The 111,648-nt window shown below is 63.6% G+C and carries 109 protein-coding genes, 1 tRNA gene and 1 pseudogene (2 of these 111 running past the window's edge); 45 read left to right on the top strand and 66 right to left on the bottom strand.

Going from position 1 to position 111,648, the window contains the following annotated elements:
- The 8 genes from lptC to ACJA3S_RS04710 form a co-directional block, all read left to right on the top strand.
- On the top strand, positions 1-366 hold the 3' portion of the coding sequence (lptC, locus tag ACJA3S_RS04745) for an LPS export ABC transporter periplasmic protein LptC (protein ID WP_170028408.1). 207 nt of this gene lie to the left of the window's left edge; only the last 366 of its 573 coding nucleotides appear in the window; its start codon lies beyond the left edge, outside the window; the stop codon is at positions 364-366.
- Complete coding sequence (gene lptA / locus ACJA3S_RS04740) at positions 353-877, top strand: lipopolysaccharide transport periplasmic protein LptA (RefSeq protein WP_170028407.1); 525 nt, start codon at positions 353-355, stop codon at positions 875-877. Before lptC ends, lptA begins: the two co-directional genes overlap by 14 nt.
- Entirely contained in the window at positions 878-1,603 is a 726-nt protein-coding gene (gene lptB, locus ACJA3S_RS04735) for an LPS export ABC transporter ATP-binding protein (protein ID WP_012270657.1), read from the top strand.
- 176 nt (positions 1,604-1,779) lie between these two features.
- Positions 1,780-3,273, top strand: a complete 1,494-nt coding sequence (locus ACJA3S_RS04730) for an RNA polymerase factor sigma-54 (RefSeq protein ID WP_170028406.1) — start codon at positions 1,780-1,782, stop codon at positions 3,271-3,273.
- Between the two features lie 79 nt (positions 3,274-3,352).
- Positions 3,353-3,661, top strand: coding sequence for a ribosome hibernation-promoting factor, HPF/YfiA family (gene hpf, locus ACJA3S_RS04725; RefSeq protein ID WP_003255135.1), 309 nt, complete (start codon positions 3,353-3,355; stop codon positions 3,659-3,661).
- A 12-nt stretch (positions 3,662-3,673) separates the two neighbouring features.
- A complete protein-coding gene (ptsN, locus tag ACJA3S_RS04720) occupies positions 3,674-4,138 on the top strand; it encodes a PTS IIA-like nitrogen regulatory protein PtsN (RefSeq protein WP_406820992.1) in 465 nt (154 codons plus the stop codon).
- Between the two features lie 2 nt (positions 4,139-4,140).
- Positions 4,141-4,995 carry an RNase adapter RapZ gene (gene rapZ, locus ACJA3S_RS04715; protein ID WP_170028404.1) on the top strand — a complete coding sequence of 285 codons (855 nt, stop codon included), beginning with the start codon at positions 4,141-4,143 and terminating at the stop codon, positions 4,993-4,995.
- A gap of 19 nt (positions 4,996-5,014) precedes the next feature.
- The gene (locus ACJA3S_RS04710) at positions 5,015-5,287 is read left to right on the top strand and encodes an HPr family phosphocarrier protein (protein WP_406820991.1); all 273 of its coding nucleotides are present in this window, start codon (positions 5,015-5,017) and stop codon (positions 5,285-5,287) included.
- An 84-nt stretch (positions 5,288-5,371) separates the two neighbouring features.
- On the opposite strand, the gene ACJA3S_RS04705 is transcribed toward ACJA3S_RS04710, so the two are convergent.
- From ACJA3S_RS04705 to pmbA, 3 genes are all read right to left on the bottom strand, one after another.
- Entirely contained in the window at positions 5,372-6,748 is a 1,377-nt protein-coding gene (locus ACJA3S_RS04705) for a class II fumarate hydratase (protein WP_406820990.1), read from the bottom strand.
- Between the two features lie 2 nt (positions 6,749-6,750).
- Positions 6,751-7,143 carry a FagA protein gene (locus ACJA3S_RS04700; protein ID WP_406822205.1) on the bottom strand — a complete coding sequence of 131 codons (393 nt, stop codon included), beginning with the start codon at positions 7,141-7,143 and terminating at the stop codon, positions 6,751-6,753.
- Between the two features lie 168 nt (positions 7,144-7,311).
- A complete protein-coding gene (pmbA, locus tag ACJA3S_RS04695; protein WP_406820989.1) occupies positions 7,312-8,658 on the bottom strand; it encodes a metalloprotease PmbA in 1,347 nt (448 codons plus the stop codon).
- 108 nt (positions 8,659-8,766) lie between these two features.
- On the opposite strand from pmbA, the gene yjgA reads away from it, so the two are divergent.
- Positions 8,767-9,288 carry a ribosome biogenesis factor YjgA gene (gene yjgA, locus ACJA3S_RS04690; protein ID WP_003255152.1) on the top strand — a complete coding sequence of 174 codons (522 nt, stop codon included), beginning with the start codon at positions 8,767-8,769 and terminating at the stop codon, positions 9,286-9,288.
- Positions 9,289-9,345: 57 nt separating this feature from the next.
- On the opposite strand, the gene tldD is transcribed toward yjgA, so the two are convergent.
- The 8 genes from tldD to mreB all read right to left on the bottom strand — a co-directional run bounded on the left by tldD (position 9,346) and on the right by mreB (position 20,463).
- Entirely contained in the window at positions 9,346-10,785 is a 1,440-nt protein-coding gene (gene tldD / locus ACJA3S_RS04685) for a metalloprotease TldD (protein ID WP_406820988.1), read from the bottom strand.
- Between the two features lie 2 nt (positions 10,786-10,787).
- On the bottom strand, positions 10,788-11,639 hold the full coding sequence (locus ACJA3S_RS04680) for a carbon-nitrogen hydrolase family protein (RefSeq protein ID WP_406820987.1): 852 nt from the start codon (positions 11,637-11,639) through the stop codon (positions 10,788-10,790).
- Between the two features lie 2 nt (positions 11,640-11,641).
- Positions 11,642-15,469, bottom strand: coding sequence for a YhdP family protein (locus ACJA3S_RS04675; protein WP_406820986.1), 3,828 nt, complete (start codon positions 15,467-15,469; stop codon positions 11,642-11,644).
- A gap of 82 nt (positions 15,470-15,551) precedes the next feature.
- Complete coding sequence (gene rng / locus ACJA3S_RS04670; protein WP_186686217.1) at positions 15,552-17,009, bottom strand: ribonuclease G; 1,458 nt, start codon at positions 17,007-17,009, stop codon at positions 15,552-15,554.
- A 54-nt stretch (positions 17,010-17,063) separates the two neighbouring features.
- On the bottom strand, positions 17,064-17,675 hold the full coding sequence (locus tag ACJA3S_RS04665; RefSeq protein ID WP_406820985.1) for a Maf family protein: 612 nt from the start codon (positions 17,673-17,675) through the stop codon (positions 17,064-17,066).
- A 31-nt stretch (positions 17,676-17,706) separates the two neighbouring features.
- Positions 17,707-18,195 (bottom strand): rod shape-determining protein MreD, encoded by a 489-nt coding sequence (mreD, locus tag ACJA3S_RS04660; RefSeq protein ID WP_170028395.1) that lies wholly within the window; start codon positions 18,193-18,195, stop codon positions 17,707-17,709.
- A complete protein-coding gene (gene mreC / locus ACJA3S_RS04655; protein WP_406822204.1) occupies positions 18,195-19,229 on the bottom strand; it encodes a rod shape-determining protein MreC in 1,035 nt (344 codons plus the stop codon). The genes mreD and mreC overlap by 1 nt, the downstream gene beginning before the upstream one ends.
- 196 nt (positions 19,230-19,425) lie before the next feature.
- Positions 19,426-20,463 carry a rod shape-determining protein MreB gene (gene mreB / locus ACJA3S_RS04650; RefSeq protein ID WP_003255163.1) on the bottom strand — a complete coding sequence of 346 codons (1,038 nt, stop codon included), beginning with the start codon at positions 20,461-20,463 and terminating at the stop codon, positions 19,426-19,428.
- A gap of 205 nt (positions 20,464-20,668) precedes the next feature.
- On the opposite strand from mreB, the gene gatC reads away from it, so the two are divergent.
- From gatC to ACJA3S_RS04620, 6 genes and pseudogenes are all read left to right on the top strand, one after another.
- A complete protein-coding gene (gene gatC, locus ACJA3S_RS04645; RefSeq protein WP_003255165.1) occupies positions 20,669-20,956 on the top strand; it encodes an Asp-tRNA(Asn)/Glu-tRNA(Gln) amidotransferase subunit GatC in 288 nt (95 codons plus the stop codon).
- Positions 20,957-20,971: 15 nt separating this feature from the next.
- Positions 20,972-22,423, top strand: coding sequence for an Asp-tRNA(Asn)/Glu-tRNA(Gln) amidotransferase subunit GatA (gene gatA / locus ACJA3S_RS04640; protein ID WP_406820984.1), 1,452 nt, complete (start codon positions 20,972-20,974; stop codon positions 22,421-22,423).
- A gap of 11 nt (positions 22,424-22,434) precedes the next feature.
- Entirely contained in the window at positions 22,435-23,880 is a 1,446-nt protein-coding gene (gene gatB, locus ACJA3S_RS04635; protein ID WP_170028393.1) for an Asp-tRNA(Asn)/Glu-tRNA(Gln) amidotransferase subunit GatB, read from the top strand.
- Between the two features lie 152 nt (positions 23,881-24,032).
- Entirely contained in the window at positions 24,033-24,407 is a 375-nt protein-coding gene (locus ACJA3S_RS04630; protein WP_406820983.1) for a septal ring lytic transglycosylase RlpA family protein, read from the top strand.
- A gap of 60 nt (positions 24,408-24,467) precedes the next feature.
- Positions 24,468-25,511, top strand: a complete 1,044-nt coding sequence (locus tag ACJA3S_RS04625; RefSeq protein ID WP_406822203.1) for a calcium/sodium antiporter — start codon at positions 24,468-24,470, stop codon at positions 25,509-25,511.
- A 10-nt stretch (positions 25,512-25,521) separates the two neighbouring features.
- Positions 25,522-25,896 (top strand): annotated as a pseudogene (locus ACJA3S_RS04620) (carboxymuconolactone decarboxylase family protein).
- Between the two features lie 126 nt (positions 25,897-26,022).
- On the opposite strand, the gene ACJA3S_RS04615 reads toward ACJA3S_RS04620, so the two are convergent.
- The 4 genes from ACJA3S_RS04615 to ACJA3S_RS04600 all read right to left on the bottom strand — a co-directional run bounded on the left by ACJA3S_RS04615 (position 26,023) and on the right by ACJA3S_RS04600 (position 30,410).
- On the bottom strand, positions 26,023-27,381 hold the full coding sequence (locus ACJA3S_RS04615) for an amino acid permease (RefSeq protein WP_406820982.1): 1,359 nt from the start codon (positions 27,379-27,381) through the stop codon (positions 26,023-26,025).
- 55 nt (positions 27,382-27,436) lie between these two features.
- Complete coding sequence (locus ACJA3S_RS04610) at positions 27,437-28,378, bottom strand: AEC family transporter (protein ID WP_406820981.1); 942 nt, start codon at positions 28,376-28,378, stop codon at positions 27,437-27,439.
- A 215-nt stretch (positions 28,379-28,593) separates the two neighbouring features.
- Positions 28,594-29,154, bottom strand: coding sequence for a response regulator transcription factor (locus ACJA3S_RS04605; RefSeq protein ID WP_186673416.1), 561 nt, complete (start codon positions 29,152-29,154; stop codon positions 28,594-28,596).
- Positions 29,154-30,410 (bottom strand): ATP-binding protein, encoded by a 1,257-nt coding sequence (locus ACJA3S_RS04600; RefSeq protein WP_406820980.1) that lies wholly within the window; start codon positions 30,408-30,410, stop codon positions 29,154-29,156. The genes ACJA3S_RS04605 and ACJA3S_RS04600 overlap by 1 nt, the downstream gene beginning before the upstream one ends.
- A gap of 203 nt (positions 30,411-30,613) precedes the next feature.
- On the opposite strand from ACJA3S_RS04600, the gene ACJA3S_RS04595 reads away from it, so the two are divergent.
- From ACJA3S_RS04595 to ACJA3S_RS04535, 13 genes are all read left to right on the top strand, one after another.
- Positions 30,614-31,330: an SIMPL domain-containing protein gene (locus ACJA3S_RS04595; RefSeq protein ID WP_186686228.1), complete on the top strand. Its 717-nt coding sequence runs from the start codon at positions 30,614-30,616 to the stop codon at positions 31,328-31,330.
- A 320-nt stretch (positions 31,331-31,650) separates the two neighbouring features.
- Positions 31,651-33,276, top strand: coding sequence for an ABC transporter substrate-binding protein (locus ACJA3S_RS04590; RefSeq protein ID WP_406820979.1), 1,626 nt, complete (start codon positions 31,651-31,653; stop codon positions 33,274-33,276).
- 149 nt (positions 33,277-33,425) lie between these two features.
- Entirely contained in the window at positions 33,426-35,018 is a 1,593-nt protein-coding gene (locus ACJA3S_RS04585) for an ABC transporter substrate-binding protein (RefSeq protein ID WP_406820978.1), read from the top strand.
- Between the two features lie 225 nt (positions 35,019-35,243).
- A complete protein-coding gene (locus ACJA3S_RS04580; RefSeq protein ID WP_406820977.1) occupies positions 35,244-36,623 on the top strand; it encodes an OprD family porin in 1,380 nt (459 codons plus the stop codon).
- 77 nt (positions 36,624-36,700) lie between these two features.
- Complete coding sequence (locus ACJA3S_RS04575; protein ID WP_406820976.1) at positions 36,701-38,311, top strand: ABC transporter substrate-binding protein; 1,611 nt, start codon at positions 36,701-36,703, stop codon at positions 38,309-38,311.
- Between the two features lie 91 nt (positions 38,312-38,402).
- Complete coding sequence (locus ACJA3S_RS04570; RefSeq protein ID WP_170028381.1) at positions 38,403-39,413, top strand: ABC transporter permease subunit; 1,011 nt, start codon at positions 38,403-38,405, stop codon at positions 39,411-39,413.
- Positions 39,414-39,423: 10 nt separating this feature from the next.
- Entirely contained in the window at positions 39,424-40,350 is a 927-nt protein-coding gene (locus ACJA3S_RS04565; protein WP_063911340.1) for an ABC transporter permease subunit, read from the top strand.
- 10 nt (positions 40,351-40,360) lie between these two features.
- Positions 40,361-41,329, top strand: coding sequence for an ABC transporter ATP-binding protein (locus tag ACJA3S_RS04560; protein ID WP_406820975.1), 969 nt, complete (start codon positions 40,361-40,363; stop codon positions 41,327-41,329).
- Complete coding sequence (locus ACJA3S_RS04555) at positions 41,329-42,297, top strand: peptide ABC transporter ATP-binding protein (RefSeq protein ID WP_406820974.1); 969 nt, start codon at positions 41,329-41,331, stop codon at positions 42,295-42,297. Before ACJA3S_RS04560 ends, ACJA3S_RS04555 begins: the two co-directional genes overlap by 1 nt.
- A 425-nt stretch (positions 42,298-42,722) precedes the next feature.
- On the top strand, positions 42,723-43,532 hold the full coding sequence (locus ACJA3S_RS04550) for a helix-turn-helix domain-containing protein (RefSeq protein WP_406822202.1): 810 nt from the start codon (positions 42,723-42,725) through the stop codon (positions 43,530-43,532).
- A gap of 63 nt (positions 43,533-43,595) precedes the next feature.
- On the top strand, positions 43,596-45,002 hold the full coding sequence (locus tag ACJA3S_RS04545; protein ID WP_406820973.1) for an NAD(P)/FAD-dependent oxidoreductase: 1,407 nt from the start codon (positions 43,596-43,598) through the stop codon (positions 45,000-45,002).
- A gap of 32 nt (positions 45,003-45,034) precedes the next feature.
- Positions 45,035-45,376, top strand: a complete 342-nt coding sequence (locus ACJA3S_RS04540; protein ID WP_406820972.1) for a cupin domain-containing protein — start codon at positions 45,035-45,037, stop codon at positions 45,374-45,376.
- A 52-nt stretch (positions 45,377-45,428) separates the two neighbouring features.
- Positions 45,429-46,508, top strand: a complete 1,080-nt coding sequence (locus ACJA3S_RS04535; RefSeq protein WP_406820971.1) for a polyamine ABC transporter substrate-binding protein — start codon at positions 45,429-45,431, stop codon at positions 46,506-46,508.
- Between the two features lie 137 nt (positions 46,509-46,645).
- Here ACJA3S_RS04535 and ACJA3S_RS04530 read toward each other — a convergent pair whose 3' ends face one another.
- Positions 46,646-48,229 carry a peptide chain release factor 3 gene (locus ACJA3S_RS04530; protein WP_170028373.1) on the bottom strand — a complete coding sequence of 528 codons (1,584 nt, stop codon included), beginning with the start codon at positions 48,227-48,229 and terminating at the stop codon, positions 46,646-46,648.
- A 558-nt stretch (positions 48,230-48,787) separates the two neighbouring features.
- Here ACJA3S_RS04530 and ACJA3S_RS04525 point away from each other — a divergent pair.
- Genes ACJA3S_RS04525 through ACJA3S_RS04510 form a run of 4 tightly spaced genes read left to right on the top strand, consistent with a single transcriptional unit; the run spans position 48,788 to position 52,233 of the window.
- Positions 48,788-49,501, top strand: a complete 714-nt coding sequence (locus tag ACJA3S_RS04525) for an ABC transporter permease (protein WP_406820970.1) — start codon at positions 48,788-48,790, stop codon at positions 49,499-49,501.
- Between the two features lie 13 nt (positions 49,502-49,514).
- Entirely contained in the window at positions 49,515-50,429 is a 915-nt protein-coding gene (locus ACJA3S_RS04520) for a glycine betaine ABC transporter substrate-binding protein (RefSeq protein ID WP_406820969.1), read from the top strand.
- Positions 50,426-51,079 (top strand): ABC transporter permease, encoded by a 654-nt coding sequence (locus ACJA3S_RS04515; RefSeq protein WP_406820968.1) that lies wholly within the window; start codon positions 50,426-50,428, stop codon positions 51,077-51,079. Before ACJA3S_RS04520 ends, ACJA3S_RS04515 begins: the two co-directional genes overlap by 4 nt.
- The gene (locus tag ACJA3S_RS04510) at positions 51,076-52,233 is read left to right on the top strand and encodes a betaine/proline/choline family ABC transporter ATP-binding protein (protein WP_406820967.1); all 1,158 of its coding nucleotides are present in this window, start codon (positions 51,076-51,078) and stop codon (positions 52,231-52,233) included. The genes ACJA3S_RS04515 and ACJA3S_RS04510 overlap by 4 nt, the downstream gene beginning before the upstream one ends.
- Positions 52,234-52,350: 117 nt before the next feature.
- On the opposite strand, the gene ACJA3S_RS04505 is transcribed toward ACJA3S_RS04510, so the two are convergent.
- The 3 genes from ACJA3S_RS04505 to ACJA3S_RS04495 form a co-directional block, all read right to left on the bottom strand.
- Positions 52,351-54,780 carry a TonB-dependent siderophore receptor gene (locus ACJA3S_RS04505; RefSeq protein WP_406820966.1) on the bottom strand — a complete coding sequence of 810 codons (2,430 nt, stop codon included), beginning with the start codon at positions 54,778-54,780 and terminating at the stop codon, positions 52,351-52,353.
- A 108-nt stretch (positions 54,781-54,888) separates the two neighbouring features.
- Entirely contained in the window at positions 54,889-55,851 is a 963-nt protein-coding gene (locus ACJA3S_RS04500; protein ID WP_406820965.1) for a FecR family protein, read from the bottom strand.
- A 20-nt stretch (positions 55,852-55,871) separates the two neighbouring features.
- Positions 55,872-56,357, bottom strand: coding sequence for a sigma-70 family RNA polymerase sigma factor (locus tag ACJA3S_RS04495; protein ID WP_406820964.1), 486 nt, complete (start codon positions 56,355-56,357; stop codon positions 55,872-55,874).
- A gap of 506 nt (positions 56,358-56,863) precedes the next feature.
- Between ACJA3S_RS04495 and ACJA3S_RS04490 the strand changes: the two genes are divergently transcribed.
- Positions 56,864-58,027, top strand: a complete 1,164-nt coding sequence (locus tag ACJA3S_RS04490; RefSeq protein ID WP_170028364.1) for a type III PLP-dependent enzyme — start codon at positions 56,864-56,866, stop codon at positions 58,025-58,027.
- Between the two features lie 141 nt (positions 58,028-58,168).
- Here the strand turns inward: ACJA3S_RS04490 and ACJA3S_RS04485 are convergent, their stop codons facing one another.
- From ACJA3S_RS04485 to ACJA3S_RS04475, 3 genes are all read right to left on the bottom strand, one after another.
- Positions 58,169-58,705: a hypothetical protein gene (locus tag ACJA3S_RS04485; protein ID WP_406820963.1), complete on the bottom strand. Its 537-nt coding sequence runs from the start codon at positions 58,703-58,705 to the stop codon at positions 58,169-58,171.
- Between the two features lie 93 nt (positions 58,706-58,798).
- Positions 58,799-59,548, bottom strand: a complete 750-nt coding sequence (locus ACJA3S_RS04480; protein WP_406820962.1) for a tetratricopeptide repeat protein — start codon at positions 59,546-59,548, stop codon at positions 58,799-58,801.
- A 3-nt stretch (positions 59,549-59,551) separates the two neighbouring features.
- The gene (locus ACJA3S_RS04475; protein WP_406820961.1) at positions 59,552-60,232 is read right to left on the bottom strand and encodes a Fe2+-dependent dioxygenase; all 681 of its coding nucleotides are present in this window, start codon (positions 60,230-60,232) and stop codon (positions 59,552-59,554) included.
- 223 nt (positions 60,233-60,455) lie between these two features.
- On the opposite strand from ACJA3S_RS04475, the gene ACJA3S_RS04470 reads away from it, so the two are divergent.
- Positions 60,456-62,738 (top strand): TonB-dependent receptor, encoded by a 2,283-nt coding sequence (locus ACJA3S_RS04470; protein ID WP_406820960.1) that lies wholly within the window; start codon positions 60,456-60,458, stop codon positions 62,736-62,738.
- Between the two features lie 44 nt (positions 62,739-62,782).
- On the opposite strand, the gene ACJA3S_RS04465 is transcribed toward ACJA3S_RS04470, so the two are convergent.
- On the bottom strand, positions 62,783-63,247 hold the full coding sequence (locus ACJA3S_RS04465; RefSeq protein WP_406820959.1) for a hypothetical protein: 465 nt from the start codon (positions 63,245-63,247) through the stop codon (positions 62,783-62,785).
- 94 nt (positions 63,248-63,341) lie between these two features.
- On the opposite strand from ACJA3S_RS04465, the gene ACJA3S_RS04460 reads away from it, so the two are divergent.
- A complete protein-coding gene (locus ACJA3S_RS04460) occupies positions 63,342-65,894 on the top strand; it encodes a PepSY domain-containing protein (RefSeq protein WP_406820958.1) in 2,553 nt (850 codons plus the stop codon).
- A 54-nt stretch (positions 65,895-65,948) separates the two neighbouring features.
- On the opposite strand, the gene ACJA3S_RS04455 is transcribed toward ACJA3S_RS04460, so the two are convergent.
- The 22 genes from ACJA3S_RS04455 to trmJ form a co-directional block, all read right to left on the bottom strand.
- On the bottom strand, positions 65,949-66,509 hold the full coding sequence (locus tag ACJA3S_RS04455) for a hypothetical protein (protein WP_406820957.1): 561 nt from the start codon (positions 66,507-66,509) through the stop codon (positions 65,949-65,951).
- Positions 66,510-66,624: 115 nt separating this feature from the next.
- Entirely contained in the window at positions 66,625-67,416 is a 792-nt protein-coding gene (locus ACJA3S_RS04450) for an amidohydrolase (protein ID WP_406820956.1), read from the bottom strand.
- A complete protein-coding gene (locus ACJA3S_RS04445; protein ID WP_406820955.1) occupies positions 67,404-68,552 on the bottom strand; it encodes a pyridoxal phosphate-dependent aminotransferase in 1,149 nt (382 codons plus the stop codon). Before ACJA3S_RS04445 ends, ACJA3S_RS04450 begins: the two co-directional genes overlap by 13 nt.
- A 210-nt stretch (positions 68,553-68,762) precedes the next feature.
- On the bottom strand, positions 68,763-70,229 hold the full coding sequence (gene der / locus ACJA3S_RS04440; protein WP_296231713.1) for a ribosome biogenesis GTPase Der: 1,467 nt from the start codon (positions 70,227-70,229) through the stop codon (positions 68,763-68,765).
- A gap of 117 nt (positions 70,230-70,346) precedes the next feature.
- Positions 70,347-71,489 carry an outer membrane protein assembly factor BamB gene (bamB, locus tag ACJA3S_RS04435; RefSeq protein WP_170028355.1) on the bottom strand — a complete coding sequence of 381 codons (1,143 nt, stop codon included), beginning with the start codon at positions 71,487-71,489 and terminating at the stop codon, positions 70,347-70,349.
- Entirely contained in the window at positions 71,490-72,128 is a 639-nt protein-coding gene (locus tag ACJA3S_RS04430; RefSeq protein WP_186686258.1) for a tetratricopeptide repeat protein, read from the bottom strand. It lies immediately after the preceding gene.
- A 39-nt stretch (positions 72,129-72,167) separates the two neighbouring features.
- Positions 72,168-73,457 carry a histidine--tRNA ligase gene (gene hisS, locus ACJA3S_RS04425; RefSeq protein ID WP_075043833.1) on the bottom strand — a complete coding sequence of 430 codons (1,290 nt, stop codon included), beginning with the start codon at positions 73,455-73,457 and terminating at the stop codon, positions 72,168-72,170.
- Between the two features lie 24 nt (positions 73,458-73,481).
- Positions 73,482-74,591 carry a flavodoxin-dependent (E)-4-hydroxy-3-methylbut-2-enyl-diphosphate synthase gene (ispG, locus tag ACJA3S_RS04420; protein WP_038408727.1) on the bottom strand — a complete coding sequence of 370 codons (1,110 nt, stop codon included), beginning with the start codon at positions 74,589-74,591 and terminating at the stop codon, positions 73,482-73,484.
- A gap of 3 nt (positions 74,592-74,594) precedes the next feature.
- The gene (locus ACJA3S_RS04415) at positions 74,595-75,659 is read right to left on the bottom strand and encodes a RodZ domain-containing protein (protein ID WP_406820954.1); all 1,065 of its coding nucleotides are present in this window, start codon (positions 75,657-75,659) and stop codon (positions 74,595-74,597) included.
- On the bottom strand, positions 75,656-76,417 hold the full coding sequence (pilW, locus tag ACJA3S_RS04410) for a type IV pilus biogenesis/stability protein PilW (protein WP_406820953.1): 762 nt from the start codon (positions 76,415-76,417) through the stop codon (positions 75,656-75,658). The genes ACJA3S_RS04415 and pilW overlap by 4 nt, the downstream gene beginning before the upstream one ends.
- Positions 76,418-76,431: 14 nt before the next feature.
- The gene (gene rlmN / locus ACJA3S_RS04405) at positions 76,432-77,577 is read right to left on the bottom strand and encodes a 23S rRNA (adenine(2503)-C(2))-methyltransferase RlmN (RefSeq protein ID WP_170028351.1); all 1,146 of its coding nucleotides are present in this window, start codon (positions 77,575-77,577) and stop codon (positions 76,432-76,434) included.
- A 24-nt stretch (positions 77,578-77,601) separates the two neighbouring features.
- Positions 77,602-78,033 (bottom strand): nucleoside-diphosphate kinase, encoded by a 432-nt coding sequence (gene ndk, locus ACJA3S_RS04400; protein ID WP_023382208.1) that lies wholly within the window; start codon positions 78,031-78,033, stop codon positions 77,602-77,604.
- Between the two features lie 89 nt (positions 78,034-78,122).
- Positions 78,123-78,323: a Fe-S cluster assembly protein IscX gene (iscX, locus tag ACJA3S_RS04395; protein WP_023382209.1), complete on the bottom strand. Its 201-nt coding sequence runs from the start codon at positions 78,321-78,323 to the stop codon at positions 78,123-78,125.
- Between the two features lie 10 nt (positions 78,324-78,333).
- A complete protein-coding gene (gene fdx, locus ACJA3S_RS04390; protein WP_406820952.1) occupies positions 78,334-78,675 on the bottom strand; it encodes an ISC system 2Fe-2S type ferredoxin in 342 nt (113 codons plus the stop codon).
- A gap of 3 nt (positions 78,676-78,678) precedes the next feature.
- The gene (gene hscA / locus ACJA3S_RS04385) at positions 78,679-80,541 is read right to left on the bottom strand and encodes a Fe-S protein assembly chaperone HscA (protein WP_406820951.1); all 1,863 of its coding nucleotides are present in this window, start codon (positions 80,539-80,541) and stop codon (positions 78,679-78,681) included.
- Positions 80,542-80,583: 42 nt separating this feature from the next.
- The gene (hscB, locus tag ACJA3S_RS04380) at positions 80,584-81,105 is read right to left on the bottom strand and encodes a co-chaperone HscB (RefSeq protein ID WP_170028348.1); all 522 of its coding nucleotides are present in this window, start codon (positions 81,103-81,105) and stop codon (positions 80,584-80,586) included.
- Positions 81,106-81,113: 8 nt separating this feature from the next.
- A complete protein-coding gene (gene iscA, locus ACJA3S_RS04375; RefSeq protein ID WP_170028347.1) occupies positions 81,114-81,437 on the bottom strand; it encodes an iron-sulfur cluster assembly protein IscA in 324 nt (107 codons plus the stop codon).
- 28 nt (positions 81,438-81,465) lie between these two features.
- Positions 81,466-81,852 (bottom strand): Fe-S cluster assembly scaffold IscU, encoded by a 387-nt coding sequence (gene iscU / locus ACJA3S_RS04370; protein ID WP_003248539.1) that lies wholly within the window; start codon positions 81,850-81,852, stop codon positions 81,466-81,468.
- A gap of 46 nt (positions 81,853-81,898) precedes the next feature.
- On the bottom strand, positions 81,899-83,113 hold the full coding sequence (locus tag ACJA3S_RS04365) for an IscS subfamily cysteine desulfurase (protein WP_170028346.1): 1,215 nt from the start codon (positions 83,111-83,113) through the stop codon (positions 81,899-81,901).
- A gap of 46 nt (positions 83,114-83,159) precedes the next feature.
- The gene (gene iscR, locus ACJA3S_RS04360) at positions 83,160-83,651 is read right to left on the bottom strand and encodes a Fe-S cluster assembly transcriptional regulator IscR (protein WP_051099959.1); all 492 of its coding nucleotides are present in this window, start codon (positions 83,649-83,651) and stop codon (positions 83,160-83,162) included.
- Positions 83,652-83,830: 179 nt separating this feature from the next.
- The gene (gene cysE, locus ACJA3S_RS04355; RefSeq protein WP_170028345.1) at positions 83,831-84,616 is read right to left on the bottom strand and encodes a serine O-acetyltransferase; all 786 of its coding nucleotides are present in this window, start codon (positions 84,614-84,616) and stop codon (positions 83,831-83,833) included.
- A gap of 3 nt (positions 84,617-84,619) precedes the next feature.
- Complete coding sequence (gene trmJ, locus ACJA3S_RS04350) at positions 84,620-85,375, bottom strand: tRNA (cytosine(32)/uridine(32)-2'-O)-methyltransferase TrmJ (protein ID WP_406820950.1); 756 nt, start codon at positions 85,373-85,375, stop codon at positions 84,620-84,622.
- Positions 85,376-85,526: 151 nt separating this feature from the next.
- On the opposite strand from trmJ, the gene suhB reads away from it, so the two are divergent.
- A complete protein-coding gene (suhB, locus tag ACJA3S_RS04345) occupies positions 85,527-86,345 on the top strand; it encodes an inositol-phosphate phosphatase (RefSeq protein WP_170028343.1) in 819 nt (272 codons plus the stop codon).
- Between the two features lie 210 nt (positions 86,346-86,555).
- Here the strand turns inward: suhB and ACJA3S_RS04340 are convergent, their stop codons facing one another.
- The 6 genes from ACJA3S_RS04340 to queA form a co-directional block, all read right to left on the bottom strand.
- Positions 86,556-87,098: a glycine zipper 2TM domain-containing protein gene (locus ACJA3S_RS04340; protein WP_170028342.1), complete on the bottom strand. Its 543-nt coding sequence runs from the start codon at positions 87,096-87,098 to the stop codon at positions 86,556-86,558.
- Between the two features lie 118 nt (positions 87,099-87,216).
- Entirely contained in the window at positions 87,217-88,125 is a 909-nt protein-coding gene (secF, locus tag ACJA3S_RS04335; protein WP_406820949.1) for a protein translocase subunit SecF, read from the bottom strand.
- Positions 88,126-88,135: 10 nt separating this feature from the next.
- On the bottom strand, positions 88,136-89,998 hold the full coding sequence (secD, locus tag ACJA3S_RS04330; RefSeq protein ID WP_289133901.1) for a protein translocase subunit SecD: 1,863 nt from the start codon (positions 89,996-89,998) through the stop codon (positions 88,136-88,138).
- 64 nt (positions 89,999-90,062) lie between these two features.
- Positions 90,063-90,398 carry a preprotein translocase subunit YajC gene (gene yajC, locus ACJA3S_RS04325; protein WP_016713216.1) on the bottom strand — a complete coding sequence of 112 codons (336 nt, stop codon included), beginning with the start codon at positions 90,396-90,398 and terminating at the stop codon, positions 90,063-90,065.
- Positions 90,399-90,440: 42 nt separating this feature from the next.
- On the bottom strand, positions 90,441-91,556 hold the full coding sequence (gene tgt, locus ACJA3S_RS04320; protein ID WP_161959640.1) for a tRNA guanosine(34) transglycosylase Tgt: 1,116 nt from the start codon (positions 91,554-91,556) through the stop codon (positions 90,441-90,443).
- A gap of 14 nt (positions 91,557-91,570) precedes the next feature.
- Positions 91,571-92,620, bottom strand: a complete 1,050-nt coding sequence (gene queA, locus ACJA3S_RS04315; protein ID WP_406820948.1) for a tRNA preQ1(34) S-adenosylmethionine ribosyltransferase-isomerase QueA — start codon at positions 92,618-92,620, stop codon at positions 91,571-91,573.
- Positions 92,621-92,727: 107 nt separating this feature from the next.
- Here queA and ACJA3S_RS04310 point away from each other — a divergent pair.
- Positions 92,728-92,812: transfer RNA gene (locus tag ACJA3S_RS04310), tRNA-Leu, on the top strand.
- A 103-nt stretch (positions 92,813-92,915) separates the two neighbouring features.
- On the opposite strand, the gene ACJA3S_RS04305 is transcribed toward ACJA3S_RS04310, so the two are convergent.
- Complete coding sequence (locus ACJA3S_RS04305; RefSeq protein ID WP_406820947.1) at positions 92,916-93,821, bottom strand: LysR family transcriptional regulator; 906 nt, start codon at positions 93,819-93,821, stop codon at positions 92,916-92,918.
- A gap of 107 nt (positions 93,822-93,928) precedes the next feature.
- On the opposite strand from ACJA3S_RS04305, the gene ACJA3S_RS04300 reads away from it, so the two are divergent.
- Genes ACJA3S_RS04300 through ACJA3S_RS04290 form a run of 3 tightly spaced genes read left to right on the top strand, consistent with a single transcriptional unit; the run spans position 93,929 to position 96,480 of the window.
- A complete protein-coding gene (locus ACJA3S_RS04300) occupies positions 93,929-95,170 on the top strand; it encodes a D-amino acid dehydrogenase (protein WP_406820946.1) in 1,242 nt (413 codons plus the stop codon).
- Between the two features lie 27 nt (positions 95,171-95,197).
- On the top strand, positions 95,198-95,548 hold the full coding sequence (locus ACJA3S_RS04295; RefSeq protein ID WP_406820945.1) for a RidA family protein: 351 nt from the start codon (positions 95,198-95,200) through the stop codon (positions 95,546-95,548).
- A 29-nt stretch (positions 95,549-95,577) separates the two neighbouring features.
- Positions 95,578-96,480, top strand: coding sequence for a transporter substrate-binding domain-containing protein (locus ACJA3S_RS04290; RefSeq protein ID WP_406820944.1), 903 nt, complete (start codon positions 95,578-95,580; stop codon positions 96,478-96,480).
- A gap of 86 nt (positions 96,481-96,566) precedes the next feature.
- On the opposite strand, the gene ACJA3S_RS04285 is transcribed toward ACJA3S_RS04290, so the two are convergent.
- The 5 genes from ACJA3S_RS04285 to ACJA3S_RS04265 all read right to left on the bottom strand — a co-directional run bounded on the left by ACJA3S_RS04285 (position 96,567) and on the right by ACJA3S_RS04265 (position 101,067).
- On the bottom strand, positions 96,567-97,994 hold the full coding sequence (locus ACJA3S_RS04285; protein WP_406820943.1) for an amidase: 1,428 nt from the start codon (positions 97,992-97,994) through the stop codon (positions 96,567-96,569).
- 4 nt (positions 97,995-97,998) lie between these two features.
- On the bottom strand, positions 97,999-98,682 hold the full coding sequence (locus ACJA3S_RS04280; protein WP_406820942.1) for an amino acid ABC transporter permease: 684 nt from the start codon (positions 98,680-98,682) through the stop codon (positions 97,999-98,001).
- Positions 98,679-99,335: an amino acid ABC transporter permease gene (locus ACJA3S_RS04275; RefSeq protein ID WP_289133894.1), complete on the bottom strand. Its 657-nt coding sequence runs from the start codon at positions 99,333-99,335 to the stop codon at positions 98,679-98,681. The genes ACJA3S_RS04280 and ACJA3S_RS04275 overlap by 4 nt, the downstream gene beginning before the upstream one ends.
- The gene (locus ACJA3S_RS04270) at positions 99,335-100,123 is read right to left on the bottom strand and encodes an amino acid ABC transporter ATP-binding protein (RefSeq protein ID WP_170028331.1); all 789 of its coding nucleotides are present in this window, start codon (positions 100,121-100,123) and stop codon (positions 99,335-99,337) included. Before ACJA3S_RS04270 ends, ACJA3S_RS04275 begins: the two co-directional genes overlap by 1 nt.
- A gap of 71 nt (positions 100,124-100,194) precedes the next feature.
- Entirely contained in the window at positions 100,195-101,067 is an 873-nt protein-coding gene (locus ACJA3S_RS04265) for a substrate-binding periplasmic protein (protein WP_406820941.1), read from the bottom strand.
- A 98-nt stretch (positions 101,068-101,165) separates the two neighbouring features.
- Here ACJA3S_RS04265 and ACJA3S_RS04260 point away from each other — a divergent pair, with 98 nt between their 5' ends.
- Complete coding sequence (locus ACJA3S_RS04260) at positions 101,166-102,269, top strand: GlxA family transcriptional regulator (protein ID WP_406820940.1); 1,104 nt, start codon at positions 101,166-101,168, stop codon at positions 102,267-102,269.
- Positions 102,270-102,411: 142 nt separating this feature from the next.
- Positions 102,412-102,900: an N-acetyltransferase family protein gene (locus ACJA3S_RS04255; protein WP_406820939.1), complete on the top strand. Its 489-nt coding sequence runs from the start codon at positions 102,412-102,414 to the stop codon at positions 102,898-102,900.
- Between the two features lies 1 nt (position 102,901).
- On the opposite strand, the gene ACJA3S_RS04250 is transcribed toward ACJA3S_RS04255, so the two are convergent.
- Positions 102,902-103,198 carry an addiction module antidote protein gene (locus ACJA3S_RS04250; protein ID WP_406820938.1) on the bottom strand — a complete coding sequence of 99 codons (297 nt, stop codon included), beginning with the start codon at positions 103,196-103,198 and terminating at the stop codon, positions 102,902-102,904.
- Positions 103,195-103,488, bottom strand: coding sequence for a type II toxin-antitoxin system RelE/ParE family toxin (locus tag ACJA3S_RS04245; RefSeq protein ID WP_406822201.1), 294 nt, complete (start codon positions 103,486-103,488; stop codon positions 103,195-103,197). Before ACJA3S_RS04245 ends, ACJA3S_RS04250 begins: the two co-directional genes overlap by 4 nt.
- A gap of 220 nt (positions 103,489-103,708) precedes the next feature.
- On the opposite strand from ACJA3S_RS04245, the gene ACJA3S_RS04240 reads away from it, so the two are divergent.
- Positions 103,709-104,602, top strand: coding sequence for a bestrophin family protein (locus ACJA3S_RS04240; protein WP_406820937.1), 894 nt, complete (start codon positions 103,709-103,711; stop codon positions 104,600-104,602).
- Between the two features lie 176 nt (positions 104,603-104,778).
- Here the strand turns inward: ACJA3S_RS04240 and phnE are convergent, their stop codons facing one another.
- The 4 genes from phnE to ACJA3S_RS04220 are packed head-to-tail and all read right to left on the bottom strand — an operon-like array spanning position 104,779 to position 108,027.
- Positions 104,779-105,546: a phosphonate ABC transporter, permease protein PhnE gene (phnE, locus tag ACJA3S_RS04235; protein WP_406820936.1), complete on the bottom strand. Its 768-nt coding sequence runs from the start codon at positions 105,544-105,546 to the stop codon at positions 104,779-104,781.
- Positions 105,543-106,370, bottom strand: coding sequence for a PhnE/PtxC family ABC transporter permease (locus tag ACJA3S_RS04230; protein WP_406820935.1), 828 nt, complete (start codon positions 106,368-106,370; stop codon positions 105,543-105,545). The genes phnE and ACJA3S_RS04230 overlap by 4 nt, the downstream gene beginning before the upstream one ends.
- Positions 106,364-107,158: a phosphonate ABC transporter ATP-binding protein gene (locus ACJA3S_RS04225; RefSeq protein WP_406820934.1), complete on the bottom strand. Its 795-nt coding sequence runs from the start codon at positions 107,156-107,158 to the stop codon at positions 106,364-106,366. Before ACJA3S_RS04225 ends, ACJA3S_RS04230 begins: the two co-directional genes overlap by 7 nt.
- A 14-nt stretch (positions 107,159-107,172) precedes the next feature.
- The gene (locus tag ACJA3S_RS04220; RefSeq protein WP_406820933.1) at positions 107,173-108,027 is read right to left on the bottom strand and encodes a putative selenate ABC transporter substrate-binding protein; all 855 of its coding nucleotides are present in this window, start codon (positions 108,025-108,027) and stop codon (positions 107,173-107,175) included.
- A gap of 126 nt (positions 108,028-108,153) precedes the next feature.
- Between ACJA3S_RS04220 and selD the strand changes: the two genes are divergently transcribed.
- Positions 108,154-109,188 carry a selenide, water dikinase SelD gene (selD, locus tag ACJA3S_RS04215; RefSeq protein ID WP_406820932.1) on the top strand — a complete coding sequence of 345 codons (1,035 nt, stop codon included), beginning with the start codon at positions 108,154-108,156 and terminating at the stop codon, positions 109,186-109,188.
- Positions 109,188-110,300, top strand: a complete 1,113-nt coding sequence (gene mnmH, locus ACJA3S_RS04210) for a tRNA 2-selenouridine(34) synthase MnmH (RefSeq protein WP_406820931.1) — start codon at positions 109,188-109,190, stop codon at positions 110,298-110,300. The genes selD and mnmH overlap by 1 nt, the downstream gene beginning before the upstream one ends.
- Before the next feature lie 168 nt (positions 110,301-110,468).
- On the opposite strand, the gene ACJA3S_RS04205 is transcribed toward mnmH, so the two are convergent.
- The 3 genes from ACJA3S_RS04205 to ACJA3S_RS04195 form a co-directional block, all read right to left on the bottom strand.
- Entirely contained in the window at positions 110,469-110,855 is a 387-nt protein-coding gene (locus tag ACJA3S_RS04205) for a lysozyme inhibitor LprI family protein (RefSeq protein ID WP_406820930.1), read from the bottom strand.
- Positions 110,856-110,875: 20 nt separating this feature from the next.
- Entirely contained in the window at positions 110,876-111,415 is a 540-nt protein-coding gene (locus ACJA3S_RS04200) for a hypothetical protein (protein ID WP_406820929.1), read from the bottom strand.
- An 84-nt stretch (positions 111,416-111,499) separates the two neighbouring features.
- A protein-coding gene (locus ACJA3S_RS04195; RefSeq protein ID WP_170028318.1) for a GNAT family N-acetyltransferase crosses the window boundary here: on the bottom strand, positions 111,500-111,648 show its 3' portion. 415 nt of this gene lie beyond the right edge of the window; the window shows 149 of its 564 coding nt (coding positions 416-564); its start codon lies off the right edge, out of view; its stop codon occupies positions 111,500-111,502.

Raw genomic sequence — 111,648 nt, 5'->3', positions numbered from 1 at the left:
GACAAGGTCGAGCACCTCAAGGCCAGCGAAATCACCCTGCTGACCACGCCGGACCTGCACCTGTACCGCGGCACCGCGTTCCCCTGGCACGTGCAGAGCACCCGCGCCGAGGTCAACCCGGACGGCAGCGAGGTTGAACTGATCGACAACGTGCGGGTTGCCCGCACCGACGAAAAACAGCGCGAAACCATCATTACCAGCTCACGCATGACCGTGTTCCCGCAGAAGCAATATGCGCAGACCGAGCAAGCCGTTAGAATCGACGGCGCCGGTGGCACGACTACGGGCAAAGGAATGAAAGCGTATTTGAAAGAAGGCAAGATGGACTTGCTCTCTAACGTAAGAGGACAGTATGAGGCTCGTTAAAACCCTCCCCCTTTTGCTCAGCCTGAGCGCAGCACTGGGAAGCGCGAGCGCCCTCGCCCTGCCGAATGACCGTGACCAGCCTATCCGCATCCAGGCCGACAACGCCCACCTGGACGACAAGCAGGGCGTGGCCACCTACACCGGCGACGTGATCATCACCCAGGGTTCGATGATGATCAAAGGCAACACCGTGACCATCACCCGTTCCGCCTCCGGCGACATCGACGTGGTGACCTCGGTGGGCAACCTGGCCTACTTCGAGCAGCAGCAGAGCGCAGCCAAGCCGGACAAGATGAAAGGCTGGGCAGTCACCATCCAGTACCAGGCGCAGAAGGACATGGTGGTCCTCACCGATCGCGCCAAGGTCGAGAACGAAGGCAACACCACCGAAGGCGAGAAGATCGTCTACAACACCAAGACCCAGGTGGCGACCGCCGGTCGTGGTGGCAACGTGACTTCGCCGCGTCAGCGTATCGACATGGTGATCCAGCCCAAGAAGAAGGCCGAGTAAATGGCAACCCTCAAAGCCCAGCACCTGGCCAAGAGCTACAAGGGGCGGCAAGTCGTACGTGATGTCAGCCTGTCGATCGACAGCGGCCAGATCGTCGGCCTGCTCGGCCCCAACGGCGCCGGCAAGACCACCTGCTTCTACATGATCGTCGGCCTGGTCCAGGCCGAGCAGGGCCGCGTGCTGATCGACAACCTCGATGTCAGCCACCAGCCCATGCACGGTCGCGCCCGTGCCGGTATCGGCTACCTGCCGCAGGAAGCCTCGATCTTCCGCAAATTGTCGGTGGCCGACAACATCATGGCCATTCTCGAGACCCGCAAGGACCTCGACCGCGAAGGCCGCCGCAAGGAACTGGAAAGCCTGCTGCAGGAATTCCACATCAGCCACATTCGCGACAACCTCGGCATGAGCCTGTCCGGTGGCGAGCGCCGTCGCGTCGAGATCGCCCGTGCGCTGGCGACCGCCCCCAAGTTCATCCTGCTGGACGAACCGTTTGCCGGTGTCGACCCGATTTCCGTCGGCGACATCAAGCAGATCATCCACCACCTCAAGGCCAAGGGCATCGGTGTACTGATCACCGACCACAACGTCCGCGAGACCCTGGATATCTGCGAAACCGCCTATATCGTCAATGATGGCCGGCTCATCGCCGAAGGCGACGCCGAGACCATCCTGGCCAACGACCTGGTCAAAGAGGTTTACCTGGGCCACGAGTTCCGGCTCTGAACCCAGTGCGCGCCTGGAGTGCCGGCAATTCGCCCTGCAATCGCGGGTAAAGTTGTTACGGTACTCTAGGCAAACGCTACAATTTAAGGCATAAAACTTGCTTGATCTGGCGCCCCGGCGCCCTCGTGTAGTGGATGGCGCATGCGCGCCGGCGAACAAGGTATTAAGCCCCAGCCATGAAACCATCGCTCGTCCTAAAAATGGGCCAGCAACTGACGATGACGCCGCAGTTGCAACAGGCCATCCGCCTGCTCCAGCTCTCCACCCTGGACCTCCAACAGGAAATCCAGGAAGCGCTGGAGTCGAACCCGATGCTCGAACGTCAGGAAGACGGCGACGACTTCGACAACAGCGACCCGATGGCGGACAACGCCGAGAACAAACCGGCCGCCGAAGTCCAGGACAACAGTTTCCAGGAAAGCACCACCAGTGCCGACAACCTTGAAGACGGCGAGTGGAGCGAGCGCATTCCCAACGAGCTGCCCGTGGACACCGCCTGGGAAGACATCTACCAGACCAGCGCCAGCAGCCTGCCCAGCAACGACGATGACGAATGGGACTTCACCACGCGGACATCGGCCGGCGAAAGCCTGCAAAGCCACCTGCTGTGGCAGTTGAACCTGGCACCGATGTCGGATACCGACCGCCTGATCGCCGTCACCCTGATCGACAGCATCAATGGCCAGGGCTACCTGGAAGACACCCTCGAGGAAATCTGCGCCGGTTTCGATCCTGAGCTGGATATCGAGCTGGACGAGGTCGAAGCGGTGCTGCACCGCATCCAGCAGTTCGAACCGGCCGGCGTCGGCGCTCGCAACCTCGGCGAATGCCTGCTGCTGCAACTGCGCCAACTGCCGGCCAACACGCCGTGGATGACCGAAGCCAAGCGCCTGGTCACCGATTTCATCGACCTGCTCGGCAGCCGCGACTACAGCCAGCTGATGCGGCGCATGAAAATCAAGGAAGACGAGCTGCGCCAGGTCATCGAGCTGGTGCAGAGCCTCAACCCGCGCCCCGGTTCGCAGATCGAGTCCAGCGAACCTGAATACGTGGTGCCCGACGTCATCGTGCGCAAGGACAATGACCGCTGGCTGGTGGAGCTGAACCAGGAAGCCATCCCGCGCCTGCGCGTCAACCCGCAGTACGCCGGCTTCGTGCGCCGGGCCGATACCAGTGCCGACAACACCTTCATGCGCAACCAGCTGCAGGAAGCGCGCTGGTTCATCAAGAGCCTGCAAAGCCGCAACGAGACGCTGATGAAGGTGGCCACGCAGATCGTCGAGCACCAGCGCGGCTTCCTCGACCACGGCGACGAAGCGATGAAACCCCTGGTACTGCATGACATCGCCGAGGCGGTCGGCATGCACGAATCGACCATTTCGCGGGTTACCACGCAGAAATACATGCACACGCCACGTGGCATCTACGAACTGAAATACTTTTTCTCCAGCCACGTCAGCACCTCCGAAGGCGGAGAATGCTCGTCCACGGCGATCCGCGCGATCATCAAGAAACTGGTTGCGGCGGAAAATCAGAAAAAGCCATTGAGTGACAGCAAGATCGCTGGTTTACTGGAGGCACAAGGCATCCAGGTAGCCCGTCGCACCGTCGCCAAGTACCGCGAGTCTCTCGGCATCGCACCGTCGAGCGAACGCAAGCGACTGATGTAGCCCCTGAGATGCGCCACAGCGTTTGTGGGGCAGGTGCAAGACCTGCCTCTTTATGCACGGGCAACAAAGGAGAAGCTGTATGCAAGTCAATATCAGTGGACAGCATGTAGAAGTCACCCAGCCACTGCGCGATTACGTGCTTGAAAAACTCGCTCGGGTGGAAAGTCACTTCGACAAGATCACCAACGTGCAGGTCATCATGAAGGTCGAGAAGCTGCAACAGAAGGTCGAGGCGACCCTGCAGATTCCCGGCGGCGAAGTGGTTGCCAACGCCGAACACGAAGACATGTATGCAGCGATCGATGCCTTGGCCGACAAGCTCGACCGCCAACTGAAAAAACACAAGGAAAAACAGCAAAGCCTGCTGCAAGGTGCAGCTGCCCGCTGATCCCCCTCATCCATGATCCGACTTGAAACCATCCTGACCCCCGGCCGTTCCCTGGTGAACGTGCCGGGCGGCAGTAAGAAGCGCGCCCTGGAAAAGGTCGCCACCGTCATCGCCGAACAAGTACCAGAACTGGAGATGCAGGTCGTCTTCGAAAAACTGGTCGCCCGGGAGAAACTCGGCTCGACCGGTTTCGGTAATGGCATTGCCATCCCGCACTGCCGGCTCCCAGGATGCTCCGCTCCGGTCAGCGCCCTGCTGCACCTGGAAGCCCCCATCGACTACGACGCGATCGATGGCGCTCCGGTGGACCTGCTGTTCGTCCTGCTGGTGCCAGAAGCCGCGACCGATGCTCACCTGGAATTACTGCGGCAGATTGCCAGCATGCTTGATCGCAAGGAAGTGCGTGACCGCCTGCGTGCGGCCACCAGCAGCGAGGCCCTGTTCCAGGTTGTCCTGGACGTACAGAACGAGCACTGAACATGCGCCTGATCATCGTCAGCGGCCGGTCCGGCTCCGGCAAGAGCACCGCCCTCGATGTCCTGGAAGACAACGGTTTCTACTGCATTGACAACCTGCCCGCCGGGCTGCTGCCGCAACTGGCGGAAAACGCGCTGATCAACACCGAGCTGCTGCAACCCAAGGTTGCCGTGTCGATCGACGCACGCAACCTGCCCAGCCACCTGAGCCGTTTCCCTCAATTGCTCGAAGAAGCCCGTGCCCGACACATCCAGTGCGACGTACTGTTCCTGGATGCCGACGAGGACACGCTGCTCAAGCGCTTTTCGGAAACCCGCCGGCGCCACCCGCTGACCAATGCCGACCGTTCGCTGGCCGAGGCAATCCGCGTTGAGAGCGAGCTGCTGGGGCCGATTTCCGACCTGGCCGACCTGAAGATCGACACCACCAGCCTGAACCTGTACCAGCTGCGCGACTCCATCAAGTTGCGCCTGCTCAACCAGCCCGAGCCTGGCACTGCGTTTCTGGTCGAGTCGTTCGGTTTCAAGCGCGGCATGCCGGTCGATGCCGACCTGGTGTTCGACGTACGCTGCCTGCCCAACCCCTACTGGAAGCCCGAGTTGCGTGAACACTCCGGCCTCGAGCAACCGGTTATCGACTACCTGGCCGCACAGCCTGACGTCGAAGAAATGTTCAACGACATCTCCAGCTACCTGCTGAAGTGGCTGCCCCGCTTCGCCGCCAGCAACCGTGCCTACGTCACCATCGCCATCGGCTGCACCGGTGGCCATCACCGTTCGGTATACATCACCGAGCGCCTCGGCCAATTGCTGCAGCAATCCCTGAAAAACGTCCAGGTTCGCCACCGCGACCTCTAGCCCAAGGATCCGCCCCACGATGCCCGCCCGTGAAATCACCATCATCAACAAGCTGGGGCTGCACGCCCGGGCGGCAGCCAAGTTCGTTGGCGTGGCCGGCCGCTTCCCCTGCCAGGTCAGGGTGGGCCGCGCGCCAGACAAACTGGTGGATGGCAAAAGCATCATGGCGGTGATGATGCTGGCGGCTGGCAAAGGCACCCAGGTGCACCTGCATACCGAAGGCGACCAGGACAACGAAGCCATGGATGCGCTGGTCGAACTGATCAACAACTACTTCGACGAAGGCGAATAGGCCCGCGCAGCGTGACCTCGATGTACGGTATACCCGCCCAGGGTAGCCGCTCGCCGTCGGCCAACCTTGGGCGGTGACCCAGGATCAGATACCGCCAGCGGTGAGCTTCTCCGGGTCCAGCAGCGCCTCCAGCTGCTCACGTGACAGGTCGGTGTGCTCCAGGGCCACGTCGATGATCGGTCGCCCCTGCTTATAGGCGGTCTTGGCAATTTCAGCGGCCTTCAGGTAACCGATGATCGGGTTCAGCGCCGTGACCAGGATCGGGTTGCGCGCCAAGGCTTCCTTGAGCTTGCTCTGGTTGACCTTGAAGCTGGCGATGGCCTTGTCAGCCAGCAGGCGGCTGGCGTTGGCCATCAGCTCGATGCTTTCCAGCAGGTTGCGGGCGATCACCGGCAGCATCACGTTCAGCTCGAAGTTACCGGACTGGCCAGCAATGGCGATGGTGGCGTCATTGCCGATCACCTGGGCGGCAACCATGGCGGTGGCTTCCGGAATGACCGGGTTGACCTTGCCGGGCATGATCGAAGAGCCCGGTTGCAGGCCTTGCAGCTCGATCTCACCCAGGCCGGCCAATGGCCCGGAATTCATCCAGCGCAGGTCGTTGGCGATTTTCATCAGCGCCACCGCAGTGGTCTTGAGCTGGCCGGACAGGGCCACGGCGGTGTCCTGCGAGCCGATCAAGGCGAACAGATTCTGCCCGGGGGTGAACTCGACCGGGGTCAGGCTGCTGAGTTGACGGGCGAAGCCGACAGCGAATTGCGGGTGGGCGTTGATGCCGGTACCCACCGCAGTGCCGCCCTGGGCCAACGCCTGCAGGCTCGGCAGGGTAGCTTCGATATGCGCCTTGGCGCCGTTGAGCTGCGCGGCCCAGCCATCCAGCACCTGGCTCATGCGCACCGGCATGGCATCCATCAGGTGGGTACGGCCGGTCTTGACGTACTGATGCACTTGCTGCGACTTGGCCTGGATGACCTCGACCAGATGCGCCAGGGCCGGCAGCAGTTGCTCATGCAGGGCCAACGCCGCACTGACATGGATGGTGGTAGGGATGATGTCGTTGCTGCTCTGGCCGCAGTTGACGTGGTCGTTGGCGCTGACAGCATCACCCAGGATACGGCTGGCCAAGGTGGCAATCACCTCGTTGGCGTTCATGTTCGAGCTGGTACCAGAGCCGGTCTGGAACACATCCACCGGGAAATGCTGGATGAACTCCCCCGCCAACAGCTGTTCGACTGCCGTGACGATCGCCTGGCCCTGCGCTGCAGACAGCTGTTGCAGCTCGACATTGGTCTTGGCCGCCGCAGCCTTGGCCAACAACAGCGCCCGAATGAACTGGGCCGGCATGCGCTGGCCGCTGATCGGGAAATTGTCGACCGCGCGCTGGGTCTGGGCACCGTACAGGGCCTGAGCCGGCACCTGCAGTTCGCCCATGCTGTCGCGCTCGATACGGGTATCACTCATGTTCACAATCCTTGCATCAGTTCATCGGGAGAAAGCGACGGCAGCAGGCGGCAATTGGCCAACTGCAGGGCATAGGGTTGCCAGCGCTGGTTGTGCGCCTGGCGATCGAGGTTGCGCAGGTCCAGCAGCGGGCGCCAGGCCTGGTCCAGGCACTGGCAGCGCCAGTGCCAGGGCAACATGCGATCGCAGGCGGTATCCAGCAGCAGGCGGAACGAGGTCAGGGCCACGGTCCATGGCGAGGTTTCGGTGCAGCACACCAGGTAGCGGCCTTCGGCCAGGTAATGCTCGATCAGGCGCGGCTCGTCAGGGTCGAGCGCGCAGCGTATGCGTCGACTGAGCCAGCGCCAGTTGTCCAGGTAGGGCAGTTCGCGGAGAGCGGGTTTCATGAACATCATCGCCGGGTTGCCAGATAATGACATTCATTATTAATTGAGAATCTGTATCACTTCAAGGGAAAGGTGCGGAAACAAAAATCCCGGCGTGAGCGCCGGGATTGGATTGTCTTCCTTCTGGACTGGGCCTCTTTGCAGGTTCACCGCGCAGAAGCCGCGCCAAGCAGCGAATCAGCTACCCGCCACAGTCATCCGCTCGATCAGCACCGAACCGGTGTGGATATTGCTGCGGGTTTCCAGATCGCTGCCAATCGCAACAATCTGCTGGAACATGTCTTTCATGTTGCCGGCGATAGTCACTTCCTGCACCGCATGCTGGATCTCGCCATTCTCGACCCAGAAGCCCGCCGCACCACGCGAATAATCGCCCGTTACCATGTTCAGGCCGTGCCCCATCAGTTCGGTCACCAGCAGCCCGCGGCCCATGCGCCGGATCAGCGCCGCCTGGTCTTCGATGCCATGGCTGACGAACAGGTTGTGCACGCCGCCGGCATTGGCCGTGCTCGGCAGCCCCAACTTGCGCCCGGAATAGGTACCCAGCAGGTAGGAGACCAGCTCGCCCTTGTCGACGAACGGCTTGGCATAGGTTGCCAGGCCGTCGCCATCGAACGCTGCGCTGCCCAGCGCACGCGGAATGTGCGGGCGCTCGTCGAGGGTCAACCAGGTGGGGAACAGGCGCTGGCCGATGGTTCCCTCGAGGAACGACGATTTACGGTACAGGTTGCCGCCGGAAATGGCCGACAGGAAGCTGCCGAACAGGCCACCCGCCAGCTCGGCAGAAAACAGCACTGGCACTTCACAGGTCGGCACTGGCCGCGCGCCCAGGCGGCTGGCGGCACGCTGGGCAGCGCGCGCACCAATGCTACGCGGGTCGGCCAGCAGCTGGCCCTGGCGGTTCACGTCGTACCAGTAGTCGCGCTGCATCTGCCCGTCGCCCTCGGCGATCATCACACAGCTCAGGCTGTGCCGGGTCGAGGCGTAGCCACCGATGAAGCCATGGCTGTTGCCATACACGCGGCACCCCTGGTGGGTATTGAGGGTGGTGCCGTCAGCGTTGAGGATGCGTGGGTCGGCGTCGAATGCCGCCGCCTCGCAGGCCAGCGCCATCTCGATGGCCTTCTCGGGCTCCAGATCCCAGTCATGGTACAGGTCAAGGTCCGGGATCTCACGGGCCATCAGGGCCGCGTCGGCCAGGCCGGCACAGGTATCCTCGGAAGTATGCCTGGCAATCGCCAGGGCAGCGGCAACGGTTTCGCGAATCGCCTCCGGGCCACTGGCCGAGGTGCTGGCCGAGCCTTTGCGCTGGCCGACATACAGGGTGATGCCAAAGCCCTGGTCGCGGTTGAACTCGACCGTTTCGACCTCGCGCTGGCGTACCGTGGTGGACAGGCCCTGCTCCAGCGACACCGCCACCTCGCAGGCACTGGCCCCCTGGCGGCGCGCCTCGGCGATGATCGCCTCGACCTGCTCCTGCAATGCTGGCAGGTCCTTCGGACCTACGCTCTGGACTGCACTCATGGTTCTCTCCACTCAAATTCTGCGTTCGGCAAGGATCATTCTACGACCGGGCCGGACAAGCGGCCCCCGACTGGTTATCATGGCGGCGATTTCTAGCGGACTGCCACCATGGTTGATTCAAACGACGACGCCTTCGACGGCGAAAAAAGCAAAACCCAGATCAAGCGTGAACTGCATGCGCTGGTGGAACTCGGCGAGCGCCTTACCACGCTCAAGGCCGATACCCTGGCCCGCCTGCCGTTGACCGACGAGTTGCGCAAGGCCCTGGCCGAGGCCAGCAAGCACACTGCTCACGGCGCGCGCAAACGGCACATGTCGTTCGTCGGCAAGCTGATGCGTGTGCAGGACCTGGATGCCATCCACGCCTTGCTCGAACAGATGGACAGCTCCACGCGCCAGTACAACGAGCGTTTCCACAGCCTGGAGCGCTGGCGCGACCGGCTGATCGACGGTAACGACGAAGACCTCGAACGCTTCGTCAACGAGTACCCCGATACCGACCGCCAGCAGTTGCGCTCGCTGGTGCGCCATGCCCAGCACGAAAAAGCGCGGAACAAGCCGCCTGCCGCTGCGCGCAAGGTGTTCAAGTACATCCGCGACCTCGACGAACTGCAGCGCGGCTTGCGCTGACAGCCCGGGCTCCTGTGGGAGCGGGCACGCCCGCTCCCACAACGGTCCCCGAAGCCATCACGCCCCGGTACCGCCCACGGTAATCGCATCCAGCTTCAAGGTCGGCTGACCGACCCCGACCGGCACCGACTGCCCGTCCTTGCCGCAGGTCCCTACCCCGCTGTCCAGCGCCAGGTCGTTACCAACCATCGACACCCGGCTCATCGCCTCCGGGCCATTGCCGATCAGGGTCGCCCCTTTTACCGGCGCGGTGATCTTGCCGTCCTCGATCAGGTAGGCCTCGCTGGTCGAGAACACGAACTTGCCGCTGGTGATATCCACCTGGCCACCGCCCAGGTTGGCGCAGTAGATGCCCTTCTTCACCGAGGCGATGATTTCCTCCGGGTCGCTGTCGCCAGCGCGCATGTAGGTATTGGTCATGCGTGGCATCGGCAGGTGCGCGTAGGATTCGCGGCGGCCGTTGCCGGTCACTGCCATGCCCATCAGGCGGGCGTTCAGCTTGTCCTGCATGTAGCCTTTGAGCACACCGTTTTCGATCAGCGTGGTGCATGCGGTCGGTGTACCTTCATCATCCACGCTCAGCGAACCACGGCGGCCTTCCAGGGTGCCGTCGTCGACGATGGTGCACAGGCTCGAGGCCACTTTTTCGCCGATGCGGCCACTGAACGCCGAACTGCCCTTGCGGTTGAAGTCACCTTCCAGGCCATGGCCGACAGCCTCGTGCAGCAGCACGCCCGACCAACCCGACCCGAGCACCACCGGCAGGGTACCGGCCGGCGCCGGAATCGCCTCCAGGTTGACCAGGGCCTGGCGCAGCGCTTCGCGGGCATAGCCCATGACCCGTTCTTCGGTGAAGAAGCGGTAGTCGGTACGCCCGCCACCGCCCTGCCCGCCACGCTCGCGGCGGCCATTCTGCTCGACGATGACGCTGACGTTGAAACGCACCAGCGGGCGCACGTCAGCGGCAAGGCTGCCATCGGCGGCGGCGATCAGGATGCGCTCCCAGACCCCGGCCATGCTCACACTGACCTGCTGAATGCGCGGATCGAGGGCGCGGGTGGCGGCGTCGACACGCTTGAGCAGCTCGACCTTCTCGGCGCGGCTCAGTACATCCAGCGGGTTGTCCGCCGGGTACAGGGCGGCCACATCCTGGCTACGGAACACCTGCACCTTGCCGTTCTGCCCGGCGCGCGAAATCGAACGGGCGGCACGGGCCGCCGAGGTCAGTGCCTCGAGGTTGATCGCGTTGCTATAGGCAAAGCCAGTCTTTTCGCCGGACTGGGCACGCACGCCCACGCCCTGGTCCAGGTTGAAGCTGCCTTCTTTGACGATGCCGTCTTCCAGCGCCCAGGTTTCCGAGATCTGCCCCTGGAAATACAGGTCGGCGGCATCGATGCCGGGGCCGGCCAACTCGCCCAGCACGCTCTGCAGGCTGTCCACGGTCAAGCCGCCTGGGGCCAGGAGATGTTCGCTGACGGTGGATAACATCTGGCTCATAGTCACTCCGAGGTGTGCGCAGGCCGCAATGCGTCCTGCGGGAAGAAGCGCCGGTGCGACAGCACCGGCATGCGCGTCCGGATGGACGCTTGTTCGTCGATGTCGCGCTCGGCCAGCAGTACTGCTTCGCCTCGCGCCTGTTCCGCGACGATGCGCCCCCAGGGGTCGACGATCGCCGCATGGCCATGGGTTTCCCGTGGCCCCGGGTGGGTCCCGCCCTGCGCTGCGGCCAGCAGGTAGCACTGGGTTTCAATGGCACGGGCGCGCACCAGCACTTCCCAGTGCGCCGCCCCGGTTACCGCGGTGAAGGCGGCCGGCGCCGTGATCAGCTCGGCACCTGCGGCACGCAGTGCACTGTAAAGCTCGGGAAAGCGCAGGTCGTAGCACACGCTCAGCCCCAGTCGCCCTACCGGCGTATCGGCCACCACCACCTGGGCGCCATGGGCGTAGTCGTCAGACTCCCGATAACGGCCACGGTTGTCGGCGACGTCCACATCGAACAGGTGCAGCTTGTCATAGCGTGCCGCCACCTCGCCGTGTTCGTCGATCAGCAGCGAGCAGGCATGGGCCTTGGCGTCGGGCTGCCCGACCGGCGGCAATGGCAAGGTACCGGCGACAATCCATAACCTGAGGTCGCGGGCGGTGCGTTTCAACCATGGCAGGATGGGCCCTTCGCCCAATGCTTCGGCGCGGCCGATGGCAGCGGCATCCTTGCGCCCCATGGCGGCGAAGTTTTCTGGCAGCACGGCCAGACGCGCACCGCCGAATGCTGCCTGCTCCAGCAGGGCACCGGCGCGTTGCAGGTTGGCCAGCACATCGTCCTGGCTGACCATCTGGATTACCGCTGCCTTCATGGCTACTCCTGGCGGGATTTCTCGAAAGGTTTCACAAATGTGATTCTAGGCTCTTTCCATGGCCCTTCGACACGGTAGTGGACACTGGCAAAACGCGACACCCGGTCACCAATCAGCCGGTCGACCAGGAACAGCGCCCCGCCTACCGCTGGCGCGCCGACGATCAGCGCCGCCAGGGGCAGGTTGTTGGTCACTGGCAGGCTCACTTGCAGGTTGGCATCGACCCGGTCGTTCACCATGTCCAGCGTGCCATCCAGCTCGAAATTGCTCGACGGGCCGGTTACCGCGATCGGCTCGCGGGTCACGTAGACACCATCGCTGGCCACCAGCAGGCCTTTGACCCGGTCGTAGGCCAGGCCCTTGTCGAACAGGTCGGAGAAGTCCAGGCGCAGGCGTCGGCCGATCGAGTTGAAATTGAGCAGGCCGAATACCCGCAGCGCCTGGGCGCTGCCTTCGACCTCGACGAACTGGCCGGTGCGCAGCGCCGCGTCCATGCTGCCGGAGAAGCGCTTGAGACCGACGGCTGCCGGCGAACCTGGCCAGCGGCCATCCACATCCAGGCGGAATTCGCGGCTGGTCACGGTAGGGGCAAAGCCCCAGGCCTTGAGCACGTCTGCCAGGTTCTTGCCGTCCAGACGCCCCTTGTACCAGCTGCCGGTGCTGCCCGGTTCGCCTTCCCAGCCGCCACCACCGTTGATATGCAGGCCTTTGAAGGCCAGGTCGATATCACTGGCGGTCACGCCACGCGCGGTCGGCCGCAACTTGAGCGATGCGCTGCCGAACAGGTCGTCACCGCGGTACAGCTTGTCGATGTTCAGGTCCAGCGCCGGGACCTTGCGTGGGTCGAATGCAGCCAGCGGGTCCACGCCGTCTTCGGCCTGCTGCTCGGCAGCGCTGGCAGCCGGCAGGCGCAAGGTTTGCAGGCGCACCACCAGCGGCGCACCCTTGGCATCCGCAAGCCGGGCGTTGCCGATGACTTCCTTGCTGTCCACACGCAGGTCCCAGGCCGGACCGCCGCGGGCCAGGCGCACCACGGCCTGATTGAGGTCCATGCCGAACGCCTTCAACTGGCCGATGCTCAAGTCGACACCCTGCAGATTCTGCCGCGCGCTGCCGCCTGGGTCGTCGCCGCCCAGACGTGCAGCCTGATCTTGCCATGGCGCCAGGTCCAGCGTGTCCAGGCGACCGCGCACACGCAGGCCTTGGCCGCCAGGCAGCTGCGCATCGCCGCCGCCCAGCACAAGCTCGCCACGCCCCTGGGCCAGCTTGTCGGCCGGCGCCGCATAGGCAAAGCGGGCAAGGTCGGCGTACGCCGCATCGAAGCGCCGCTCCGGCCCTTGCAGTGTCATGCTGAACCGGCCGTCACGGGTTTCGGCAGCTGCCTTGCCGAACGGTGCCGGCAGGTCGATGGCGAGGCCCTTGAGGCTGGAGTTGACGCTCAGCCGGTTGTCGCGCCCCCCCAGGCTAAGCTGCAAGCGGTACGGCAACTCGCCGGAGGCCGGCAAGGCCTGCTTGAACTGCAGCCAGTCGGTCAGCGCCTTGAGCGACACCCGGCCACTGGCATTGATGCGCGACTGTATCTGCCCTGGCTGGCCTTCGGCGGTGATCTGCGCCGTCACCGGTTTGCCGAAAGCCTGCAGGCTGATGTCCTTGCCACTGAGGCCCTTGTCGAAATCGAAGCTGAAGTCGCCCTTCAGGTTGCTCAGCTCCAAGGTTGGTGGCGCCACTTTCAGCTGTGCATCGTGGGTGGCGAAGTCCACCTGCACTTTTGGCCGCTGCCCATGAGCCAGCGGGATGTCGAGCCTGACCTTGCCCTGGAGTGGCCCCTCGCCCTCCCAGCCGGCGAAAATCTCGCCCGTGCCGATAGGCGCTTCCTTGAGAATCTTCAGCCCATCGCCGAGGCTGCCGTCGAAGGCACCATCGAGGTACAGGTGGCTGGGCTGGCCCGCCTCGGCATGCGGTATATCGACGCTGACATCACTGACTTTGGTATCGAGCAGTACGCCACGCTGGGCCTTGATCCGTACCCCGCTGTCCTCGATCAGCACATCGCCATCCACGTGCTGCACCTGCGGCCAGCCGGGCTGGAAGTCCAGCGCCGCATCACGCACCTTGAAGAACAGGCTGATGCTGCGCGCTTCTGGCGCCGCGCCATGGTTCAGCGAACCCTGGTACTGGAAATAGCCTTCGTCCACCGTGCCTTTGACGATTGCACTGCGCAACCATTCATCGAGGGCCGGGCTGAGCACCTCGGGCAGGTACTTGGCGGTATAGCGGCCATCGCCTTCGGTCAGGCCGACACGCAGGTCCATGTAGTCCTCACGCCCCTCTTCGAACAGCAGGCGGATCAGGAAGTCGCCGGCGATCTTGCCTTCCTCGCCCAGTACCTTGAGGTACGGCGCGACCAGGGTGAAACCTTGCTGGTCCAGGGTCCAGGTCAGGCGTGCATTGGCCTTCTGGTAATGCCAGGGTTTGGCGAAGATCGGGTACAGATGCAGCATGAACGCGTCGGTGTCCAGGCGCAGTTCGCCATGGCCGAGGTCACCGCTGATGCTGCCGCTGACGTTACCGGCCGCCGGCGCATTGTGATAGGCGTCGAAGCCGACCTTCTCCAGGTTGGCTGCGAACTGCAGGCGCTGGTCGCCCTCGGCCTTGGGCCTGGCTTCCAGCCGCACGTTGCGCAATGCGCCAGTCACCTTGAGGCCATCGACCACCGCCATGAGCTTGTCCGGCAACGGCGCCAGGGCGTCGATCAAGGGAGTCAGCGGCGTCAGGTCGAGGCGGTCGGCCTGCAACTGCCAGCGCTCATCGGCAGCGCTCTCGCCAGGACGCTGCTGCAACTGCAGGTGCGACTCCCAACGGGTCTTGCCGATATCCATGGCCAGCGAATCGAGCACCACGTCGAAGCCTTGTTCGCGCCGCTGGAACCAGGCCCCCAGGGCAAGGTTGTGCAGTTTGACCGCCTTGCGCCCGGCATAGGCGCCCTGCAGCTCGGGGGCATTGAGGCGCACCACGGCCTGCTGCAACTGCCCTTGCTGCCAGTCGACCCAGAACTCGCCACCCGCCCGCAAGCTGTCGGCATGCCATTGGCCGAGCAGGCGTGGCGGCAGCCAACGTGCCCAGTCGCTCTGCGGCAAGCTGAGGTAGGCTTCGGCCTGGCCGTCGCGCCAGGCACTGGCCGAGGCGCGGCTGCGCAGGTTCAGCGCCAGGGGCTGGCCATCAGGCAAGGTCGCACGCAGCTCCAGTGACTGCCGCGAAGCACCGGCCTGCAGGCCGGCACTGACATAGGTGAGGGTCAATGGGTCGCGCTGCCAGGGGTGCAAGGTGACTTGGCTGTCGAACACATCAATGCGGCCCAGCTGACGCAGGCGCTGCAGCAGCTCGGCGGGGTCGAGCGGCGCATCGTCCTTCTTCGGCAGGCCTTCGAGGGCCCAGTTGCCTTGCTCGTTTTCACGCAGGATCAGTTGCAGGCCGCCCAGTTGTATGCGGGCCAGGCGTACTTCGCCTGTCGTCAGGCTGGCCCAGATGTCAGGCACCACCTTGACGTCATCCAGGCGCAGGGCCGTGGCGCCCTCGCCCAGTTGCAGGTCGCGCACCTGCAACACCGGCGCCAGGCCGCTCCAGCGGCCCTCGAGGGCACCGACGTGCACGGGCAAGCCCAGGGCTTTTTCGGCCTTGCTTTGCACATCGGCACGGTACTCGGCCACCAACGGCACCAGCTCGCGGCCGAGGCTGACATACAGCGCCACCAGCACTGCCAGCAGGGCGCAAATACCCACCCCCCAGCGGGTCAAGGCGACCAGAACGCGGTTCAGACGTCCCATGGCCATGGCCCTCCAGGTCGTTTATCCATGATCGACGGTGGCACCGGTTCCGCCAGCCCGGCCCACCCGCAGTGCATATCAGAAGGAGTCAGAGCAGCACCACATCGTATTGTTCCTGCGAATACATCGACTCGACCTGGAAGCGAATGGTTCGGCCGATGAAAGCCTCCAGCTCGGCCACGTTACCGGATTCTTCGTCCAGCAACCGGTCGACCACCTTCTGGTTGGCCAGCACCCGGTAGCCTTCGGCCTGGTAGGCCCGGGCCTCGCGCAGGATCTCGCGGAAAATCTCGTAGCAGATGGTTTCGGCGGTCTTCAGCTTGCCGCGGCCCTGGCAAGCCAGGCAGGGCTCGCACAGCACCTGCTCCAGGCTCTCGCGGGTACGCTTGCGGGTCATCTGCACCAGGCCCAGCTCGGTGATACCGATGATGTTGGTCTTGGCATGGTCGCGCTCGAGCTGCTTTTCCAGGGTGCGCAGCACCTGGCGCTGGTGCTCCTCGTCCTCCATGTCGATGAAGTCGATGATGATGATGCCGCCGATATTGCGCAGGCGCAGCTGCCGGGCGATGGCGGTGGCAGCCTCGAGGTTGGTCTTGAAGATGGTCTCTTCAAGGTTGCGATGGCCAACGAAGGCACCGGTGTTGACGTCGATGGTGGTCATCGCTTCGGCCGGGTCGACCACCAGGTAACCGCCGGACTTCAGTGGCACCTTGCGTTCCAGGGCGCGCTGGATTTCATCCTCGACGCCGTACAGGTCGAAGATCGGCCGCTCGCCCGGGTAGTGTTCGAGGCGGTCGGCGATTTCCGGCATCAGCTCGCCAACGAACTGCGTGGTCTTCTGGAACGTTTCCCGCGAGTCGATGCGGATCTTCTCGATCTTCGGGTTGACCAGGTCGCGCAAGGTCCGCAGGGCCAGGCCCAGGTCCTCGTAGATGACCATGGGCGCGCCGCAGGTCTTGATCTGCGTACCGATCTGCTCCCACAGGCGCCGCAGGTAGCGGATGTCCTGCAGGATCTCTTCAGCGCGCGCACCTTCGGCAGCGGTGCGCAGGATGAAGCCGCCGGCATCCTTGATGTTTTCGCTTTCCATGCAGTCGCTGACCACCTGCTTGAGGCGCTCACGCTCGGCTTCGTCTTCGATCTTCAGCGAAATACCGACATGGCTGCTGCGCGGCATGTACACCAGGTAGCGCGACGGGATCGACAGCTGGGTGGTCAGGCGCGCGCCCTTGGTACCGATCGGATCCTTGGTAACCTGCACCACCAGCGCCTGGCCTTCGTGCACCAGGGCGGTGATGTTCTCCACCGCCGAGCCTTCGCGCTGGGAAATTTCCGAAGCGTGGATGAACGCCGCACGTTCCAGGCCAATGTCGACGAACGCCGCCTGCATGCCTGGCAGCACGCGCACCACCTTGCCCTTGTAGATATTGCCGACGATGCCCCGGCGCTGGGTGCGCTCGACGTGTACTTCCTGCAGTACCCCGTTTTCCACCACCGCCACGCGTGACTCCATCGGGGTGATGTTGATCAGGATCTCTTCACTCATGGCAGGCTCTCGTCAAAGGTCTCTGGTAATGATGGACGGCGTATGCAGTGCTGGCTACCGCTGGTTTGTTACCTCTGGCGTATGCGCGGGAGATTGCCAACAGGCGATGCCGAACAAGCCAAGCAGTTGGGCCGTTTCACTGAGCGGCAGGCCGACCACCGCCGAGTAGCTGCCGGAAAGGCCGGTGACGAATACCGCACCCAGGCCCTGGATGGCATAGCCGCCAGCCTTGTCCAAGGGTTCGCCGCTGGCCCAGTAGCGTTGCGCTTCATCGGCGCTGATCGGGCGGAAACGCACCGTGCTGGTAACGCACACGCTGTGCATGTGCTGGCCATCGCCAACAGCGACTGCGGTCAGTACCTGGTGCTCGCGGCCCGACAGGCCGGCGAGCATGGCCAGGGCCTGTTCGCGATCTTCTGGCTTGCCGAGGATGCGACCATCGAGCACCACGGCGGTGTCCGCCCCGAGCACCACGGCCGGGCCTGCGATGCTGGCCAGGCCGGCGCCAGCCTTGGCCCTGGCCAGGCGCTCGACATAGGCCGGGGCGCCTTCGGCGGGTAGCGGGGTTTCATCGATCGGGGCATTGACGACGCTGAACGGCACGCCGATCTGGGTCAGCAGTTCACGACGACGGGGCGAGCCGGAGGCCAGGAATAGCGGGGTCATGCAGACATCTCCCTGTCAGGCGTGGCAGCCGTCAATTGATATGCAGGCGTCGGCGCAGGTCGCGCAGGGCGAAGCTGATCCACGGCCAGAGCAAGGCACTGATCACCGCCGACCAGACCAGTGCCAGGGTGGGCAGGCGATTGCCGGTCAGCGCGCTGAGCCACAGCTGGATCAACTGGGCGATACCAAAGATCACCAGGATCACCAGGCTCTGTTGCCACATCGGGAACATGCGCAGGCGCTGCTGCAAAGACAGCACCAGGAAGGTAATGAGGGTGAGGATCAGCGCATTCTGCCCGAGCAGGGTGCCATACAGCACGTCCTCGGCCAGGCCCAGTACGAACGCCGTGGTCATGCCGACCTTGCCCGGTACGGCGAGGGTCCAGAACGACACCAGCAAGGCCAGCCACATGGGCCGGAACACTTCCATGAACTGAGGCATGGGCGAGACGCTGAGCAGCAGGCCGAGGGCGAAAGTCAGCCAGATGACCCAGCCATTGTTGCGGCGCGATACAGCCATCATTGCCTCCGGTTGTGGGCAGGTGCGGCAGGCGTGGCAGGTGCGGCGGCCGCCGGTGCTGCAGGCTGCGCTGCCGGGGCCGCCGGGGTTGCCGGGTTGGCCGGGTTGGCCGGGTTGGCCGGCACGCTACCGGCGGCTGCCCCCGGCGCACCCGCGCTGGCCGGCTGGCCAGGCGCCGCAGAGCCCTTGCGGTCGGCTTCTTCCTGGGCGATGGCAGCTTCGGTGGCACGCTGCTCCGGGCTGCGCCGGTCACTGAACACCAGCAGCATGTAGCGGCTGCGGTTGAGCGCGGCAGTGGGAATGGCACGCACGATGGCGAACGGCTGGCCAGAATCGTGGATCACTTCGTTGACCGTGGCGACCGGGTAGCCCGCGGGGAACCGTTGGCCCATGCCGGAACTGACCAGCAGGTCGCCTTCCTTGATGTCGGCGGTGTCGGCCACATGGCGCAGCTCCAGGCGCTCAGGATTGCCCGTACCACTGGCGATCGCACGCAGGCCGTTGCGGTTGACCTGCACCGGGATGCTGTGGGTGGTATCGGTCAGCAACAGCACCCGCGAGGTGTAGGGCATCAATTCGACCACCTGGCCCATCAGGCCGCGCGCATCGAGCACCGGCTGGCCAAGGAACACGCCATCACGCTCGCCCTTGTTGATCAGGATGCGATGAGTGAAGGGATTGGGGTCGACCCCGATCAGCTCGGCCACTTCGACCTTTTCGTTGACCAGCGCCGACGAGTTGAGCAACTCGCGCAGGCGCACGTTCTGCTCGGTCAGGGCCGCCAGCTTCTGCAGGCGCCCCTGCAGCAGCAGGGCTTCGGTCTTGAGCTTTTCGTTTTCCGCGATCAGTTCGGTGCGGCTGCCGAACTGGCCGGCCACACCTTGCCAGGCACGCTGCGGCAGGTCGGTGATCCAGTACGACTCCATGAGTACTAGGCCCATCTGGCTGCGTACCGGCTTGAGCACGTCGAAGCGCGCGTCGACCACCATCAACGCGACCGACAGCACTACCAGAACGAGCAGGCGAACGCCCAGCGAAGGGCCCTTGGAGAAAAGCGGTTTAATGGGCCGTTCCTCGTGGACGACTCAGGAGGTCATTGGACATGGGACAACGCACCAGCCTGGTTGCGGGTTGATGGATACGGCGCCGCGAACAGGCGCCAGCCCAGCACATACAGGTAGCACTGTGCGTGCTACCTGTAAACCGGGCGCTCTTGAACAGCGAGCTAAATCACTCGCTGGAGAGCAGGTCCATCGCGTGCTTGTCCATCATTTCCAGGGCGCGACCGCCGCCACGGGCAACACAGGTCAGCGGGTCCTCGGCGACGATCACCGGCAGGCCGGTTTCCTGGGCCAGCAGCTTGTCCAGGTCGCGCAGCAGCGCGCCACCACCGGTCAGCACCAGGCCACGCTCGGCGATGTCCGAGGCCAGCTCGGGCGGCGACTGCTCCAGGGCGCTCTTGACTGCCTGGACGATGGTCGCCAGGGATTCCTGCAGCGCTTCGAGCACTTCGTTGGAATTCAGGGTGAAGGCACGCGGGACGCCTTCGGCCAGGTTGCGGCCACGGACATCGACTTCGCGTACTTCGCCGCCCGGGTAGGCGGTACCGATTTCCTGCTTGATGCGCTCGGCGGTGGATTCGCCGATCAGGCTGCCGTAGTTGCGGCGCACGTAGGTGACGATGGCTTCGTCGAAGCGGTCGCCGCCAACGCGCACGGATTCGGCATAGACCACGCCATTCAGCGAGATCAGCGCGATTTCGGTGGTACCGCCACCGATATCGACGACCATCGAGCCGCGGGCTTCTTCAACCGGCAGCCCGGCACCGATGGCAGCGGCCATCGGCTCTTCGATCAGGAACACTTCACGGGCACCGGCACCCAGGGCCGACTCGCGGATGGCGCGGCGCTCTACCTGGGTCGACTTGCACGGCACGCAGATCAGCACACGCGGGCTCGGCTGCAGGAAGCTGTTCTCGTGAACCTTGTTGATGAAATACTGCAACATTTTTTCGCAAACGCTGAAGTCGGCGATCACGCCGTCCTTCATCGGACGAATGGCAGCGATGTTGCCAGGCGTGCGGCCCAGCATGCGCTTGGCTTCGGTACCGACGGCGACGACGCTTTTCTGGTTGCCATGGGTACGGATGGCAACAACCGAGGGCTCATTCAGGACGATACCGCGCTCACGCACGTAAATAAGGGTGTTGGCAGTACCCAGGTCGATGGACAGATCGCTGGAAAACATGCCACGCAGTTTCTTGAACATGGGAAAGTGACCCTGGGGAAAGCGTGGGTAAAAAAGTGCGGCAAACTCTAACAATGGCAGGGATTTTGGGCAAGGAGCCAATATGTTAAATTGGCTGTTTTTCCGAGCAAGCCAGCAGATGATCGCGGCCGTTAGACCGTCAGAAAGCTGACATGTTCCTCACTGCGGACCCAAATTCCGTTCTTTGTTTCCCCTGGAGATCCCCATGGCGCTTGAACGCTGCGACGTGGAAAAGATCGCCCATCTGGCCCGTCTGGGGCTGAATGATGGCGAACTGCCACGAATTACCGACGCCCTCAACAGCATTCTCGGGCTGGTCGACCAGATGCAAGCGGTCGATACCACGGGCATCGAGCCCCTCGCCCACCCCCTGGAGGCCAGCCAGCGCCTGCGCCCCGACCAGGTCACCGAAAGCAACCAGCGCGACGCCTACCAGGCCATCGCGCCATCGACCGAAAGCGGTCTGTACCTGGTACCCAAAGTCATCGAGTAAGGGATAGAGCCTGCCATGCATCAACTGACCCTGGCCGAGATCGCCCGCGGACTCGCCGACAAGTCGTTTTCCTCCGAAGAGCTGACCGGCGCCCTGCTGGCGCGCATCAAGCAGCTCGACCCGCAGATCAACAGCTTCATCAGCGTCACCGAAGACCTGGCCCTGGGCCAGGCGCGGGCGGCCGACGCCCGTCGCGCCGCTGGCGAGACCGGTGCGCTGCTGGGTGCCCCGATCGCCCACAAGGACCTGTTCTGCACCAACGGCGTACGCACCAGTTGCGGCTCGAAGATGCTCGACAACTTCAAGGCGCCGTATGACGCCACCGTGGTGACCAAGCTGGCCGAAGCCGGCATGGTCACCCTGGGCAAGACCAACATGGACGAATTCGCCATGGGTTCGGCCAACGAGTCCAGCCACTACGGCGCGGTGAAGAACCCGTGGAACCTCGAGCACGTTCCGGGCGGCTCGTCGGGCGGTTCGGCCGCAGCCGTGGCCGCGCGCCTGCTGCCGGCCACCACCGGCACCGACACCGGCGGTTCGATCCGCCAGCCGGCGGCGCTGACCAACCTCACCGGCCTCAAGCCTACCTACGGTCGCGTATCGCGCTGGGGCATGATCGCCTACGCCTCCAGCCTCGACCAGGGCGGCCCGCTGGCACGCACCGCCGAAGACTGCGCCCTGCTGCTGCAAGGCATGGCCGGCTTCGACGCCAAGGATTCCACCAGCATCGAGGAACCGGTACCGGACTACAGCGCCAGCCTGAATGCCCCGCTGCAGGGCCTGCGCATCGGCCTGCCGAAGGAGTACTTCGGTGCCGGCCTCGACCCGCGCATTGCCGACCTGGTCCAGGCCAGCGTCAAGGAGCTGGAAAAGCTCGGCGCGGTGGTCAAGGAAATCAGCCTGCCGAACATGCAGCACGCCATTCCGGCCTACTACGTGATCGCCCCGGCTGAAGCCTCGTCCAACCTGTCGCGTTTCGACGGCGTGCGCTTCGGCTACCGCTGCGAAAACCCGAAAGACCTGACCGACCTGTACAAGCGTTCCCGTGGCGAAGGCTTCGGCATCGAAGTGCAGCGGCGCATCATGGTCGGTACCTATGCCCTGTCGGCTGGCTACTACGACGCCTACTACGTGAAGGCGCAGCAGATCCGCCGGTTGATCAAGAACGACTTCATGGCCGCGTTCAACGACGTCGACCTGATCCTCGGCCCGACCACGCCGAACCCGGCCTGGAAACTCGGCGCCAAGGGCAGCGACCCGGTCGCCGCGTACCTGGAAGACGTCTACACCATCACTGCCAACCTGGCAGGCCTGCCGGGCCTGTCGATGCCAGCCGGCTTCGTCGATGGCCTGCCGGTCGGCGTGCAACTGCTGGCGCCGTACTTCCAGGAAGGCCGCCTGCTCAATGTCGCGCACCGCTACCAGCAAGTGACCGACTGGCACACCCGCGCCCCCAACGGCTTCTGAGGAATTCACACATGCAATGGGAAGTTGTGATCGGGCTGGAAATCCACACTCAGCTCGCCACCCAGTCGAAGATCTTCTCCGGCAGCGCCACCACCTTCGGTTCCGAGCCGAACACCCAGGCCAGCCTGATTGACCTGGGCATGCCCGGCGTTCTACCGGTGCTGAACCAGGAAGCCGTGCGCATGGCGTGCATGTTCGGCCTGGCCATCGACGCCGAAATCGGCAAGCGCAACGTGTTCGCGCGCAAGAACTACTTCTACCCCGACCTGCCCAAGGGCTACCAGATCAGCCAAATGGACCTGCCGATCGTCGGCAAGGGCCACCTCGACATCGCCCTGGAAGACGGCACCATCAAGCGCATCGGGGTAACCCGCGCGCACCTCGAAGAAGATGCCGGCAAGAGCCTGCACGAAGACTTCAGCGGCTCCACCGGCATCGACCTCAACCGTGCCGGCACCCCGCTGCTGGAGATCGTTTCCGAGCCGGACATGCGCAGCGCCAAGGAAGCCGTGGCCTACGTCAAGGCAATCCACGCGCTGGTGCGTTACCTGGGCATCTGCGACGGCAACATGGCCGAAGGCTCGCTGCGTTGCGACTGCAACGTATCGATCCGGCCAAAAGGCCAGGCCGAGTTCGGCACCCGCTGCGAGATCAAGAACGTCAACTCGTTCCGCTTCATCGAGCGCGCGATCAACAGCGAGATCCAGCGCCAGATCGACCTGATCGAAGACGGCGGCAAGGTGGTGCAGGAAACCCGCCTGTACGACCCGAACAAGGACGAGACCCGTTCCATGCGCAGCAAGGAGGAAGCCAACGACTACCGTTACTTCCCCGACCCGGACCTGCTGCCGGTGGTGATCGAGGACAGCTTCCTGGAAACCGTCCGCGCCAGCCTGCCCGAGCTGCCGACACAAAAGGTCGAGCGCTTCCAGCAGCAGTACGGCCTGTCGGCCTACGATGCCAACGTGCTGGCATCCAGCCGCGAACAGGCAGATTACTTCGAAGAAGTGGTGAAGATCGGTGGCGATGCCAAGCTGGCCGCCAACTGGGTCATGGTCGAGCTGGGCAGCCTGCTGAACAAGCTGGGCATCGAGATCGACCAGGCGCCGGTCAGCGCCGCGCAACTGGGTGGCATGTTGCTGCGTATTCGCGACAACACCATCAGCGGCAAGATCGCCAAGACCGTGTTCGAAGCCATGGCCGCCGGTGAAGGTGACGCCGACAGCATCATCGACAGCAAAGGCCTCAAGCAGGTCACCGATACCGGCGCGATCGACAAGATGCTCGACGAAGTGCTGGCGGCCAACGCCGAGCAGGTCGAACAGTACCGCGCAGCCGACGAGGCCAAGCGCGGCAAGATGTTCGGCTTCTTCGTCGGCCAGGCGATGAAGGCTTCCAAAGGCAAGGCCAACCCCGGGCAGGTGAACCAATTGCTCAAGGCCAAGCTCGAAGGGTGATTTGAAAATGCGGCGAGGGCCCCGCCCTCGATCGCCGGCAAGCCAGCTGCACAGGTACAGCAGCGCTCTCAAGGGCTGTGGCTCCCTGTGCGAGCCGGCCTGCCGGCGATGGGCCGCACAGCGGCCCCAACTGCAGTATCGGAGCATCTGAATTGCTAAAACGATCCCTGAGCGCCCTCGCCCTCTATTCCCTGCTGGCCGGCTGCGCCAGCCATGACATCGACCCGCGCGGCTACGACCAGACGGGCACCGCCTCCTACTACGGCTCGCGCCACCACGGCAAACGCACCGCCAGCGGCGAACCGTTCAACCAGAACGGCCTCACCGCCGCCCACCGCAGCCTGCCCTTCGGCACCCGGGTACGGGTCACCAACACCGCCAACCAGCGCAGCGTGGTAGTGCGCATCAACGACCGTGGGCCACATACGCGTGGCCGCCTCATCGACCTGTCACGTGCCGCGGCGGAAAAAATCGGCATGATCCGTAGCGGAACCGCGCAGGTGCGAGTACAAGGGCTTAGCGACTGACGCGACAGGAGTCCGACCATTTTCGACCTGGCCACCCTTCCTACCTTCAGCCTTCTGCAACTGGGCATCGCCCTGCTGTTGCTGGTGGCTGGCGCCGAACTGCTGGTACGCGCAGCCTTGCGCCTGGCCCAGCGCCTGCATGTACGCCCGCTGATCATCGGCCTGAGCCTGGTGGCCTTCGGCAGCACCGCGCCGCAACTGACGGTGAGCCTGCAAGCCGCCTACCAGGGGGCACCGGACGTGGCAGTGGGCAGCGTGGTCGGCAGCAACATCTTCAATGTGCTGGTCATCCTCGGCCTGGCCGCGCTGATCATTCCGCTGCGCGTGTCACGGCAACTGGTGCGCCTGGACATTCCACTGATGATCGCCGCCAGCGGGCTGGTCTTCGGGCTAGCCGCCAACGGCCACCTGGGCCGCATCGAAGGGGCATTGCTGCTACTTGGCCTGGCCGGCTACCTGGCCACGCTGTGGCATCAGTCCCGCCACTATGCACGCACCTACCCTGCACCGACCACGCTCGTCACCAGCGCCGGGCGCTTCTGGTCGGGCACGCTGTTGCAGGTGCTGGCCGGGCTGGGCCTGCTGAGCCTGGCCGGCCATCTGCTGCTGGAAGCCGCGGTGGAAGTGGCCACCGACCTCGGCCTGTCCGAGCGCATCATCGGCCTGACCGTGGTCGCCATCTGCACCTCCCTGCCGGAACTGGCCGCCGCGCTGATCGCCGCACTGCGCGGGGAGCGGGAAATTGCCGTGGGTACGGTGATCGGCAGCAACCTGTTCAACCTGCTGGCCGTACTGGGCCTGACTGCACTGGTCACCCCGCAACCGCTGTCGATTTCACCCAACGCCCTGGCCTTCGACCTGCCAGTGATGCTTGGCGTTGCCGCGCTGAGCCTGCCAGTGTTCTATTCCGGCTACCGCATCACCCGCGCCGAAGGCCTGGTGTTCCTCTGCCTGTATCTGGCCTATGGGCTGCACGTGGCGGCGTTCACCATGGGCCTGCCGCTGGCCGGCCGCCTGGAGCGGCTGATGCTGTTCTACGTACTGCCAGTGCTCGCCGTGGTGTTGCTGTACACCACCGTGCGTGCCTGGCGCCGCCAACACTAAGGAAAACAACATGGCTGATAGCAACAAGAGCGGCGAGCAGATTCGCCGCCAGGTAATGGGCGACGCGTTCGTCGACCGCGCCCTGGGCAATGCCACCGACTTTACCCAGCCGCTGCAGGATTTCGTCAACGAACATGCCTGGGGCAGCGTGTGGGCGCGCGACGGCCTGCCGTTGAAAACCCGCAGCCTGATTACCCTGGCGACGCTGACGGCACTCAAGTGCCCGCAGGAACTCAAGGGGCATGTACGCGGGGCGTTGAACAATGGCTGTACGGTGGAGTAGATTCGTGAAGCGCTGCTGCATTGCGCGGTGTACGCCGGGGTGCCGGCGGCGATCGATGCGTTCCGGGCCGCGCAGGAAGTGATTGACAGCTATCAGGGCTGATTCAGCCTTTTTCAGGCCCGGCCTCTTCGCGGGCGCGCCCGCTCCCACAGGGACCCCACAGGCTCCGAAACCTGTGCAGTACCTGTGGGAGCGGGCGTGCCCGCGAAGAGGCCAGACCTGCCTTGCCTACTTGGCCTGGCGCGCCTTCTTCAGCTTGAAGGCCACCCACAGCGCAGCAATCCACGCTGGAATCAGCATCACCGAAATGCGAATCGGCGGGGTCAGGTACATCACCACCAGGATCAACACGATAAACGCCAGGCACAGGTAGTTGGTCAACGGGTGCCCCCAGCTCTTGTAGAACGGCATGATCCCGGCCGCCAGCTTGGCCTTGCGGAATTTCAGGTGGGTAATGCTGATGCTCGCCCAGTTGATCACCAGCGCCGAGACCGCCAGCGCCATCAGCAACCCGAACGCTTCACCTGGCATCAGGTAGTTGATCAGCACACACAGCCCGGTCGCCAGCGCCGACACGCCCAGCGCGGTCAGCGGCACGCCGCTGCGGCTGACCTTCAGCAACTGCCGCGGCGCGTCGCCCTGGCTGGCCAGGCCGAACAGCATGCGGCTGTTGGCGTATACACAGCTGTTGTACACCGACAGCGCGGCCGTCAGCACCACGATGTTGAGGATGGTCGCCACCAGGTCACTGTCCAGTTCGTGGAAGATCATCACGAACGGACTGCCGCCCTGCACCACCTTCTGCCACGGGTACAGCGACAGCAGCACCGCCAGGGCACCGATGTAGAAGATGAGGATGCGGTACACCACCTGGTTGGTGGCCTTGGGGATGCTCTGGCGCGGGTTGTCGGCCTCGGCGGCAGTGATACCCACCAGTTCCAGGCCGCCGAACGAGAACATGATCACCGCCAATGCCATCACCAGGCCGGTGACACCGTTGGGGAAGAAGCCGCCGTACTGCCACAGGTTGGCCACGCTGGCATCCGGGCCGCCATGGCCGCTGGCCAGCAACCAGGCGCCGAAACCGATCATGCTGACGATGGCCACCACCTTGACCAGGGCGAACCAGAATTCCATCTCGCCATAGACCTTCACCTGGGTCAGGTTGATCAGGTTGATCACCACGAAGAAGATCGCTGCCGTCGCCCAGGTGGGGAAGCCCGGCCACCAGTACTGCACATAGATACCCACCGCGGTGAGTTCGGCCATGCCGACCAGCACGTACACCACCCAGTAGTTCCAGCCCGAGACGAAACCGGCGAACTCGCTCCAGTACTGGTGCGCGAAGTGGCTGAAGCTGCCGGCCACCGGCTCCTCCACCACCATTTCGCCAAGTTGGCGCATGATCAGGAAGGCCATCAGACCGGCGATGGCATAGCCCAGCAGCACGGAGGGGCCGGCCAGCTGGATGGTTTGGGCGATACCCAGGAACAAACCGGTGCCGATAGCCCCACCCAGCGCAATCAGCTGGATATGGCGATTCTTCAGCCCGCGCTGCAACCGCTCGGGCGTGCTCTGGTCTTGCATGAAGTGTCCTTTAGCTCAGTGAGGCAGTGTTGTTGTGTTATTTGCAGTGAAGGATCTAGATCCATCCGCCCCACTGCAAGATGAAAATACCAATATTGGTGGTAATTGCCGCCATCAGCGTGGTAACCACGATGATTGACGCCGCCAGCTCATGGTTACCGTTGGCTGCCCGCGCCATCACGTAGCTGGCTGCTGCGGTCGGGCTGCCGATGTAGAGGAACAGGATGCCCAGTTCGGCACCGCGAAAGCCGCACAGCCAGGCGCCCAAGGTGCCGACCAGCGGCAGCCAGACCATCTTCACCAGGCTGGCGTCGATGGCCAGCCTGCCGCTGTCGCGCAACGCCGCCAGCGACAGGGTGCCACCGATGCAGATCAATGCCAGCGGCAGGGTCATCTGCGCCAGATAGTCGCCCGAAGTGAGCAGCCAGTTGGGCAGCGGCACCTGGCCGTAGGCCATCGGCGTGGCCACCAGTACGCTGATGATCAACGGGTTGCTGAAGATGCTCTTGCAGATGCTCCATGGGTCGGACTTCAGGTCCGGGCTGTACACCGCCAGCACCACCGCCGACAGCGAGTTGTACAGCAGGATCACCAGGCCGGCGAGCACCGCGCCCAGGGAAATACCGTAGTCACCGTACAGGCTGGCGGCCAGGGCCAGGCCGATCACACCGTTGTTGCCACGGAATGCGCCTTGGGTGTAGATGCCCCGGTCCGCTTCGGGGCAGCGCCAGATGGCCAGCCCCCAGGCGATGGCGAAGCCGACCAGGGTGGCGGCGATGAAATACAGCAGGACCCCGGGCTTGACCGCAGCGCCCAGGTCGGCGTGGTAGATGCCGAGAAACAGCAGCGCCGGCATGCATACGTTGAATACCAGCTGCGAGGCGACGCGGTTGAAATTGTCATCGATCAGACGGATGCGTTTGAGCAGCACACCCATGAACAGCATGGCGAAGACCGGTGCCGTGATGTTCAGCGTCTGGATAAGAAGGGCGAGCATGCGCAAGCGATCCTGGAGGAGTTGCCGTTAGGCGGCTAATGATACGCCAACGGCCGGGACTTGCGGGGATCGCGGGGTAATACAGAGAAATCTCTTTCAGTACCAGCCTCTTCGCGGGCTTGCCCGCTCCCACAGGTATTCCACAAGCCCAAGACCTGTGCAGTACCTGTGGGAGCGGCGCGCCCGCGAAAGGGCCGGTACAAGCCCGGCAGGAATCAGCGCCGCACCGGGCGCTTCTGCAGTTTGCGCTGCAAGGTCCGGCGGTGCATGCCGAGCGCCCGCGCAGTGGCCGAGATATTGCCTTCGTGCTCGTTCAGCACACGCTGGATGTGCTCCCACTGCAGGCGGTCGACCGACATCGGGTTTTCCGGCACCAGGGTATCCAGGTCGGTGTGTTCCGACAGCAGCGCCGCCAGCACGTCATCGGCATCGGCCGGTTTGCACAGGTAGTTGCAGGCGCCACGCTTGACCGCCTCCACGGCGGTGGCAATGCTCGAGTAGCCAGTCAGGATCACCACGCGCATTTCCGGGTCCAGTTCCAGCAGCTTGGGCAGCAGCACCAGGCCAGAGTCGCCGTCCATCTTGAGGTCCAGCGTGGCGTAGTCCGGCAGGTCCTGCTGGGCCAGCAGCAAGCCTTCCTCGGCCGAGCTGGCAGTGCTTACGCGGAACCCGCGGCGGCTCATGGCACGGGCCATGACCCGGGTGAAGGTGGCATCGTCATCCACCAGCAGCAGGTGCGGAAGCTCTTCGCTTTCGACCTGGTTTTCTTCGCTCATCATTCATCTCCTCGCTTGCCATGGGGCAGGCGCAGTTCGGTCAGGGTGCCACCCTGTTCATGACTATAGAGTTTCACCGAACCGCCCGCACGGGTCACGCTGGCCTTGCTCAAGAACAGGCCCAGGCCGAAGCCTTTGCCTTTGGTGGTAATGAAGGGCTTGCCGATGGCTTCGGCAATGGCCGGCGGCACGCCGGGGCCATGGTCGCGGATACTGATGACGATGTCCTGGGCATCCCAGTCCAGGCGCACTTCAAGGTCATCGGGGCAGGCATCGGCAGCATTGTTCAACAGGTTCAGCAGCGCCTGGGTCAGGTCGGGTGGCGGGGTCAGGCGCGGTACCTGGCCGTCGCGCAGGCGCTGGAAGCGGTAGCTGGCCTCCGGACGCATCAGGTGCCAGCGGTTGAGCGCTTCGTCGAGCCAGGCCGTCACGTCCTGCTCCACCACCGCCAGGCGGCGATTGGCCTCGGCGGCGCGCACCAGTTGCTGCAGGGTCTCCTTGCACAGCTTCACCTGGTCCTGGAGGATCTGCAGGTCTTCCTGTAGCAGCGGGTCGGCGTGGTCCTGGCGCATTTCGTTGAGCAACACGCTCATGGTCGCCAACGGCGTGCCCAGCTCATGGGCGGCGCCGGCAGCCTGGGTGGCCACGGCCAGCAGCTGCTCGTCGCGCAGGCTTTCTTCGCGCCGCTCGGAGCGCAACTGCTCCTGGCGACGCAGCTCTTCGGCCATGCGTGCGGCAAAGAAGGTGATCACGGCAGCGGCCAGGGCGATGCTCAGCCACATGCCATAGACCTGCATCTTGTCCCGCGCCATCGGCAAGCCTTCGAGCGGGTAGAACTGCACCAGCAGCAAGCTGTAGGCGGTCAGCGCGATGCCGGAAAGGATCAGCGAATACAGCCACGGCAAGGTCACCGCAGCAATCGCCAGCGGCACCAGGTAATACGACACGAACGGGTTGGTCGAACCGCCGGAGTAGTACAGCAAGGCACTGTGGATCAGCAGGTCACAGGCCAGCTGCAGGGCGTATTCCAGCTCGGTGACCGGCAACGACAGGCGCAGGCGCAGGGCCGTGAAAGCACACAGCAGCGATGACAAGGCCAAGGTGCCCGCCAGCGACAGCCAGGGCAGCGGCAGCAGTTCGGTCCAGTAGGCGACGCCTACGGAGCCGGCCTGGGCAGCCAGGACCAGGACCCGAATGACGGTCAGGCGCCAGAGGTTCTGGCGGGTAGCGGACAGCGGTTGTACGGCGGCGAGCATGAGCTCTCCTGATGAGTGCTCCAGAAAATCGGCTGGAGTATACCGAAGCCTGGCGCCGCGCTGCAGTGATGCGGCAAAGCGCCACACTTTGTCACAAGTCCATGATGGCACTTTTGAACCCACTACACTGTTGCCGGTCTGATGGCCCATGCGTGGAATGGATGGCCAAAGCCCACGCCTTTTATTGCCAAGGAGTATCCCACATGCAAAACCCTCGTCGCGGCGCCGCGCTGATCCTGTCCTGCGGCCTGCTCGCCAGCCTGCCGGCGCTGGCTGCCGATGAACCGCGCTACAACCAGGTATCGCTGCGTGCTGAAGTCAGCAAGGAAGTGGCGCGCGACCTGATGGTGGTGACCCTCTACAGCGAAGCGCAGAACACCGACCCGGGCAAGCTCGCCCAGCAGATCACCGAAACCATGAACAAGGCCGTCAAGCAGGCGCGCCAGGTCAAGGACGTGAAGATCAGCCAGGGCAGCCGCAACAGCTACCCGGTGTATGACAGCAAGGGGCAGAAGATCACCGGCTGGCGCGAGCGCGCCGAGCTGCGCCTGGAAAGCGCCAACTTCCCGGCCCTGTCGCAATTGACCGCCGACCTGCTGCAGGAACTGAAGATGGGCGGCATGGACTTCTCCATTGCCCCGGCCACGCGCAAGGCCAGTGAGGATGCGCTGCTCAAGGATGCGGTGGATGCCTTCAAGGCACGCGCGCAACTGGCCACCGAGGCGCTGGGCGGCAAGGGCTACAAGGTAGTCAGCCTGAACCTCAACAGCAGTGGTTACCCCCACCCCTACATGCGCAGCGCGCCAATGCCGATGAAGGCGATGGCAGCCGATGAAGCGGCGCCGGCACCGGATATCGAGGCTGGCACCAGCGAAGTCAGCATGAATGCCGATGGCCTGATCGAAGTGCAAATGCCCTGATCCAACCCATGGGAGCGGGCGAGCCCGCTCCTTGAAGAGCGCGTCAACCTCAAGCTTTTCAGAACACTCCTACGCACCATTCAGGTGCTTCCTACAGCTTTCCCCGCCCCGAAATATCCCGCAAAAAGCCATCATTCTGCCCTCGCAAACGTTCAACTTCGCGAAAAGTTACACCAATGCGACATCCATGTACGGCCGTACCACTTTTCTGGCGCCAAGGAACCCTTCCCGTATTGCATTGGGTACACCCCCTGCATAAGTATCCGCAGGTCGGCTCACGAGGCCACCTCAAATCGAAAAATGACAACAATGAGGCCACCATGCTCAAACACGCAGTCATTCCGTTCCTGCTAGGCGCAGGCTTGCTCTCCGGCGCACCGTCGGCCCTCGCCGCGTCCAACCTGGTGTTCTGCTCCGAAGGCAGCCCGGCCGGCTTCGACCCGGGGCAATACACCACGGGGACCGATTTCGACGCCTCGGCCGAGACCGTGTTCAACCGCCTGACCCAGTTCGAACGCGGCGGTACCGCCGTGATCCCGGGCCTGGCGACCAAGTGGGAAGTGTCCGACGACGGCAAGACCTACACCTTCCACCTGCGCGACGGGGTCAAGTTCCACAGCACCGACTACTTCAAGCCCAGCCGGGCATTCAACGCCGACGACGTGCTGTTCACCTTCGACCGCATGCTCGACAAGGACCACCCGTTCCGCAAGGCCTACCCCACCGAGTTCCCGTACTTCACCGACATGGGCATGGACAAGAACATCGCCAAGGTGGAGAAGCTCGACGACCACACGGTGAGGTTCACCCTCAACGAGGTCGACGCCGCCTTCATCCAGAACCTGGCCATGAGCTTTGCCTCGATCCAGTCCGCCGAATACGCCGACCAGTTGCTCAAGGAGGGCAAGGCTGCCGATATCAACCAGAAGCCGATCGGCACCGGCCCGTTCGTGTTCAGCAAGTACCAGAAGGACGCGCAGATCCGCTTCAAGGGCAACAAGGACTACTGGCAACCGGATGACGTGAAGATCGACAACCTGATCTTCGCCATCACCACCGACGCCTCGGTGCGCATGCAGAAACTGAAGAAAAACGAATGCCAGGTCACCCTGTTCCCGCGCCCGGCCGACATCCAGCCGCTGAAGCAGGATCCCAAGCTGCAGATGCCTGACCAGGCCGGCTTCAACCTCGGCTACATCGCCTACAACGTGATGGACAAGGTCAAGGGCAGCAACGAAGCCAACCCGCTGGCCCAGCTGAAAGTCCGCCAGGCGCTGGACATGGCCGTGGACAAGAAGAAGATCATCGAGTCGGTCTACCAGGGCGCCGGCCAGCTGGCGGTCAATGGCATGCCGCCCACCCAGTGGTCCTACGACGACAGCATCAAGGACGCCCCGTACGACCCGGAGAAAGCCCGGCAGCTGCTCAAGGAAGCCGGCATCAAGGAAGGCACCGAGATCTCCCTGTGGGCCATGCCGGTGCAGCGCCCGTACAACCCCAATGCCAAGCTGATGGCCGAAATGCTGCAATCGGACTGGGCCAAGGTGGGCATCAAGGCGAAGATCGTCAGCTATGAATGGGGTGAATACATCAAACGTTCCAAGGGTGGCGAACAGGGCGCCATGCTGATCGGCTGGAGCGGTGACAATGGTGACCCGGACAACTGGCTGGGCACCTTGTACGGCTGCGATGCCATGAACGGCAACAACTTCTCCAAGTGGTGCTACAAACCCTACGACGACCTGATCAAGCAGGCCAAGGCCACTCCCGACCAGGCCAAGCGCACCGAGCTGTACAAGCAGGCACAGCACATCCTCAAGGAGCAGGTGCCGATCACCCCGATCGCCCACTCCACCGTGTACCAGCCGATGAGCGCCAAGGTGAAGGACTTCAAGATCAGCCCGTTCGGCCTGAACTCCTTCTACGGCGTCAGCGTGGACAAATAGGCTAGCTGTGGCACCCGCTGAAGTGCGGGTGCCCCTGCCAACCTCGCCTCCCCCTTCATGTCGCCCCGCTGCCAGCACTGCGGGGGCGGCGCGCTGTTGCCGGCATTTTTTGCATGCGGCGGCGCAAACAGACGTAAAAGGACTTTTTCATGCGCTACACCACCCGCCTTTCCGCCCTGCTGGCCCTCGGCCTGGTCAGCCAGACCCCGGCCGTGCTGGCCAACAACCTGGTGTTCTGCTCCGAAGGCAGCCCGGCCGGCTTCGACACCGCGCAATACACCAGCGCCACCGACAACGATGCCGCCGAGCCCATCTACAACCGCCTGGTCGAGTTCGAGCGCGGTGGCACCGCCGTGCAGCCTGCGCTGGCAACCCGCTGGGAAGTATCTGACGATGGCCTGCGCTACACCTTTCACCTGCGCGAGGGGGTGAAGTTCCACAGCAACAAGGCCTTTACACCCAGCCGCGAGTTCAACGCCGACGACGTGCTGTTCACCTTCAACCGCATGCTCGACAAGGGCCACCCGTTCCGTCAGGCCTACCCGACCGAGTTCCCCTATTTCGTCAGCATGGGCCTGGACAAGAACATCGCCCGTGTCGAGAAAACCGGCCCGATGACCGTGGTGTTCACCTTGAACGCGGTCGATGCCGCCTTCATCCAGAACCTGGCCATGAGCTTCGCCTCCATTCTCTCTGCCGAATACGCCGGGCAGTTGCTGGCCAGCGGGCGCCCCAGCGACATCAACCAGCAACCGATCGGTACCGGGCCGTTCGTGTTCCAGCGCTACCAGAAGGATTCACAGATTCGCTACAAGGGCAACCAGGCTTACTGGGCAGCAGACGAGGTGAAGATCGACAATCTGGTGTTCTCGATCAACACCGACCCGTCGGTGCGTATCCAGAAGCTGCGCCGCAACGAATGCCAGGTCACCCTGCATCCGCGCCCGGCCGACCTGCCGGCGCTGAAGGCCGACAGCAAGCTGCAGGTGCTGCAGCAACCGGGCTTCAACCTCGGCTACATCGCCTACAACACCCAGCACCCGCCATTCGACCGCCTGGAAGTACGCCAGGCGATGGACATGGCGGTGAACAAACAGGCGATCCTCCAGGCGGTGTACCAGGACTCCGGGCAGCTGGCGGTCAACGCCATGCCGCCGACCCAGTGGTCCTATGACAGCAGCATCAAGGACGCGCCCTATGACCCGGAAAAGGCCCGCCAGCTGCTGCAGCAGGCCGGCGTGAAGCCCGGCAGCGAAATCACCCTGTGGGCCATGCCGGTCCAGCGCCCGTACAACCCCAACGCCAAGCTGATGGCAGAAATGCTCCAGGCCGACTGGAGCAAGCTCGGCTTCAAGGTGCGCATCGTCAGCTACGAATGGGGCGAATACCTCAAACGCATGAAAAGCGGCGAACACGACATCGCCCTGATCGGCTGGACCGGCGACAACGGCGACCCGGACAACTGGTTGGGCACCCTCTACAACTGCGACGCGATCGGCAGCAACAACTATTCGCTGTGGTGCGACCCGCAATACGACCGCCTGGTCAAGCAGGCCAAGCAGGTCACCGACCGCAACCAACGCACGGCGCTGTACCAGCAGGCCCAGCAACGCCTCAAGCAACAGGTGCCGATTACCCCGGTGGCGCATTCCACGGTGAACCAGCCGCTCAGTGTCAAGGTTTCCGAGTTCAAGGTCAGCCCGTTCGGGCGCAATGATTTTTCCGGTGTGAGTGTTGATTGATTTCCAGCCTGCAGCGCTCGCGCGCGCGCCCGCCCGCTTCCACAGGGTCAGCAAGGTTTCGCAGTTTGCGTCGTACCTGTGGAAGCTGGCTTGCCGGCGATAGGGCCAGCAGCACACCGCCCCGATTCAGCCCGGTGACCCCGGGCAACCCTGGCAACACCGCAGCAAGAGCCCCGGCCCACAAGGCCAGGGAATAACTAGAAGAACAGAAAGGGAGCTTTAACCTTGAGACTATTCACCTTGACCGCACTGGCGTTATCCATCAGTGCCTTATCCACCGTGACCCAGGCCGACCCGCAGAGCCAGGACTATGTGCCCGTCACCCTCAAAGGCAGCAGCGAGCAGGAGCAGGCCAGCGGCTTCATCGACGGCCAGAGCCTGTCGGGCAGCACCCGCAACTGGTATGCCCACGAACGTGCCGCCCGCGCACCGCTGTGGAAGTACTACAAGAGCGACGGCACCCGTCACGACACCCACAGCCGCGAGAACTGGGTGCAGGGCACCATCCTCAACTACAGTTCCGGCTTCACCCAGGGCACCGTCGGCTTCGCCGTCGAAGCCGCTGGCTACAATGCCATCGCCCTGCAGCAAAGCCGCGAGGCGGTCGCCGGCCCCAACAACCGCACCCTGACCCACAGCGACGGCGACCCGGTCGGCCAGTGGAGCAAGATGGGCCTGGCCAACGTCAAGGCACGCGTGTCCAACACCACCCTGACCGTCGGCCGCCAATCGGTGGACACTCCGATGATCGCCTACATCGGCAACCGCGCCCTGCCCTCGAGCTTCCAGGGGGCATTCCTGCACAGCGCCGAATTCGACAACCTGAGTTTCGACCTGGGCACCTTCGACCGCGTCTCGCCACGCACCGAGCAGAGCCTCAGCAAGTTCCGCAGCGAGTACAGCGCCACTGGCGTTGAAACCGACCGCGCCAGCACCGCCGGCATCAACTACCAGCCGTTCAAGAGCCTGACCACCAGCCTGTACGCCACCAAGGTCGACGACTTCTGGAACCAGTACTATTTCGGCGCCAACCACGTGCTCGGCGATAGCGCAGTGCTGAGCCTGAGCACCGGCCTGAACTACTACAAGACCGTCGACGCCGGCAGCCAGAAAATGGGCGAAATCGACAACGACACCTACAGCCTGTCATTCGGCCTGACCCACCAGGCCCACACCGTCAGCGCCTCGTGGCAGCAGGTCAACGGCAACGAGTACTTCGACTACCTGCACGAAACCAACGGCATCTACCTGGCCAACTCGCTGCTGTCGGACTTCAACGGCCCCAACGAGAAATCGCTGCAGCTTTCCTACGTGCTGAACATGGCGCCGTATGGCGTGCCGGGGCTGAAATTCAACCTGTACAACGCCCGCGGCTGGGGCATCGACGGCACCCATTACCGTGGTACCGCCTATGACGTCAACGGCCTGGATGGCGAAACCCACTACGAGTGGGGCATCGGCACCAGCTACGCGGTGCAGAGCGGGCCGCTGAAGGACACCAGCATCCGCGCCACCTACACCGCGCACCGCGCCAGCAAGGCCCAGGGCGATGGCAGCCTGGACGAGTTCCGGGTGGTCACCACCATTCCGTTCAACATCCTCTGACCGTCGGCGCCCCGACCTGCTTCGCTGCGGGCCGGGGCGGCTACGCTGGAACCAATGCAAGCAGGGAGTTTCACCCCATGCACAGAACGTTCACCAAATCGCGACCACTGCGCCTGGCCCTGGCCGCGCTGCTTCTGGGCGGCGCCACGCAACTGGCGGCCAAACCGCTGGTGGTGTGCACCGAAGCCAGCCCGGAAGGGTTCGACATCGTCCAGTACACCACTGCGGTCACCGCCGATGCCTCGGCCGAGACAGTGTTCAACCGCCTGGTCGACTTCAAGCCCGGTACTACCGAAATCCAGCCGGCCCTGGCCGAGCGCTGGGACATTTCCGACGACGGCATGACCTACACCTTCCACCTGCGCCAAGGGGTGAAGTTCCACACCACTGACTACTTCAAGCCGACCCGCGACTTCAACGCCGATGACGTGCTGTGGAGCCTCAATCGCCAGCTCGACCCGAACCATCCCTGGCATGACAAGACCAGCGTTGGCTACCCGTATTTCGAGAGCATGGGGTTCAAGGACCTGCTCAAGTCGGTCAGCAAGGCTGACCAGCACACCGTGGTGATTACCCTCACCCGACCGGAAGCGCCATTCTTGCGTGACATGGCCATGGCCTTTACCTCGATCTACTCCGCCGAGTACGGCGACCAGTTGCTCAAGGCTGGCAAGACCGCCGAGCTGAACAGCAAGCCGATCGGCACCGGCCCGTTCATCTTCCAGCGTTACAACAAGGACGCCCAGGTTCGCTTCAAGCCCAACCCGGACTATTTCCGTGGCAAGCCACCGGCCGATGCGCTGGTGTTCGCCATCGCCACCGACAGCAACGTGCGCCTGCAGAAACTGCGCGCCAACGAGTGCCAGGTGGCGCTCTATCCCAAGCCCGATGATGTGCCGTCGATCAAGCAGGACCCGAAACTCAAGGTCGATGAAATCGAGGCCTTGGTCACCGGTTACATCTCGATGAACACCGAACACAAATACCTGAGCGACGTGCGCGTACGCAAAGCCATCAACATGGCCTTCGACCGCCAGACCCACGTCGACCAGCTGTTCGGCAAGGGCAATGCACTGGTGGGCGTGAACCCTTATCCGCCGACCATGATCGGCTACAACAACGAGAACAGGAACCCGCCCCGCGACCTGGCCAAGGCACGCCAACTGCTCAACGAAGCTGGCGTACCGCCGGGCACGACGCTCACCCTGTTCACCCGCAACGGTGGTGGCCCGACCAACCCCAACCCGCGGCTGTCCGCCGAGATGCTGCAGGCCGACCTCAAACAGATCGGCCTCAAGCTGGATATCCGCGTCATGGAGTGGGCCGAGATGCTGCGCCGGGCCAAGAAGGGCGAAGCCGACCTGGTATCCACCGGCTGGGCCGGCGACAACGGCGACCCGGACAATTTCCTCAGCCCGCTGCTCAGTTGTGATGCCGTCAAGAGCGGCGAGAACTATGCGCGCTGGTGCAACCCTAAGTTCCAGGAGCTGATCAGCCGCGCCCGCGAAGTGATCGACAACGACGAGCGTGCAAGGCTCTATAACGAGGCATTGAAAGTGTACGATGACGAACAACCCTGGATCAGCATGGCCCATCCGAAGATGTTCACCGCCATGCGTGACAACGTGGAGGGCTACGTGATCAACCCTCTGACCAACAACAACTTCGCCACTACCAAGGTGAAGTAGAACAACAACGACCGCCGGCCGCCCACACGGGGCCCGGCGGCCCCGCCGTAACGGGCTGATCGCCCCACGGCCTGATGAGGTAACCCCGACAATGTTGAGTTTTATTGCCCGGCGCCTTGGCCTGTTGATACCGACGTTCTTCGGCATCACCTTGCTGACCTTCGCGCTCATACGCCTGATCCCCGGCGACCCGGTGGAAGTGATGATGGGCGAGCGCAGGGTCGACCCCGAAATGCATGCCCAGGCCATGGAGCGTCTGGGGCTGAACAAGCCGCTGCCGGTCCAGTACCTGGACTACGTTGGCAAGCTGGCCCAGGGCGACCTGGGTGAATCGTTGCGCACCCGCGAGAGTGTCTGGCACGAGTTTCTCACCCTGTTCCCGGCCACCCTCGAACTGGCCTTCGCCGCCCTGCTGTTCGCCGGCATCGTCGGCCTGCTGGCCGGGGTGATCGCCGCGCTCAAGCGCGGTTCGCTGTTCGACCATGGAGTGATGGGGATTTCCCTGGCGGGCTACTCCATGCCGATCTTCTGGTGGGGCCTGATCCTGATCATGTTCTTCTCGGTAAGCCTGGGCTGGACCCCGGTATCCGGGCGCATCGACCTGCTCTACGACATCGAGCCGAAAACCGGCTTCATGCTCATCGACACCCTGCTCAGCGATGAAGAAGGCGCGTTCAAGGACGCACTGATGCACCTGATCCTGCCCGCCATCGTGCTCGGCACCATCCCGTTGGCGGTGATCGCCCGCATGACCCGCTCGTCGATGCTCGAAGTGCTGCGCGAGGACTACATCCGTACCGCCCGCGCCAAAGGCCTGTCGCCCGCCCGCGTGGTGTTCGTGCACGGCCTGCGCAATGCCTTGATCCCGGTGCTGACCGTGTTCGGCCTGCAGGTCGGCACGCTGCTGGCCGGTGCGGTGCTGACCGAAACCATCTTTTCCTGGCCGGGCATCGGCAAATGGCTGATCGAAGCCATCGGTGCCCGTGACTACCCCGTGGTCCAGAACGGCATCCTGTTGATCGCCTGCCTGGTGATCCTGGTCAACTTCGTCGTGGACATCCTCTACGGCCTGGCCAACCCACGCATCCGTCATCAGCGCTGAGGCCCTCGCCATGACTAGCCCGATTCCGAAATCCGTCACACCGGCCAGCCCGGTGGACCAGAGCCTGCTCTACCCTTCGCCGTACAAAGAATTCTGGCAGGCCTTCGCGCGCAACAAAGGCGCGGTGATGGGCCTGGCCTTCATGTGCCTGGTGGTGTTCTGCGCGCTGTTCGCGCCGTGGGTCGCCCCGCACGACCCGAGCGAGCAGTACCGCGACTTCCTGCTGACCCCGCCGGTATGGCTGGAAGGCGGCAGCTGGCAGTTCATCCTCGGCACCGACGAGCTGGGCCGCGACCTGCTTTCGCGGCTGATCCAGGGCGCGCGGCTGTCGCTGCTGATCGGCCTGTCGTCGGTGGTGATGTCGCTGATCCCGGGCATCCTGCTGGGCCTGCTGGCAGGGTTCTTCCCGCAACTGCTAGGCCCGTCGATCATGCGCCTGATGGACGTGATGCTGGCCCTGCCCTCGCTGCTGCTGGCAGTGGCCATCGTCGCCATCCTCGGCCCAGGCCTGATCAACACGGTGATCGCCATCGCCATCGTTTCATTGCCCTCCTATGTGCGCCTGACCCGCGCCGCCGTGATGGGCGAGCTGAACCGCGACTATGTCACCGCTGCGCGCCTGGCCGGTGCCGGCCTGCCACGGCTGATGTTCGTCACGGTGCTGCCCAACTGCATGGCACCGCTGATCGTGCAGGCCACCCTGAGTTTCTCTTCGGCCATTCTCGACGCCGCCGCCCTGGGCTTCCTCGGCCTCGGTGTACAACCACCGACCCCCGAGTGGGGCACCATGCTGGCATCGGCCCGTGACTACATCGAGCGCGCCTGGTGGGTGGTGAGCCTGCCCGGCCTGACCATTCTACTCAGTGTGCTGGCAATCAACCTGATGGGCGACGGCCTGCGCGATGCGCTGGACCCGAAACTCAAGAACGCCGCCTGAGGAGAACGCCATGTCACTGTTGCAGATCAACAACCTGAACGTGCGCTTCGGCGACGCCAATGCCGTACCAGTGGTCGATGGCCTGGACCTGACGGTGGAAGCCGGCGAAATCCTGGCCATCGTCGGTGAGTCCGGCTCGGGCAAGTCGGTCACCATGATGGCCCTGATGGGCCTGGTCGACGCCCCCGGGCGCATCACCGCCGACGCGCTGACCTTCGATGGCACCGACATGCTCAAGCTCAGCGGGCGCCAGCGGCGCAAGGTGGTGGGCAAGGACATCGCCATGGTCTTCCAGGACCCGATGACCGCGCTCAACCCCAGCTACACCGTGGGCTACCAGATCGAGGAAGTGCTGCGCCAGCACCTGGGCCTGAAGGGCAAGGCCGCGCGCCAGCGGGCCCTGGAGCTGTTGAAGAAGGTCGAGATCCCGGCGGCGGAAAGCCGCCTGGATGCCTACCCGCATCAATTGTCCGGCGGCATGAGCCAGCGTGTGGCGATCGCCATGGCCATCGCTGGCGAACCCAAGCTGCTGATCGCCGACGAACCGACTACGGCGCTGGACGTGACCATCCAGGCGCAGATCATGGAACTGCTGGTCAACCTGCAGAAAGAGCGCAACATGGCGCTCATCCTGATCACCCATGACCTCGCCGTGGTAGCCGAAACCGCCAGGCGGGTGTGCGTGATGTACGCAGGCGAAGCGGTGGAGGTCGGCCAGGTGCCGGAACTGTTCGACATTCCAGCCCACCCGTACACCGAAGCCTTGCTGGCGGCGATTCCCGAACACAGCGCAGGGGCTGAGCGCCTAGCCACGCTGCCCGGTATCGTCCCGGGCCGCTATGACCGCCCGCAGGGCTGCCTGCTGTCCCCCCGCTGCCCATACGTACAGGACAACTGCCGGCGTGATCGTCCGCCGCTCGACGCCAAGGCACAAAGCCTGGCACGTTGCTTCTACCCACTGAACCAGGAGGTGGCGTGATGGCCGTCGTTCTCTCCGCCCGGGAGCTCACCCGGCATTACGAAGTCTCCCGCGGGCTGTTCAAGGGCCATGCCCTGGTGCGTGCGCTGAATGGCGTGTCGTTCGAGCTGGAGGCGGGCAAGACCCTGGCCGTGGTCGGCGAGTCCGGCTGTGGCAAGTCGACCCTGGCCCGCGCCCTGACCCTGATCGAAGAGCCATCGTCCGGCTCGCTGCAAATTGCCGGCACCGAGGTGAAAGGCGCCAGCAAAACCGAACGCAAGCAACTGCGCCGCGACGTGCAGATGGTGTTCCAGAGCCCCTACGCCTCGCTCAACCCGCGGCAGAAGATCGGCGACCAGCTGGCCGAGCCACTGCTGATCAACACTTCGCTGAGCAAGGCCGAACGGCGTGAAAAAGTGCAGAAGATGATGGAACAGGTCGGCCTGCGCCCCGAGCATTACCAGCGCTACCCGCACATGTTCTCGGGTGGCCAGCGCCAGCGTATCGCCCTGGCCCGGGCGATGATGCTGCAACCCAAGGTGCTGGTTGCCGACGAACCGACCTCGGCGCTGGACGTATCGATCCAGGCCCAGGTGCTGAACTTGTTCATGGACTTGCAGAAGGAGTTCAACACCGCCTATGTGTTCATCTCGCACAACCTGGCGGTGGTGCAGCATGTGGCCGATCAGGTGCTGGTGATGTACCTGGGTCGGCCAGCGGAGATGGGGCCGAAGGAGGATATCTACGAAAAGCCGCTGCATCCGTATACCCAGGCGCTGCTGTCGGCGACACCGGCGATCCATCCTGATCCGCTGAAGCCGAAGATCCGCATTGCCGGGGAGTTGCCCAACCCGCTCAATCCCCCGCCTGGATGCGCGTTCCACAAGCGCTGCCCGTATGCGACCGAACGCTGTGCCAAGGAAGTGCCGGCGTTCCGGCAGGTGGGCACGCGGCAGGTGGCTTGTCACTATGCCGAGCAGTTTCTTTAGCCTTTGGATAGCCGGGGCTGCTTTGCAGCCCTTTCGCGACACAAGGCCGCTCCTACAAAGGAGCGCGATCTCCTGAATTGCGCCCCTGAGGTTTTTTTCCGAAAAAAAGGGGCGCACCTCATCCTGTAGGAGCGGCCGTGTGTCGCGAAAGGGCCGCAAAGCGGCCCCCTGAATTCTCAATGCATGAACAACCAGATGAGGATAATTACCGGAATCGGCACCCCAATCATCCACAGCAATATCGAGCGCATGGCCTTTCTCCTTGTTCGATGTTGAACAGACCGGTGCACTCGCCATGCCATCCTTGTCAAAGAATCACGCCCAACCGAATCAATGGCTTACTCCCCGAGCCGCTTGCCAGAACCATGCAATATGCCGGATCCCCACCCTTGCACCTGGGTGTTCTGCAATGCACTATCGGCGCCATGACCGCCACCACCCTCCCCGACGGCCCCGAGCAGACCCCGCTCACCGCCGACACCGTGCTGCGCTACCACCTGTGCTGGAAGCACCGCGACCTCGACGGCGTGATCGCGCTCTACCACCCCGACATCCAGTACCACGACTTCTTCCAGAACCGTGTGCTCCGCTACCAGGAACTGCGCGACTACGTGCGCGCCTGCCTGCCTCATGAAGCCGGCGAAGACATCGTCCACAGCGACCGCATCCGCGTCGACGGCAACACGGCGTTCATCCAGTACCAGGTCACGGTGCAGGGCGGCGACGGCCTGGTAGCGTTCCAGTCCAGCGAAGCGATCACCGTCAAGGACGGCCTGATCTGGCAGGTCAACGAGTATGCCACCCTGGTCCGCCAGAACGGCACAGGCCAGATCCGCTCCGGCCCGCGCCCGGCCACCAGCCGCCTGGGCCTGTCGCCGCGGCAGCTGTCGACCATGGCCCAGGACCTGGAGCACTACTTCCAGCGCCAGCGCCCCTACCTCGACCCGGAACTGGACCTGCAACAGGTGGCGGACGCGAGTGGCTATAGCCGCAACCAGATTTCCTACCTGCTCAACCAGGTGCTCGGGCAAAGCTTCTACCGCTACGTCAACCAGGCACGCCTGCAACACCTGATGGCCAGCCTGGGCGACAACAGCGTCGAAGCAACGATCGACGACCTGGCGTTCAACGCCGGCTTCAACTCGCTCTCGGCGTTCTACAAGTGCTTCCGCAAACACACCGGCCTGACTCCCAAGGCCTATCTGAAGCAAAATTCCCTGCGTGCACGCACGTAAGACAGGCGCCGACCGACACGACTAGCATCGCCCACAGACCTCGACGGATGTGGAGCAATACCGATGCAACCCCTGCGCACGCTCAGCCTGTGGATGGACCAGCTCGACGAGCCACTGTGCGCGCGCCCGGCCCTGCGCCAGGACCTCGAAGTCGATGTGTGCATCCTCGGCGCCGGCTACACCGGGCTGTGGACTGCCTACTACCTCAAGCGCCAGGCACCGCAGTTGAACATCGCGGTGATCGAGGCCAACATCGCCGGCTTCGGCGCCTCGGGGCGCAATGGCGGCTGGTTGATGGGCAACCTGCTCGGTGAAGACCGCCTGCTGGCCAGCCTGTCGCCGCAGCAGCGCCGGGCCAGCATCGACCTGCTGCACGGCATCCCCGATGAAGTGCACAGCGTATTGCAACGCGAAGGCATCGACTGCAACTACCGCAAGGGCGGCGTGCTGTATTGCGCCGCGCGTTACCCGGAACAGGAACGCAGCCTGCGCGCTTACCTGGACGACCTGTACCGCCAGGGCATGACCGAAGACGACTACCGCTGGCTGCGCCCCGAGCAACTGGACACCCAGCTGCGGGTCAGCAACGCCTATGGCGCCATCTACAGCCCGCACACCGCCACCATCCAGCCGGCCAAGCTGGCGCGTGGCCTGGCTCGGGCGGTGGAAGCGCTGGGCGTACCGCTTTACGAGAATACCCCGGCCATCGACTGGCAGCCCGGTGAGGTGCGTACCCCGCTGGCACGTATCCGCTGCCAATGGACCGTACCTGCCGTGGAAGGCTATGCCGTCACCCTGCCGCCGCTGGGCAAACACCAGTTACCGGTGCAAAGCCTGCTGGTGGCTACCGAACCACTGCCGGAGGCCACCTGGGCACAGATCGGCCTGAGCCAGGGCCAGGCCTTCAGCGAGAGCAGCCGCCAGGTCACCTACGGCCAACGCACGGCCGACAACCGCCTGGTGTTCGGTGCGCGTGGCGGCTACCGCTTCGGTGGCCGCCTGCGAGAAAATTTCACCCTTGGCGAACACGAAGTCGAACTGCGCCGCTACCTGTTCAGCGAGCTGTTCCCGCAGCTGAAGCATGTGCGCATCACCCACACCTGGGGCGGCAACCTGGGCATGGCCCGGCGTTTTCGTCCGCACATGCTCTGCGACCGCCAGCGTGGCATCGCCCTGGCCGGTGGCTACGGGGGCGAAGGCGTCGGCGCCAGCAACCTCGGCGGGCGCACCCTGGCGGCGCTGATCCTCAACCAGCACAACGAACTGACCGGGCAACCCTGGGTGCTCGACAACCGCCCGCTGTCGAGCCTGGCCAGCTGGCCCGCCGAGCCCTGCCGCTGGCTGGGCTACAACGCGATCATCCAGAGCTTCGTCCACGAGGACCGCACCCTCGCCAACCCCGCCAGCGCGCCCTGGCGGCGGCGTCTGGCCGGCGCACTGGCGGACTTCATGGAAGGCTTCATGCACTGATTTCCCATCACCCGACACAGGATCAACCGGTCATGAGCATCACCCAGTTCAAGAACACCGACATCGCCGTGCTCGACAGCTCCAGCCCGGTCGCGGTCCCCCTCGGCGACCCCGTGGCAGTCACTTCGGTCACCTGTGTGGCCCGCAGCGACGGCGTCGAGACCGGCATCTGGGAGTGCTCCCCCGGGCGCTGGCGTCGGCAGATCGTGCAGCAGGAGTTCTGCCATTTCATCAAGGGCCGCTGCACCTTCACCCCCGACGACGGCGAGCCGCTGCATATAGAAGCCGGAGACGCACTGATGCTACCGGCCAACAGCACCGGCACCTGGGACATCCAGGAGACGGTGCGCAAGACCTACGTCCTTATCTTCTGATCCGCTGATCGCCTGCCTTCGATAACAACAGACAAAGCAAGGTAAACCCGACATGCGCACGCACCTTCTCGCCCCCCTGATGCTGGCTGCCAGCGTGGCCAGCGCCGCCGAAACGGTGAAGATCTACAACTGGTCCAGCTATGTTGCCCCCGACACGCTGAAGAACTTCCAGCAGGCCAGCGGCATCGTACCCACCTATGACGTGTACGACAGCAACGAAACCCTCGATGGCAAGCTGATGACCGGCAACTCCGGCTACGACGTGGTGTTCCCTTCCAACCACTTCATGGCCCGGCAGATCCAGGGCAAGGCCCTCAAGCGCCTGGACAAGGCGCAACTGCCCGGCTGGCACAACCTCAACCCGGTGCTGCTGAAGGCACTGCAAGTCAACGACCCGGGCAACCAGTACGGCTTCCCCTACCTGTGGGGCAGTACCGGCATCGGCTACAACATCGACAAGGTCAAGGCCGTGCTTGGCGACAATGCGCCGGTGGATTCCTGGGACCTGATCTTCAAGCCCGAAAACATGAGCAAGCTGAAAAGCTGCGGCGTCGCGGTGCTGGACAACGGCCCCGAACTGCTGCCGATCGCCCTGCACTACCTCGGCCTGCCGCACCACAGCCAGGACCCGGCGGACTACGACAAGGCCAAGGCGCTGCTGATGCAGGTGCGCCCGTACATCAGCTATTTCCACTCCTCGAAATACACCGGTGACCTGGCCAACGGCGACATCTGCGTGGTGGTGGGCTTCTCGGGGGATGTGCTGCAGGCGAAGAACCGTGCCGAAGAAGCACAAAACGGGGTGAAAGTGGGCTATTCGATCCCCAGGGAAGGCGCGCCGATGTGGTTCGACATGGTCGCCATGCCGGCCGATGCACCGGACGAGAAGGCTGCGTATGCCTACATGAACTACCTGCTGCAGCCAGAGGTGATGGCCAACATCAGCGACCATGTGCAGTACGCCAACGGCAACCTCAAGGCGGACGGGCTGGTGGATCCGGCGATGAAGGGTAATACGATGATTTACCCGAGCGAGGAAGTAATGGGCAAGCTGTATGCGCTGGAGGCGATGCCGGCCAAGATCGACCGTATTCGCACGCGGATCTGGACCAGTATCAAGGCCGGGAATTGATTTCGGCCTTAACACGGTCCCTGTGGGAGCGGGTTCACCCGCGAATGCGATGGTGAGTTTACCGACGCATTCGCGGGTAAACCCGCTCCCACAAGGGGCAGGAGCAGGCCCTGAAAATCAGGAGCAAGCTCTCGAAATCAGTGATGCTCGCGGGTAGCGCGGAACTTGATGTCCGGCCAGCGCTCTTCCATCAGCGACAGGTTGACCCGGGTCGGTGCCAGGTAGGTCAGGTGCCCGCCTCCGTCGATGGCCAGGTTTTCCATGGCCTTGTTCTGGAATTCCTCGAGCTTCTTCTTGTCGTCGCAGGTGATCCAGCGGGCCGACCACACGGTGATCGGCTCGTAGGCGCACTCGACCTTGTACTCTTCCTTCAGCCGGCTGGCGACCACGTCGAACTGCAGCACACCGACCGCACCGAGAATGATGTCGTTGCTGCGCTCGGGGAAGAACACCTGGGTCGCCCCCTCTTCGGCCAGCTGCTGCAGGCCCTGGCGCAGCTGCTTGGATTTCAGCGGGTCCTTCAGGCGCACCCGGCGGAACAGTTCCGGGGCGAAGTGCGGGATACCGGTGAAGCCCAGCGCCTCGCCTTCGGTGAAGGTGTCGCCGATCTGGATGGTGCCGTGGTTGTGCAGGCCGATGATGTCGCCGGCGTAGGCCTCTTCCAGCTGCTCACGCTCGGAGGAGAAGAAGGTCAGCGCATCGCCGATGCGCAGGTCCTTGTTGATACGCACGTGGCGCATCTTCATGCCCTTCTCGTACTTGCCGGAGCAGATGCGCATGAAGGCGATGCGGTCGCGGTGTTTCGGGTCCATGTTCGCCTGGATCTTGAACACAAAGCCGCTGAACTTCTCTTCCACAGGCTCCACGGTGCGCTCGTGGGCGACCCGGCTCAGCGGGCGCGGCGCCCAGTCGACCACCGCGTCGAGCACATGGTCGACACCGAAGTTGCCCAGCGCGGTACCGAAGAACACCGGGGTCAGCTGGCCATTGATGAACTCGTCCTGGTTGAACTCGTGGCAGGCACCCTGCACCAGCTCCAGCTGCTCGACGAACGCGTCGTACTGGTCGCCGAGGTGGGCGCGAGCTTCGTCCGAGTCCAGCTTCTGGATGATCTTGGCCTCGGTACGCTCGTGGCCGTGGCCCGGGGTGTAGACCACGATGTAGTCGCCGGTCAGGTGGTACACGCCCTTGAAGTCGCGGTAGCAACCGATCGGCCAGGTGATCGGCGCGGCCTTGATCTTCAGTACGGCTTCGATCTCGTCGAGCAGTTCGATCGGGTCACGGATGTCACGGTCGAGCTTGTTGATGAAGCTGACGATCGGCGTGTCGCGCAGGCGGCACACGTCCATCAGGGCGATGGTACGCGGCTCTACACCCTTACCGCCGTCGAGCACCATCAACGCCGAGTCCACCGCGGTCAGGGTGCGGTAGGTGTCTTCCGAGAAGTCTTCGTGGCCGGGGGTGTCGAGCAGGTTGATCATGTGCTCGCGGTAGGGGAACTGCATCACCGAGGTGGTGATGGAGATGCCGCGCTGCTTCTCCATCTCCATCCAGTCGGAAGTGGCGTGGCGGTCGGACTTGCGCGACTTCACGGTACCGGCGACGGCAATGGCCTTGCCCATCAGCAGCAGCTTCTCGGTGATGGTGGTCTTACCGGCGTCGGGGTGGGAAATGATTGCGAAAGTGCGGCGCTTCGCGACTTCGGCGGCCTGGTTGGTCATGGGAAATCGCCTGACTGGGGGATTAAAAAGGGGCGATATCATACCCGAAGTTGGGCCGGGACCAAAACCTGAGGAATGCGTGGTGCCTGTACCGGCCCTTTCGCGGGTAAACCCGCTCCCACAGGTACTGCACAGGTATCGAATGCGGTGCGGTCATGGTGGGAGCGGGTTTACCCGCGAAAGGGCCCGTCCAGACAGCACAAGTTCGCCAGGCAATCGCTTTATCACGACAAATGGCCACAGGGCAGTTGCTTCAACGCCTACAGCGCATCAACCCACTGTTTTTTTCTCGTCAAATTTCCGCAGGGGCAGTGATTACCGCTGGCCAAATGCCGCCCCAGATGGGAACCTTTACCGCCACGGAGACGTCCATGCCTCTGCAACCCGCTTCGGTTGAGGGGTTGATTTCATCAGCATTTTCGAGCCCGACGGGGTTCGGCTCATGGCCTGAGCGCAGCCTGCGGTTGCCTCACGCTGCTACTCGCGAACACACCACCCGCCGCCAGGACTGGCCGGCAACCTAGAAGTGTGCTCGCCGACTACACAAGGAGTCCGCCTGTGGCTGAACGCTACGGAAAAGGGCTGTTGGGATGGGCCGCCGTGCTCGTCATCCTGGCCCTGCTGGTCCACTGGATCGGCATCGACACGATCGCCCGTTATCGCGACGATCTCGGGTTCTACCTGCAAGCGCACCTGGTACTGGTGCTGGCTTCGATGGCGGCGGCGCTGGCCGTGGGCATCCCCGCCGGCATTGCCTTGAGTCGACCGCAACGGGTCGACAAAGCCGAACGCTTCATGCAGTTGTTCAACGTTGGCAACACCATCCCTCCCCTGGCCGTCCTGGCCATCGCGCTCAGTATCCTGGGCATCGGCGCCGGGCCTGCGATCTTCGCCCTGTTCCTCGCCTCGCTCCTGCCCATCGTGCGCAACACCTACGAGGGCCTGAAAAACGTCCCCGCCGCACTCAAGGAAGCCGCCACCGGCATCGGCATGACCCCGCGCCAGCAACTCTGGCAGGTGGAACTGCCCAATGCCGTACCGATCATCGTCGGCGGTGTGCGCGTGGCGCTGGCGTTGAACGTGGGCACCGCACCGCTGGCCTTCCTGATCGGCGCCAACAGCCTGGGCAGCCTGATCTTCCCCGGCATCGCCCTGAACAACCAGCCACAGCTGCTGCTGGGTGCCGCCTGCACCGCGTTGCTGGCACTGGCGCTGGATGCCGCGGTGAGCTTCGCCAGCAAGCGCTGGCTGGAACGCGGCCTGGCCGGATAACGAGAGGGAACCGATGAACAAGAAAATCGCCTTGCTGCTGGGCGCGGCCCTGCTGTTCGCAGGATTTGCCCAGGCAGCGGAAAAACCGCTGATTCGCATCGGCGCGCGGGTGTTCACCGAACAGACCGTACTCGCCGAAATCACCGCGCAATACCTGCGCGCCAACGGCTTTGACGTGCGTGTCACCAGTGGCCTTGGCAGCAATATCGCGCGCCAGGCCCAGGAGACCGGCCAGCTCGACCTGATGTGGGAGTACACCGGCGTGTCGCTGGTGTCGTACAACCATGTCGAGCAACGCATGCCCAGCGCGGCCGCCACCTATGCCAAGGTCAAGCAGCTGGATGCGCAGAAGGGCCTGGTCTGGCTGACCCCGTCGAAGTTCAGCAACACCTACGCGCTTGGCCTGCCCAGGCAGGTTGCCGAGGCCTACCCGCAGGTCAATTCGATCAGCGACCTCAACCAGGTGCTGCGCAGCGAGCGCGACAGCCACCACCTGGTGGCCCTGGACACCGAGTTCGCCAACCGCCCGGATGGCCTGGTCGGCCTGAAGGCGATGTACGACCTGCAAGTGGATCGCGCCAACATCCGCCAGATGGACGCTGGCCTGGTCTACACCGCCATGCACAACAACCAGGTGTTCGCCGGCCTGGTGTACACCACCGACGGCCGCCTGAACGCGTTCAAGCTCAAGCTGCTGGAAGACGACAAGCACTACTTCCCCGACTACACCGCCGCGCCCGTGGTGCGCAAGGCCGTGCTCGACGCCAACCCGCAACTGGCCAGCCTGCTCAAGCCACTGGCCGAGCAGCTGGACGACGAAACCATGCGCCAGCTCAACGCCAAGGTCGATGTCGAGCACCAGAACCCGACCGCCGTAGCGGCAGCCTTTCTGCGCGAGCACCCACTGAACAGCGAGGGCCAGCCATGAACCTGATCGATACCTTCAGCCACCTGGACTGGGCCCAGGTGCTGCAACTCACCTGGCAGCACATCATGCTGGTGGGCGTCGCCGTCGGCCTGGCCATCCTCGTCGGCGTGCCGCTGGGCATCCTGATGACCCGCTTCCCCGCCGTCGCCGGGCCGTTGCAAGCCAGCGCCACGGTGCTGCTGACCATCCCCTCGATCGCCCTGTTCGGCCTGCTGCTGCCGTTCTACTCGAAGTTCGGCCAGGGCCTGGGGCCGCTGCCGGCAATCACCGCCGTGTTCCTCTATTCGCTGCTGCCCATCCTGCGCAACACCTATCTCGCCCTGACCAACGTCGAACCCGGCATTCGCGAGGCCGCGCGCGGTATCGGCATGACCTTCGTCCAGCGCCTGCGCATGGTCGAGCTGCCCATCGCGGTGCCGGTGATCCTCGCCGGCGTGCGCACCGCAGTGGTGATGAACATCGGCGTCATGACCATTGCCGCCACCATCGGCGCTGGCGGCCTGGGCGTGCTCATCCTCACCTCCATCAGCCGCAGCGACATGTCGATGCTGCTGGTCGGTGCGGTATTGGTCAGCCTGCTGGCGATCGTCGCCGACCTGCTCCTGCAAACCCTGCAACGTGCCCTGACTCCAGAAGGACTGCGCCCATGATCGAACTGAAGAACCTCAGCAAAACCTTCAACGTCAACGGCAAGGACGTCAAAGCCGTCGACTCGGTAAGCCTTACCGTCAACGAAGGCGAGATCTGCGTGTTCCTCGGCCCCTCGGGCTGCGGCAAAAGTACCACGCTGAAAATGATCAACCGGCTGATCACGCCCACCTCTGGCCAGGTGTTCATCAATGGCGAGGACACCACCGGGCTCGACGAAGTGACCCTGCGCCGGCACATCGGCTACGTGATCCAGCAGATCGGCCTGTTCCCGAACATGACCATCGAGGAGAACATCACCGTGGTCCCGCGCCTGCTCGGCTGGGACCGGCAAAAGTGCCACGAACGCGCCCGCGAGCTGATGCACATGATCAAGCTGGAGCCCAAGCAGTACCTGCAGCGCTACCCGCGCGAGCTGTCCGGCGGCCAGCAGCAGCGTATCGGCGTGATCCGTGCCTTGGCTGCCGAAGCGCCGGTGTTGCTGATGGACGAGCCGTTCGGGGCGGTCGACCCGATCAACCGCGAGCTGATCCAGAACGAATTCTTCGAGATGCAGCGGGCCCTGAACAAGACCGTGATCATGGTCAGCCACGATATCGACGAAGCGATCAAGCTGGGCGACAAGATCGCCATCTTCCGTGCCGGCAAGCTATTGCAGCTGGACCATCCGGATACCCTGCTGGCGCACCCGGCGGACGAGTTCGTCAGCAACTTCGTGGGCCAGGACAGTACCCTCAAGCGCCTGCTACTGGTGCGTGCGGAGGATGCGGCGGACAACGCGCCATCGGTGAGCCCACAGACGCCGGTGAGCGATGCGCTGGAGCTGCTGGACGAGCACGACCGCCGCTACGTGGTGGTGACCGACGGGCAGAACAAGGCGCTGGGCTACGTGCGCCGGCGCGACATGCATCGCCAGCAAGGGACCTGTGGCGACTTCCTGCGGCCGTTCAACGCCACGGCTTCGCATGATGAGCATTTGCGCATCCTGCTGTCGCGGATGTACGAGTTCAACCGGGCGTGGCTGCCGGTGCTGGATGCCGGGCAGGTGTTCCTGGGCGAGGTGACGCAGGAGTCGATTGCGGCTTACCTGAGCTCGGGGCGCTCGCGGGGGGCGAAGACCAGCATCGTTTCGCCGGCTGAGGCGGTGGCCTCCTAGATTGCTGGGGGCGCTTTGCGCCCCATCGCGACACAAGGCCGCTCCTACAGGAGATCGCGTTCCCCTGGAGCGGCCTTGTGTCGCGATGGGCCGCAAAGCGGCCCCGGCGATCTCGGCTCAGAACCCTACACTGGCCTGCACATAGAAGGTGCGCGGTTCACCTACATAGATACCGGCATTGTTGTCACTGGAGCGGGTGAAATACTGCTTGTCGAACAGGTTCTTCACCCCCGCCGCCAACTTCAGGTTGGATATTTCCGGTCCGAACTCATACCCGCCACGAGCATGCCAGGTCACATAGCCGGGAATGTCGCCATACTGCCCATCGGCACTCGGCTCGGTGATGTAGTCACCATTGAAGCTGCCATCGGCATTGATCCCGGTCCCCGGCGCGCGCTGCCTGGATTGCGCATAGGCATCCAGGTTCCAGGTCCAGCGGTTGACGGCATAGCGCACCCCGGCCGTGGCCACCTGGCGTGAATAGAACGGCAGGTCACGGCCTTTGAAGCCGGGAATGTCCCCTTCATAAGTCGCGCGGGTATAGGTGTAGCCACCGCTCACCGACAACCCGTCCAGGCGCGGGTCCAGCCCGGCCAGGTCATAGCGCACCGAGGCCTCGATACCCTGGTGCTTGGTCGCGCCCAGGTTGGTCCAGCCCACGTCGTTGCTGATGTACTGCAGCTCATCGTCGAAGTCGATGTAGAACGCTGTCAGCTCACCGGCGAAACCGCCATTGTCATAGCGCGTACCGATTTCGTAGGTCTTGGCCTTTTCCGGCTCCAGGCCATTGGCCGTGCTGTTGCCGGTACCGCCCTGGCCCAGCTGGAAGTACTGCAGGCTGCCGAACGAGGTCTCGTAGTTGGCGAACAGCTTCCACGCATCGGAGAGGTGATACATCACGCTCAGTGCCGGCAGCGGCTCGTTGCTGGTGATGCTGCGGTTCTTCTCCGCCACCGGCTTGCCGTTGGCACCGAGCACCGGGCGGTCGCGCCAGTCGGTATTGATGTGCTCGAAGCGCAGGCCAGGGGTGATGGTCCAGTTCCCCACGTCGATCTTGTCGTCGATGTAGTAGGCGCTGGCCTCGGTGCCGCCGCTGCGGTCCTGGAACACATGGCCGTCGGAGCCCGGCACGGGGGTCGGCACGTTGTCGACCAGGCCCAGGCGGGTCGACTGTTCGCGCATCGCTTCCTTCAGGTAACGGTAACCCACGCTGACTTCCTGGGTGGTCGGCCCGGCGAAGAAGATGCGCGACAGCCGCGGCTCGATGGCGAAGGTATGGTAGTTGCGCGGGTAGGTCGACAGGGTCTTCATGTCCCGCGAGGCGATGGCGCTGCCGCGGAAGCTGTCGGTGTAGTAGGTCAGCACTTCGAACTGAGTGGCCTCGTCGAGCTGGCGTTGCCACTTGAACGAGACATCCTTGCGTCGGCCAGTGAAGTAGTCGTAGTCGCGCAGCGACTGGTACGGGTTACTGTCGTACTGGGCCTGGGTCAGGCCGCCCGGCATGTCGGCACGGCCGTCGTAGTAATGGAAATTGAGCCAGAACTCGTCGACCTCGGTGGGCGCCCAGTGCGTCTTGAGGATGACGTCATCGATGTCATTGCCATTGTTGCTTTCCCGGTAGCCATTGCCATTTACCCCGGTGTACAGCAGCGCCACGCCCATGCCGTTGTCCGCCGTACCGCCGACGAACGCCGACTCGGTGTGCTTCCAGCCGCCATGCTGGGAGGTTTCCAGGGTGGTGGCCAGCTCTGCCGAAGGTTTTTCCGGGATCGCCCGGGTCACGAAGTTGATCACCCCGCCGACGTTCTGCGGGCCATAACGCACCGAGCCGGCACCACGTACCACGTCGATACTGTCGAGGTTGCCCGAGGAAATCGGGGCCATCGACAGCTGCGGCTGGCCGTACGGCGCAAACGCGGCCGGGATGCCATCGATCAGTACCGTGGAGCGCGGCGACAGGCGGGAAGTCAGGCCACGCACGCCAACGTTCAGCGACAGGTCGCTGCCGCCGGTGCCATTGGAGTCCTGCACCTGTACCCCCGGGATGCCGCGCAGCACATCGCGCACGTTCATCGCGCCCTTCTCCACCATCGCTTCGCGGCGCACCACGGTCCGCGCCCCGGGGTGGTTCTGCACCACGCTCTGCTGGGCATCGCCCAGCCAGTCACCCACCACCTTGATGTCGGTGGGCGCCAGCTCCAGGCTGCCAGGTGTGGCAGTGCCATCGGCCTGGGCCGCCTTGAGCACCACGGTGCCCTGGGACATTTCGTAGGTCAGGCCGCTGCCTTGCAACAACTGTTGCAGCGCCTGCTCGGGCGCCAGCTGGCCGGACACCGCCGGGGCCTGCTTGCCGGCCACCAGCTCGGGGCTGAAGAACAGCTGCAGGTTGCTCTGCTGACCCAGCTGGTTCAGTGCCGAAGCCAACGGTTGTGCCTGGATCTGGAGGGTGTTGCCAGTTTCTGCGGCCTGGCTGCCGGCGGCCACGGCACTGACTGCCAGGGTCAAGGCCAAGGCGCGCAAGCGTGGGAAGGGCTTGTTGTTGTTCACGTCGTCGAAACTTCCTGGAATACCGAATAAACGCCAACTGCATGCAAATGGAAATGCTTGGCAGTTGCAGCTGGCGGGGAAGACGAACGAGCGGAAAAAAACCTGAATCTATTTCGCGATTATTTCGCTGGAGCCGTCGGCATGGGCCTTGATGGCCACCGGCAGGATGCTCGGCAAGGCGCGCAGCAAGGCGTCACTGTCGTCGGTGCGGAACGTGCTGGACAGGCGCAGCTGGGCAACCTTGCCGGGGGCGACCCGCAGCGGCTGGCTGCGGTAGCGGGAAACTTCCGCCACCACCTCGGCCAAGGTGGCGTTGTCGAACACCAGCTTGCCCTGGCGCCAGGCCGTGAGCGCGGCGGCATTCACCGCATAGGGTGCAGCCACCTGGCCCTGGGCGTCGATGTGCGAGCCCTGGCCAGCGGTAAGCTGTGCCAGCGAAGCGCCCTTGCCCTGCACGCGCACCGAACCCTGCTCCACCGCCACGCGGGTGCTGGCCGAGTCCTGACGGACGTCGAAACGGGTACCGGTGACCGTCACGCGGCCTTGGGCAGTGTCGACCACGAACGGCCTGCCGCTGTCGTGGGCGACGGTGAACATCACCTCGCCCGCCATCAGCCGGACATGACGCTGGCCGGCGCTGAACGCGACCTGCACATGGCTGCTGCCGTTGAGTTCAAGGTAGGAACCATCCGGCAATTCGACCTGGCGGCGTTCGTTGAAGGCAGTCTGCAGGCTGCCTTGGTGATTCAACTGCTGGTACTGCCAGCCGCCCCAGCCCAGCCCCACCGCCACGGCGCCCAGCGTGGCGGCCAACGCCATGCGCACCAGGCGCCGCCGTGGCAATTGGGGTACCGAGGCTGGCCGGGCCAGCGCTTCCAGGCGCTGGCGGGGGATGAAATCGGCGGCCTGCCACAGGCGGGCGAGTTGCTCGTACTCGTCACGGTGTTGCCTGTCAGCCTCCAGCCAGGCCTGCAACTGCGCCTGCAGCCCGGCATCCCGCGGCGCATCCTGCACGCGGGCGAACCATGCGGCCGCCTGCTCGCGGACGGTTTCGCTACCGTGCTGTCCCATCGAAAAGGTCTCCTGACTCATCATGCCGACACATCCAGGTGCTCACGCAGATGCCGGAGCGTGCGGATCATATACTTTTCGACCATGTTCTTGCTCAACCCCATGCGCGCGGCGATCTCCGCCTGGGTGCGGCCTTCGAGCTTCTGCCAGATGAACACCTGGCGGCAGTTGAGCGGCAGCTCGGCCAGCGCCCGCTCGACACTGTCGGCCAGCTCCAGGGCGTGCACGTAGGCCTCGGGGTCGCCGCTGGCGGCCGGGCTTTCGTCGCAGGCCTGCAGCTCCAGGGCCTGGCGCCGGTCCTCGCGACGAAAACCATCCACGGCAATGTTGCGTGCGGTCTGGTGCAAGTAGGCACGCGGCTGCTCGACCTGCTCGCCCGGGCTTTCCAGGACCCGGACGAAGGCATCGTGGGCGAGGTCCTCGGCCTGCTGGCGACTGCGCAGCTTGCGCGTCCAGGTGCCGATCAGCTCTTGGTAGTGGTCGAGGAAGCCTTTGGGTCCGGACACGGTCGGTGGTCGTCAGGGAGGCGGATGAGGGTGCGAATAGTAATGTTTCTCATCAAAACCGGCAATTCCGCCAGTCGGTAACAAAAAATTTATCGTCTTTTTCCGGTACGGACGTGCCAGGGACATGTGGCCATAAATATGAACACCTGAGGCTCATGGCAGGCACACCCGTTGCTGCCTGAAGCGCTCGATGCCTGTGACAGCGGGCACGGCCGCGAAGGGGCCAACCCAGCCTATTCCACTATTTTTTACGCTTGAAACACGCTGGGGAACATCAGCCGGTCACACCAGTCGGTTATTCAAATGGCTGGTCGTCGATCCGCGTCGATCACGCCCGGATTGCCTGTTGATTCTGCATTCTTCACGCCCTAAAGTGCGCGCCGAACGTCCATGCTGGAAACGATCCATCCGGCTCAAGTACTGAGTAGGCGAACCAAAGTGGGGATACGGAGGACGTTCAGTTTGCAGCCACTTAATCTTTCAGTTTGCCCATGGAGTCCCTGAGCATGTCGATCCAGGTCGAAGACTATTTCGCGCGTGACACCTTCCAGAAGATGAAGGCGTTCGCCGACAAGCAGGAAACCCCGTTCGTACTCATCGATACCCAGATGATCAGCCAGGCCTATGACGACCTGCGCGCCGGCTTCGAGTTCGCCAAGGTGTACTACGCGGTCAAGGCCAACCCGGCCGTCGAGATCATCGACCTGCTCAAGGATAAAGGCTCGAGCTTCGACATCGCCTCGATCTACGAGCTGGACAAGGTAATGGGCCGCGGTGTCAGCGCCGACCGCATCAGCTACGGCAACACCATCAAGAAGTCCAAGGACATCCGCTACTTCTACGAGAAGGGCGTGCGCCTGTATGCCACCGACTCGGAAGCCGACCTGCGCAACATCGCCAAGGCCGCACCGGGTTCGAAAGTGTACGTGCGCATCCTTACCGAAGGCTCCACCACTGCCGACTGGCCGCTGTCGCGCAAGTTCGGCTGCCAGACCGACATGGCCATGGACCTGCTGATCCTCGCCCGCGACCTGGGCCTGGTGCCGTACGGCATATCCTTCCACGTGGGCTCGCAGCAGCGCGACATCAGCGTGTGGGATGCCGCCATCGCCAAGGTCAAGGTGATCTTCGAACGCCTGAAGGACGAAGACGGCATCGAGCTGAAGCTGATCAACATGGGTGGCGGGTTCCCGGCCAACTACATCACCCGTACCAACAGCCTGGAAACCTACGCCGAAGAAATCATCCGCTTCCTCAAGGAAGACTTCGGTGACGACCTGCCGGAAATCATCCTCGAGCCGGGCCGTTCGCTGATTGCCAACGCCGGGATCCTGGTCAGCGAAGTAGTGCTGGTGGCGCGCAAGTCGCGCACCGCTGTCGAGCGCTGGATCTACACCGACGTGGGCAAGTTCTCCGGCCTGATCGAAACCATGGACGAGTCCATCAAGTTCCCGATCTGGACCGAGAAGAAAGGCGAAACCGAAGAAGTGGTCATCGCCGGCCCGACCTGCGACAGCGCCGACATCATGTACGAGCACTACAAGTACGGCCTGCCGCTGAACCTGGCAATCGGTGACCGCCTGTACTGGCTGTCGACCGGCGCCTACACCACCAGCTACAGCGCGGTGGAATTCAACGGCTTCCCGCCGCTGAAGGCTTACTACCTGTAATGCTGCCCACCCCCTGGGAGATTTTCCGGGGTGGCAGGCAAAAATGAAAAATGCTCCCTATTTCGCGATAGGGAGCATTTTTTCGAAGGGCCATGCCGACACGCGGTTCTCACAGCGCCTGGCTCTTTTCCTGTCTATCGCTTAGCGGCGACGGAACATCGAAAAACTATCGAAGCTTGGCACATTCACCTCGGAGACGCGCATAAGCATGATCAGTTTGTTCACGGCACCTGCGCTTACATAGCGGTCCTCCACGGAGGAACAATTACTCACCCCTATCGGCACACTACCTACTGCAGCCATCGTCACTCCCGAATAATCAGTGACCTCTGGCATCGCCAGCGCCCGGCCATCCACCCAGATGCGCCACAACAACGGCTTGGATACTTTCGGGTAGTAGCCCACGCAATTTCCGCTGCCCAGATCCCAGGTATCTTTATGGGACGCACCCTCCTCCGATTCCACGGTCATGATCCTGTAACCGGGGTTGGAACCTTCGTAGTAACCAAACCAGAACCGCTGCTGCGTAGCAACGGAGAGCTCTGAGCTCACAGTGAGCCAGCTGTTACAGCGCGAAGCAGGGACCGTTTTGCACTCGACGGAGTCAAGAATGCCCTCGTAGCCAGGCGTAGTGGAGTTGAGTGTGGCAATAAAAGACCGCTCTTGAATGAATGACATTGTCATGCCCTCAGTTTGTGGGCTGGCAAGCATGGCGGGCATACATATTGGGCATAATATGGAACACCGGCCCGGTCACAGGCACACGCAACCTCACGCCCCGCGCCGTTCGATCTCTTCGGCATAGCGCGCCGCAACAGCCATCAGCACCGGCCCCGCCTCCTGCAAGGTCGCCAGCGCACTGCGCAGGAAGTTCATGTTGCCCTCGACCCGAGCCTGCTCCAGCCAACGCCCGGCCTCGACCATCTGCCCGCGTTCGACCAGCACCAGGCCCAGGCTGAACATGCCGCGGAAATCCCCCGCCTCGGCCGCCCGCCGATACCAGCGTACCGCCCGCGCCGGGCTGGGCGCGGTGGCAATGCCCTGTTCAAGGTAGCGACCATACAGGTTCATCGACTTGGCATGCCCCATGTGCGCGGCCTTCTCGTAACACAGCAGCGCCTGCGCCTGGTTGGCCGGTATGCCACGGCCGGTGGCCAACAGGTTGCCCAGGTTGTAGAGCCCCCAGTCCAGCCCTGCATCGGCTGCCCGGGCATAGTGGATGGCAGCCTGCGCAAGGTCTATGCTGCCACCCCAGCCATGCTCCAGGCACCGCCCCAGCATGTTATGCGCCATGGCGCTGCCGCCTTGGGCAGCAATGCCAAACCAGCGCCGGGCCACACCGGCATCCGCTTCGATACCCCGCCCGTCGAGCAGGATCTGCCCCAACAGCAACTGGGCCTCGACCACGCCCTGCCCCGCCGCCGCCAGGATCGCCTGGGCGGCCTTGCCAGGACGTTCTTCGAGCATGGCCTGCAACCCGGCCACATCCAGCACTTCCTCACGTCGCAACGGGTAGGACACGTCTCAGACCTCCGCCCAGCGGCGCAGCAGGTTGTGGTAGGTGCCGGTCAGCTGCAGCAACGCAGGATGGTCCGGCACATCGGCAGTCAATTGCTGGATGGCATTGTCCATCTCGAACAGCAAGGCGCGCTGGCTGTCCTCGCGGACCAGGCTCTGGGTCCAGAAAAACGCGGCGTAACGCTGGCCACGAGTAACCGGGTTGACCTTGTGCAGGCTGGTGCCCGGGTACAGCACCAGGTCACCGGCGGCCAGCTTGACCTGCTGCTCGCCATAGGTGTCCTGAATCACCAGTTCGCCGCCGTCGTAGCTTTCCGGTTCGCTGAGGAACAACGTCGAGGACAGGTCGGTACGCACCCGCTCCGGGCTGCCCTTGGGCTGGCGCAGGGCATTATCGATGTGGAAACCGAAGTTCCCGCCCTCGCGGTAACAGTTGATCAGTGGCGGGAACACCTTGTGCGGCAAGGCCGCCGACATGAACCGCGGGGTTTTCCACAGGCGCTCGATCAGCGCATTGCCGATCTCCTTGGCCAGCGGGTGGCCTTCGGGCAGCTGCAGGTTGTGCTTGGCCTTGGCCGACTGGTAACCGGCCGTGAGCTTGCCATCAGCCCAGTCGGCCTGCTCCAGCGCCTCGCGGATACGGGCCAGTTCATCGGCGTCGAACAGGCCGGGGATGTGAAGCAGCATGGCGTCAGCACCATTGGCAACAGAAAGAGGGCCCAATGATATTGATTCCCTTTTGCGCTTCACAAGCCCTATCCATCCGGCAGGACGCTACAACCGGATGAAACCGTAAAGGCAAATTGTAAAGTTTGTAAATTATTCGCGAATGGTAACCGATCTCAATTGAGACTCCTAATTGCTTACATTAAGATCCGCGGCCTTGAAACCTTGGGGAAGGTCCTGAGCAATGCGCCAATCCGTACCAACTGCAGTGAGTTCACCACGCCTGATCGCGTCCGCCATCGGCGTTGCCCTCAGCGCCTCGACGGCCTACGCCGCCGACCCGGCCGCCAGCAACGCGATCACCCTGGATGCCACCAGCGTCCAGGGCAAGGCCGAACAGGCCAGCACCGACTACAAGGTCGAGAAGGCTTCCTCGCAGAAGTACACCGCACCATTGGTGGACACCCCGCGCTCGGTCACCGTCATCCCGCAGCAGGTGATCAAGGACACCAGCGCCCTGACCCTGCAGGACGCCCTGCGCACCGTGCCGGGCATCACCTTCGGTGCTGGCGAAGGTGGCAACCCGCAAGGCGACCGCCCGTTCATCCGCGGCTTCGATGCCCAGGGCGACACCTACCTGGACGGTGTACGTGATACCGGCGCGCAAACCCGCGAGATCTTCGCCATCGAATCGGTGGAAGTGGCCAAGGGCCCGAACTCGGCCATCGGTGGCCGCGGCGCCGCGGGTGGCACCATCAACCTGGTGAGCAAGCGCGCGCACCTGGGCAACTCGCTGGACGGCGCCTGGACCTGGGGCAGCGACCAGACCCAGCGCTACACCTTCGATGGCAACTACCAGTTCAGCGACAGCGCGGCCGGGCGCCTGAACCTGATGACCCACGAAAGCAACGTCGCCGGCCGCGACAAGGTCAACTACGACCGTTGGGGTATCGCCCCATCGCTGGCCTTCGGCCTGGGCACGCCGACCCGCGTCAACCTCGACTACTACCACCTGGAAAGCGACGACCTGCCGGACTCCGGCATCCCCTACAGCATCCCGGCTGGCGGCAGCAACGCGCGTACCTCGGCCCATCCGAGCAAGCCGATCGATGGCGGTGACAGCGACAACTTCTACGGCCTGACCGGCCGCGACTTCCGCAAGACCCGCACCGATATCGCGACCATCGCCATCGAGCACGACCTCAGCGATGCGCTGACCATCAAGAACACCCTGCGTCACGGCAACAGCATGCAGGACTATGTGCTGACCCAGCCTGACGACAGTGCCGGCAACGTGAACAACAACGGTGTATGGCGTCGCGCCAACAGCCGTGTGGGCAATACCGCTACCACCACCAACCAGACCGACCTGTTCGGCGAGTTCTTCGTGGCAGGTTTCAAGAACAGTTTTTCCACCGGTATCGAGCTCAGCAAGGAAGACTCCGACCGTCAGAGCTACACCGTCACGCCCAACAGCAAGCTCACCTGCAGCGGGCCCGGCAATGGCGGTAGCTGCACCTCGCTGAGCGACCCGAACCCGGATGACGCCTGGGACGGCACCGTCACGCGCAACTACGCCGGTACCAAGACCAGCGGCAAGACCCGGGCGATCTATGCTTTCGACACATTGGAGCTGACGCCCCAGTGGCTGCTGAACATGGGCCTGCGCTACGACCATTTCGATACCCGCTTCCGCACCTACAACGCCAATGGCGCAACCAGCGTGAACAAGAATGGCGTCCCTCTCAAAGGCCGCGACAAGAGTGAATTCTTCACCGGCCAGCTGGGCCTGGTCTGGAAGCCGGCCGAGAACGGCAGCATCTATGTTTCCTACGCCACATCCGCGACTCCGCCTGGCGCCATGCTCGGCGAAGGTACCGAGACCAACCCACAGTCAGGCACCACTGACCGCGGCGGCAACATTCTCAGCAGCGACCTGGAACCGGAAGAAACCAGCAACTACGAAATCGGTACCAAGTGGGACTTGCTGGACGAACGCCTGTCGCTGGCAGCCGCGATTTTCCGCACCGAGAAGGAAAACGCCCGTGTGCAGGTGGACACCACCAGTTACGAAAACGTCGGCGAAACCCGGGTCCAAGGCATCGAGCTGTCGGCCAGCGGCAAGCTGACCGACAAGTGGCAGGTGTTCGCCGGCTACACCTACCTGCAAGCCCGCCAGATCGACGGCGGGCCAATGGGCAAGGCCAACGATGGCAACCAGCTGCCGAACACGCCGAACAACAGCGCCAGCGTGTGGACCACTTACGCCATTACACCGAAGCTGACCGTCGGCGGTGGCGCGTTCTACGTGGATGACGTGTATGGCAACGTGGCCAACACCACCATGGTCGACAGCTACGTGCGCTACGACGCCATGGCCGCCTACAAGCTGACCAAGAATGTCGACCTGCAACTGAACGTGCAGAACCTGACCAACGAGGTGTACTACGACAAGGCGTTCTCCACCCACTTCGCCAACCAGGCGGCCGGGCGGACTGCGCTGTTGACCACCAGCGTGCACTTCTGATCGTGAGAAACTCCTGGGCCCTGGCCCAGGAGTGATGTGGCAGCTCAGTAACCTATAACCTTGGCTTTGAATACGACGATATTTCCCTCGCACGCATTGAGCAATCCGTCGTGGGTTCTACCCAGGCGTTCACCACTGGCCGTGCGCAGGTGAAATTGCAGATCGGACTCATCGTTCCAGGCATTGAGCGGCTCGACTTTCCAGCGGGTGTCTTCGGCGTCCACCCGATACAACCCAGCATAACCATTGCGGCTGAGATTGAGCTGCGTTTGCCAGTAACCTCCTTCGCGCGTGACACTGGTAATCATGTAAAGCAGGCGCGCTTCAGACTCGCGGTGGATGAAATCAAACCTGAAATCAATCGGCAGGCTACGTTCGTCGCCCTCAACTGTGGTGAGCCAACCGCTCTGGGCAGGCACAGATGAAAGTGTTACGCCCAAACGTTTATGGTGTTCTTCGCCAAGTACGGAAATGTGCGCGGTAAAGCTCCTGGATAACATGTGTGACATTGGTCTATCCCGAGATTGAAAGGAAAGGCGCCCTCAATTTACTGTCGCTCGCCGCCCTGCCCACAGGCCGAACCGTTTCCAAGGACCGCATTACGTGAAAAAGACGCTGTTCCAGTTGCACTGGTTGTTCGGCATCAGCGCCGGCCTGGTGCTGGCCTTGATGGGCATTACCGGGGCCTTGTATTCGTTTCAGGATGAACTGCTGCGTGCCTTCAATGCCGATGTCCTCAAGGTAGAAGTGCGCGCCGAAGGCGTGCTGCCGCCGGCCGAGCTGGTACGGCGGGTCGAGGCCCAGCAACACGACAAGGTGGCGATGCTGTGGGTTGACGTGCGCGCCGGCAATGCCGCACGTGTCTTCTTCACGCCGCCACCGGGCGAGCGCCGTGGCCAACTGCGCTATGCCGATCCCTACACCGGAGAACTCAAGGGTGAAGCCGCCGGCCAAGGCTTCTTCAACCTCATGCTCAACCTGCACCGTTTTCTGGCCATGGGCGACACTGGCCGGCAGATTACCGGTGCCTGCACCTTGATGCTGGTGTTCTTCTGCCTGTCCGGCCTGTACCTGCGCTGGCCGCGCAAGGCGCTGGACTGGCGCGCCTGGCTGACCTTCGACTGGGCCAAGACGGGCCGTGCGTTCAACTGGGACCTGCACGCCGTGGCCGGCACCTGGTGCCTGCTGTTCTACCTGCTGTTCGCCCTGACGGGGCTGTTCTGGTCCTACGAGTGGTACCGCGAAGGCCTGAACCGGCTGTTGGCCGACGCGCCAGCCAGCGGCCAGCAGCAGCAACGTGGCGAAGGCCGTGGCCGCCACGGGCCGCAGCACAGCGACAAGAACGCCCCGCCGCTGGTGGTCGACTATGACGCGATCTGGGCCAACCTCAAGGACGCTGCGGGCCCGGGCCTGGCCATGTACAACCTGCGCCTGCCACCGGTGGGCGGCCAACCGGCCAACCTGTTCTACCTGCTGGAAAACGCCGACCATCCGCGTGCCTTCAACACCCTGGTACTGGACCCGGCCACCGGCCAGGTAAAAAAACATGACCGCTACAGCGAAAAATCCTTCAAGGCGCAACTGCTGCAGAGCGTCTACGCCCTGCATGTCGGCGAATACTTCGGCCTGCCGGGGCGCATCATCGTCACCCTCGCCAGCCTGAGCATGCCGCTGTTCTTCGTCACCGGCTGGCTGCTGTACCTCGACCGCCGCCGCAAGAAGCGCCAGGTGCGCGCCGCGCGGGGCAAGGTCGCCGACAGCCATGGCAGCGGCGACAGCTGGCTGATCGGCTTTGCCAGCCAGAGCGGCCTGGCCGAACAGCTTGCCTGGCAGAGCGCCGGTCAGTTGCAGGCTGCCGGCCTGGCGGTACAGGTACGCGCCCTGGCCGAGCTGGGGGAAAGTGACCTGCGCCAGGCCCGCCGTGCGCTGTTCGTGGTCAGCACCTTCGGCGACGGCGAAGCCCCGGACAGCGCCCGCGTGTTCGAGCGCAAGGTGCTCGGCCAGCCTTGGGCGCTGAACAACCTCAGCTATGCCCTGCTCGCCCTCGGCGACCGCCAGTACCCGCACTTCTGCGGCTTCGCCCGGCGCCTGCAGGGGTGGCTGGGTGAGCGCGGTGCCAGCAGCGCGTTCAGCCCGGTGGAAGTGGACAACGCCGACCAGGCCGCCCTGCAGCAGTGGCAGCAGGAACTGGCGCAACTGACTGGCGCCCAGCCAGTGGCTGCCTGGCAGCCGCCGAGCTTCGGCAACTGGTCATTGGTGCACCGCGTACTGCTCAACCCGGGCAGTCAGGGCCAACCGGTGTACCTGCTCGGCCTGCAACCGCAACAGCCCGCCAGCTGGGAAGCCGGCGACCTCGTCGAGATCCTGCCACTCAATGGCCAGCCGCGGATCGACGCCTTCCTCGCTGGCATGGCGCTGGATGCCGGGGCCAAGGTGCAGGTGAACGGCCTGGCTGAAACCCTCGCCCAGGCCTTGGCCGGCCGTCAGTTGCCGGTGCATCGCGAGCATCTGGTCGGCTTGCAGCCGCAAGCGCTGGTCGATGCACTGGTGCCGATCGGCAGCCGCGAGTACTCGATCGCCTCGCTCGCCAGCGATGGCGTGCTGGAACTGCTCGTGCGCCAGGAACGCCACGCCGATGGCCAGCTGGGCCTGGGCTCCGGCTGGCTGACCGAGTACCTGCCGCTGAACGGCACGCTGAGCCTGCGGGTGCGGCGTAACAGCAGCTTCCACCTGCCGGAAACGGCGGCACCGCTGGTACTGATCGGTAACGGCACCGGCCTGGCCGGCCTGCGCAGCCTGATCCGCGCGCGGGTAAATGCAGGTGAGCAGCGCAACTGGCTGCTGTTTGGTGAGCGCAACCGGGCGCACGACCTGTTGTGTGGCGACGAACTGCAAGGCTGGCTGGCCAGCGGCGACCTGGCGCGCCTGGACCTGGCGTTTTCGCGGGACCAGGCCGAGAAGGTGTATGTGCAGGATGTGTTGTGGCAACAGGCCGATGAGTTCAAGCGCTGGGTCGCTGACGGGGCCTGCCTGTATGTTTGCGGCAGCCTGCAAGGCATGGCTGCCGGAGTAGACGCGGCGCTCCATGGCATCCTTGGGGAAGCGGCCGTGCAGCAGTTGATCGAAGCTGGGCGGTATCGTCGTGATGTGTACTGATGCCGATCCGCCCGAGCGATCCGGGCCCTGCGAGCAGGGCGCCAGGCTGTACGTTCAAATCAGGCTCACATTGCGCAGTTGAAAAGTCAGTACTTCTCCGCTTTCTACGTTCAGGTATTCATCACCATTGATCGAGGCTCGATTTACGGCAATCCGACGTCCTGTGCTGTCACGCAAATGAATATCCAGCCGTTCGGCACCCTCCACCGTGCCATCCCAGGCACCGAGCACCTCAACCTTCCAGTAAGAAACAGTGGCTTGCTTGGCAAGCGCCCAATACAGCGGCGAAACGTGATTGAGTACCTCATGGGTGGTGGTAATACCGTAGAACCCGACATAGCCATTGATGCTAAAACCCAAGGTTCCATCGGCCAGCCCACGGAAACGCGTTGAGGACGCGATCATGTAGTGCACACGATCCTCAGTGTGCGCCTGGTATTCGAACTTGAAGCGAATGGGCTGGACGTGATGGGATTTGTAGCGTCGATCGATGACCAGCCAGCCATCTTCCTCGGCGCTCAATAACGAACCCGGCAACGCGGCGGTAACGCCCACTCGCCCTACATAGGGAGCCTTGCTGCAATGTAACTCTGCGGTGAAATTCCGGTGAAACATGAAGCCCCCTGATCATGTACTGAAGAATGTCCAGGCAGCATGATCAACGGCAGGCTTGTCGGGCACGGCGAAGTTGTTCCAGGACCGCAGTCGCCAGTGCAGCGCCTCATCGGGGTCAGTGCAGTTCGAAGGTATCGGCATCCAGGTTGGCCGGGAACTTGGCCCGGTACGCCGCCAGTTCCGCCGCGCTCAACACGGCGGTGAACACCCCGTCCGCCTCCCCGGCACTGAGCAGGCTCTCGCCCTGGAAGTCCAGCACCTGGCTGTCGCCGGAATAGGCGAAGCCCTTGCCATCGGTGCCCACCCGGTTTACCGCCGCCACATAGCACAGGTTCTCGATGCCCCGGGCCGGCAGCAGGCGGTTCCAGTGCTGGCGGCGCGCAGCCGGCCAGTTGGCGGTATATAGCAGCAGGTCGGTGTCCTGGGCATCGCGGCTCCACACCGGGAAGCGCAGGTCGTAGCAGATCAGCGGGCGAATCCGCCAGCCTTTGAGCTCGAACTGCACCTGGCGCTCGCCTGGGGTGTAGTGCTTGTGCTCACCGGCCATGCGGAACAGGTGGCGCTTGTCGTAGTGCAGGATCTCGCCATCCGGCCGTGCCCACAACAGGCGGTTACGGTGGCTGCCATCGGCGGCCTGGATGATCACGCTGCCGGTGACAACCGCGTTGCACTTCTTCGCCTGGGCCTTCAACCATTTGTAGGTGGGGCCATTCTCAGGCTCGCACAGGCTCTCCGACTGCATCGAGAAACCGGTGGTGAACATTTCCGGCAGAATCACCAGGTCCACCTCGCCGACCTGCGCCAGCAGCTCCTCGAAGTGCGCATGGTTGGCCTCGCGGTCGTGCCAGGCCAGGGTGGTTTGCACCAGGGCGACTTTCAGGTTGGGCAGTGTGCTCAGATCGCGCATAGTCTTTCCGCTGCCTGACGCAGCGTCTCCTCTCGTTTGGCAAAGCACAGGCGGACCAGGCGTTGCTCGGGGATGGGCTGCTGGTAGAACACCGACACCGGGATGCTCGCCACACCGTGCTCACGGGTCAGCCACAGTGCCATGTCGACATCGTTCAGGTCCGGGCGGATATGCGAATAGTCCACCAGCTGGAAATAGGTACCCGCCGTGCGGGTGAAACGAAACCGCGAGCTGTCCAGCAAACCGCAGAACAGGTCGCGCTTGGCCTGGTAGAAGGCCGGCAACTGGTCGATATGCTCGGGGTGCTCGACCATGAACTCGGCCAAGGCGCACTGCAGCGGCGTCACCCCGCAGAAGTTGACGTACTGGTGCACCTTGCGCAGCTCGGCACTCAGCGCCGGCGGCGCGATCACATAACCGGTCTTCCAGCCGGTAACGTGATAGGTCTTGCCGAACGAGCTGACCACGAAAGCGCGCGAGTACAGCTGCTCATGGGCCAGTACGCTGGCATGGCGCACACCGTCATAGAGCAGATGTTCGTACACTTCATCGCTGACCAGGTAGATATCACGATCAGCGATCAGCTGCGCCAGCTGGTCCAGGTCTGCGCGGCTGATCAGCGCACCGCTGGGGTTGTGCGGCGAGTTGAGGATGACCAGGCGCGTGCACGGGCTGAGCGCATCGGCGAACTGCTGCCAGTCGATACGGAAGTCGCCAGCGCTCAGGCGCACATGCACGCAACGGCCACCGGCCAATTCCACGGATGGTTCGTAGCTGTCATAGCACGGGTCGAAGACGATCACTTCGTCGCCAGCGTGGACCAGCGCCTGGATGGCACAGAAAATCGCCTCGGTGGCACCGGGTGTGATGGTCACTTCCTGGTCGGCATCCACCTGTGCGCCGTATAGCCGCGCGACCTTGGCCGCCACCTGCTGGCGCAAGGCCGGCAGGCCGGTCATTGGTGAATACTGGTTATGTCCGGCAGCCACATGCCGGCCCACTGCATCGAGCAGCGCCTGCGGGCCGTTGAAGTCGGGGAAGCCTTGCGACAGGTTGAGCGCACCGGTCTGCGCGGCGAGCTGGGACATGCTGGTGAAGATGGTCGTGCCGACGTTCGGCAGTTTGCTGCGGATCATGAAGCCCTCTTTCCTGGGGTGTATCCGGCACGGGTTGGAGTCCGAGCATAGCGGATCGAGCGGTCAGGAAAAAGGTTGAAACGCTGGGGGCATTGCGCTGGGTCAAAGGGCGAATCGCTGGCTTGCCCGCTCCCACAGGTACTGCACGTAGCTCAAGGGTCGTACCGTATCTGTAGGAGCGGGCAAGCCCGCGAAGAAGCTGACGCGAAATCAGCGTTTCTTGTCGCGACGCTTCTTCTCGGCCTTCTTGTGGTGCGACATCAGGCGGCGTTTCTTGTTGACCTGACGATCGGTGAGGGTGTTCTTCTTGCCCTCGTACGGGTTCTCACCGCCTTTGTATTCGATGCGAATCGGCGTACCGACCAGTTTCAGCACGCGGCGGTAGGTGTTTTCCAGGTAGCGCGAGTACGACTTCGGGATCTTGTCGGTCTGGTTACCGTGGATCACGATCAGCGGCGGATTGGCACCACCGAGGTGGGCATAGCGCAGCTTGATGCGGCGGCCATTCACCAGCGGCGGCTGGTGCTCGCTCACGGCATCTTCGAGGATCTGCGTCAGGCGGCTGGTCGGCCAACGGGTCACGGCCGACTTGAACGCGGCCTGCACCGACTTGTACAGGTGGCCTACGCCGGTGCCGTGCAGGGCGGAGATGAAGTGAATGTCGGCGAAGTCGACGAAGAACAGCCGGCGCTCCAGCTCGGTCTTCACGTAGTCGCGTTCGCCCGGCTCCATGCCGTCCCACTTGTTCAGGGCGATGACAATGGCGCGGCCGGCTTCCAGGGCGAAGCCCAGCAGGTTCAGGTCATGGTCCACCACGCCTTCGCGGGCGTCCATGACGAAGATCACCACGTTGGCGTCCTTGATCGCCTGCAGCGTCTTCACCACCGAGAACTTCTCGACTTCCTCGTGGATCTTGCCGCGCTTGCGCACGCCGGCGGTGTCGATGAAGGTGTACTTCTCGTCATCGCGCTCGAACGGGATGTAGATGCTGTCACGGGTGGTGCCCGGCTGGTCGTACACCACCACGCGCTCTTCGCCGAGCATGCGGTTGACCAGGGTCGACTTGCCCACGTTGGGGCGGCCGATGATGGCGATCTTGATGCCGTCCTTCTCGCTCGGGCCAGGGATGCGCACCGCTTCTTCGCCTTCGGCGACTTCGGCGTCCAACGCTTCCTCGACCTGGTCGCGTGGCAGGTGGCCGAGCACGGCCTCCATCAACGCATTGATACCACGGCCCTGGGAGCCCGCCACCGGAATGGCATTGCCCATGCCCAGCGGCGAGAACTCGGCGCGGGCGACGTCGGCATCGATGTTGTCGATCTTGTTGGCAACCAGGATCGCTTCCTTGTTCCGCTTGCGCAGGTGCTCGGCGATCATCTGGTCAGCGGCGGTCATGCCAGCACGGGCATCGACCAGGAACAGCACATAGTCGGCTTCTTCGATGGCCATCAGCGACTGCTCGGCCATTTTCTCGTCCATGCCCACTTCGTCACCGGTAATACCGCCGGTGTCGATCAGGATGAAGGAACGACCCTGCCAGGTGGCATCACCATACTGGCGGTCACGAGTCAGGCCCGAGAGGTCCCCGACGATGGCATCGCGGGTCTTGGTCAGGCGGTTGAACATGGTGGATTTGCCGACGTTCGGGCGGCCCACCAGGGCGATTACGGGAACCATTCGGCTCTCCACTCTTGAATTCTTGAAAATGCAAAGGCCGCTGCAAGGCAGCGGCCGGAGTTCGGGCGGCGCGTCCAGCGCCGCGGCTTGAAGCCCGCCAAGGCTTCAAGCATAGCTTCAGCGGATGGTCAGTGCCTCGAGCTTGCCGCTGTTGCCGAAGACGTAGATGGTGTCGCCAACCACAAGTGGGCGGGCACGCAAGCCATCGCTGTCGATACGCTCACGGCCGACGAAGCGGCCATCGACTTGGCTCAGCAGGTGCAGGTAACCTTCGAAGTCACCCACTGCCACGTAGCTGGAGAACACTTCCGGCGCGGTCAGCTGGCGACGCGCCATGGTGTCGTTGCTCCACAGCGCGCTGGAAGAGCGTTCATCGACGCTTTCGACAGTGCCGGAAGCTTCGCTGACGTAGACGTTGCCGAAGCCCTGGGCGACACCCACGTAGCTGGAGGCATCACGCTGCCACAGCACCCGGCCGCTTTCCAGGTCCAGGCCCGCGACGCGGCCCTGGTAGGTGCTGACGTACAGGGTACCACCCGACAGCAGCAGGCCGCCGTCGATATCGACCACACGGTCCAGCTCGGAACGGCCTTGCGGAATCGCCACACGGCTTTCCCACACCGGCACACCGTTGTTGATGTCTACCGCCACCACTTTGCCGGTGGACAGGCCGGCAACGGCCAGGCGGTTGGTGACGATCGGCGCACCGGTGCCCCGCAGGGTCAGCACGGCCGGGCTGTTCTCGTAGATCCAGCGGCGGTCACCGGTAGCGGCATCCAGGCCGATCAGGCGATCGTCCTGGGTCTGCACGACCACCACATCACCATTGTTGGCAGGCGGGGCCAGCACTTCGCTGGTCACCCGAGAGCGCCAGCGCTCCTCGCCAGTGCTGGAGTCCAGGGCAATCACTTCACCCTTGAGGGTACCCAGCATGACCAGGCCATAGCCGACGCCGACAGCACCGGAAACCGGCAGCTCGAGGTCCTTCTTCCACACCACGTCACCGGTGATGCGGTCGAGGGCAAAGACCTCGCCATTGACGTCGGAGGCGTAGATGCGGTCGTTTTCGATGGCCGGCACCAGGGTGTTGTAGGTTTCGCCCTGGCCGTCACCGATCGAGCGGCTCCACTGCTTCTTCAGCACCACTTCCTCGGTGAACTTGGTCAGCTCGGCCGGGGGCAGTTCCTTCTTGCTGTTGCTGCTGCAACCCGCGGCCAGTACGGCCAGGGTCAACACTGCTGCATGTTTCCAACCGATCACTTACGCGTCCCCTTTGGCCAAGTCATCCAGCTTCAATTGCAGGCCACCGACCGCCGCCTCATCGGACAACGCAGCCTTGGCTTTCTCGTAAGCACTGTGCGCGTCATCGGCACGACCCAGTTGCACCAGCAGGTCACCCTTCAACTCTTCACGGCTGGCCAGGAAGGCCTGGTCGGCGTCCCCGTCGAGCAGCTTGAGGGCGTCCTCGGCCTTGTTCTGGGCGGCCAGTACGCGAGCCAGGCGCTGCCGCGCAATTTCGCCCAGGGTGGCATCGGCCGGCTTGTCCAGCACGCTTTTCAGCTCGGCAGCGGCGTCGTCGAGCTTGCCGCTCTCGACCGCGACCTTGGCCACGAACAGGCTGCCGTACTGGGCGTAGGCGGTACCGCCGAACTCGCTCTTGAGCTTGCCGGCCAGCTCCGCAACCTTGGTCGCGTCAGGCTGGCCAGTGGGCGTCAGGCTGGTTTCCAGCAAGGCCTGGTACAGCTGCGAGGCACCTTGCGACTGATTGTTCTGGTACTTGTGCCAGGTATTCCAGCCCAACACCACCACGCCAGCCAGCAGGGCACCGGTCAGCAGCGGCTTGCCGTTGCGGTTCCACCAGTCCTTGACCCCTGCCAGTTCATCATCGGTACTCGACACCCCAATACTCCTTTTCGCCTATTCGCTTGTTGAACCGCGTTACGCCTGCGCGATCGCGGTTTCCAGGTGCTCAGCCAGAGCATCCCAGGCAATGTTCTGTTGTTCGCCCTGACCACGCAGGGGCTTGAAGCCGATCTCTTGCTTGGCCAGCTCGTCATCACCGAGGATCAGCGCGAACAGCGCGCCGCTCTTGTCGGCTTTCTTGAACTGGCTCTTGAAGCTGCCGCCCCCGGCGTTGACGGCCAGGCGCAGGCCCGGCAGACGGTCGCGCAGGCCTTCGGACAAGCGCAGGCCAGCCAGTTCGGCCTGTTCGCCGAAGGCACAGAGGTAGACGTCGATCTGCCGGCTGATGGACTCGGGCACCTTGCCCAGGGTTTCCAGCAGCAGGATCAGGCGCTCGATGCCCATGGCGAAACCGACGCCCGGGGTCGGTTTGCCGCCCATCTGCTCGACCAGGCCGTCGTAGCGGCCACCCGCGCAGACCGTGCCTTGGGCGCCGAGCTTGTCGGTCACCCACTCGAACACGGTCTTGCTGTAGTAGTCCAGACCACGCACCAGCTTGGTGTTGATCACGAACGGGATACCGGCAGCGTCCAGGCGGGCCTTGAGGCCCTCGAAGTGCACGCGCGATTCTTCGTCCAGGTAGTCTTCCAGCTTCGGCGCACCGACCAGCACCGCCTGGGTGTTCTGGTCCTTGCTGTCGAGGATGCGCAGCGGGTTGCTCTTGAGCCGGCGCTGGCTGTCTTCATCCAGCTGCTCCAGGCGTGCCGAGAGGAACTCGACCAGCGCATCGCGATAGCGCGCACGGGCTTCGCTGGTGCCCAGGCTGTTGAGCTCCAGCTTGACCGCGTCCTGGATGCCCAGCAGGCCCCACAGGCGCCAGGTCAGCATGATCAGCTCGGCGTCGATGTCCGGGCCGTCCAGGTTGAACACTTCCACGCCAATCTGGTGGAACTGGCGGTAGCGGCCTTTCTGCGGGCGCTCGTGGCGGAACATCTGGCCGATGTACCACAGTTTCTGTACCTGGCCGTTGCCGGTGATGCCATGCTCGAGCACCGCACGTACACAGGCGGCAGTGCCTTCCGGGCGCAGGGTCAGCGAATCGCCGTTGCGGTCCTCGAAGGTGTACATCTCTTTTTCGACGATGTCGGTCACTTCACCGATGGAGCGCTTGAACAGCTCGGTGAACTCGACGATCGGCGTGCGGATCTGGCTGTACCCGTAGGTATCCAGCAGGCCGGCCACGGTGCCTTCGAAGTAGCGCCACAGCGGCGACTGTTCAGGCAGGATGTCGTTCATGCCACGGATGGCTTGCAGCGATTTGCTCACGAAAAGTCCTTACGAATTCGGGTGTCAGCCACGGACGATCAGCGCCGCGTCAGCTTCGGCCTTTTCGGCCGCTTTCTGGCGGATGAGCTTTTCCAGCTCGTCGACCAGGTTGTCGTTGGTCAGCTTCTGCGCCGGCTTGCCGTCGATGTAGACCAGGTTCGGCGTACCGCCGGTCAGCCCCACATGGGACTCCTTGGCTTCGCCCGGGCCGTTGACCACGCAACCGATCACCGCCACATCCAGCGGTACCAGCAGGTCTTCCAGGCGCCCTTCCAGCTCGTTCATGGTCTTGACCACATCGAAGTTCTGCCGCGAGCAGCTCGGGCAGGCGATGAAGTTGATGCCACGCGAGCGCAGGTGCAGCGACTTGAGGATGTCGTAGCCGACCTTCACTTCTTCGACCGGGTCGGCCGCCAGCGAGATACGGATGGTATCGCCAATGCCTTCGGCCAGCAGCATACCGAGGCCGACAGCGGATTTCACCGTGCCGGAACGCAGGCCACCGGCTTCGGTGATGCCCAGGTGCAGCGGCTGCACGATCTGCTTGGCCAACAGGCGGTAGGCTTCGACGGCCATGAACACGTCGGAGGCCTTGACGCTGACCTTGAAGTCCTGGAAGTCCAGGCGGTCGAGGTGCTCGACGTGGCGCAGCGCCGACTCGACCAGCGCAGCCGGGGTCGGTTCGCCATACTTCTTCTGCAGGTCCTTCTCCAGGGAGCCGGCGTTGACGCCGATCCGGATCGGGATGCCACGGTCGCGGGCCGCATCGACCACCGCGCGCACGCGGTCTTCACGGCCGATGTTGCCCGGGTTGATACGCAGGCAGTCGACGCCCAGTTCGGCCACGCGCAGGGCGATCTTGTAGTCGAAGTGAATGTCGGCAACCAGCGGCACGCTGACCTGCTGCTTGATGCGGCCGAACGCCTCGGCGGCGTCCATGTCCGGCACCGAGACCCGCACGATGTCCACGCCGGCATCGACCAGGCGCTGGATCTGCGCCACGGTGGCGGCCACATCGTTAGTGTCGGTATTGGTCATGCTCTGCACCGCGATGGGCGCATCACCACCCACAGGCACATTGCCGACCCAGATTTTGCGGGATTCGCGACGTTTGATCGGAGATTCGCCGTGCATGACTTACTGTCCCAACTTCAGGCGAGCGGTTTCGCCACTGGTGAACGGGGCAACATCGACGGCCTGGCCGTTGTAGCTGACCTGGGCGCCACGGGCAAAGCCCAGGCGTACCGCGAACGGCGGCTTGCCGGTCAGCTCGAGGTTGTCCCCCTTGCGCTTGATGGCGCTGAACAGCACCTTGCCATTGCCGTCGCTGACCTGGGTCCAGCAATCGGCGCTGAACTGGATGGCCACCTTGCCGCTGCCGGCCGGCACTTCGGCAGGCACGGCGGGCGTGGCAGGCTCGGCGGCGGCTACGGTCGCCGCTGGGGCGATCGGAGCCGGCGCCGGGGCCGGAGCGACCGGCGCTGCCGGCGCTGCCGGCGCAGGCGCCACCACCGGTGCATTGACCGCTGGCTGCGCCGGAGCCTGCTGCGCGGGCGCCGGGGCAGGTGCTGCGGCAACGGCGGCGGCGCTTGCCGGGGCCTGTTCGGTGACAGCAGCAGGCTGCCCGTTGGCGCCTTGCTCCAGCGGCAGCGGCGCGCTCTCGGGCTGCTGGCCAGCCGAAACGGCCTGGTCTTCAGGCTCATCGAGCGGGTGAATCTGGGTGGTACCGTCGGCGCTCTCGACTTCGACGTGCTCCAGGGCGATCTTGGCCAGGTCCTTGCCACGCAGGCTGCCCTGGTCCTGCCACCAGACGAAGCCGCCACCGACCACGGCCACCAGCAACAGCAGGCTGACCCCACGCAGGATGTTGTGCGACAGGCGCACCGGCTCTTCGATACGGCCCAGCGAGTGCACGTCGCTGCCTTTGGCGTGGGTACCGGTATAGCGGTCGAAGGCATCTACCAGGGCGGCCTGGTCCAGGTCCATCAGCTTGGCATAGGCACGGATGTAGCCACGGGCGAACGTATGCCCGGGCAGCTTGTCGAAGGCGCCGGTTTCCACGTGGTTCAACGAACTGACAGTGAGGTTGAGCTTGCGGGCCACCTCGGCTTGTGACCAGTCCCGGTTCTCACGGGCCTGACGCAAAAGCTCACCGGGGTTCTGGCCAGGCGCTACGGCTACTTCGGGATGCGCGGCTTTCATCGTTGCTCCGACAGGTATTGCTGATATTCCGGCGTACCGGGATAAAGTCGTTGTAATTGCTGACCCAGCTCGGCCAGTTTGCCCTGCTCGTCGAACACCCTGGCAAGGCGGCTGCCCAGCAGCAGGCTACGGGCATCGTGTTCGCTCAGCTGGCTGAAACGATCGTAGTAGTCCCGGGCCGGCACATAATGCCTGTTTTCGAAGGACAACTCAGCCATTTCCAGCAACGCTTTCGGTTGCCGCTGGTTGAGTTGCAAAGCTTTCAGCAAATAGGCATGCGCCTGGTCGCGGCGCTCGAGCTTCAGGGCAGTCAGGCCCAGGTTCTCGTAAACGCGTGAACGCTCAGGATACAGGGTATCGGCGCTGGCCAGGCGAAACATCTGCTCGGCCTCGGCAAATCGCCCCTGAGCATAAAGGAAACTGCCGTAATTGTTGCGAATTCGCGTGTCGCCAGGGCGCACCTGCAGTGCCTTGCGAAAGTGGCTTTCGGCCATTTCGGCCTCGCCTTCGGCCTGCAGCACCAGCGCCAGGGCGGCGTGCGCATCGGCGTCGTCGTTGTCCAGGGCCAAGGCCTTGCCCAGCGGGGCCTTGGCCTGCTCGGTCAAACCTTGTTGCAAATAGCCCAGGCCAAGCTGCACATAAGCCCGCCCTGCCTCTGCCCGGCCCTGGCGGCTGGCCAGGGGGTCGCCCGCGCCGCCCGACACGCAGCCGGCCAGCAGCGAAAGCGCAAGGATCGACAGCGCGGCGCGCAGGCTCATGGGCAAGGTCCCGGTCAGTGCTGCGCAGCGCTGTCTTGCAGGTCGGCGTCCGCAGAAAGCTGGCGCACAGCGATATAGCGCTCGCTGCGGCGGGTGCGGTCGTTGACCTGGCCAACCAGCTGGCCGCAGGCGGCGTCGATGTCATCACCACGGGTAGTACGGGTGGTGACGTTGAAGCCACCGTGGTGCAACAGGTCCTGGAAGCGGCGGATGGCGTTGTTGCTCGGCCGCTCGTAACCCGAATGCGGGAACGGGTTGAACGGGATCAGGTTGATCTTGCACGGCACGTCGCGCAGCAGCTCGATCATTTGCGCAGCGTGCTCGGGCTGGTCGTTGACGTCCTTGAGCAGGGTGTACTCGATGGTCAGCACACGCTTGCCACCCAGGGTGGACATGTAGCCCATGCACGATTCCAGCAGCATCTTGAGCGGGTACTTCTTGTTGATCGGTACCAGCTTGTTGCGCAGTTCGTCGTTCGGCGCGTGCAGCGACAGCGCCAGCGACACGTCGATGTGCTTCGCCAGCTCATCGATCATCGGCACCACGCCTGATGTCGAGAGGGTGACGCGACGCTTGGAAATGCCATAGCCGAGATCTTCCATCATGATCTTCATGGCGGCGATGACATTGTCGAAATTGAGCAGGGGTTCGCCCATGCCCATCATGACCACGTTGGTAATGGCGCGGTCGATCTTGGCCGGAACGGTCCCGAAGGATTTGTTGGCAAGCCACACCTGGCCGATCACTTCGGCGGCGGTGAGGTTGCTGTTGAAGCCTTGCTTGCCGGTGGAGCAGAAGCTGCAGTCCAGGGCACAGCCGGCTTGCGACGAGACACACAGGGTGCCACGGTCGTCGGTGGGGATGTAGACGGTTTCGACGCAGCTGCCGGAAGCAACGCGCACCACCCACTTGCGGGTGCCGTCGGCGGAAATGTCTTCACTGACCACTTCCGGGCCCCGAATCTCGGCAACGGCCTCGAGCTTTTCGCGCAAGGCCTTGCCGACATTGGTCATGGCGGCGAAATCGTCGACGCCATAGTGGTGAATCCATTTCATGACCTGACCGGCACGAAAACGCTTCTCTCCGATCGACTCGAAGAATTTTTCCATTTCCTGCAGGGTCAGGCCCAACAGGTTGATCTTGCCAGTCATGTCACTCATGGAATCACCCAAGACCTGCTTCGCTTAGCGAATGCGGTCGCACAGCTCGGTAGCGGAGAAGAAGTAAGCGATTTCGCGGGCAGCCGAAGCTTCCGAGTCGGAACCGTGAACGGCGTTCTCGTCGATGGAAACGGCGAAGTCAGCACGGATGGTGCCGGCAGCAGCTTCTTTCGGGTTGGTGGCGCCCATCAGCTCGCGGTTGGCCAGAACGGCGTTTTCGCCTTCCAGAACCTGAACGATGACCGGGCCGGAAGTCATGAAGGCAACCAGGTCAGCGAAGAAGCCGCGCTCTTTGTGCTCGGCGTAGAAGCCTTCGGCTTCGGCTTTGGACAGTTGCTTCATTTTCGAAGCGACGACGCGCAGGCCGGCTTTCTCGAAACGAGTGGTGATCTCGCCGATGACGTTCTTGGCGACGGCGTCAGGCTTGATGATGGAGAAAGTACGTTGAACAGCCATGGAAAACTCCAGAAAAATGAGTGTTGCGAAAAATTAAACCCGCGAATTATACGCGGGTTCCAGGGGATTGCCTAACCTGCAGGACGCGTTCAGTCGGCTTCTTCGATCCAGGCCGCCTGGATGGCCTCGAGCACTTTCTCACCGCCGCGTGACGGATCGTCGCTGAATTCTGGCAAGGCCAGCACCCAGCGGTGCAGATCGACGAAATTCACATAACGAGGATCGACGTCCGGCTTGCTTTCTGCAAGCTGGATGGCGATCTCAAGTACATCAATCCATTTCAGGCTCATGGAACAAACCTCAGTGCGGCGCTTCGGCGGCGTGGTTGAGCGAATACTTGGGGATCTCGATGACCAGGTCCTGGTCAGCGACGACCACCTGGCAGCCGAGGCGCGATTGAGCCTCCAGGCCCCAGGCCTTGTCCAGCATGTCCTCTTCCAGCTCGTCGGCTTCTTCCAGCGAGTCGAAGCCCTTGCGCACGATGCAATGGCAGGTGGTGCAGGCCTTGACGCCGCCGCAGGCGCTTTCCATCTCGATGTGATGGTCGTGGGCCAGCTCCAGGATGTTGGTCCCGGACTCAACCTCCACAGTCAGCCCTTCCGGGCAGAATTTCTCGTGCGGCAGGAATGTCACCAGCGGCATCGGTTACTCCTCGATCTCATTCAGGTTGCGCCCGGCCAGTGCGGCTTTGACCGTCGAATCAAGGCGACGGGCGGCAAATGCGTCGGTCACCTGCGACAGACGCTTGGTCTGTTGCTCGATGGCAGCGCCATCGGTGCCGGCCAGCAAATCACGTAGTTCTTGCATCTGGAATTCGATGGCTTCGCGCTCGTCACTGCTGAGCAGGCGTTCGCCATCGGCGTCCAGGGCGCCCTGTACCGCTTCGAGCAGGCGCTCGCCGTCCACCTGGTGCTCGCGCAACTGGCGGGCCTGCTTGTCGGAACCTGCGTGTTCGAAGGAGTCCTTGAGCATGCGCGCGATTTCGCCGTCGGTCAGGCCGTAGGACGGCTTGACCTGGATGCTGGCCTCCACGCCCGAACCCAGCTCGCGGGCAGCGACACTGAGCAGGCCGTCGGCGTCGACCTGGAAGGTGACGCGGATCTTTGCCGCACCGGCGACCATGGCCGGAATGCCGCGCAGCTCGAAACGCGCCAGCGAGCGGCAGTCGCTGATCAGCTCGCGTTCACCTTGCAGCACGTGGATCATCATGGCCGTCTGGCCATCCTTGTAGGTGGTGAACTCCTGCGCACGCGCTACCGGAATGGTGGTATTGCGTGGGATCACCTTCTCCATCAGCCCGCCCATGGTCTCGAGGCCAAGCGACAGCGGGATGACATCGAGCAGCAGCAACTCGCCACCCTCACGGCGGTTGCCGGCCAGGGTATCGGCCTGGATCGCGGCACCGATGGCCACTACCTGGTCAGGGTCGATCGAGGTCAGCGGGGTGCGCCCGAACAACGCGCCCACCGCTTCGCGCACACGCGGCACGCGGGTCGAGCCACCGACCATGACCACGGCGCTGACTTCCTCCAGCTCGATGCCGCTGTCACGCACAGCGCGGCGGCAGGCCTTGAGGCTACGGGCGACCAGCGGTTCGATCATGGCTTCGAAAGCGGCACGGCTGAGCTCGCCCTGCCAGGCACCATGGCTGACGCCGACCACGTCAGCGTCGGTCAGGGCTTCCTTGGCGGCACAGGCGGTTTGCAGCAATGCGCGCTGGGTGGCCGGGTCGAGGTCGGACGACAGGCCGGCCTGCTCGATGATCCAGCCGGCTATCGCGTGGTCGAAGTCGTCACCACCCAGGGCGGTATCGCCACCGGTGGCCAGCACTTCGAACACGCCGGCAGTCAGGCGCAGAATGGAAATGTCGAAGGTGCCGCCACCCAGGTCATAGATGGCCACCACGCCCTCGGCGTTCTGGTCCAGGCCATAGGCCACGGCGGCCGCGGTCGGCTCGTTGAGCAGGCGCAGCACATTGAGGCCGGCCAGGCGTGCAGCGTCCTTGGTGGCCTGGCGCTGGGCGTCGTCGAAATAGGCCGGCACGGTGATCACCGCGCCTACCAGTTCACCGCCCAGGGTGGCTTCGGCACGCTCGCGCAGCACCTTGAGGATGTCGGCGGACACTTCAACCGGGCTCTTCGGCCCCTGTACGGTATCGATGAACGGCATGTGCGATTCACCGCCAACGAAGCGGTACGGCAGCTGCTCGCCCAATTGCTTGACGTCGGCCAGGCCGCGCCCCATCAGGCGCTTGACCGACAGCACGGTGTTCAGCGGGTCGCTGGAGGCAGCGTCACGCGCAGCCTGCCCCACTTCGTTGCGCCCTTCGAGGTAGCGCACCGCGGACGGCAGAATGACGTTGCCCTGCGCGTCGGGCAGGGGCTCGCTACGGCCGCTGCGCAGTGCGGCGACCAGGGAGTTGGTGGTACCCAGGTCGATCCCCACCGCCAGGCGGCGCTGATGCGGCTGAGGGCTTTGACCGGGTTCGGCAATCTGCAGTAGGGCCATGCTTATCTGAATACCTTAGGTGCCATCACGGGCAGCACCGGGTTAGTCGTCGAGGCGCTCTTCCAGTTGGCGCACTTCTTGGGCGAGCTTGTCGAGGAATTGCATGCGGCGCATCAGGCGCTCGGCCTTGTCGCGCTCGCCCGGGGCGTCCCAGCAAGCGGCGAAATCCTCGTTCAGCGTGTCCTGGGCGACCTTCAGGCGCTTCTTGAACACACCGACACCGTCAAGGTCGGCTTCGTCCTGCAGCTCTTCGAGCTCCTCGCGCCACTGCATCTGCTGCAACAGGAAGTCCGGGTCGTGGACCGTGACTTCCTGGGGCACTTCGTGGCCGCTGATGGCCAGCAGGTAGCGGGCGCGACGCGGCGCACTGCGCAGGGTCTGGTAGGCGTCGTTGAGCGCTGCGGACTTTTCCAGGGCTACGCGTTGCTCGCGCTCGGAGGCATCGGCAAAGCGGTCGGGATGGACTTCGCGGGCCAACTCGCGATAGCGAGTGGCCAGCTTGTCGAGATCCAGACGGAAGCTTGGCTGGAGGTCAAACAATGCGAAATGACAAGGAGTACCCACAGCCAGCCTCAAACGTTGAAGCTTTCGCCGCAGCCACACTCACCGCGCACGTTGGGGTTGTTGAACTTGAAGCCTTCGTTCAACCCTTCCTTGACGAAGTCCAGTTCGGTGCCGTCGAGGTAGACCAGGCTCTTGGGATCGATGATCACCTTGACGCCATGGTTCTCGAACACCTGGTCTTCCTCCGCCAGTTCGTCGACGAACTCCAGCACGTAGGCCAGGCCCGAGCAACCGGTGGTGCGCACGCCCAGGCGAATGCCTTCACCCTTGCCGCGCCCTTCCAGGGAACGCCGCACGTGGTTGGCGGCGGCTTCTGTCATGCTGATAGCCATCTGCACTCCTTACCTCGCAACAGGCGACTTAGATCAAGCCTTTCTTCTGCTTGTAATCGCGTACCGCTGCCTTGATGGCATCTTCGGCGAGTACCGAGCAGTGGATCTTGACCGGCGGCAACGCCAGTTCTTCGGCCAGCTGGGTGTTCTTGATGGTTTCGGCTTCGTCCAGGGTCTTGCCCTTCATCCACTCGGTGGCGAGGGAGCTGGACGCGATGGCCGAACCGCAGCCGTAGGTCTTGAACTTGGCGTCTTCGATCACGCCCTGTTCGTTGACCTTGATCTGCAGGCGCATCACGTCACCGCAGGCCGGGGCGCCGACCATGCCGGTGCCGACGTCCGGGTCTTCGGCATTCATCTTGCCGACGTTGCGCGGGTTTTCGTAGTGGTCGATGACCTTTTCACTGTATGCCATGGTGCAATTCCTTCCTCATCAGGGAGCCGCTCTTGCCGGCGACTGCTTAGTGGGCGGCCCACTCGATCTTGGAGATGTCAACGCCGTCTTTGTACATGTCCCACAGCGGCGACAGCTCACGCAGTTTGTTCACTGCCTCGCAGACCTTCTGCGCGGCGTAGTCGACTTCTTCTTCGGTGGTGAAACGGCCGAAGGAGAAGCGGATCGAGCTGTGCGCCAGCTCGTCGTTGCGGCCCAGGGCGCGCAGTACGTACGACGGCTCGAGCGACGCGGAGGTGCATGCCGAACCGGACGATACGGCGATGTCCTTCAGCGACATCAGCAGCGATTCGCCTTCGACGTAGTTGAAGCTCAGGTTCAGGTTGTGCGGTACGCGGGCGGTCTGGCTGCCGTTGACGTACAGTTCTTCAAGGTTGGAAACCTGCTTGAAGAAGCGCTCGCTCAGGCCCTTGATGCGCGCGTTTTCAGCGGCCATTTCCTGCTTGGCGATGGCGAAGGCCTCGCCCATGCCGACGATCTGGTGGGTCGGCAGGGTGCCCGAACGCATGCCGCGCTCATGGCCACCGCCGTGGATGATGGCTTCCAGGCGCACACGCGGCTTGCGGCTGACGTACAGCGCGCCGATACCCTTGGGGCCGTAGACCTTGTGCGCCGAGAACGACATCAGGTCGACCTTCAGCTTCTGCAGGTCGATTTCGACCTTGCCGGCCGACTGCGCGGCATCGACGTGGAACAGCACGCCGCGCGAGCGGGTCAGTTCACCGATGGCGGCGATGTCGTTGATCGAGCCGACTTCGTTGTTCACGTGCATCAGCGAGACCAGGATGGTGTCGTCACGCAGCGCCGCCTCGACCATGGCCGGGGTGACGATGCCGTCTTCGCCCGGCTCCAGGTAGGTGACTTCGAACCCTTCACGCTCCAGCTGGCGAGCAGTGTCCAGCACCGCCTTGTGCTCGATCTTGGAGGTGATGATGTGCTTGCCCTTGGTCTGATAGAAGTGCGCAACACCTTTCAGTGCGAGGTTGTCGGACTCGGTGGCACCGCTGGTCCAGACGATTTCGCGCGGATCGGCATTGATCAGTTCGGCAACCTGACGGCGACCGTTCTCGACCGCTTCCTCGGCCTTCCAGCCGAAGACATGGGAGCGCGAAGCCGGGTTACCGAAGTTCCCGTCGACCAGCAGGCACTCGGCCATCTTCTGGGCCACACGTGGGTCGACCGGGGTGGTCGCGGAGTAATCGAGGTAGATCGGCAACTTCATTTGTCTCTCCTATCAGGCGGTGGCGTCGCTCGTCGTCCCAGGGGGATCAATCGACGGCGGACGTCTCAATCTTGTCCAGCTGGGCGGCTCGGCCTGCGACACGCCGCAGGTCCTGGCGCTGGGCGACTTCCTGCACCTCACGGCGCATGACGAGGTCGGCCAGGCTGATGCCGCTGAGGAATTCATGGATCTGCTGGCTGAGGTCGCACCACAGGTGGTGGGTCAGGCAGGTATCACCGGCATGGCAGTCCCCGAGGCCCTGGCAGCGGGTGGCATCGACCGATTCGTTGACCGCATCGATGACCTGGGCCACCTGGATGGTTTCCATGCCCCGCGACAGCTGGTAGCCACCGCCTGGACCGCGCACGCTGGAAACCAGGCTGCTGCGGCGCAGCTTGGCGAACAGCTGCTCCAGATAAGAGAGGGAAATGCCCTGGCGCTCGGAAATGTCGGCCAAAGACACCGGCCCATGCTGCGCGTGCAACGCCAGGTCGAGCATGGCGGTCACGGCGTATCGGCCTTTGGTAGTCAGTCGCATGGCTATTGGGTACCACGGGAGTTTCGGGATGGGTGCGAGTATGCGATTCCCGAGCATTTAAGTCAACTATTAGACCTAGTGCTTTAGTCGGGTTTGCATCGGGGAGGCGGGCGCGATTGTAGCAGACCAGGGGCGTGAGCACACGCCCCGTATGTCACGGCACCGCGGGCACGGCGCAATCAATGCGGCTGAGTGTCGCGCTGGGCCACCTCGGCGACATCCTTGAAGTCATCTTCCGGCAGGGCCGGCAGCTCCTTGGCGCAATAGTCGCTGCCCATCTTGGTCAGGGCGCCGCACATCCCCTCGAGCCGCTCGTCGACCGCTTGCAGGTGATCGAGCATCTGGCCGATGGCCCGCGCCACCGGATCGGGCATGTCGCCGCTGACCCCGTAGGCATCGAAGCCGATCTTCTCGGCCATGGCCTTGCGCTTGGCCTCGACTTCAGTGTCTTCGCTCTTGACGATGATTCGCCCCGGAATACCCACCGCCGTGGCGCCCGCCGGCACCGCCTTGGTCACCACCGCATTGGAGCCGATCTTGGCCCCGGCGCCGACGGTGAACGGGCCCAGCACCTTGGCCCCCGCCCCTACCACCACGCCGTTTTCCAGGGTCGGGTGGCGCTTGCCTTTGTTCCAGCTGGTGCCGCCCAGGGTCACCCCCTGGTACAGGGTGACATCGTCGCCGATCTCGGCAGTTTCACCAATGACGATGCCCATGCCATGGTCAATGAAGAAGCGCCGGCCGATGGTGGCGCCGGGGTGGATCTCGATGCCAGTCAGCCAGCGCCCGAAGTTCGACACCAGGCGGGCCAGCCATTTGAAATCACGCTTCCACAGGGCATGGCCCAGGCGGTGCAGCCAGATGGCGTGCATGCCGGGGTAGCAGGTGAGCACCTCGAAGGCATTGCGCGCGGCCGGGTCGCGGTGGAATACGCTTTGAATATCTTCACGCAGGCGTTCGAACATCTGTCAGTCCTTCCGTTTATGCGGCTCGCCCCGGACCACTTTCTGGGTCTCGGTGAGGATGCCGCGCAAAATGCTCATTTCCGAACGCTCGACCGCGACCCGCCCATACAGCCGGCGCAGGCGCGGCATCAGGTGCTTGGGCTTTTCGGGGTCGAGGAAGCCAATACCGACCAGGGTCTTTTCCAGGTGGTCGTAGAACAGCTCCATTTCGTCCATGGTCGCCAGTTCGCTGGCGTCAACCTTGTCGACCTTGCCCGGGGCTTCACCGGCCGCCAGCCAGGCCATGCGCACCTCGTAGGCGAGCACCTGGACAGCCGCAGCCAGGTTCAGCGAGCTGAAGTCGGGGTTGGAGGGAATGTGCACGTGGAAGTGACATCGCTGCAGTTCTTCGTTGGTCAGGCCGGCGTGCTCGCGCCCGAACACCAGGGCGATCTCCTCGCCGCGATTGGCATGCTCCACCGCCTTGGCTCCGCATTCACGCGGGCCGATCAGCGGCCAGGGGATGCTCCGCTCGCGGGCGCTGGTGCCCATCACCAGGTTGCAGCCAACCAGCGCCTGCTCCAGGCTGTCGACCACCTGGGCGCTGTCCAGCACATCGTCGGCTCCCGAGGCTCGGGCGCTTGCATCCACGGCGGGAAATTCTTTCGGCTGCACCAGCACCAGACGCGACAAGCCCATGTTTTTCATGGCTCGTGCAGCGCCGCCGATGTTGCCGGGGTGGCTGGTATTGACCAGAACAACACGAATATTTTGCAGCAAGGTGTTGTGCTCACAGATGCAGGAATCAGGGCTTTCGATCTTACAGAACCGACAGACGTAACGCCACGAAAGCAAATGTGACACTTCTGCCGCCAAAGTTTTCTGCTAGAATGATCGGCTTTCTTCTTTAACATCTCCAGGTGACCCGCCCATGCAGCCTATGCTGAATATCGCCCTGCGCGCCGCTCGCAGCGCCAGTGAACTGATTTTCCGCTCCATCGAACGCCTGGATAGCATCAAGGTCGATGAGAAAGAGGCCAAGGACTACGTTTCCGAAGTCGATCGCGCCGCCGAGCAGAGCATCGTCAACGCCCTGCGCAAGGCCTACCCGAACCACTCCATCCAGGGCGAGGAAACCGGCCTGCACGCGGGTAGCGGCGAAGAAGGCAAGGACTACCTGTGGATCATCGACCCGCTGGACGGCACCACCAACTTCCTGCGTGGCATCCCGCACTTCGCGGTCAGCATCGCCTGCAAATACCGTGGCCGCCTTGAGCACGCCGTGATCGTCGACCCGGTTCGCCAGGAAGAATTCACCGCCAGCCGTGGCCGTGGCGCCCAGCTCAATGGCCGCCGCCTGCGCGTCAGCTCGCGCACCAGCCTCGAAGGCGCCCTGCTGGGCACCGGCTTCCCGTTCCGTGACAGCCAGATGGCCGAGCTGGACAACTACCTGGGTATGTTCCGCGCGCTGACCGGCCAGACCGCCGGCATCCGCCGCGCCGGCTCCGCCAGCCTGGACCTGGCCTACGTTGCCGCTGGCCGTTTCGACGCCTTCTGGGAGTCGGGCCTGTCCGAGTGGGACATGGCGGCCGGCGTGCTGCTGATCCAGGAAGCGGGCGGCCTGGTCAGCGACTTCAACGGTGGCCATGACTTCCTCGAGAAAGGCCATATCGTTGCTGGCAACATCAAGTGCTTCAAGGCGGTGCTGACCGCCATCCAGCCGCACCTGCCGGAAAGCATGAAGCGCTAAGCGCGGATTGCAGATACGAAAAAGCACCCCACGGGGTGCTTTTTTTGTGCCTGTTTCCCAGGGCTCTCGCGATCCGTGTAGGAGCGGCCTTGTGTCGCGAAAGGGGTGCGAAGCGCCCCCACGATCTGTGCCATATCAGATTGTCGGGGCTGCTTCGCACCCCGTTCGCGACACAAGGCCGCTCCTACAAAGAGCAGACCGCGCCGGGACTTATTGCCCGGCTTCGCTGAGGATCAGCTTGCCATTCTTGTCCACCGGAATGGTCGAACCAGGCTCATGATCCATCTTCACCTGCCCTACCTGGTCGCCAATGGTGTACTTCACGTTGTAGCCCACCACCTTCTCGCTGATGTCATTGACCGTGTTGCAGCGGGTTTGCGTGGTCGTGTAGGTGTCACGCTCCTGCATGCCTTCCTGCACCTTGTTACCGGCATAACCGCCACCGACCGCACCGGCCACGGTGGCAATCTTCTTGCCGGTACCACCGCCGATCTGGTTACCCAGCAGGCCACCGGCAATCGCGCCCACCACGGTACCGGCGATCTGGTGCTGGTCCTTGACCGGCGCCTGCCGCGTCACGGTGACGTCCTTGCAGACCTCACGCGGGGTTTTTACCTGTTGTTTGATCGGTTGCACGTCGGTGACCTGCGCATACTCAGGCCCCTTGTTGACCAAGCTGTAGGTCGCGACAGCACCTCCGGCAGTCACACCGACAGCACCCAGTACCGCACCCACCAGCATTGATTTGTTCACACGAACCTCCTGATCATACCCGCGGGTCCGACCCGCCTTCTCCCAGCCTTGGAGCGAAAAAAAAGGCGCAAGTTCAACACTTGCGCCTTTTCGGCCGCCAGGCGGCATGCAGCATGCCTTATGGGCGGTCGTCGACACCGTCGGTCTTGGCCGGCGGGATCAGGTCTTCACTGTTCAGGTTCAGCCAGATCAGCACCACGTTGGCGATGTAGATCGACGAGTAGGTACCGGCCATGACGCCAATGAACAGCGCCAGCGAGAAGCCGAACAGGTTGTCACCGCCGAAGAACAGCAGTGCGGCGATGGCCAGCAGGGTCGAAACCGAGGTGGCGATGGTTCGCAGCAGGGTCTGCGTGGTGGAGACGTTGATATTCTCGATCAGCGAGGCCTTGCGCATGACCCGGAAGTTCTCGCGCACCCGGTCGAACACGACGATGGTGTCGTTCAACGAGTAACCGATGATCGCCAGCACCGCAGCCAGTACGGTCAGGTCGAAGGTGATCTGGAAGAACGACAGGATACCCAGGGTCACCACCACGTCGTGGATCAGCGAGACGATCGCGCCCACGGCGAACTTCCACTGGAAGCGGAAGGCCAGGTAGATGAGGATGCCGCCCAGAGCCAGGAGCATGCCCATGCCACCCTGGTCGCGCAGCTCTTCACCCACTTGCGGGCCAACGAACTCGACCCGCTTGACCGTGGCAGGGTTGTCGCCGCCAGCCTTCTGCAAGGCTTCGGCCACTTTGTTGCCCAACTGTGGGTCATCGCCCGGCATGCGCACCAGCAGGTCGGTGGTGGCGCCGAAGCTCTGCACCACCGCCTCGTGGAAGCCGGAGCTGACCAGCTCGCTACGCACCGCCTGGAGGTCGGCGGGGCGTTCGTAGGTCAGCTCGATCAGCGTACCGCCGGTGAAGTCGAGGCCGAAGTTCAGGCCCTTCTGCCACCAGCTGAACAGCGCCAGCACGGTGAGGAGCACGGTGATGGCGAACGCGACATTGCGTACGCCCATGAAATTGATGGTTTTCATCGCAGCTCCCTCAAACCCACAGCTTCTTGATGTCACGCCCGCCACAGGTCAGGTTGACCATTGCGCGGGTCACCATGACGGCGGTGAACATCGAGGTGAAAATCCCGAGGGACATGGTGACCGCAAAGCCCTTCACCGGGCCGGTACCCATGGCGAACAGGATGCCGCCGACCAGCAGGCTGGTCAGGTTGGCGTCGATGATCGCGGTGTAGGCGCGGTTGAAGCCTTCATGGATGGCGCGTTGCACCGACATGCCAGCGTTCAGCTCTTCGCGGATACGCGAGAAGATCAGCACGTTGGCATCCACCGCCATACCCATGGTCAGCACGATACCGGCGATACCTGGCAGGGTCAGGGTGGCACCCAGCAGCGACATCAGCGCCAGCAGCAGGACCATGTTGCCCGCCAGGGCGACGGTGGCGATCACGCCGAAGCCGCGGTAGATGGCGATGATGAACAGCGAGACGAACAGCATGCCCCACAGCGACGCATCGATACCCTTGGTGATGTTGTCGGCACCCAGGCTTGGGCCGATGGTACGTTCTTCAGCGAAGTACATCGGCGCGGCCAGGCCCCCGGCACGCAGCAGCAGGGCCAGCTCGGACGATTCGCCCTGGCCGTTCAGGCCGGTGATGCGGAACTGGCTGCCCAGCGGCGACTGGATGGTCGCCAGGCTGATGATCTTCTTCTCTTCCTGGAAGCTCTGTACGGCAACGTCCTTCTCGACGCCGTCGACAGTCTGCTTGACGTAGCGGGTGATCGGCTTCTGCTCGATGAAGATCACCGCCATGCTGCGGCCGACATTGCTGCGGGTAGCACGGCTCATGAGCTCGCCACCGTGGCCATCGAGGCGGATGTTCACCTGCGGGCGGCCGTGCTCGTCGAAGCTGGCCTGGGCATCGGTCACCTGGTCACCGGTAATGATCAGGCCGCGTTCGACCGCGGCGGAGCGGCCGCCTTCACGGAACTCGAACACTTCGGTGGTAGCCTTGGATGCACCCGGCTCGGCACCGAAGCGGAACTCCAGGTTGGCGGTCTTGCCGAGGATGCGCTTGGCTTCGGCAGTATCCTGCACGCCTGGCAGCTCGACCACGATGCGGTTGGCGCCCTGGCGCTGTACCAGCGGCTCGGCCACGCCCAGCTCGTTGACCCGGTTGCGCACGGTGGTGAGGTTCTGCTTGATCGAGTATTCGCGGATCTCGGCGACTTTCGCCTGGGTCAGCGCCAGACGCAGCACGGCGAGCTCGTTGCGCTCGGTGGTGGTCAGGTCGAAATCATTGAAATTCTTGCGGATCAGGGCACGTGCCTGCTCGCGGGTGGCATCGTCGGCGAAGCCCAGCATGATGCCGCCATCCTGCTGAGGCAGGCTGCGGTAGCGGACGCGCTCTTTGCGCAGCAAGGTCTTGACCTCGCCTTCGTAGACTTTCATGCGCGCGCTCATGGCCTTGTCCATGTCCACTTCCAGCAGGAAGTGCACACCACCGGACAGGTCCAGGCCCAGCTTCATCGGGCTGGCGCCCAGGTTGCGCAGCCATTGCGGGGTGGTCTGGGCCAGGTTCAGGGCCACGACATAGTCATCGCCGAGTGCCTTGCGCACGACATCCTTGGCTGGCAGCTGGTCTTCCTGACTGGTCAGGCGGATCAGCCCGCTGCCCTTTTCACCCAGGCTCGCGCCCTTGACGGCGATCTTGGCATCGACCAGCGCCTTGCTGACGCGATCGAGGTCGGCCTGGCTCACGTGCAGCGCCGAGCTGGCACCGCTGATCTGTACCGCCGGATCATCCGGGTAGAGGTTGGGAGCGGAATAAATAAAACCGATCGCCAGTACCAGCACGATCAGTGCGTATTTCCACAGAGGGTATTTGTTCAGCATCACGCCGCCCGTTCAAGACGCGGGGCGCTTTGCGCGCCCCGACTGGAAAAATGAAACTGGTAACTCAGATAGCCTTGAGCGTACCTTTTGGCAGGGTGGCCGCAATGGCACCCTTCTGGAACTTCAGCTCGACGTTGTCGGAAACTTCCAGGACCACGAAATCATCGGAAACCTTGATGATCTTGCCGGCGATGCCGCCGTTGGTGACAACTTCGTCACCCTTTTGCAAGTTGCTCAGCAGGTTCTTCTGCTCTTTGGCGCGCTTGGCCTGCGGGCGCCAGATCATCAGGTAGAAGATGACCAGGAAACCGACCAGGAAAATCCACTCGAAGCCGGTACCGGCTGGGCCGGCGGCGGGTGCTGCGGCGTCCGCGTATGCGGCGGGGATCAAGAAGCTCATTGGGCACTCCTAATGTAATTTTCTAATAATGGATGCGGACAGTCAGTCCAAGGGCGGTACCGGAAGCCCGCGCTTGGCGTAGAAGGCGTCGACAAAGGCGGCCAATTTACCCTGTTGAATAGCCTCGCGTAAACCGGCCATCAAGCGCTGGTAATGGCGCAAGTTGTGGATGGTATTCAGCATGCTGCTCAGCATTTCGCCGCACTTGTCCAGGTGGTGGAGATAGGCGCGGGAGAAGTTGCTGCAGGTATAGCAATCACAGGTCGGATCCAGCGGCGAATCATCGTGGCGATGGAACGCGTTGCGGATCTTGATCACCCCGGTATCGACGAACAGATGGCCATTGCGCGCGTTACGCGTTGGCATCACGCAGTCGAACATGTCGACGCCGCGGCGCACACCCTCAACGAGATCCTCCGGTTTGCCTACCCCCATAAGGTAACGAGGTTTGTCAGCAGGCATCTGGCCCGGCAGGTAATCCAGCACCTTGATCATTTCGTGCTTGGGTTCGCCAACCGACAGGCCACCGATGGCCAGGCCGTCGAAACCGATATTTTCCAGGCCTTCCAGCGAGCGCATGCGCAGGTCCTGGTACATGCCGCCCTGGACGATACCGAACAGCGCCGCGGTGTTGTCGGCATGCGCGTTCTTCGAGCGCTGGGCCCAGCGCAGCGACAGCTCCATGGAGGCGCGCGCCACATCGTGCTCGGCCGGGTACGGGGTGCACTCGTCGAAGATCATCACCACATCCGAGCCCAGGTCGCGCTGCACCTGCATCGACTCTTCCGGGCCCATGAACACCTTGGCGCCATCGACCGGCGAGGCGAAGGTCACGCCCTCTTCCTTGATCTTGCGCATGGCGCCCAGGCTGAACACCTGGAAGCCACCGGAGTCGGTGAGGATCGGGCCTTTCCACTGCATGAAGTCGTGCAGGCCGTTGTGCTTCTTGATCACCTCGGTGCCCGGGCGCAGCCACAGGTGGAAGGTGTTGCCCAGGATCATCTCGGCGCCGATGGCCTCGATATCGCGCGGCAGCATGCCCTTGACCGTGCCATAGGTACCGACCGGCATGAAGGCCGGGGTTTCCACGGTGCCACGTGGGAAGGTGATGCGGCCACGACGGGCCTTGCCGTCGGTGGCCAGCAGTTCGAAGGACATTCGACAGGTGCGACTCATGCTTGATCCTTGGGCCCGCGTGGCGCCGGATTGCGGGTGATGAACATGGCATCACCGTAACTGAAGAAGCGGTACCCCTGCGCCACCGCCGCCGCATAGGCGGCCATGGTCTCGGGGTAGCCGGCGAAGGCCGAGACCAGCATCAGCAGCGTGGACTCCGGCAGGTGGAAGTTGGTGACCAGGGCGTCGACCACATGGAACGGCCGGCCCGGGTAGATGAAGATGTCGGTGTCGCCGCTGAAGGCCTTGAGCACGCCGTCGCGCGCCGCGCTTTCCAGCGAACGCACGCTGGTGGTGCCAACCGCGATCACCCGGCCGCCACGGGCGCGGCAGGCGTCGATGGCATCCACCACATCCTGGCTCACTTCAAGCCACTCTTTATGCATGTGGTGGTCTTCGATCTTGTCGACCCGCACCGGCTGGAAGGTACCTGCGCCCACGTGCAGGGTGACGAAGGCGCGCTCGACGCCCTTGGCGGCGATCTTCTCCAGCAGCGCCTCGTCGAAGTGCAGGCCCGCCGTCGGCGCGGCGACCGCACCGGCGCGTTCGGCGTACACGGTCTGGTAGCGCTCGCGGTCGGCGCCCTCGTCCGGGCGGTCGATATAGGGCGGCAGCGGCATGTGGCCGACGCGGTCGAGCAGCGGCAGCACCTCTTCGCTGAAGCGCAGCTCGAACAAGGTGTCATGGCGCGCGACCATTTCCGCCTCGCCACCACCGTCGATGAGGATGACCGCACCCTCCTTGGGCGCCTTGCTGGCACGCACGTGGGCCAGCACCCGGTGGCTGTCGAGCACGCGCTCGACCAGCACTTCCAGCTTGCCGCCGGAAGCCTTCTGGCCGAACAGGCGCGCCGGGATCACCCGGGTGTTGTTGAACACCATCAGGTCGCCCGGGCGCAGGTACTCGAGCAGGTCGGGGAATTGCCGGTGCGCCAGCGCGCCGGTTGGCCCATCGAGCACCAGCAGACGGCTGCCATGGCGCTCGGCCAACGGGTGGCGGGCGATCAGGGAATCAGGGAGTTCGAAGGAAAAATCGGCGACGCGCATGATGATGTTCGGTTCGGCAGGGCCGGGAAGTTTAGCCCAATGTGTGAAAATTGACCATGAAAGCCGATTGACCGACCAGCGGAGCCTCTCTATACTGCGCGCCACAAGCCCTGATGGCGGAATTGGTAGACGCGGCGGATTCAAAATCCGTTTTCGAAAGGAGTGGGAGTTCGAGTCTCCCTCGGGGCACCATCACATCGTTCCAAGCGGTCCCTAGCGGACCCGGAACAGCAGAGAAACCGGCCACTGAGCCGGTTTTTTTGTGTCTATCGATTTTCACTCGCCCGGTTTTCCATCAGCGCCAACGGTCCAGCTGCCCCTGGGCACGGCTGCTGAAGATGGCCAGCAGCTCGCTCAAGGTATGCGCTGACGGCTCGGCAGCGCGGGTCACCGCATACAAGGTGATCGGCAATGCCGGGGCCAGCGGACGAATCGTGGTCGCCCCAGGCGCTGCGCCAAGTGCGGTGAACGGGTCGATGACCGCCAGCCCGGCGCCGGACTCGACCATCGCCCTGGCCAGCGAATAGGTCTGCACCGCGATGCTCACCCGCGGCGGTGGCTCGACTGCCTTCAGGTAGCTGTCGAGGCGGGCCGACAGCGGGTCGGCGCTGCTCAGGCCGATCAACGGCGCATCGGCCAGGGCCGTCAATGGCAGCGGCTTGCCTTCATCCGCAGGCGGCCAATAGCCGGCCGGTGCCAACGCCACCAGCACCCCGCTGGCCAATGCCTGGGCCTTCAGCGCAGGGTGATCGGGCTGTTGCAGGGTCAAGGCGACATCGATCTCGCGCATCAGCAGGTTCTGCACCAGTTCGCGGCTGTGGGCGCTGGACAGTTCACAGGCGATGTCCGGATAACGCTGGGTCCACTCGTGAATCGCCGGCGGCAACAGCGCCAGCGCCAGCGCCGGGGTGGCACCGATGCGCAGGCTGTGGCCCGGCTCTCGACGCAGGCTTTGCGCCAGGCGGCGCACCCCTTGCAAGCTCTCCGTGACCTTGTCGACCTCACGCTCCAGCTCCAGCGCTTCAGGCGTCGGCTGCAGCTTGCCGCGCACCCGCAGAAACAACGGGAAGCCCAACTGCTGCTCGGCGTGTTGCAGCACCTTGGTCACGGCAGGCTGGGACACGTGCAGCAAATGCGCGGCACCGCTGATCGAGCCGGTCTGGCGGATGGCCTGGAAAATCTCGATATGGCGAAGGCGCATGGCAAGCCTATAACCCTTGTTTATGGCTCAGCGATCTTTATTCATTTTTCGCCGCCTGTCACCTGGCCCTAACCTCAGGCTTGTTCCAACCACGAACAAGGACTGACATGGCAAAGCATGTATGCATCATCGGCGGCGGCGTGATCGGCCTGGCGACGGCTTACGCACTGGTACGCGACGGCGTTGAGGTGACGCTGATCGAGGCTCGCGATTCGCTGGGCAGTGAAACCAGCTTCGCCAACGGCGGCCAGTTGTCCTATCGCTACGTGGCGCCGCTGGCCGATGCCGGCGTGCCATTGCAAGCCATTGGCTGGATGCTGCGCGGCGACTCCCCGCTCAGGCTGCGACCGCGCTTCGATCCGGCACAGTGGCGTTGGATGGCCTCATTCCTCGGGGCTTGCCGCGCCTCGGTCAATCGCGCCAACGCCGGCCATCTGTTGCGCCTGGCGCTGTTGAGCCAGTCGACCTTGCAGGCCTGGCGTGAAGAGGATGGCCTGAGTGATTTCAACTGGCGGCGCAACGGCAAGCTGGTCACCTTCCGCCAGGCCAGCAGTTTCGCACACGCACGCAACAACCTTGCCGCGCCCCAGCAACAACAGGTGCTGTCGCACGCCGACTGCGCCCGCCTGGACCCGGCGCTGGCAGAGGCGCCCTTTGTCGGCGCCGTCTATACCCCGGATGAAGAAGTCGGTGATTGCCACGCGTTCTGCCAGCAACTGGCGGCGCGCTTGCGGGCGTCGGGACGTTGCCAGTTCCGCCTGGGCCAGGCCGTCTCCGGCATTCGCCACGCACATGGCGCGGTGAGTGCGATCGAACTGGGTGACGAAGTGCTGCCGGTGGAGCACCTGGTGGTTGCTGCCGGCCATCGCAGCGCGTTGCTGGCACTGCCGGGTGTCGACCTGCCGCTGTACCCGCTCAAGGGTTACAGCCTGACCGTACCGATCGGCAACCAGCACCGGGCGCCGGACCTGAGCATCACCGATTACGACCGCAAGATCGTCTACGCGCGGATCGGCGAGCAGTTGCGAGTGGCGGCGATGGTCGACATCGTTGGTTTCGACCCGTCGCTGGACCCCAAGCGCCTGGCCCTGCTCAAACGCCAGGCCCGCGAAACCTTCGCCAATGCCGGCGACTACGACCACGCCATCGAATGGGCCGGCATGCGTCCGGCGACCCCTAGCGGCGTACCGCTGCTGGGCGCAACGGCGTATCGCAACCTGTGGCTGAACCTTGGCCATGGTGCGCTGGGCTTCACCCTGGCCTGCGCCAGCGCACGCCTGCTCAGCGAACTGATCGGCCAGCGCCGGCCCGCCATCGACCTGCACGGCTTTACGCCCCGTGCGGCCTGAACCCCAACCCTCTGAAGGACCACCGCAATGACCATTGAGCGCATCCAGCCCAACCCACGCTTGTCCGCCGCCGTCACCTATGGCGACCTGGTGTTTCTCTCCGGCCAGGTGCCGGGTGACGCCAGCGATGCCACCGGCCAGACTGCCCAGGTACTGGAAAAAATCGACGCATTGCTGGCCGAGGCTGGCAGCGACAAAGACCATCTGCTCAGCGCGACCATCTACCTGAAGGACATCGGCAGGGATTTCGCCGCGATGAATGACGTCTGGTCCGCCTGGTTGTCGCCCGGCCAGGCTCCCAGCCGCACCACCTTGCAGGCCGAACTGGCACGCCCGCAGGTGCTGGTGGAAATATCCGTGATCGCGGCACGCCGCTGACCACCCCTTACCCACAACGGAGAATAACAATGCAAAAAATCACGTTGCTCGGCTGCACCCTTGCCGTGTTGCTCGGTGCCCAGGCCCATGCCGAGGAAGCAGCGCTGGGGCCCACGTTAAGCAAGATTGCCAAAGCCAACAGCATCACCCTGGGCTATCGCGATGCTTCAGTGCCGTTCTCCTACGTGGGCGATCACTCGGGCCAACCCATGGGCTACTCGGTCGACCTGGCGAACAAGATCGTCGAGCGGGTGCGGCAGAAGCTGGCGTTGCCCGAACTCAAGGTGAAGTACAACCTGGTGACCTCGCAGAGCCGTATTCCGCTGGTGCAGAACGGTACCGTGGACCTGGAATGCGGCTCGACCGGCGTCACCGCAGAGCGGCAGAAACAGGTGGCGTTTTCCTATGGCTTCATCTACGTCAAGGGCCAGCTGCTGACGGCCAAGGACAGCGGGATCAAGAGCTTCGCCGACCTGCGCGGCAAGAATGTGGTAACCACCGCCGGCACCACCAACGAACGCTACCTGAAAAGCTATAACGTCGATAACAAGATGGACATGTTCGTGATCAGCGCCAAGGACCATGGCGAAGCCTTCCAGATGTTGCAGTCCGGTCGGGCGGCGGCGTTCTACATGGACGATGCGCTGCTCTACGGCGAACGCGCCAAGGCGCGCGACCCGCACAACTGGGTGGTGGTCGGGGAAGAGCAGTCACGGGAAATCTACAGCTGCATGGTACGCAAGGATGACCCGCAGTTCCTCGCCCTGGTGAACGCGTCGCTGGGCGAGCTGTACAGCTCAGGGGAAATCAACGGGATCTACCAACGCTGGTTCCAGCAGCCGATTCCGCCTAAAGGCTTGAACCTGGAGTTCCCGATGACCAGCGAACTCAAGGCCATCTTTGCCAAGCCAGTGAGCGATCCGGTGCAGTAGCTTCAGCCGCCTCCATTCCGGCAAACGGCAGTGGCCTGCGAAGGTCACTGCCAGGAAGTCCTTGCCGAGCCAGCGTTTCCCCTCCATCACGCCAGCGCGTGGTCCGCCAGCGCCCAACCCTCAGGCCGTAGCGTGTGCCAGTCGCTGACTTGCTGATAGGCATGGCCGATGCGCAGAACCAGCGCTTCGGCGAAGGCCGGCCCCACGATCTGCATCGAGACAGGCATACGCTTTTCATCGAAGCCGATGGGCAGCGCCACCGAGCACAGGTTCAACAGGTTGGCGAAGCGCCCCAGCAACGCCAATGGCGTGCCATATTCGTCGACCTCTTCCAGCGGCACACTGCCAATGGCGTTGGTCGGGAAAACGCAGGCGTCGATGTTGCTCATCGCCTCCTGCATGGCTTGCCGGGCGGCGCGGCGCTGCTGGTGCAACTGGATATACGCCGCCGCGTCGATGGCGCGGCCACTGAGTATGCGCCGTTGCACATGGGGGTCGAAACGCAGGTCGTCGCGCTCGAACAAGCGCCCGAGGTTGGCGTAACCCTCGGCGCTCATCAGCCCGCCAGCGATGCGCATGCACTGCTCCAGCGACGTGGGCAGCGGTTGCTCGATCAATTGCATGCCCAGCGCGGCCAACTGCTTGAGCCCCTGGTCGTATGCCTTCAGTACGCCGGGAGCGATATGCGCGCGTTCAGCCTCCGGCAACACCCAGATGCGCAAGCCGGCGACCGGCCGCTCGAGGCCGGCAGCGGCGCTGAACACCGGTGCGCGGACCGCAACCGGGTCCAGCGGGTCTGGCCCCAGCAGGGCATCCAGCATCCACGCCGCATCTTCCACCGTGTGCGTGATAGGCCCTACCGAGTCCAGCGAAGGGCACAGCTCGATCAAGCCATGGCGGCTGACCAGGCCACGCGTGGTTTTCAGCCCGACCAGGCCGCACATCCCCGCCGGAATCCGCACCGAACCGCCGGTATCGGTACCCAACGCCGCACTCGCCAGGCCGCTGGCCACGGCCACTGCCGAACCACTGCTGGAACCACCCGGAGCGTGATGTACGTTACGGTCCCACGGGTTCCACGGCGTGCCCATGACCGCGTTGGTGCCCCAGCCACCAAAAGCGAATTCGACGGTGTGGGTCTTGCCGAGAATGATCGCACCGGCCCGCTCCAGGCGTTGCACTGCAGTGGCGGTCAACGTGGAAACACGCGGTTGCTGCGCCAATGAGCCACCGGTGATGGCCTGGCCTCGGATCTCGAACAAATCCTTGATTGCCAGCGGAATGCCATGCAGCGGCCCCAGGTGAACGCCGGATGCACGCTGGCGATCTGCGGCGATGGCCGCGTTCAACGCACGCGAGGGATAGGCTTCGACATAGGCATTCAGTTGCTCGTCAAAGCGCTCGATGCGCGCCAGTTGCGCGCGCACCAGCGCTTCGCTGGTCAGCGAGCCGGCCTGCAGCGCCTGCTGCAACTGGCCGATGCTGTGGAAAGCTACCTGATCCATGGTGTTCATAGGTTCAACCTCGCACGGTTTTGCGGCCGCGTGAAACGTGCTTTTCAAGCACCCGCGACAGCATTGAAAGAGGGAAGGCGATAACGAAATAGAACAGCCCCACCAGCAGGAACACATGCATTGGCAGGAAGGTTTCCGAAGCGATGGCCCGCGCTGCCAGCATCAATTCATCGGTGGCAATCAGGGCGCACAACGAGCTGTCCTTGAGGATCGACACGTAGGCGTTGAGCAGGGGCGGCAAGATGACCCGAAACACTTGCGGCAGGATGACTGCGGTAAACGCTTTCAGCGGCGTCAGGCCGATGGCGATAGCGGCTTCGCGCTGGCCGCGATGCAGCGCATCCAGGCCACCACGGAGGATTTCCGCAACGTACGCGGCGCCCTGCAAGCCCAGGCCGATGGCCCCGGCCCAATAGCCGGACAAGGTCAACCCCAGGCTGGGCAGCGCGAAATACAGGGCCAGCAGCAACGCCAGAAGCGGTACTGCGCGCATGCTCTGGATGAACAACGCGGCCAGGCGCCTGAGAATGCCGTTGGGGCTTCGTAGCGCCCAGACCAACAACGCGCCCAGGACGAGCGCCAGGGCGAAGCCGATCAGCGACAGTTCGGCAGTGATCCGTGCACCAAGCAACAGGCGAGCGCTCCAGTCGCTCCAGTACTCAGGATATTGCTGGAAGAAACCGATCATCGCGCGCTCCCCAAATGACGTTCGAGGCGAATGAACCCCACACCGATCGGCAGGATCATCGCGGCGTAGATGCACATCACCGCCAGGTAGATCAGTGACGTCTGGAAGGTTGAGGTCACCAGATTGCGCGCCAGGAACATGATCTCCGGCACGGCGATGGCCGAGGCAATGGAGGTGTCCTTGATCAATTGGGTGACGTAGTTGGCGAACGCTGGCAAGGTCACGCGCAGGGCCTGGGGCAACAGAATGCACCGCAGAATCTGCATCCGGCTCAGGCCGACAGCCAACCCCGCTTCATGCTGGCCGACATGCAGCGACTGCAAGCCGCTACGGAAGATATCGGCCAACACCGCACTGCCGACCAGGCTCAGGCCAACGATGGCGGCCAGCCATGCGGGCAGGTTGATGCCAAGGTAGGAAAGACCGAAATAGATCAGGAACAGGTGCGCCAGCGCTGGCACATTGCGCATCCACTCGATGAAGCAGCCAATCACCCCATGCAGCAGCCGTGACCGACTGAACGTCAATAACACAGCCAATACCACGCCGCCGGCGCTCGCCAGCAGCAAGGTGCATAGTGCGATTTCCAGGGCGGTGAGCGCGCCTTTCAACAACAGGGGCAACAGCCCGAGAAACACCTCGAAGTTCGCCATCAAGCACCCTCCATGGCCATGCGCCCAAGAAAACTGCGGGTACGTTCATGACGCGGGCTGTCGATTACCTGCGCCGAAGGCCCTTGCTCGACAATGTGGCCACCGTCCATGAAGATCACCCGGTCCGCCACGTCCCGGGCAAAGCGCACTTCATGGGTCACCATGATCATGGTGCGGCCCTCTTGCGCCAGCTCACGAATCACGGCGAGTACTTCGCCCACCAGCTCCGGGTCCAGTGCCGAGGTCGGCTCGTCGAACAGGATGACTTTGGGTTGCTGGGCCAACGCGCGGGCGATCGCCACCCGCTGTTGCTGGCCGCCGGACAATTGCTCGGGATAGACCTCGGCCTTGTGCCGCAGGTGGACCTTTTCCAGCATGGCATCAGCCAGCTCGTAGGCCTGCTTGCGCGGCATGCCCTGCGCCTTGATCGGCCCCAGCGCGACGTTGTCGCGCACGGTCAAATGTGGCCAGAGGTAGAACAGCTGGAACACCATCGCGATCTCGCGACGCTGCGGGGCCATTTCCCGGTCACTCATCAGGCGTATGCGCTTGCCGTCCTTGACCTGACCGATCAGCTCGTCACCCAGCCAGATATCGCCCCGGGTGGGTTTTTCCAGGTAATTGATGCAGCGCAGGCAAGTGGACTTGCCCGACCCGCTGGGGCCGATCAACGACAGCGTTTCCCCGGCTTTCAACTCCAGGTTGATGCCCTTGAGCACCTCCAGATCACCATAACTCTTGTGCAGGTCATGCACGCGCAGCAACGCAGGTTCGGACGGGGTCGACATCTTGGTTAACCTCTTTATTGTTATAGGTATGGCGATGAACCGGCGCGGCGCCGATTCATCTGCTCAAGCGCTTACTTGCAGCCCGGCAGTTGCCAGTCCGCCGGGCGGTCGACACCCAGCCTCAGGTTGCTGCCTTGCGGCACATACCAGACATCCTGGGTCAGGCCGTAGCGGGCACCGATCTTGCGCATTTCACAGCTTTTCCAGAGGGTCTGGATCTGCTCGTTGACGGCGGCCACCAGCTGCGGGCTGGCCTCTTTGTTGAAGCCGTACACCACCTGCCCCAGGCCCGTCAGCAGGGGGAACTTCGGATCGTTGTCGGTGAACGCGTTGAAGCGCAGGTGCCATTGCGGATTGCGGAAAATGGCGTACTGCATGACTGGAGGGTCGCCAATCACTGCATCGATGCGCCCGGCGAGCAGGTCACGCACCGCAGCATCGGAGGTGTCGTACAGCGCCACTTGCAACCCTTCGATCTTGCGCATCTCCGGGATGAACGAAAAACCCGTGATGGTGCCGACTTTCTTGCCCTGCAGATCCGTGAGGCTGCTCCAGTTGGTCTTGTCGGTCTGGGTGATGCCGTTCTTGAAATAGTGAATCGGGTCGCTCACGGTCATGATCTTCGCGCGCTGCTCGGTCCAACCCATGGTGCCGGCCATGACGTCCACGCGGTTGGCTTGTACCGAGGCAATGGTGCTGGCCCAGTCCATCAAGGCAGGTTTGACCTTCAAACCCAGCTTCTCGGATATTTGTTGAAGGATTTCACCGTCGTAGCCGACCATCCGGCTGTCTTGATAACCGGTCCCTGGCATGTCCCCGGTGAAGGCGATAGTCAGGCTTCCCGGCTCTACCGTTTCCAGTGCGAATGCCGGTAGCGAGGCCAGCATGGATACCAGCAAACCCGCGTAGATACCGGCCAACCGTCGAACAATGGGCTTCTGCATCACGTGCTCCTTGATTATTTTTCTATGAACAGCATGGTGTTAGGCAGGCGCTCATCGTATGGTGATCAGCGGCATAACTGGTTGGATGGTTTGCAGGAATGATTGAACATTTGCGACATTTCGGAGATGTGCTGCCCAACGCCTCCAGCACAAGCCTCGTGGAAGCACTCGACAAGGGCCAGGCACGGCATCCGCCAAGCCGGCGCGGCACCACCGAGTTGTCCATCGGGATCGTGCTATGGCCGCGCTTCCCCTTGCTGTCTCTCTCGGGGCTGACCGATGCGTTGCGACATGCTGCCGACACCGGCGATCAGAGCCGCCCGATACGCTGCCGATGGAATGTCCTCGGTAGCCCCGGGCAAAGGGTCGTTTCCAGTTGCGGGCTGGATGTACCCATCGACAGTGAACTCAGCGACCCTCATCAATTCGACTACATCGTGGTGATAGGTGGGTTACTGGACTACCTGGAGACAGCGCCGAAGACTTATCCGGCATTCCTGCATCAGGCGGCTGCCGCTGGCGTGCCATTGATCGGCCTGTGCACGGGCAGCTTCGTGCTCGCACGCCATGGCCTGATGGAGGGGCGTACCGCTTGCGTGCATGCCTACCATTGCGACGACTGGAAACGCCTGTTCCCCCGATTGCGCTTTGTCAGCAACAGTGACTTCCTCATCGACAAGGACCGCATCACCTGCGCCGGGGGAATCTCGGTGATCGAGTTGGCCATCCATCTTGTCGGGTTGCATTGCGGCCCGGATCGGGCCGGCAAGGTCGTTCACCAGATGACCGTCGCGAAAAGCAGCTCTGGCAGTTTCGTCGACCGGCGCAAGGCGCTGGGCTACGCCAGCTCTTCGAACCGGCGCCTGCACGAAGCCGTGATGCTGATGGAAAAGCACATGACCGAGCCTTTGGCTATCGACGCCATCGCCAACCTGGTCGGGACCAGCAAACGGCAGCTGGAGCGGCTGTTCGTTGCTGAAACCAGTAGCACTCCGGCCCAGTTCTATCGCCAGGTTCGCCTCAGGTTTGGCCGCTGGCTGCTCATCAGCTCGGATCGCCATATCGGTGAGATCGCTTTTGAATGCGGCTTTGCCGATGCGCCTCATTTCATTCGGCATTTCCAGAACCTGTTCGGCATGTCCCCCGGCAAATTGCGCAAAGAGCTGCTGCGAAACGCCAACCCGAACCAAGCGGGGAAATAGCTTCACAAACAGTGAGCATTGACCTGTCGTGGGGCAGAATGTGCCTTCGCGCGCATAGCCGCCCACACCGATACTGCCCCAACCCTGTGGGAGCGGGCTTGCCCGCGAAGAGGCCCGATCAGCCAGCACACAAGGACTCGCCATGCACCTGACCCACCGCCCGGTACGGCCCGACGACATCCCTGCAATCTGCAGCTTCCCGCAAAGCCCGGCCGAATTGTTCTATATGTTCCCCAAAGCCACCTATCCCCTCACCCCCGCGCAATTGAGCGATGCCATCGCCCAACGCAGCGGTTCCACGGTGGTGGAAGGCAACGGCACGGTGCTGGCCTTCGCCAACTTCTACAAGGCCGAACACGGCGGCGTGTGCGCCCTGGGCAACGTGGTCGTGGCCCCCGCTGCACGCGGCCACGGCGTGGCGCGCTACCTGGTAAACGCCATGATCGAACTGGCCCGCCAACAGTTCGCAGCCCGAGAGGTGTGGGTGTCGTGCTTCAACCACAACACTGCGGGCCTGCTGCTTTATCCACAGCTGGGCTTCGTGCCGTTCGGTATCGAGGAGCGGCAGGCGTGGGAGGGTTCGCGCGTGGCGTTGGTGCAGATGAAACAGCTGTTGATTCAGCCCGGCTGAATCAGCGTGGCAATGCGTGGGGCTGGACGAGAAGATCCACACCCAAGGCACGAATGACTTTCAGCACAGTGTCAAAGCGAGGCTTTGCGCCTGGGCTCAGCGCCTTGTACAGGCTTTCTCTGCCCAACCCGCTCTGGGTTGCGATCTGTGTCATCCCTCGTGCCCGAGCGATATGGCCAAGCGCTCGGATGATTTCCTCAGTGTCTCCATCCGATAACACCTGGCTAAGGTACTCACTGATCGCCTCGTCACTGCCCAGCAAGGCTGCCATGTCAAACGGAACCAGTTTTTCACTCATGTCATCTCCTTCAGCAGCTTTCTGGCTTTAAGAATATCGGCGGGCTGGGTGGACTTGTCTCCGCCGACCAGCAACAGAACCAGCCTATGCCCCTTTTGCGTGAAATAGACGCGATACCCGGCAGCTACATCAACGCGCAGCTCACCAATGCCGCCCCCGAGCCACTTGAAGTCACCAAAATTTCCCATCGCCGCACGCTCCAGCCGACGACCTATCGCAAGCTGCGCCCGCAGATCTTTCAAGCTGGATAGCCAAGCTGCAAAGCTTTCTGTCTGTTCAACGAGAAACATCAGTAGGTCACTCATCGTATCCGTATGGATACGCCCATTCAAGCGTTGAAGCGATCCACTCTGTCGCTTACCAGTTGAACGGAAAATCAGATGCATCTCTTGACCTGGTCAGACTTTTCTCAGCGATACAGCTACAAAATCCCTTGCAACAATCCCCCGCCGAACCTTCGCCCTACCTCGACGTCGGATCCTGCATCTGCCCATTCTCGAGGTACCCCGCGTGAAAGACATCATCGTCCGCAAGTACCGCCTGGCCGTGAAGACCATCGGTTATATCGGCTGGTCGCTGTTCTGGCTGCTGATCTGGGATGTGCTGGTCACCATCGACTTCATGCTGTTCTTCAACAGCAAGTTCACCCTGCCGCTGATCCCGTTGACCTTGCTGGGTTCTGCGCTGGTGGTGCTGGTGAGTTTTCGCAACAGCAGCGCCTACAACCGTTGGTGGGAGGCGCGCACGTTGTGGGGGGCGCTGGTCAACAGTTCGCGCAGCTTCGCGCGGCAGACCCTGACCTTGATCGACGACCCGGATGATGCGCTCAACCCGGTCAAGGCCACCCTGCTGCGCCGGCATATCGCCTATGTGAACTGCCTGGCGGCGCACCTGAAGGGCGAAAGCTGCCCGGACGAGCTGATGGCCTTCATCCCGCCCGCAGAGTTCGAACGGCGCAACCGCTCGAACAACTTCGCCAACGACATCCTCAGCGGCTCGGCGGCCCTGCTGGCGCGGGAGTACCAGGCCGGACGGCTGGACAGCATTCGCCTGGCGCGCCTGGAGTCGACGCTGGTAGACCTGTCCAATGCCCAGGGTGGCATGGAGCGGATCGCCAACACCCCGCTGCCCTACCCCTATGTGTATTTCCCGCGGCTGTTCATTACCCTGTTCTGCCTGATCGTGCCGGTGGGGCTGGTGGAGTCGCTGGGCTGGTTCACGCCGCTGGCGTCGACGGTGGTGGGGTTCATGCTGCTGGCGATCGAGCGGATCGGAACGGACTTGCAGAGCCCGTTCCGCTTCAGTGAGCACCAGATCCAGATGGACAGCATTTGCGAGACGATCGAGCGCAACCTGGAGTCGATGCAGCGGGAAGCGCAATGTGCCGAAGTGGTTGGTGCATGAACGATTCCGATACCACGCAAGTATCTGCCTTGCTCGTCCAAAACCTTTGCGCGATCCTTGTAGGAGCGGCTTCAGCCGCGATCACCGGCACAGCCGGTGCCAGCCACCGCGTCGCCTGCTTCGCGGATAAATCCGCTCCTACAGCGCCAGCCTGCAGAGCAGCCCCCGGCTAGCGATCAGGCGCGCACGTAGCGCTGGCGCAATACATCGCTCAAGGCATCCACCAGCAACACCAGCACCAGCATGCCCATGATCACCGTGCTGGCCTGGGCCTCCTGGAACAGGCTCAAGGTGGTGTACAGCATCTGCCCCAAACCACCAGCGCCAACAAACCCCAGCACGCTGGCCATGCGGATGTTGTTCTCCCAGCGGTACAAGCTGTAGGCCAGCAATTGCGGCCACAGGTTGGGCAAGGTACCGAAGCAGAACGCCGCCAGCTGGCTGCCACCCTGCAGGCGGATGGCCGCCGCTGGCTCCGGCGGCGCGTTCTCCAGGGCCTCGGCAAACAGCCGCCCGAGCACGCCGGCGGTGTGCAGCGCCAGGGCCAGGGTACCGGCATTGGGCCCCAGCCCGGCCGCCAGCACCGTCAGCGCGGCCCACACCAGTTCCGGAATGGCTCGCAGGGCATTGAGCAGCAACCGTGCACAGCCCTGCAGCGGCCAACCAAAGCGGCCCGCAGCCGGTAGCGCCAGCACCAGGCCCAACAGCATGGCCAACAAAGTGCCCAGCCCGGACATGGCCAAGGTTTCCAACGCGCCATGCGCGACCGCGCGCAGGTGCCCGGCAGACAGGTCCGGGTGCAGAAAACGCCCGGCATATTCCGCCATCTGCCCCAGCCCGCCATTGCCGAACAGCGCTTGCCAGTCCAGCTCGAGGTACGCGAACGAGGCCGCCACCGCGACGATAATCGCCCCGAGCAACAGCAGGTTGATCGCCCGATTCATGCCAGCCTCCAGCGCAGCAAGCGGCTGAGCAGGTCGGCCAGCATCACCAGCACCAGGAACGTCAGCAGCATGCTCGCCACTTCCGCACCGGCGAACATGCGCATCGACAGGTCGATCTGCTGCCCTAGCCCACCGGCACCGACGAAGCCCATCACCACCGAGGCCCGCACCGCACATTCCCAGCGATACACGGTATACGACACCACTTCCGACGCAGCGCTGGGCAGGATGCCGTAGAAAAACGCCGCCAACCTGCCACTGCCCGCCTGCAGCAGCGCATGGGCCGGGCGCTGGTCGACCGATTCGAAGATTTCGGCGTAGACCTTGCCGAGCATGCCGCTGTAAGTAATGGCGATAGCCAGCACACCGGGCGTCGGCCCCAGCCCGACAGCTCGCACGAACAGCAACGCCCAGACGATTTCCGGCACGCTGCGCAGGAATATCAGCAGCCAGCGCACCGGCAGGCGCAGCACACGTGACCTTAGCCCGGCACGGCCGCCACGCGAGGCTGCGCGCAACGACAGGGCCCGGCTGGCCAGCAGCCCGGCAGGGATCGCCAGCAACAAGGCCAACGCCATCCCGGCGGTGGCCACAGCCAGGGTCTGCAAGGTGGCTTCATACAGCAGCGCCAGGAAATCTGCGGTGTGAGCCGGCGGCCAGAAGGCGCTGGTAAAACTGGCGATCTGCTGGCGATTCTGCGCTTGTAGCAGCACCCCCGGGTTCAGCTCGCTCAATTGCACGCCCGGCCACAGCAGCAGTACCGCCAGCAGAGCCAGCAGCAACCTCGGCAGCAAGGCCGGGTCGCGCGCGTCAGCCTTCAGCATCGCGGAATCTGCACAGTCAGCGTCGGCCCCTGAGGCGGCGCCGGCACCAGCTGTTCGTTGGCGTACAGCGCATCGAGCAACTGCTCGGTCACCGCTTGCGCCGGGCAATCGAATACCACCTGCCCTTCGCGGATCCCCACCACCCGCGGAAAGTGCGCCAGCGCCAGCTCCACCGCGTGCAGGCTGGCCACCAGGGTTATGCCATGGGCCTGGGCGTGACGGTTGAGCAAGGCCAGGCTGTGGTCAGCCAGTACCGGGTCCATGGCCGACACCGGCTCATCGGTCAACAACAGCTGCGGCTGCTGGTACAACGCCCGGGCAATGCCAACGCGCTGCAACTGGCCGCCGGACAATTGCCCGCACTGCACGAACAGTTTGTCGGCCAGGCCCAACTCGGCCAGCACCTGGCGCGCGCCAGGCACATCGCTGGGGTACAACAGGTTGAGCAAGCCGCGCAGCACACCCCACTGCCCCAGGCGGCCGGCCAGCACCGCCGTCACCACCCGCTGGCGCGGCGGCAATGGCGGGGCCTGATGCACCAGGCCGACCCGCGCACGCAGGCGCTGCCGCGCCCTGCTGGACAAGGCCCAGGGCTGTTCGCCCAGCAACTCCAGGCGCCCGCTGCTGGGCTGGATCGCCGTGGCCATCAGGTGCAGCAAGCTGGACTTGCCTGCCCCCGACGGCCCGATGATGGCGACGCGCTCGCCCTGGCAGATGCGCAGGTTCACCGCATCAAGCGCACGCACCTGGCCATGGCGCAGGCCGGCGCCGTGCAGCTGAATAGCCACTTCGCAAGAGACTGTCACTTGAGCAGGCCGGCCTCGCGTGCAGCCTGCTCGGTGCCAACGTAGTTCTCAGGCTTGGTCTCGATGAAACGGCTGGCCGCCTGCAGGTCGAGGATGGCCTTGTGCTGCGGGTTGGCCGGGTCGAGGTCGAGGAATGCCTTCTTGATCTTTTCCTTCAGCGCCGGGTCCATGTTGCCGCGCACGGTCCAGTTGTAGTCGAAGTAGGTCGGGGTGGTGGCGAACACCTTCACCTTGGCGGTATCGACCTTGCCGGCATCGACCAGCTTCTGCCAGACACTGGCGTTGAGCACGCCGCCATCGACCTTGCCGGCTTGCACCCAGGCCACGGTGGCATCGTGGGCGCCGGAATAGGCCACTCGGCTGAAGTAGTCCTCAGGCTTGATCTTGTCCTGCTTGAGCATGAAGTAACGCGGCATCAGGCTGCCCGAGGTGGACGAGATGGAGCCGAAGGCAAACGACTTGCCCTTGAGGTCGTCCAGGCTCTTCACATCGGGGTTGGCGGTGATGAACTTGGAGGTGAACTGGGCATCCTGCTCACGCTGTACCAGCGGCGTGGCGGTCGGGTCCTTCAGGTGTACCTGGACGAAGGTGAAACCCCCCAGCCAGGCCAGGTCCAGGCGACCGGAGGCCAGCGACTCGACCACTGCCGGGTAGTCGGCGACCGGCACGAACTTCACTTCCATGCCCAACTGCCTGGCCAGGTATTCGCCCAACGGCTTGAACTTGCGCTGCAGTTCGGTCGGCGCTTCGTCGGGAATGGCGCTGACCCGCAGGGTTTCAGCAGCCTGGACGACAACGGCACAGCAGGACAGCACGAGGCCGGCGGCGAGCGCCAGGGGGCGTTTGAGCATGGGTGTTCTCCGGTTCAATAGCGGGGAAAGGCCAGCCGTCAGGCCGACCACGGGAATTATAAGAGGCGCGGGCGCAAAGGCCAGCTTTGCTACAATCGCGCAATAATTTGACCTGCCGAGGTACACATGAGCGAGCCGATTCGCCTGACCCAGTACAGCCATGGTGCCGGCTGTGGCTGCAAGATCTCCCCCAAGGTGCTGGATGTGATCCTCGCCGAAAGCGGCGCCCAGGCCCTGGACCCGAAACTGTGGGTCGGCAACGCCTCGCGCGACGACGCTGCCGTGTATGCGCTGGACGACGAGCGTGGTGTGGTTTCGACCACCGACTTCTTCATGCCGATCGTCGATGACCCCTACGACTTCGGCCGCATCGCCGCCACCAACGCCATCAGCGACATCTATGCCATGGGCGGCGACCCGCTGATGGCCATCGCCATCCTCGGTTGGCCAGTCAATGTGCTGCCCCCCGAAGTAGCCCGCGAAGTGATCCGCGGTGGCCGTGCGGTGTGCGCCGAAGCCGGCATCCCGCTGGCCGGCGGCCACTCCATCGATGCCCCAGAACCGATCTTCGGCCTTGCTGTCACCGGCGTGGTGAACAGGCGCCACCTCAAGCGCAACGACACCGCCAGCGCGGGTTGCCGCCTGTACCTGACCAAGCCGCTGGGCATCGGCATCCTCACCACCGCCGAGAAAAAGGCCAAGCTGCGCCCACAGGACCAGGGCCTGGCCCGCGACTGGATGTGCACCCTCAACACCCCCGGCAGCCGCTTCGGCAAGCTCGACGGGGTCAAGGCGATGACCGACGTCACCGGCTTTGGCCTGCTCGGCCACCTGGTGGAACTGGCCGAAGGCAGTGGCCTCACCGCGCACCTGGACTACGCCTCTGTGCCGCGGCTGCCGAGTGTCGAACATTACCTGGCCGAGGGCTGCATCCCCGGCGGTACCCTGCGCAACTTCGACAGCTACGGGCACAAGATCGGCGCCCTCACTGACGACCAGAAGCACCTGCTGTGCGACCCGCAAACCAGCGGCGGCCTGCTGGTGGCGGTCACCCCGGACGGGGAAGCGGAGTTCCTCGCCGAAGCCGCCGCGCTGGGCCTGCAATTGGCAGCGATCGGCCAGTTGGTCGAGCGACAGAGCCACGCGGTCGAGGTGATCTGATGCGCCCCGACTGCACCGACTTCCGCCAGCTGTTCCTCGATGACGTGCCGATGATGGACATGCGCGCCCCCATCGAATTTGCCAAGGGCGCCTTCCCCGGCGCTGTCAACCTGCCGCTGATGACCGATCAGGAACGGCAGAAGGTCGGTACCTGCTACAAGCAGCAGGGCCAGGCCGCCGCCATCGCCCTCGGCCACCAGCTGGTCAGTGGCGCCAGCAAACAGGCCCGCCTGGAGGCCTGGGCGGCATTTGCCCAGGCTCACCCTGAGGGTTACTTGTACTGCTTCCGTGGTGGCTTGCGCTCGCAGATCGTGCAGGGCTGGCTGCGTGATGAAGCGGGTATCCATTACCCGCGGGTCAAAGGTGGCTACAAGGCCATGCGTACCTTCCTGCTGGAAACCACTCAGCAGGCAGTGGAGCAATGTGATTTCGTGCTGGTTGGCGGCCTGACCGGCACCGGCAAGACCGACGTGCTGCACCAGCTGGACAACGTGCTCGACCTGGAAGGCCACGCCAACCATCGCGGCTCCAGCTTCGGCAAGCGCGCCACCGCACAGCCGGCGCAGATCGACTTCGAGAACCAGCTGGCCATCGATGTACTGAAGAAACGTGCCCGCGGCATCGAGCAGTTCGTACTGGAAGATGAAGGCCGCATTGTCGGCAGCTGCACGGTGCCGCTGGAGCTCTACCAGGGCATGCAGCAGTACCCACTGGTGTGGCTGGAAGACACGTTCGCCAACCGCGTGGAGCGCATCCTGCGCGATTATGTGATCAACCTGAGCGCCGAGTTCGTCAGCGTGCATGGCGAAGAAGCCGGCAGCCGGCTGTTCGCCGAGCGTCTGCTGCAGAGCATGGCCAACATCTACAAGCGCTTGGGCGGCGAACGCTATCAGCGCCTGTCGGACATCCTCCGCCTGGCCCTCGAGGAGCAGCAGCGCAGCGGTGCGGTGGACTTGCATCGAGGCTGGATCGAAGGCTTGCTGAACGAGTACTACGACCCGATGTACGCCTACCAGCGCGCAGCCAAGGCAGAGCGTATCGAGTTTGCCGGGGATGCCGTGGAAATACGCGAGTACCTCAAGGCCCGGGCGCTACGCGCACCGCGCAGCTAAAGCTGCTGCCAAGGGCACGGCAAATACCTGTAGGAGCGGCCTTGTGTCGCGAAAGGGCTGCGCAGCGGCCCCCGCCGTTTTCGCCATGTTGAACCGGGGGGCCGCTTTGCGGCCCTTTCGCGACACAAGGCCGCTCCTACAACGGGGCCAGTCATCCCGGACACGACCTCATTGCCCCGGGCTGAGCACCCGCTCCAGCTCCGCTGCGCGGTCACGGGTCATGTCCATCAGGCATGTACCACCTTCCAGTACCGCCATGGTCCCGCCACTGGCCTGCCCATGGAACTGGCAATTGCCATCGCGGTAAGCCAGCCACGTGCGCTGCACATCCCGCAGGCGCTTCTGCTGCCCGGCATCGAGCTTGCCCATCAGCTGCTTGTACACCCGGTTCAGGCGCTGGTCCTGCACCTGCGTTTCGGCCTTGATGCATTCACTCATGGCCACGGTGCTGGACGCCTTGTCCATGCACTGCCCGTAGGCCGCGGTGTTGTCATCGGCCATTGCCGATGGCAGCGAGCAGGCCAATGCCAGGCCGGTCAGGTAATGCTTGATCATGCAAACTCTCCTTGTGGATTTCAAAGCGTCTGCGGCTGCTCTTGCGGCATCAGCACCCTGCCCGGCTCAAAGCGCAACGTCGGCATCTGCGTCGCGGCATAGAACGCCACGCCCAGCGCCGCAACCAGCACTACGTCCAGCCAGCTCCAACCCGGCATATCGGCGGCACTGCGCGCCTTCCAGCAATACCAGGCCTGCCCCAGGCAGAACACCATCATCGCCGCCAGCCACAGGTAGAACCCGGCCCCAAAGCCGGTACGCTCATGAAACGCGTAGCTCTGGTTGTCCGGCAAGCGGTCAATTCCGAAACTGCTGGCAGCCAGGTACAGCGCCACCAAGCCGGCCAGGAGTGCCAGCCGGCGGAACCGCCGATGCGCCAGGACGGCCAGCGCCAGCAACGGGTTGGCGAACCATTGATACATCCCGAAAGGCAGGCCCCATGGGCCATACAACAGCATCTGCAAGGCCGGCATGTGACGGTCGCCACTCATCAGCGCGCCATCGAAGCACAGGGCAAGCAGGTACAGCAGCAAGCTGGCGCTCAGGTAGAAAACGGGCAAGGGGCATACCTGGGGAAAGGAACAGGCTGTGACCATAACCCAGCCCCTGCCCCGCTTCCAAACCTTCGATGGGATGGCATGCGGTCAGGCAACCGGCGGCTCCAGCAGCAGGCCATAGATACCGGAGTCGGACAGTTCGCCAGCCACACACCAGCGCGCGCGCAAAGTACCTTCGAGCACGAAGCCCTGGCGTTCGAGGGTACGTGCCGAGCCTTGGTTACGTGGGTCGATCT

It is taken from the genome of Pseudomonas sp. KnCO4, assembly GCF_045344305.1.
Classification (GTDB): domain Bacteria; phylum Pseudomonadota; class Gammaproteobacteria; order Pseudomonadales; family Pseudomonadaceae; genus Aquipseudomonas; species Aquipseudomonas anuradhapurensis.
Note: the sequence above shows the minus strand (reverse complement) of the source record. Positions and strands in the feature narration are given on the sequence as shown.

Excerpts from the sequence above, each read along its gene's own strand:
- lptA (WP_170028407.1), top strand. The coding sequence starts at position 353 with ATGAGGCTCGTTAAAACCCTCCCCCTTTTGCTCAGCCTGAGCGCAGCA.
- lptB (WP_012270657.1), top strand. The coding sequence starts at position 878 with ATGGCAACCCTCAAAGCCCAGCACCTGGCCAAGAGCTACAAGGGGCGG.
- ACJA3S_RS04730 (WP_170028406.1), top strand. The coding sequence starts at position 1,780 with ATGAAACCATCGCTCGTCCTAAAAATGGGCCAGCAACTGACGATGACG.
- hpf (WP_003255135.1), top strand. The coding sequence starts at position 3,353 with ATGCAAGTCAATATCAGTGGACAGCATGTAGAAGTCACCCAGCCACTG.
- ptsN (WP_406820992.1), top strand. The coding sequence starts at position 3,674 with ATGATCCGACTTGAAACCATCCTGACCCCCGGCCGTTCCCTGGTGAAC.
- rapZ (WP_170028404.1), top strand. The coding sequence starts at position 4,141 with ATGCGCCTGATCATCGTCAGCGGCCGGTCCGGCTCCGGCAAGAGCACC.
- ACJA3S_RS04710 (WP_406820991.1), top strand. The coding sequence starts at position 5,015 with ATGCCCGCCCGTGAAATCACCATCATCAACAAGCTGGGGCTGCACGCC.
- ACJA3S_RS04705 (WP_406820990.1), bottom strand. The coding sequence starts at position 6,748 with ATGAGTGATACCCGTATCGAGCGCGACAGCATGGGCGAACTGCAGGTG.
- ACJA3S_RS04700 (WP_406822205.1), bottom strand. The coding sequence starts at position 7,143 with ATGATGTTCATGAAACCCGCTCTCCGCGAACTGCCCTACCTGGACAAC.
- pmbA (WP_406820989.1), bottom strand. The coding sequence starts at position 8,658 with ATGAGTGCAGTCCAGAGCGTAGGTCCGAAGGACCTGCCAGCATTGCAG.
- yjgA (WP_003255152.1), top strand. The coding sequence starts at position 8,767 with ATGGTTGATTCAAACGACGACGCCTTCGACGGCGAAAAAAGCAAAACC.
- tldD (WP_406820988.1), bottom strand. The coding sequence starts at position 10,785 with ATGAGCCAGATGTTATCCACCGTCAGCGAACATCTCCTGGCCCCAGGC.
- ACJA3S_RS04680 (WP_406820987.1), bottom strand. The coding sequence starts at position 11,639 with ATGAAGGCAGCGGTAATCCAGATGGTCAGCCAGGACGATGTGCTGGCC.
- ACJA3S_RS04675 (WP_406820986.1), bottom strand. The coding sequence starts at position 15,469 with ATGGCCATGGGACGTCTGAACCGCGTTCTGGTCGCCTTGACCCGCTGG.
- rng (WP_186686217.1), bottom strand. The coding sequence starts at position 17,009 with ATGAGTGAAGAGATCCTGATCAACATCACCCCGATGGAGTCACGCGTG.
- ACJA3S_RS04665 (WP_406820985.1), bottom strand. The coding sequence starts at position 17,675 with ATGACCCCGCTATTCCTGGCCTCCGGCTCGCCCCGTCGTCGTGAACTG.
- mreD (WP_170028395.1), bottom strand. The coding sequence starts at position 18,195 with ATGGCTGTATCGCGCCGCAACAATGGCTGGGTCATCTGGCTGACTTTC.
- mreB (WP_003255163.1), bottom strand. The coding sequence starts at position 20,463 with ATGTTCAAGAAACTGCGTGGCATGTTTTCCAGCGATCTGTCCATCGAC.
- gatC (WP_003255165.1), top strand. The coding sequence starts at position 20,669 with ATGGCGCTTGAACGCTGCGACGTGGAAAAGATCGCCCATCTGGCCCGT.
- gatA (WP_406820984.1), top strand. The coding sequence starts at position 20,972 with ATGCATCAACTGACCCTGGCCGAGATCGCCCGCGGACTCGCCGACAAG.
- gatB (WP_170028393.1), top strand. The coding sequence starts at position 22,435 with ATGCAATGGGAAGTTGTGATCGGGCTGGAAATCCACACTCAGCTCGCC.
- ACJA3S_RS04615 (WP_406820982.1), bottom strand. The coding sequence starts at position 27,381 with ATGCAAGACCAGAGCACGCCCGAGCGGTTGCAGCGCGGGCTGAAGAAT.
- ACJA3S_RS04610 (WP_406820981.1), bottom strand. The coding sequence starts at position 28,378 with ATGCTCGCCCTTCTTATCCAGACGCTGAACATCACGGCACCGGTCTTC.
- ACJA3S_RS04605 (WP_186673416.1), bottom strand. The coding sequence starts at position 29,154 with ATGAGCGAAGAAAACCAGGTCGAAAGCGAAGAGCTTCCGCACCTGCTG.
- ACJA3S_RS04600 (WP_406820980.1), bottom strand. The coding sequence starts at position 30,410 with ATGCTCGCCGCCGTACAACCGCTGTCCGCTACCCGCCAGAACCTCTGG.
- ACJA3S_RS04595 (WP_186686228.1), top strand. The coding sequence starts at position 30,614 with ATGCAAAACCCTCGTCGCGGCGCCGCGCTGATCCTGTCCTGCGGCCTG.
- ACJA3S_RS04590 (WP_406820979.1), top strand. The coding sequence starts at position 31,651 with ATGCTCAAACACGCAGTCATTCCGTTCCTGCTAGGCGCAGGCTTGCTC.
- ACJA3S_RS04585 (WP_406820978.1), top strand. The coding sequence starts at position 33,426 with ATGCGCTACACCACCCGCCTTTCCGCCCTGCTGGCCCTCGGCCTGGTC.
- ACJA3S_RS04575 (WP_406820976.1), top strand. The coding sequence starts at position 36,701 with ATGCACAGAACGTTCACCAAATCGCGACCACTGCGCCTGGCCCTGGCC.
- ACJA3S_RS04570 (WP_170028381.1), top strand. The coding sequence starts at position 38,403 with ATGTTGAGTTTTATTGCCCGGCGCCTTGGCCTGTTGATACCGACGTTC.
- ACJA3S_RS04565 (WP_063911340.1), top strand. The coding sequence starts at position 39,424 with ATGACTAGCCCGATTCCGAAATCCGTCACACCGGCCAGCCCGGTGGAC.
- ACJA3S_RS04560 (WP_406820975.1), top strand. The coding sequence starts at position 40,361 with ATGTCACTGTTGCAGATCAACAACCTGAACGTGCGCTTCGGCGACGCC.
- ACJA3S_RS04555 (WP_406820974.1), top strand. The coding sequence starts at position 41,329 with ATGGCCGTCGTTCTCTCCGCCCGGGAGCTCACCCGGCATTACGAAGTC.
- ACJA3S_RS04550 (WP_406822202.1), top strand. The coding sequence starts at position 42,723 with ATGACCGCCACCACCCTCCCCGACGGCCCCGAGCAGACCCCGCTCACC.
- ACJA3S_RS04545 (WP_406820973.1), top strand. The coding sequence starts at position 43,596 with ATGCAACCCCTGCGCACGCTCAGCCTGTGGATGGACCAGCTCGACGAG.
- ACJA3S_RS04540 (WP_406820972.1), top strand. The coding sequence starts at position 45,035 with ATGAGCATCACCCAGTTCAAGAACACCGACATCGCCGTGCTCGACAGC.
- ACJA3S_RS04535 (WP_406820971.1), top strand. The coding sequence starts at position 45,429 with ATGCGCACGCACCTTCTCGCCCCCCTGATGCTGGCTGCCAGCGTGGCC.
- ACJA3S_RS04530 (WP_170028373.1), bottom strand. The coding sequence starts at position 48,229 with ATGACCAACCAGGCCGCCGAAGTCGCGAAGCGCCGCACTTTCGCAATC.
- ACJA3S_RS04520 (WP_406820969.1), top strand. The coding sequence starts at position 49,515 with ATGAACAAGAAAATCGCCTTGCTGCTGGGCGCGGCCCTGCTGTTCGCA.
- ACJA3S_RS04515 (WP_406820968.1), top strand. The coding sequence starts at position 50,426 with ATGAACCTGATCGATACCTTCAGCCACCTGGACTGGGCCCAGGTGCTG.
- ACJA3S_RS04510 (WP_406820967.1), top strand. The coding sequence starts at position 51,076 with ATGATCGAACTGAAGAACCTCAGCAAAACCTTCAACGTCAACGGCAAG.
- ACJA3S_RS04500 (WP_406820965.1), bottom strand. The coding sequence starts at position 55,851 with ATGGGACAGCACGGTAGCGAAACCGTCCGCGAGCAGGCGGCCGCATGG.
- ACJA3S_RS04490 (WP_170028364.1), top strand. The coding sequence starts at position 56,864 with ATGTCGATCCAGGTCGAAGACTATTTCGCGCGTGACACCTTCCAGAAG.
- ACJA3S_RS04485 (WP_406820963.1), bottom strand. The coding sequence starts at position 58,705 with ATGTCATTCATTCAAGAGCGGTCTTTTATTGCCACACTCAACTCCACT.
- ACJA3S_RS04475 (WP_406820961.1), bottom strand. The coding sequence starts at position 60,232 with ATGCTGCTTCACATCCCCGGCCTGTTCGACGCCGATGAACTGGCCCGT.
- ACJA3S_RS04470 (WP_406820960.1), top strand. The coding sequence starts at position 60,456 with ATGCGCCAATCCGTACCAACTGCAGTGAGTTCACCACGCCTGATCGCG.
- ACJA3S_RS04465 (WP_406820959.1), bottom strand. The coding sequence starts at position 63,247 with ATGTCACACATGTTATCCAGGAGCTTTACCGCGCACATTTCCGTACTT.
- ACJA3S_RS04455 (WP_406820957.1), bottom strand. The coding sequence starts at position 66,509 with ATGTTTCACCGGAATTTCACCGCAGAGTTACATTGCAGCAAGGCTCCC.
- ACJA3S_RS04450 (WP_406820956.1), bottom strand. The coding sequence starts at position 67,416 with ATGCGCGATCTGAGCACACTGCCCAACCTGAAAGTCGCCCTGGTGCAA.
- ACJA3S_RS04445 (WP_406820955.1), bottom strand. The coding sequence starts at position 68,552 with ATGATCCGCAGCAAACTGCCGAACGTCGGCACGACCATCTTCACCAGC.
- der (WP_296231713.1), bottom strand. The coding sequence starts at position 70,229 with ATGGTTCCCGTAATCGCCCTGGTGGGCCGCCCGAACGTCGGCAAATCC.
- ispG (WP_038408727.1), bottom strand. The coding sequence starts at position 74,591 with ATGCACGGCGAATCTCCGATCAAACGTCGCGAATCCCGCAAAATCTGG.
- ACJA3S_RS04415 (WP_406820954.1), bottom strand. The coding sequence starts at position 75,659 with ATGAAAGCCGCGCATCCCGAAGTAGCCGTAGCGCCTGGCCAGAACCCC.
- pilW (WP_406820953.1), bottom strand. The coding sequence starts at position 76,417 with ATGAGCCTGCGCGCCGCGCTGTCGATCCTTGCGCTTTCGCTGCTGGCC.
- rlmN (WP_170028351.1), bottom strand. The coding sequence starts at position 77,577 with ATGAGTGACATGACTGGCAAGATCAACCTGTTGGGCCTGACCCTGCAG.
- ndk (WP_023382208.1), bottom strand. The coding sequence starts at position 78,033 with ATGGCTGTTCAACGTACTTTCTCCATCATCAAGCCTGACGCCGTCGCC.
- iscX (WP_023382209.1), bottom strand. The coding sequence starts at position 78,323 with ATGAGCCTGAAATGGATTGATGTACTTGAGATCGCCATCCAGCTTGCA.
- fdx (WP_406820952.1), bottom strand. The coding sequence starts at position 78,675 with ATGCCGCTGGTGACATTCCTGCCGCACGAGAAATTCTGCCCGGAAGGG.
- hscA (WP_406820951.1), bottom strand. The coding sequence starts at position 80,541 with ATGGCCCTACTGCAGATTGCCGAACCCGGTCAAAGCCCTCAGCCGCAT.
- iscA (WP_170028347.1), bottom strand. The coding sequence starts at position 81,437 with ATGGCTATCAGCATGACAGAAGCCGCCGCCAACCACGTGCGGCGTTCC.
- iscU (WP_003248539.1), bottom strand. The coding sequence starts at position 81,852 with ATGGCATACAGTGAAAAGGTCATCGACCACTACGAAAACCCGCGCAAC.
- ACJA3S_RS04365 (WP_170028346.1), bottom strand. The coding sequence starts at position 83,113 with ATGAAGTTGCCGATCTACCTCGATTACTCCGCGACCACCCCGGTCGAC.
- iscR (WP_051099959.1), bottom strand. The coding sequence starts at position 83,651 with ATGCGACTGACTACCAAAGGCCGATACGCCGTGACCGCCATGCTCGAC.
- cysE (WP_170028345.1), bottom strand. The coding sequence starts at position 84,616 with ATGTTCGAACGCCTGCGTGAAGATATTCAAAGCGTATTCCACCGCGAC.
- suhB (WP_170028343.1), top strand. The coding sequence starts at position 85,527 with ATGCAGCCTATGCTGAATATCGCCCTGCGCGCCGCTCGCAGCGCCAGT.
- secF (WP_406820949.1), bottom strand. The coding sequence starts at position 88,125 with ATGAAAACCATCAATTTCATGGGCGTACGCAATGTCGCGTTCGCCATC.
- secD (WP_289133901.1), bottom strand. The coding sequence starts at position 89,998 with ATGCTGAACAAATACCCTCTGTGGAAATACGCACTGATCGTGCTGGTA.
- yajC (WP_016713216.1), bottom strand. The coding sequence starts at position 90,398 with ATGAGCTTCTTGATCCCCGCCGCATACGCGGACGCCGCAGCACCCGCC.
- tgt (WP_161959640.1), bottom strand. The coding sequence starts at position 91,556 with ATGTCCTTCGAACTGCTGGCCACCGACGGCAAGGCCCGTCGTGGCCGC.
- queA (WP_406820948.1), bottom strand. The coding sequence starts at position 92,620 with ATGCGCGTCGCCGATTTTTCCTTCGAACTCCCTGATTCCCTGATCGCC.
- ACJA3S_RS04305 (WP_406820947.1), bottom strand. The coding sequence starts at position 93,821 with ATGCGCCTTCGCCATATCGAGATTTTCCAGGCCATCCGCCAGACCGGC.
- ACJA3S_RS04300 (WP_406820946.1), top strand. The coding sequence starts at position 93,929 with ATGGCAAAGCATGTATGCATCATCGGCGGCGGCGTGATCGGCCTGGCG.
- ACJA3S_RS04295 (WP_406820945.1), top strand. The coding sequence starts at position 95,198 with ATGACCATTGAGCGCATCCAGCCCAACCCACGCTTGTCCGCCGCCGTC.
- ACJA3S_RS04290 (WP_406820944.1), top strand. The coding sequence starts at position 95,578 with ATGCAAAAAATCACGTTGCTCGGCTGCACCCTTGCCGTGTTGCTCGGT.
- ACJA3S_RS04285 (WP_406820943.1), bottom strand. The coding sequence starts at position 97,994 with ATGAACACCATGGATCAGGTAGCTTTCCACAGCATCGGCCAGTTGCAG.
- ACJA3S_RS04280 (WP_406820942.1), bottom strand. The coding sequence starts at position 98,682 with ATGATCGGTTTCTTCCAGCAATATCCTGAGTACTGGAGCGACTGGAGC.
- ACJA3S_RS04275 (WP_289133894.1), bottom strand. The coding sequence starts at position 99,335 with ATGGCGAACTTCGAGGTGTTTCTCGGGCTGTTGCCCCTGTTGTTGAAA.
- ACJA3S_RS04270 (WP_170028331.1), bottom strand. The coding sequence starts at position 100,123 with ATGTCGACCCCGTCCGAACCTGCGTTGCTGCGCGTGCATGACCTGCAC.
- ACJA3S_RS04265 (WP_406820941.1), bottom strand. The coding sequence starts at position 101,067 with ATGCAGAAGCCCATTGTTCGACGGTTGGCCGGTATCTACGCGGGTTTG.
- ACJA3S_RS04260 (WP_406820940.1), top strand. The coding sequence starts at position 101,166 with ATGATTGAACATTTGCGACATTTCGGAGATGTGCTGCCCAACGCCTCC.
- ACJA3S_RS04255 (WP_406820939.1), top strand. The coding sequence starts at position 102,412 with ATGCACCTGACCCACCGCCCGGTACGGCCCGACGACATCCCTGCAATC.
- ACJA3S_RS04250 (WP_406820938.1), bottom strand. The coding sequence starts at position 103,198 with ATGAGTGAAAAACTGGTTCCGTTTGACATGGCAGCCTTGCTGGGCAGT.
- ACJA3S_RS04245 (WP_406822201.1), bottom strand. The coding sequence starts at position 103,488 with ATGTTTCTCGTTGAACAGACAGAAAGCTTTGCAGCTTGGCTATCCAGC.
- phnE (WP_406820936.1), bottom strand. The coding sequence starts at position 105,546 with ATGAATCGGGCGATCAACCTGCTGTTGCTCGGGGCGATTATCGTCGCG.
- ACJA3S_RS04230 (WP_406820935.1), bottom strand. The coding sequence starts at position 106,370 with ATGCTGAAGGCTGACGCGCGCGACCCGGCCTTGCTGCCGAGGTTGCTG.
- ACJA3S_RS04220 (WP_406820933.1), bottom strand. The coding sequence starts at position 108,027 with ATGCTCAAACGCCCCCTGGCGCTCGCCGCCGGCCTCGTGCTGTCCTGC.
- selD (WP_406820932.1), top strand. The coding sequence starts at position 108,154 with ATGAGCGAGCCGATTCGCCTGACCCAGTACAGCCATGGTGCCGGCTGT.
- mnmH (WP_406820931.1), top strand. The coding sequence starts at position 109,188 with ATGCGCCCCGACTGCACCGACTTCCGCCAGCTGTTCCTCGATGACGTG.
- ACJA3S_RS04205 (WP_406820930.1), bottom strand. The coding sequence starts at position 110,855 with ATGATCAAGCATTACCTGACCGGCCTGGCATTGGCCTGCTCGCTGCCA.